This is a genomic window from Sorangium sp. So ce836 (assembly GCF_028553905.1).
GTDB classification, from domain to species: Bacteria; Myxococcota_A; Polyangia; order Polyangiales; family Polyangiaceae; genus Sorangium; species Sorangium cellulosum_D.
In genome coordinates this window covers 11,725,218-11,838,768 of record NZ_CP102233.1, presented here as the reverse complement: position 1 = coordinate 11,838,768, position 113,551 = coordinate 11,725,218, and the positions used below count along the sequence as shown (strand labels likewise).

Below are 113,551 nucleotides of genomic sequence, written 5' to 3'. Positions count from 1 at the left end.
GATGCAGGAGCACGCGTGCACCATCGCGGGCGCGCGGCACGCGATGGAGGAGCCGTTCTTCGTGCTCGCCACCGAGAACCCGATCGAGATGGAGGGGACGTACCCGCTGCCGGAGGCGCAGCTCGATCGGTTCCTGCTCAAGGTGCTCGTGCCGAGCCCGACGGAGGACGAGCTGACCGAGATCCTCGCCCGGACCACGGGCCACGACCGCGGCCCGCCGCCGCGGGTGCTCACCCGCGACGACGTGCTCTCGCTGCGCTCGCTCTGCCGCGACGTCGCGGTCGCCGAGCCCGTGATGCGGTACGCCTCGCGGCTGACGCGGGCGAGCGATCCGGCCGCCGAGGGGGCGCCCGAGATCGTGCGGAGGGCGCTCCGGTTCGGCGCCGGCGTGCGCGGCGCGCAGTCGCTCGTGCTGGCCGCGAAGGCGGTGGCGCTGCTCCAGGGCAGGGCGCACGTCGCCTTCGCCGACGTGCAGCGGGTCGCGAAGCCGGTGCTCCGCCACCGCATGATCCGGTCCTTCGAGGGCGAGGCGGAGGGGATCACGACGGATCAGGTGATCGCCGCGCTCCTCGCCGCGGTCGAGCCGCGGCCCGAGCCCGTGGCCCAGGCGATCCGGCGATGAGGCGCGGCGACGAGGCGCGGGAGCCGGCGCTCCGGATCGCGACGCCGAGGGGCGCGAAGGGCGCGGCCGGCGCGGCGTGGCTCGCGGCGCTCCTCGCCGCGGGGCCTGCGTCCGGGCAGGCGCCGCCCGCGTTGGCCTCGCCGGAGCTCGTCGTGGACGCGGCGCCGGTGTTCGGGACGAGCGGCGCGATCCCCTGGGGGTGGAACCAGGTCATCGTCCGCATCCAGAACCGCGGCGGCAAGGCGGCGCGGGGCGCGGTCGAGGTCGAGTCGAAGCGCTACTCCGAGCAGCGCGTCTTCGTCGCGTCGGCGCCGTACACCGTCGGGGCGGGCGAGTCGGTCAACGTGCGCGTGCCCGTGCAGGTGGCGCCCTTCGGCGACGTGCAGGTGCGCGCGCTCGACGAGGGCGGCGCGACGGTGTCCTCGCACGCGCTCTCGTCGACCTCGCAGCGCGCGGTGGTGCTCTTCGACGTCAGCGAGACGTCGCTCCTCCGCGCGGGCCTGCACGAGGCGCCGGTCGCGCCGCTGTACACGCCGACCGGCCGCGGGCCCGGGTCGTCGCCGGCCGCGGTCCTGTGGGTCGGGCAGCCGCGCTACGACGGCGCGACGGGCGATCCGCTGCTGCCCGATCGGGCGGCCCTGTACAGCGCGGCGGACGCGGTGCTGATGCGCGGCGACACGCTCTCGATGTTGAACGGCGCCGAGCTCGACGCGCTCGCCGGCTACGTGCTCTCCGGCGGCACGCTGGCGCTGTCGATCGGGCGCCCCGAGGCGCTGCGGCACCCGACGCTCGCGGCGCTCGTGGGCGGCGAGGTCTCGAGGGCGGGCGTCGCGCCGCCCACCCTCGAGGAGATCGTGCCGCCCGGCGCGCCCAGCGGCTTCGGCAAGCAGGGCAACGTGCTCCTGCCCGCGCCGAGCGCGAGCCCCGAGGTGGCCGAGGCGCTCGCCGGCTGGTCGGGCGGGAACCTGCGGGCGAGCCCGTATGGCAGCTCGGCGTTCTACGGCCTCGGCGAGGTGCACCTGCTCGCGTTCGACCCGACGCAGAGGCCCGCGGCCGGCGACCCGTGGGTGAAGATCCGGATGGCCGATCTCGCGCGCCGCGCCCACGACCGCCGCTCCACGGTCGCGTTCCGCCCGGGCGAGGAGGCGATGGGCCTCGAGCTGGATCCGGTGCGGCGCGAGCTCGATCCGAACGAGAGCGCGCGCTGGGCGATCGGGGTCTCGGCGCTGTTGCTCTGCATCTACGCGGTGCTCGCCGGCCCGATCAACTTCTCGCGCGCCGCGCGGCAGGGGCGGCCGCTCCGCGCGCTCCGTCACCTGCCCGTGTACGCGGCGGTGACGTTCGCGGCGATCGTCGGCGTCGGCGTGCTCGCGAAGGGCGTGCGCGGCAGGGCGCGGCACCTCACGCTGATCGAGGCCGGCGCCGGCATGGCGAAGGGGGCGGTGCGCCGGTTCCGCGGCTTCTTCGTCGCCAGCGCGGAGGAGCTCACCGTCCGCACGACCGACGCGAGCAGCGTCATCAGCACGGCGGTGCTCGCCGAGCTCTCGGAGCGGCGCGACCGGCTCCTCGTCGATCGCGACGGGGCCCGGCTGACGAAGGTCGCCGCGCTCCCGTGGCAGACGGTGGTCGTGCGCGAGGACGGCGTCGCGCCGCTCGGGGACGGCATCGCGATCGTCGCCGAGCCGAGCGGCGACGTGGTCGTGAGCAACCGGAGCGGCCGCGATCTCCGGGGCGGCGTCCTGTGGCTGCCGGAGGGCGCGGCCCGCTACTTCGCCCGCGTCCGGGACGGGGAGAAGGTCTCGTCGCGCGCGGGGGTCGATCTCGCGGCGCGGGCCGAGGCGCAGGGCTGGCTCTCGCACGTGGGCTTCGGCCGGCGGGTCGGCGGCATCGACATCCACGACCTCGGCGGGAGCCTGCTGGTCCCCCTGCTCGAGCCCGACGCGCCGGGGCTCGGCGCCGCGTGGCTCGCGATCGAGGAGGCGGCCGGCGACGCGGTCGACTGGTTCCCGGCGGGCGTGCCCGTCCTGCTCGGGCAGCTCGACGGCGGCGAGGGGCGCGCGGTCGACTCCGGGCTGCGGATCGAGAGCGACCGCGTGCTCGTGCGGATCGTCGGCTACGGAGGTCGGCCGTGAGCGCCGTGTCCGGCGGCGGCCCGCCCCCCGCGGCGCGGATCGAGCGGCCTGCGCCGACGATCCGCGTCCGCCACCTCTCGCACCGCTTCGGCGCGCTCGACGTGCTCCGGGACGTCACCTTCGACGTCGGGCCCGGCGAGATCTTCGGCTTCATCGGTCCGAACGGCGCGGGCAAGACGACGACGATCCGGGTCATGGCGACCTTGCTCGAGCCGATGGCGGGGCGGGTCGAGATCGACGGGGTCGACGTCACGATCGACCCGGCGGCGGTCCGCCGCAGCATCGGCTACATGCCGGATCACGCGGGCGTCTACGACCGGATCACGGTGCGCGAGTACCTCGAGTTCTTCGCGGACGCGTTCCGCGTGCCGTCGCTCGACGTGGTCGACGCGGTCCTGGAGCTGACCGACCTCGGCAAGATCCAGGACCGGATCGTGGCCACGATGTCGAAGGGCATGAAGCAGCGCCTCCAGCTCGGGAGGATCCTGCTGCACGATCCCAAGGTCCTCATCCTGGACGAGCCGGCGAGCGATCTCGATCCGCGCGCGCGCATCGAGATCCGCGACCTCTTGCTCGAGCTCCGCAGCCTGGGGAAGACGATCTTCCTCTCCTCGCACATCCTCACGGAGCTCTCCGACGTGTGCACGTCGATCGGCATCCTCGAGAAGGGCCGTCTCGTCGTCGCCGGGCCGATCGGCGAGATCGCGGCGCGGCTCGAGGCGCTGCGCGCCGCGCAGGCCCACGGGCACGCGCCGCCGCGCCACGCCGCCGCGCCGGGCGCGTACCCGGCCGAGGCGGGCCACGCGGCCGCGCACGGGCCCGGGGCGCCCGGGGATCCGGCCGTCGTCGGTCCTCAGCAGGCTGAAGGTGCGTACGGCCCGCACCCGCCCCACGCTGCGGGGCCGGGGCAGCCGGCGGCCTACCCGGGGCTGTCGCCGCTCTCCCGGCGCAAGGTCAAGGTGCGGGTCCTCGGAGATCCCGAGGCCGCGGCCTACCTGCTCCGGGGCGGCCCCGGGATCGCCGACATCGAGATCGTCGCGGGCGCCGTGCACGTCGGCTACGTGGGCAACGACGTGAAGATCGCCGAGATCGTGCAGCACCTCGTGCGGAGCGGGATCGGCGTGATCGGGGTCGAGCCGGAGCGCAACGAGCTCGAGCGGATCTTCCTCGAGGTCACGCAAGGAGAGGTGCAGTGAGCGCGCAGACTGGCTCATCGCCGCCCGCCGGCCCGGCGTCGCAGCGGCTCGTCGATCGGGCGCGCCACCGCGTGGCCCGCCTCCTCGGCGAGCCGAACCCGATCTGGATCCGCGAGCTCAAGCAGGCCGCGCGGCTCGCCCGCACGCCGATCATCCTCCTCGTGCTCGCCGTGCTGATGACGCTGCTCGTGGCGTCGATCGGCGGCATGGTGTCGAGGGACATCGCGCCCGCGAAGGCGGGCGTGATCCTGTTCCAGGTCTTCTTCTCGCTCGCGTACTTCGTGGTGGCGCTGGTCGGGCCGGCGGTCGCCGCGAACAGCATCGCGTCGGAGCGCGAGGGCCGCACCTGGGAGGCGGTGCTCCTGACGGGCATCCCGCCCGGCGAGATCGCGCGCGGCAAGTTCCTCGCCGCCTACACGGCGATCTCGATGTACGTGGCCATGCTCGCGCCGGTCGGGGCGCTGCCGTTCCTGTTCGGCGGGATCACCGCGATGGAGGTGGTGATCGCCTTCCTGTTCCTCTTCCTGATCGCGCTGCTCAGCGTCGCCTTCGGCCTCGCGATCAGCTCGAAGATGGCGAGCCTCCGCACGGCGATCCTCGTCACGCTGCTGCTCGCGTTCCCCCTGTCGATCTGCCTGTTCATGGCGGGGGGCACGGGGCTCTCGTACGCGGCCCACCTCGCCTGGCCGGAGGTGCCCGAGGGCCCGCCCATCTGGCTCCCGGTCGCCTACCAGCGCGTCCCGCTCGGCGTCGATTACGCGCTCTTCCTGGTCCTCCTGCCGATCGCGGCGGTCGTCGTCCCCGCGTGGTTCCTCTACCAGGTGACCGTCGCGAACCTCACGAGCGAGAGCGACGATCGCTCCTCCGGCCTGAAGACGTGGTTCGCGGTCTGCACGCCGGTGGTCGCCGCCGCCGCGGTGGTGCCGGCGTTCTCGGTGGACCCGCCCGAGCGCCTGGCCGCGATCCTCGCGGGCCTGTGCGCGACGCTCTCGTACCTGACCTTCTGCGTGTTCCTCTTCGCCGGCGATCCGGTCGGCCCGTCGCGCCGCGTCGAGGTGCACTGGGCCAGGAGCCGCGCCGGCCGGCTGCGTCGCTTCTTCGGCCCCGGCGTGGCCCGCGCGGCGTACCTCCTGCTCGCGGCCGGCGTCCCCGCCGTCGTCGCGCTCTGGGCCGCCGGCCACCAGCTGCTCCTCGACGCGTCCGTCGGCACGCCGGAGAGCCAGACGCGGCAGCTCCAGTACTTCGCCGTCTACGCGCTCGCCTTCTATGTGTTCCTGGTCGGGCTCGGCGCCTTTCTCCGCGCGCGGATCGCCGCGCCGATGGTGGCGCGGGTGCTGCTGCTGACGCTCCTCTTCTCGATCGCGGTCGGCCCGTGGATCGTCGCCGCCATCGCCGGCCTCGTCACGGAGTTCAGCACCAGCGAGAGCGCCCTCCTCGTCGCGGCCCCCTCGCCGTTCTACGCCTTCGTGATGCTCTCCAAGGCCGCGCAGGGCGATCCGGGGCCCGTCGTGGTCGCCGGGCACGCGGCCGCCGCCGCCTGGGTCGCCGTGGGGCTCGGCCTGCTCGCCGCTGCGCGCGCGCGCTGCGCCGCCCTCATCGCGCAGCGGGACGCGGCGCTCGCCGTGACGGACGCGCTCCTCGCCCAGGAAGACGAGGCCGCGCGCGCGGCCGAGCAGGCGGCTCCGGCGCAGGCCGCCGCGCCGGAGCGCGCCGAGCCAGGAGGGAGCGCCGCGGGCACCCTCGCATGAGCGCATCGCCCGCGGGCGCGCTGAAATCGCACGTGCGCGCGTTGTCGTGTGGAAATTTGGATCGTCTCGCGGGAATGCTTCATGATGCGCCTGCGCGCGGATCTGTCGAAATCTTGAGCGCTCCGGGACGGCGTGTGAAAAGGGCGTGCGCGCTCGAGGTCCGGGAGCGAGAGGGGATCTCGATCCTCGCGTCGCGTGGCGACGGCGGTGCGACCTCGACCCGCGGGGGATGGCCTTGCCTTCGCACGACGACTGCCGGTGCTCGGCGTCCGAGCTGAGCGATACGCTGTTGTACGGAACGCCGTACCGGCCGGTGCGTCGGCTCGGGCGAGGCGGGATGGGGGAGGTGATCGAGGCCGCGCACGTGGGCCTCGACAAGCCCGTGGTGGTGAAGCTCCTGCACCGCGATTTGAACCGCGAGCCGCGGCTCGTGGAGCGGATGCGCGTCGAGGCGCAGTCGCTGGCGCGGCTCGCCCATCCCAACCTGGTGATGGTCACCGATTTCGGGCGGACGGCCGAGGGGCGGACGTTCCTCGTGATGGAGCGGCTCTACGGCCGGACGATGCGCGAGGAACTCGCGGCGCGGGGCGCGCTGCCGCCGCTGGAGGCGGTCGACCTGGTGACGCAGACGCTGGCCGGCCTCGCCGCGGCGCACGGCGCGGGCATCGTCCACCGCGACGTGAAGCTCGAGAACCTGTTCGTGTGCGACGCGGACGTGCAGGGGCGTCGCGTGGTGAAGGTGCTGGATTTCGGCATCGCCAAGGTGGTCGCTCCGCGGGGCGACGGCCGCGCGCCGGCGCCGTCGCTCTACCAGACGGAGGAGGGGGTGCTCGTCGGCACGCCGCGCTATCTCTCGCCCGAGCAGGCGTGCGGGCTCGCCGTCGACGCCCGCACCGACGTGTATGCGGCCGGCGTGGTGCTCTACACGCTGCTCGCCGGCCGCGGCCCGTTCGAGCACGTGAGGCGCGTCCCCGATCTCGTGCGCGCCCACGCCAGCGAGGTGCCCGCGCCGCCGTCCTGCCACGCGCCGCGGCCGGTGCCGCCGGAGCTCGACCGCGCCGTCATGAGGGCGCTCGAGAAGCGCCCGGAGCTGCGCTTCCCGGATGCCGCGGCGTTCGCGGACGAGCTGTCGCGCATCGCCGCGGCGCTCTCGGGGGGAGGGGCGGGGCCGGCGCCGGCCTCGCCGACGGGGGCGTGCTGGGAGAGCACGGCGCCGCTGACGGTGCCGCCGGTCCGCGCGCTGGTCGCACCGACGTTGAGCGCGACGGTGGAGGCGTTCGGCCTCACGGCGCCCGGCGGGGCGGCGCAGCCTGCCTCGGGACGTGCGCTGCCGCGCGGTCCGGAGGCGCGGAGGGGCGGGGCGAGGCGCGCGCGACGGCGCCCGGCGCGCGCGGAGTCCAGCGTGGCGGCCATGGTGATGCTGGTGGTGAGCGTGGTGCTGTTCGGCTTCGCCGTGGCGCTGCTGGTGAGCGTCGTGGGCTGACGGGCGGCCGCGACGCCATCGCCGCGGTCGCGAGGATCCTCACCCGGGGCGACGAAACCGGTACCATGCGGGGGTGGGATGGATGGGCAGCGCTGGCGCCGGCGGGAGGCTCAACCTGGGTGGGGTCAGCCTGGGTCGGGGGCAGCTCAACCTGGGTCGGGGGCAGCTCAACCTGGGTCGGGGGCAGCTCAACCTGGGTCGGGGGCAGCTCAACCTGGGTCGGGGGCAGCTCAACCTGGGTCGGGGGCAGCTCAACCTGGGTCGGGGGCAGCTCAACCTGGGTCGGGGGCAGCTCAACCTGGGTCGGGGCAGCTCAACCTGGGTCGGGGCAGCTCAACCTGGGTCGGGAGCCGCTCAGCTCAACCCGGGTGGGGTGCCAGGTGCAGGGTGGATGCAATAAATCGAGGCTGCGGCATCACAACAGACACGACAGCGTAGCCATGGACGTCTCCCTCAAATTCCAGGAAGGCAGCAGAAGGATGGCCAGCGTCAACTTCGCGCTCGGTCGGCCCGCAGGGCCGCGCCTCGCCCGAGGCCATGTTCCGGGGCATCGATGCGCGCGGCCATCGAGCGCCTCCGTCACGCCCGCGACGGCAGCGGCTTCCGATCCAGGTGCATCCCTGGACGCCGTCGTTGTATCGCTGCGGAGGGGTCGTGATGCTTGGGCGCGTGGTGGCGACGGCTGGGTGGGGTATCTTCGGGGCTATGCCGTGGCCCTGCCCCCGAGCGAGCTCCGAGGTGTCGCGCACCGGCCAGCGCACGTTCGACGCTGGCCCGCGGCGCACCCGCGCTGGCCGGAGCGCTGCCGCGGCGCCCGCCGCACCGTCGGCAGAGCAGCGGTCGAGGCCGCTCGCCTCGGGAGCACGCCCATGACAACGCGGAGCCTTGGACCGGGTGCTCGATGCGCTGCTGCCCACGCGGGGCAGCAGCGCGCCTTACGCACGTGGCGAGAGGGGCAGGCATGACCAACAGGAACGCGAACAAGAGCTCGCCAGGGCAGCCGGCGGGGCAAGGCGCTGCGGGCGACGCCGCGCCGCAGCCGCAGCCGCAGCAGCCGCCGCGCGGGTACGAGGCGCCGAGCTTCGCACCGCAGGAGCACCCTTCGCTGGCGCAGCAGCGGGCGCTTTCCCAGGATCCGCGCCGCAGGCCCGACGAGGCCGCGCCCGCCGCCGCGCCGCCTGCCGAGCGAATGATGCAGTGGGGCGAGCCCAGGCCGCGGCGCCGGCAGGATCGCGAGGCGGGGCCCAGCGACAAGCAGGTGTACGTTCCCCCGGTCACCCTGCCCCCGAACCGGGAGCACCAGGCGATGGACCTGCAGAAAATCCAGGTCGCGCCGTCGCTGCTGAAGGGCGTCGACGAACGGAACCGCCCGACGATGCGCCGGATCCCCGTGCACGGCATGCCGGGCCCTCCGCAGGCGATCCCCGAGGGGCCAGGCAGCGCGCGCACCGGCGTGCGCACGGCCCGCGTCGGCGTGGGCAGCGGCGTCTGGCCGCCGCCCGAAGAGCCGACCCGCAAGCAGCGGCTGGCTCCTGCGCCCGCTCCCCAGCCCGCCGCCGCCGCTCCTCGAGCGGGCCTGCCCCAGGACGCCGCGCGCCCCGACGCCGCCGTGGCCGCCGCTGCCTCCGCCGCAGCGCTCGCGGCGCGCCGCCGCGTGGCCCCGCTGGGCCTGTTCGCGCTGCTCGTGTTTCTGGGCAGCGCGACCGTCGCGGGCTTCTGGGTGCTGTGGCGCGCCGCCAACCCTCCGGCCACTCCAGACGCCCCGGTCACCGCCGACGGCCGCGCCCCGGCCCCCGAGCCCGGCCCCGCGGCGCCCACGCCGAGCGCGATGCCCGAGCCGGCGCCGACGCCGCCTCCGGTGGCGACCGGTGAGCCGCCGCCTCCCGTGCCGGAGCCGGCCCCTGCCGCATCGGACGCGCCGCCGACGTCGCCTGCGGCGGAGCCGAGCGCGCCGTCCGCGCCTTCCGGAGCGGTGGCCGCCCGCCCGTCCACGCCGCGCCCTGCGGCGCAGGCGAAGCGTCCGCCCAGGCCTGCCGTGCCGGAAGATGTCTACGAATCGTCGTCCGTGAGCCCTCCGCTCCCCCCACCGCTGCCGTCCGTGACCTCTGCGTTGCCCACGACGCCCCCGGGGACGACCGCGCCCCCGCGCCCCTTCCCCTGAGGCGTCGTCCTCTCCGGAGTGCAATCCCCCGGCAGTCACCATGCGAAAGCCATTCTTGAAATACGCGCCTCTGTTCCTCCTGTGCTCCATGGTCGTCCTGGCGCCGGGCGTCGCGACCGCGACCGGCAAAGCTCGGCTCGTGCCCACCTCTCCGACCGACGCGCCGGCTGCGACGTCGAGCGCGGGCGAGCGCGCCGCGCAGCTCTACCGGGAGGGGAACAGGTTCTATGACGAGGCGCGGTTCGTCGAGGCCGAGGCGCGCTATCAGGCGGCGTGGGACCTCCAGCAGAGCTTCGACGTCGCCGGCAATCTCGGGAACGTCGAGCTGGAGGTGAACCAGCACCGCGAGGCGGCCGAGCACCTCCTGTACGCGCTCAACACGTTTCCTCTCGGCGAGAAGGAAGAGAAGAAGCGCTTTTTGGAGCAGCGGCTCGCCGAGGCCAAGGCGCACGTCGGCACGCTCCGCATCCGCGTGAACGTCGACGATGCCGAGGTGCTCATCGACGGCAAGCTCATCGGACATTCGCCCCTCGAGGCCCAGGTGTTCGTCGATCCCGGCAAGCGCACCATCGAGGCGCGCCGCTCCGGCGCCCGGACGTCGACCTCGCTGCTCGTGGCCAGGGGCTCGGACCAGAGCATCGCCTTGAGCCTCGACGCCGGCTCGAACCTCCCGCTGGTGGTCGCGGGCGGAGCGGTCGGGCTGCTCGGGGTCGCTTCGGGCGTGACCTTCGCGATCCTCTCCACCGCGAAGGGCAAGTCCGCCGCGGCGGAGCCGTCCCCGAGCCAGCGGCGCAGCGACCTGCGCGACAGCCAGACCACGCTCGCCAACATCTCCCTCTGGAGCTTCATCGGCGGCGGCGCGGTGCTCGCCGGGACCGCCGTGTACGCGCTCAGCACGTCGAGCCGCACGCTGCCGGCCCCGCGGACCGGGCTCACCCGCATCCACGCCGTGCCCCTCGTGACCGCCGACGCGAAGGGCTTGCTGGTCGGCGCGAGCTTCTGAGCCCACCGCCACCCACGCCCGGGCTCACCGGGGTTGGAAGTAGCGCCCGACCTGCTCGCGGTACTCTTCCGGGACGTCGCTGCGCTCGACGCCGCCGATCTCCTGGGGGCCCACGACGCCGAGCGCGCCCTCGCCTTGCACGTTGGCGGTGTCTCCGGCGCGCCCTGCGGTCCGGCCGATCACGATCCCTGGCATCGGCCTGCCCGGATTCATCCGCGCGTCGGCGCGTGAGCGCAGCTCGCCCCCCGCGATCGCGCCGGTCTGCCCCTCGTGGCTGCCCGGCCCGCCTCCCTGCGAGCGGCCTGGCTGCCCGGGCCCTCGCCCTTGCTCGCCTGCGCCGCCCGCTTGCGAGCCCTGGCCGCGCTCTCCGCCGCCGGGACCCGCGTTGCCCGACCCACCGGCGATCGGCGCCGGAACCGGCGTCCCCCCGAGCTGCCCCTCGGCCTCGGCCGCCCCGCGCTGCGCGTCGTCGAGCGCGCGCTGGCGCTCCGATTCCTCGCTGCTCGGGCCTCCCTCCTGGGCCATCCGGCGCAGCTGCTCCTCGAGCTGCCGCTGGCCCTCGGGCGTCGCCAGCTGCCGCGCGAGCTCGCGCAGCTGCTCCTCCGACGCGGCCTCCCCGGGCGCGCCCTCGGGCGACCGCGCCACCTGCCGCTTGAGGCGCTCGGCGAGCTGCCGGCGCTCCTCGGGGCTCAGCTTCTCGAGCGCTTTCTCGAGGCTGTCGGCGAGCCGCCGCGCGTCCTTGCCGCTCCCGGTCCGACCGAGCTCGCCGAGCGCCTCGCGCCCCTCGTCGCCGAGCGCCTCGCCGAGCGCCTCCGCGAGCTCCCTCAGCTTGTCGGCCTCCTGGCCGCGCCGATCCAGGAGCTCGCGCTGCTCCTCGAGCGCCCTCGCCACGCCGGGGGCGCCGGCCCGCTTCGCGGCCTCGGCGGCCTCCTCGAGCGCCTTTCTGGCCCGCTCTCGATCGGTCTTCTCGACCCGGTTCGCGAGCCGCTCCATCTCCTCGTCGAACGCCACGAGATCGCGATCGCCGAGCGCCTTCGCCGCCCGCTTCAGCTGCGGGTCCTCCCCGAGCTTGCCGAGCGCCGACTCCATCCCGTGGCGCTGCTCGCCCTCGCCGAGCGACAGCCGCTCGGCCGTGATCGCGTCGCGGAGCCTGCCGAGGTCGGCCTGCGCTTCGCGGCGCTCGACGCCGCTCCTCAACTTTTCGCGGAGCCGCTTCGCGTCGTCCGCGAGCCGCTTCAATCGATCGCGCTGCGCGGCGTCCCGAGCGTCGACCTCCGCCAGCTGGATCACCCGTTCCAGTCCGGCGAGCTCGGCCAAGCGCACCTGCTCGGCCCCGGGCGGGGGCGCCGCGCTGGCGGGGGCAGGCGGCAGCGGAAGCCAGCTGAGATAGCCGATGACCGCCGCCGCGAGGGGCGCTCCGGCGTGCCAGGGGCGCCACAGCGGCGCGCGGACCTCCTGGGCGGTCGCCCGGTCGAGGGCCGCCGCGGCGTGCGAGAACACCACGTCGCGGGCCAGAGGCGCGCCGTCGCCCGCGCGCTCGGCCGCCGCGAGCTCCACGGCCGTGGAGACCGACTCGGACGCGCCGAGCTTGCCGTCGAGGAACAGCGCGACGTCCGGATCCGACCACCGCCGCCGCCGCGCCGCCGCCGCGCCGGCCGCCGCGCCGAGCAGGCCGCCGCCCGCCATCCAGGGGCGCAGCGCGCCGTGCCGCGCTTGCCAGGCGGCCGCTGCGCCCGCCGCGCCGAGCATCAGCCCCGCGGCGGCCCCAGTGAGGATCAGCTCCAGCGCGAGCCGCCGCCGGACGCGGCGAGACCAGCGAGCGAACGCGGCGCTGAACCGTCGCCGGGGGGACGCATCCACCATGGTTCGATGTTTACCCGTGGGCAGACGCGCGGGCCAGCGCTGCCTCGGGCGCACCGAACGCCGCGGCGCGCCCGCCGTGCCCCGCCGCGAGCGCCTCGCGCGCCCTCCGCGACGATCCGCGAGCGGTCGCCCGGCGCCGCAGGGGGCGCTCTCCTCAGAGCGCACCGCGGGCGCGCCCGCTCACGGGACGAAGCACCATTTCAAGTGGAATGACGCGCGCTCGAGGCGCGCCTGGGTACCGTCCTGGGCACCGTCGAACAGGCGCAAATCGCACCCGGCGAAAGCGAACGTGCATTCATGCGATCCCTGCTGTGACGTCCTGAGCGTGGCCGGACACGCGCCGTCAAAAAGCTCATCGTCGACGTACATTCGCATGTTCACGACAGCGGCGTCGCCGTCCTGGCGCTCGCTCCCGAGCAGATGGAGATCGAGGTAGTAGAAGCCCTTCCTGCCCTTCGAGCGATCCACCAGCTCCAGATTGGTCTCGCCATTGACGATGGAGCAGTCAACGTCCCAGCTGTCATCGAATCTGGGGACAGGCAGCTTGCCGTCATCGCCCGTGTCGAGCACCAGCTCCTCCCCGTTCAGGTTCATGATCGCCTTGCCGTACGCTTCAGGAATTTCCGGGCTAGCAGAGCACCCGAACGGCGCGAGCGACAGCACGAGGCCTTGGGCGAGGAGGGATCGGTGCATGGGAGCTCTCCAGCGGCACGGAGGGCGAGAGTATCGCACGAGTTCGACAGCCATGGACGCGCGCAGTGTGGTCGATCCATGCGCCGTGGCGGATGTCAACCGGAAACGGAGGGCTCCGCGAGACGACCTTGTTGGGCCTGATCCACGCTGCGTGAGGGCCGGGGGCCCGACCCACGCTGTCCAAGGCTCGAGCCAGCGGGGCCGGCAGCGGCAGGCGGAAGGACCGCCATTGCGGGTTCGATTGCGTGCGATAAGGCGACGAGAATATGTCAATCGTCTGCGCCTGCGCGCATGATCTCGCGCCTGGACCTCCGCCTCATTGCCGCGCCTCGGTCGGCCGGGCGTTCAGGCCTTCAGCACGACCTTCACGCAGCCGTCTTTCTTCCCATTGAAGAGATCGTATCCACGCGCGGCCTCGGCGAGCGGAAGTCGGTGCGTGATGACGTCGTCCGCGCGCAGCTTGCCCTCCCTGATCCACCCGAGGAGCTTGTCCACGTGCTTGTGGACCGGAGCCTGGCCGAAGCGCACGGTCACCCCTTTGTCGAAGAGCTGCCCGAGCGGGAAGTTGTCGTACGGCATGCCATACACGCCGACCACGCTGACGACCCCGCCCCGGCGGACCGCGCTCACCGCCAGCTTGAAGGCGACGAACGAGCCGATCTGCCCGTGAACCATGTTGGAGATCTTCTCGAGCGGCGTCCGGTGCGCCTCCATGCCGACGGCGTCGATGCAGACGTCGGCGCCGCGGCCGCCGGTCGCCGCTCGGATGAACTCCAGCGCGACCCCCGAATCCACGTTGACCGTCTCGGCCGAGGCGATCTCGCGCGCCTTTTCCAGCCTGTACTCCTCCCGGTCGACCCCGATCACGCGCGCGGCGCCGCGGAGCCAGGCGCACTTCATGGCCATGATGCCCACCGGCCCGCAGCCGATGACCGCCACCGTCTCCCCGCCCTGCATCCCGGCCCAGTCGACGGCGGTGTAGCCGGTCGGGAGGATGTCCGTCAGAAACAACACCTGCTCGTCCGCCAGGTCGTCATCGACCTTGCGCGGCCCCACGTCGGCGAACGGCACGCGGACCCTCTCGGCCTGCCCGCCTGCATATCCACCATACAGGTCGGTGTACCCGAAGAGCCCGCCCCCCTTCGAGCTGATGACGTTCCCCTCGGGCCCGTAATGCCCCGGGTTCGAGCGCTCGCAGTGCCCAGGCAGGTCCCTCTCGCAGAAGAAGCAGCTCCCGCAGGCGATGGCGAAGGGCACGAGCACGCGATCGCCCGGGCGGAGCCTCTTCACCTCGCTCCCCACCTCTTCGACGATCCCCATGAATTCGTGCCCGAGGACGAGCGGCTTCGCCTGCGGGATCAGCCCATTGAAGATATGCAGATCCGAGCCGCAGATGGCCGTGCTCGTCACCCGCACGATCGCGTCGGTCGCCCGCAACAGGACCGGCGCGTCGACGGTGTCCACGCTGACATGCTTTGGGCTGTGAAACACAAGAGCCTTCATTCGCCCTCCTCGCCTTCGTGCCGTGGGACCGGGGCGAAATATCTGCAACCTGTATGCCCCTCTGCCGCGTCCGGCGACGCGCGCGCCGAGGGTGCGCCGGCAGCAGGGCGTCAAAGCGCACAGCCGGGACGAACGAAGGCCAGTATACGGGCGGGCTCTGCGCTGGCGTGGCGCTGAACCCCCGGAGGGCGTGGCGCGGAACCCCCGGAGACGGAGCGGGCGCGGCGCCGCGCTGCCCCGCGGATGCCGCGGCGGCGCGGCGTGGCAGGCAGGCGCGCTCAGGGGAACAGCGGCGTGCAGAGCGGATAGAACGCCGAGAAGTCAGGCCGCTGCAGAAACACCGTGACGACCTCGTCGTAACGGGTCTTCATGGACTTGCCCCCGGGGGTGCTCGTCGCGGCCTCGCAGCCCTCGTAGCCCTCGAGGGAGGCGTTCTTGCACACGCTGTCCTTCGCGTCCGCCAGGTCGCGGCACGGGCCCAGGAACTTGAGGCTGCAGTCGTCCTTCGACGCGCACGTCCGCTCCGGCGCGAAGTTGGTCTCGTGGCCTGCGCACGAGAGCTGGAGCAAGGCGCCGCCGCAAGCGTACATCCGCGAGCCGATGTCGCCGAGCTCGTCGCGCTTGCCGAGCGGCTGGAACACGTTGCCGAAGAAGGAGATCTCCTCCTGCTGATAGTCCCGCCGCTCCGCGCTGTCCGTGGCCAGCGCCGGGTTGCGGCCGCGCAGCGAGATCGCGACCTCGACGCCGTACCCGTTCACGTGCGCGAGCAGGCACGCCGTGATCCAGCGCTGGGACTTCTCGGGGAGCGGGGCGCGCAGCCAGTCGGGCGCGAGGCCGATCCGCCCCTCGAACTTGTACGTCGTCCCGTCCGCCTCGCCCGCGAGCGACTTCCCCGCGGGGAGCGCGCAGGCGATGGTGTAGCGGAGGAGCTCACGGCCGTCCGCGTCGCGCAGCAAGTCCGTGGTGGCCAGCGTGCGGCCGTCCGCCGTGAGGCGGCTCATCGAGAGGCTGTTCATCGAGAGGCGGTTCATCGAGAGGCGATTCATCGACAGCCGGTTCGTCGATACCACCTCTTCTTCCGACGTCCCCACCGCCTCCTCGGAGCCCGGATCGGCGCTCGTGACACAGCCGAACAACGCAAGGCATGGAATCGCGACGACCGTCCGTAGCGCGGTAAGTCTCATGGGGTGCCTCTCTTTTCGAGTGCGGTGGGGTTTGCTGAAATCGCTGCAATCGTCGGGCCATGCCTGACCGCTCCCGCCCGCATCGCCCCGACGTGGAACGCCGCACGGTCGAGCTCCGCATCGCCCGGTCGACGTCCGCAGTAGCCCCTACATCGTCGTCATGCCCGCTACTGAGGCGAAATGCACCAGCCCGAGGGCCCGTCGCCCCCGCGCCCCTCGCATTGCGCGCTTTCAGCCCGGATTCTCGCCCCCGGACGCGCGCCCGAAACGCCGGCGCCGCGACACCCTCTCGCCACGCTGAGGCGATTTGCATCGGGGTTCGGCGCTCACCCGGGCGCAGCTTTCGTCACTCCCCGCGCGCGAGCGCGCCGGGGGGCGCATCGCCCTCGGACGGCTCGGCAGGCGCGGGCAGCAGCGCCGCCACCGCCTCGAAGCGGGGCTGCCACATGCGGCAGCCGGCGAGCACGGGCCGCGCGCGCTCGAGCGCCGCCTCCGCCTCGCGGTGACGCGCGGCGGAGGCGGCCACGCGCGCGCGGAAATAGAGCACCTCGAGCAGCTCCTCCACCGGCAGGGTGCGCTCCGCGAAATCGGTGAGCGCCTCCCAGCTGTCCCCCGGCTCCTCCGCGCCCGCGGGGAGCTCGAGCCCCTCGGCCGCGAGCACCAGCTTCAGCGTCCGGAACAGCGCGAACAGCGCCGGCGCCGAGGCGTCGGGGCTGCACCGCTCGGCGACCCACGCGACGAGCCGCGCCGCCTCCACGAAATCGCCGCGCGCCGCCTGGATGCGGGCTATGAGCAGCGCGTCGTCCGGGGCGTCGCGCTCGCCGAAGCGCTCGTCGAGCACGCGCGAGCGGCGCGCCAGCGCGAGCGCCTCGTCCTCGCGCCCGCACCAGTGCAAGAGCTCGGCGAGGTTGTGCGTCGCGACGTGCTCGGGCCCGGGGTTGCCGATCTCGCGCGCGAGCTCGACCGCGCGGCTCAGATCCTGGAGCCCGCGCTCGGGCGCGCTCAGCGCGGCCCACAGGTAGGCGCGGTTGGCGTACGCCGAGCAGAGGTGCAGCTGATCCTTCCGCTCCTTGGAGAGCGCGATCACCTCGCAGAAGCGCGCCTCCGCGTCGGCGAGCCGGCCCGCGATCACGAGCGCCATCGACAGGAGCAGCAGCGAGATGACCCGCGTCTCCTGGTCGCCCTCGGCCGCGGCCCCGGCCGACGCGCGGCCGAGGAGCTCGATCGCCTCCGCCACCCGCTGCTGCCGCCAGCACGAGCGGCCGAGCGCCATCCGCAGGCGGTTGTCGAGCCGAACGTCCCCGAGGCGCTCGACGATCGCGCGCGCCTCGGACGCGCGCCGCGCCGACGCCGCGTAGTCGGTCGCGTGATCCAGCGCCGTCGCCTCCTCGAGCAGGAGCTCCGCGGTGAGCCGGTCGTCGCCGAGCCCCCGCGCGAGCTCGCGCGCGAGCGCGAGATCCGCGAGCGCCTCGGGGATCCGGTGCAGGCAGTACCGCGCCTTGCCGCGGCCGGCGAGCGCGCGCGCGCGCCCCCGCGCGTCGTCCTCGGGGAGGAGCGCGAGCGCGGCCGTGTAGCGCTGGTCGGCCTCGACGTCGCCGTGGGTCGCCGCCGCCCGGTCGCCGAGCGCGAGGTGGGCCGACGCCGCCGTCGCGCGCTCGCCGCACGCGGCCGCGTGCCGCGAGAGGTGCCCGAGCCCCCGCAGGTCCGGGGCGCGGGGGTCCACGCGCGCCCGCCAGAACGCGAACGCGTGCGCGTGGATCGTCTGGCGCTGGAGCGGCGCGAGCGCGTCGTAGACCGCGTCGCGGAACGTCGCGCTCTCGAACGCGTAGATCCCCCGCTCGCCGCGCGCGAGCAGCCCCAGCGCGGCGAGCGCGCCCAGGCCGACCCCGGCGTCCATCGGCGTGCTCGCCCCGCCCGCCTGCTCGATCGCGTCCTGGATCGCCTCGACCTCCTCCCGGGTGAAGTCGGGCCCGAGCGCGGAGCAGAGCCGCACGCAGGCCGCGAGCTCGGGCGAGAGCGCGTCGAGCCGGCGCGCGGCCAGCCACTGCCACACGGGCAGCGGCGGGAGCTGATCGAGCGCGGCGGTCGCCACGTAGAAGGCCCCGGTCGGGCGCCGCTGGACCGCGCCGGTGCGCTTCAGCGCCCGGACGAGCTCGGTCAGGGTGGACGGGTTGTACCCGGACCAGCTCGCGAGCTGCCGGAGCGCGGCCTCGGGCGGGTACTCCGCGGGCAGGAGGAGCTCGGCCGCGAGCCGCATCGCGTCCTGCTCCGAGAGCCGCCCGAGCGCCGCGCGATCGTGCCGCTCGGCGCGCGCGCCCCAGCTCCGCCGCATGTCCTCGAACCTCGGGTGCGCCGCGACGAGCACCCAGAGCGGGCAGCCCGGCGCGTCGAGCGTCGCGAGCTCGAGCGCGTCGAGCGCCGCGTCGTCGGCCCAGTGCGCGTCGTCGAGCAGGACCGCGACCGGCGCCTCGCGCACGCGGCGGCGGAGCCCCTCGGCGATCGCGCGCATCGTGCTCTGCCGCAGCGACCACGGCGACGCGTCGGCGGCGTCCGGCGGCGCCCACCCGAGCGCCGCGGCCACCGCCGTCCACGCCTCCTCGGCGAGCGCCTCGCCGAGCCGCTCCGCGCAGCGCGCCCGCACCTCCTCGGGCGGAGCGGCGGCGTCCACGTCGAGCACGCGGGCGAGGAGCTGGCCGGACACGCGCTCGCCCGCGAGCGGCTGGGCCGCGCGCAGGGCGATGAGCTGCGCCCCCTCCTGCATGCGCCGGACGAGCGCGGCCGCCTCGTCGAGCAGGCGCGATTTGCCGAGGCCGCCCTCGCCGATGAGGGTGAACAGGCCCGGGCACCCGCCGGACAGGCTCGCCTCCATGCTCACCGCGAGCGCGCCGACGATGTCGTCGCGGCCGACGAGCGGCGCGGCGCTCGCGGAGCCCGGCGGGGGGTGCGAGCGCTGGGCGAGCCGGTAGAACGCCGCGGAGGGCGCGGGCGAGAGCGCGGCGTCGCGCGAGACGCCGCGGAGCTCGCCCTCCGGCAGGGCGCGCACGAGGTCCGCGGTGAGCACGACGCCGCTCCAGTCGCCCCGCGGCATCCAGGCGTCGGGCTGCTCGACCGGCGCGCCGTAGACCGCGGGCGGCCCCTGCTCCTTGCGGCGCACGATCAGCCCGGCGATGTGCGCGGCCGCGCGCCCGGCGCGCCGCTCCTCGACCTCGCGGGCGACCGCGATCGCGGCGCTCACCGGATCGTCGGCGTCGAGGCCCGAGAACACGCACACGAGCCGGCCCCCGCGCTGCCTCGCCACGAACCCCTTGCGCGCCGCGACGGCGCTCATCACGAAGGCGGCCGCGCCCCTGGCCTCGACCACGAGCACGACCGCGGGCTGGCGGCCCTCGGTGAGCAGCGCGCCGCGCGCGGGCTGCGCGTTCGGCGCGGGCTGCGCGCCGCCCGGGCACGCCTGCTCGAGCGCGCGCCGCAGCGCGGCGACGTCGGGCGGGCGGCGCTCGGGCTCCTTCGCGAGGCAGGCGAGGACGAGCCGCTCCAGCGCGTCGGGCACGGCCGCGAACTCGTGGGGGCGGTGCGGGCGGAGCGCGAGGTGCCCGTGCTCGATCTCGCCCCGATCGCCGGTGAACGGCGTCCGCAGCGTCAGGAGCTCGTAGAGGATCACGCCGAACGCGTAGATGTCCGTGCGCTCGTCCTGGATCGGGTCGCCGCGGATCTGCTCCGGGGCCATGTACTCCGGGGTGCCGATGACCGTGCCGCGGGGCGTGAGGCCCTCGTCCTCCGGCGCGCGCGCGTGCTTCGTCAGGCCGAAATCGAGGAGCGCGAGGCGCTGCCCCCCCTCGGCCAGGAGCAGGTTCTCCGGCTTCAGATCGCGGTGGATCACGCCCTTCGCGTGCGCCGCCGCGAGCGACTCGAGGATGGCCGCGCCGAGCGCCACGACGGATTCGGCGCCCGGCGGGCCCTCGAGCTCGGCGAGCACGTCGGCGAGCGTCCTGCCGCGGATGAGCTCCATCGCGATGAACGGCCGCCCGTCGCGCAGCGCGCCGTGCGCGACCACCCGGGGCACGTGCGGCGGGCCCACCTGCTCGAGCGCCTCCGCGTCGCGGCGGAATCGCTCCACCATCATCGGGCTCGCCCACCGCCCGACCTTGAGCGCGACGGGCTCGCCGCCCTCGTCCCGCGCCGCCTCCCACACCGTGGCGAAGCCGCCCGCGCCGATGCGCCCGAGCGGCGTCACCCCCGGCAGCGATGGGGCGGGCTCCTGCGCCGCGTCGAGGGGGCCGCCCGGCGGCGGGAGCCAGGCGTCGCGCGGGCAGGGCTTCGTGCCGGAAATGCGGCGATGGCAGACCTGACAGCGCGGCAAGCTGCCTCCTTGGGCAAGAGCTTAGCCGGTTCGACGGCCCGGACGAAGGCATCGTCCGCACTGGCCATCTCAATGGAACGGGGTGTGCTTCTTCCGCGAGGGTGTGGCAAGAGACCGTTCGCTCGGTGGACCCGACCCAGGACGAAGCGGCGCAGAGGGCCGTGTCGGATGGGCGGGACGCGCTCGACACGGCGTGCGGCGGCGGCGCGGGTGAGGCGGTTTTGTGCATGGACACTTGCGCAGCGCCCGCGTCGTCGGGTCGCCCGCAGACGCTCCCCGCGGGCAGCCGGGTGGGCGACTACCTCGTCGAGCAGAGCATCGCTCACGGCAGCTTCGGCGTCGTCTACCGCGCCGTGCACGCGGAGAGCGGCGCGCGCGCGGCGGTCAAGGTGCTCCACCCGGAGCTCGTGTTCACCCGAGAGGCGGTCGTGCGGTTCGAGCGCGAGATCCAGGCGATCCGGCGGATCGACCATCCCAACGTCATACGCATCCTCGATTGCGGCGAGATCCCCGGGGGACGGCCGTTCTTCGCGATGGAGCTCCTCCGCGGGGTCGATCTCCAGTCGTACATCATCTCGCGCGGCAGGCTCTCGCCGGAGGAGGCGCTCGACATCCTGGAGCCGGTCTGCGAGGCGCTGTCGGCGGTCCACAGGAGCGCGATCGTGCACCGGGATCTCAAGGCCTCGAACGTGTTCATCGCCGACGAGGGCGGCCCTGCGCGCGTGATCCTCCTCGACTTCGGCGTCGCCAAGGTCCTCGACGACGCGGGGCCGGGCATCACGGCGCCGACGCACCTGCTCGGCACGCCGGCGTGCATGGCGCCCGAGCAGATCCGGGGGCAGGCGGCGGACCCGAGGACGGACGTCTACGCCCTCGGCGCGCTCGCCTATTACATGCTGACAGGCAAGCTCCCGTTCCTCGACTCGATGCTCGCGACGCTCCTGCACATGCACCTCTGGGTGCTCCCGCCGAGCCCGAGCCGCGAGGCGCCCGTGAGCCCCGAGCTCGACGGCGTGGTGCTCCGCGCGATGGCCAAGGACCCCGCCGCGCGGCACCAGACGGCGGCGGAGTTCATCGAGGAGCTCCGCGCGGCCGTGGCCGCGGCGCGCAAGAGCGTCGCGCCGCTGCCGGGGAGCTCGGAGGAGCGAAGGGTGGGCGCGATCCACGTCGAGGTGCGCGCGGCGTGCGGCGCCGCGGACGAGCCCGACGACGCGCTGCTCGCCGACATGGATGCGGTGCTGCCGCGCGCGTCGCGCTTCCTCGCGGCGCGGGGCTTCGGCGCGGCGATGGAGACGGGCAATACGCTGCTGTTCTTCAAGGAGCTCGCCGCCCCGGCGCCGTCGGACCGGGCGTCGCGGCGGGAGATCGTCGAGGCCGCGCTGCTGCTCGAGCGCGAGCTCTCCGAGCGCGGGGGGCGCGACGCGCGGGTGCACGTGAACCTCTGCCTGCACGCGGGTCGGGCGCTGATGCGCGCGTCGGAGGTCGTCGGCGGAGAGGTCATGGATGTCGAGGCGTGGGCGCCGGAGGCCGAGCTGCCCGGCGTGCTCGCGACGGCGGAGATGCTCGACGGCCTCGATGTCGACGCCGAGCCGCTCGAGCGCGCGCCGGAGCTCCTGCGGGTTGCGCGCCTCTCGGCGGCGCCGCGGTCGCGCTAGCTCCGCCCACCGGAGCTCCTGGCGCGGCGTCGGGCGGCGCGGCGGCGGCCCTCTCGGCGCGGGAGGCGCGGGAGGCGAGAGCGCGCCGCTATTGCGGCACGGGGAGCGCGGCGCTCAGTCCGTGAGCCTCCCGATCACGATATCGCGCATCTGCTTCGAGTAGTACGTCGAGCCAGCTTGCGGGCTCCAGGTGTATCCCACGATCGCGCCGGTGCTGTTGCTCGCATAGAGGCGCATGTCGCCCCGCCCGACGCCGGGGTGCCAGGAGCCGTCCGACTGGCGCCGGGTGTCCGTCATCCCGTGGCCCGTGGTGCTCGCGTCGAGGACGGTGAGCTCGTACTGGGTCGTGCCGGCGAGGATCGGATAGGTGGCCGAGCGCGGCACCGCGGCGCCCGCCGCGAGGGCGACGTGCCCGGAGGCCGTGGTCCCCGGCGGATACTCGATCGCGATGATGTCGCCCGCCTGGATTTGGTCCACCGTCAGGATCTCGTCGAAGCCGTCCCCCGCGACGATCCTGTCGTGATAGAGGACGGCGTTGGGGCTCGTGCTGCCGAACCACGCGGAGATGTCGTAGGTCGACAGGCCATAGGCCCGCTTGAGGACGTGGGTGACGAACGAGGCGCACAGGCTGCGGCTCCGGTACTCGGTCGCCCCCTCGACGCCGGCCCAGTGAACGTAGCTCGTGCCGCTGCCGTATTCGTTGTTCTCCGGGGCGATGTGCGCCACGAGGGTGTCGGCCCAGTAGAAATGGCTGGGCGCCTCGATCGACTGGCCCGCTGCCGGGAGCGGCGCGAGCAGGCTCAATCCCGCCAGGGCGACGGCTGGAAGCGCGCGAACGACGGATCGTGAGCTCATGCACTTCATTGCACTCATGGTTTCCTCCCGTGTGGAATCGATGGTTCCGCGTGGGGTGATCTCACCCGGTGCCGGCGGCTCGGCGAGCGTCGCGGCGGAGCTCCGGCAAAGCGAAGTGGGGTACGAAGCTACCCAACATACGCCGGTCGCTCGGCCGCCACAATCGCCGTCTCAGCAGTCGCAGCCGTCGCAGTAACGCCCACGCGCGGCGCTCGGCTCCGCGCGACTCGACGCATCGCTCGTCCACGCGCCACTCGCCACGCGCTACTCGCTACATAGGGTTCCATTCGAACAGCGTTCCCTCCATTTCCACAGCGCGCCTTCTCCGGACGACATCCGTGCACGTCTTCATAGGGCCGCGCGGCGGCGCCCACCGCGGGCGCGCGGAGCGGCGCTGATGCGGTGATCGCGGCCGGCGGCCCTCGTCGAGCACCTCTTTCACGAGGGCAGGGGGGACGGCCGCGCGCGTCGGGGCGCGCCGGCGGGTCGCCGGGGCGCGCCGGCCGGCCCGCCGGCGGGGCCGCCGGCGCCTATTTCCGCCGTTTTGTTGACAGATCCGCGCAGTTCGATTGGATGGCCGCGTGCCCCCCGTGAAGCGCGCATCGACCGACCTCCACCCCGTCCTGACGCTCGGCGACTCGCTGGAGCACTATGCCTCCTGGCCGAGGCCCACCGTGATCGTCTCCGACGGCGCGTATGGCGTCTCCGGCTTTCCCGGCGACCCCCCGACGCACGAGGGGCTCGCCGCGTGGTACGCGCCCCACGTCGCCGTCTGGTCGGAGCGCGCCTTGCCGTCGGCCACCCTGTGGTTCTGGGGGACCGAGGTCGGCTGGGCGACCGTGCACCCGCTGCTCGATCAGCACGGCTGGGAGTACCGGAGCTGCCATGTGTGGGACAAGGGGATCGCCCACATCGCCGGCAACGCGAACACCCGGACGCTGCGCAAGTTCCCGGTCGTGAGCGAGGTGTGCGTGCAGTACGTGCGCAAGGTCCTGCTGGAGAGCGGCGGCGCGCGGCTGCCCCTCAAGGCCTGGCTGCGGCACGAATGGGAGCGCTCGGGCCTCCCGCTGCGCCAGACGAACGAGGCGTGCGGCGTGAAGAACGCCGCCACGAGGAAGTATTTCACCCGCTGCCATCGCTGGTATTACCCCCCCGCCTCGGCGTTCGAGCGGATCGTCGCGTTCGCGAACGCGCACGGCCGCCCCGAGGGGCGGCCCTACTTCTCGGTCGACGGCAAGCGGTCGCTGACGGGCCATGAATGGTCGAGCCTGCGCGCCAAGTTCCATTGCGACGTCGGGGTGACCAACGTCTGGCACGAGCCCGCGGTCCGCGGCGCCGAGCGCTTCAAGGAGGAGACTCGCTCCGTCCACGGCAACCAGAAGCCCCTCAAGCTGCTCGATCGCATCATCCGGGCGTCGTCCGATCCGGGCGATGTCGTCTGGGAGCCGTTCGGCGGGCTCTGCTCGGTCGCGGTGGCGGCGTTCGCTGCGGGGCGGCGCTGCTACAGCGCCGAGATCGCGCCCGCGTACCACGCCGTCGCCTCGAGCCGCCTCGCGAAGTGCATGCCGCAGCCGCGCGTCGAGATCTCGGCGGCGTGACGGCCGGTGTCGGCCCCGCTCGCCCGCGTGGTACCCTGCTCCGCCATGGCGACGCCGAAGATCGTGACGGTGGGAGGAGGAACGGGCCATTACACGCTCCTCACGGGCCTGCGCGACCTGAGCGCCCGCATCACCGCGATCGTGACCATGATGGACTCGGGCGGGAGCTCCGGCAGGCTCCGGGACGAGTACGGCCTCCTGCCCCCGGGCGACTTCACGCGTTGCCTCGTCGCCCTGTCCGAGCACCCGGAGGCGCTGAAGGAGCTGCTCAGCCACCGCTTCCGCTCGGGGAGCCTCGGCGGGCACACCCTGCGCAACCTGATATTCACCGCGGTGCAGGAGATCACCGGCGCGCTCCCCCTCACGGTCGAGCGCCTGCACGAGATCTTCTCCGTCAAGAACCGCGTCCTCCCCGTCACGATGGACCATGTCGATCTCGTGATGTGCCTCGAGAACGACCGGACCATCCGCGGGGAGGCGTCGATTGACAACCTCTCCGACATGCTCGATGCGCCGGTGCTCTCGGTCTATCTGGACCCGGAGGCCCAGGCCTATCCAGCCGCGCTCGAGGCGATCGCGGACGCGGATCTCATCATCCTCGGGCCGGGCGATCTCTACACGAGCCTCGTGCCGAACCTCCTCGTCAAGGGGGTGCGCGAGGCGATCGCGGCGAGCCGCGCCCGTGCGCTGTTCGTGTGCAACCTCATGACAAAGCCCAACGAGACGCCCGGCTACACGGTCGAGGACTTCGTGGGGACCATCGCGATGTACCTCGGCGAAGCCCGGCTCGACGCGGTGCTGTTCAACGACGTGTGGCCCTCGGCCAGCCTGCCGGAGTACGCCTCCGCCGGCTCCGAGCCGGTCGTGACCTCGCCGGACCGGCGGCTCGCCTCCGACCTCCTCGTCCCCGCCGATCTGCTGTTCGGCGGCAAGCTGATCCGCCACGACCCGCACAAGCTCTCGTCCGCGATCGTGTCGCTCGCCAAAGAGCGCGCGTGGTGGTGAGCTCCGAGGGCGCGCGGCCCGTCAAGCCGCCTTCGGCGCGTCGTACAGGTAGAAGGGCGTGTTGACGATCACGATGCCCTTCCCGCCGCGGAAGAGCAGGAGCCATTTGAGGATCGAGGCGGTGTGGTTGTGGAGCAGGTAATGGTACCAGTGTGACTCGACCACCTCGGGCACGACGACCGCCACCTGCCGGTCCGGGTGGGCGTGCGCGACGGTGGTGACGAAGCGGAGCAGCGGCCTGAAGAGCCGCCGGTAACGGGACCGGACCACCACCAGCCGCGGCGCCGCGATCCCCTTCGCCCGCGCGGGCTCCTCCACGAGCTCGCGCCACTCGCCGCTGAGGTCCTCGACGCGCGGGTCGTCGAGGATCACCTGGAGCGCGTAGACCTCGGGCGAGAGCTGGAGCGCGAAGCGGAGCCCGTTCTGCGCCACGAGGTCCCATCGCCGGATCGGCACCACCACGATGGGCGGGGGCGGCGGGGTGAGGTCGAGCGGCTGGTGGCCGCGGACCGCCTCGTCGAGCTGCTCGTAATGCGCCCGCACGCTGCGGAAGATGAGATAGGCCGCGATCACGAGCAGGGTAGAGATCCACGCCCCCTCGGAGAACTTGGAGGCGATGATGACGACGAGCGTCGCGGCCGTGGCCGTGGCGCCGATGGCGTTGATGGCGAGGTGGAGCCGGAAATGCTTGCCGCGGACCCTGTTCCAGTGCGCGACCATCCCCGCCTGCGACATCGTGAAGGCGAGGAAGGCGCCCACCGCGAAGAGCGGGATGAGGGCGTCGGTGATCCCGTGAAAGGCGACGAGCAGGATCGCCGAGAGCCCTGCGAGGACGCCGATGCCGTAGGAGAAGGCGAGGCGCCTGCCGCGGTGGATGAACGGCTCTGGCAGGAAGCGATCGATCCCGAGGAGCTGGCAGAGGCGCGGGAAGTCGGCGAAGCTCGTGTTCGCGGAGAGCAGGAGCACCGCCACGACCGCGGTCAGGGTCGCGTAGTAGAACGGGCCGCGCCCCACGACGGCGGCCACGACCTGCGAGAGGATGCTCTGATACCCGCTCTTGCCGGGCTCGGTCGCGGTGATGCCGTAGGCCTGCGTGAGGATCGCGACCCCGGCGAGCAGGATGCCGAGCGAGGCCACGATGTACGAGAGCGTCCGGCGCGCCTGAAGGCTGCTCGGCTTGCGGAAGGCGGGGACGCCGTTGCTCACCGCCTCCACGCCGGTCATCGCGGTGCACCCGCTGGCAAAGGCGTGGCAGAGCAGCGCGAGGCTCGCGGTGCCGAGCGTGGCCGGGTGCGAGGGCGGGGCGACCACGGGCGCCGGGTGCCCGCCCTGGAGGAGCGTCTTCCCGACGCCGATCGCGATCACCGCGAAGAGGCAGCCGAGGAACGCGTACGTCGGCGCCATGAACACGAGGCCCGCGGTGCGGAGCCCGCGCAGGTTGGCCGCGGTGAGCAGGACGAGGACGCCGAGGCAGAGGCCCAGCGTGTGGGGCAGCAGCGATGGCACCGCGGAGACGAGCGCGCCGACCCCCGCGGAGACGGCGACCGCGACGTTGAGCACGTAGTCGAGGAGCAGCGCCGCCGCGGCGACGAGGCCTGCAGAGATGCCGAGGTTCTCCTTCGCGACGATGTACGAGCCGCCGCCGCTCGGGTAGGCGACGATCGTCTGGCGGTACGAGAAGTAGACGACCGAGAGCAGCGCGATGATCAGGGCGCTGAGCGGCACGATGTGGCGAAGGCCGAGCGTGCCGAGGGGCAGGAGCACGGTGAGCGCGGCCTCGGGCCCGTACGACGCAGACGCGAGGGCGTCGAGCCCGAGGACCGGGATCCCGGAGAGCGGGCCTATCTGTTCCTTCTCCTCCTCATCCGAAGCCAGCCGCCGGCCGAACAGGAGCGTCGTGAGGGACATGCGCGTGAGGGCCGAGCAAACGATATGCCCGGGAGAGCTCCCTCGCGCGCGCGTCGCCGGGCGCGGCGTGCACACGCTGATCGCCGCGCGCTCCGCGGTATTTTCAGCGAAGTAAGCGCAATGCTGGTCGAGCACGCGCGCTGCTCCATGCGAGCGGCCGGCAGCGACCGAATCGATGCCGGACTGACCGCTGCTCGCGGCGCCTCGCTCGCGGCCCGATCGAGCACAGGCGCAGGCGATCGCGTTCGAGTCGACGACGCGCGCGACTACGCTCTCGGCGTCGTGCGGAACGCTCCACGCGAGCAGGAGACGACCCCGCGATCGTGCCGCGCCGCGGACGCCCTCGGTGCTCTCGCCGTCGCCTTCGCCGTCGGGTCGCCTGGTGCCGGCCGGCCGGCAACGTCATCGACCGCGCAACCTCGTTGACGGTGTGGCAATGTGATATAAATCACTAACTCCGAGGTGCTTTTCTGAACCGCCGAGCGCTCGTCGGGGCCTTCGCCCACATCGCCCTCGCGCTCGGAACCGCCGCCGGGCTCCGTCCGCGTCCCGGTGTCCTCGTCGGAGCGCCGCGGGCGCGTGAGCCCTTGAGGCGAGATCATTTGCCACGCCCGGCCAAGTTGCCTCATCGTCGTCGAGCGCCCGCGCACGCGATCGCCCTTGCTGCTGGCGCAGGCAGCGCGACGCGGCGTCGCTGCGCCGCCCGTTGCGCGATTCTCCAGACTGGTATGTGCTTCGCATAGAGCCGGGAGCTATCGCCATCTCAGAGGCTGATCATTCAGGACGAGGTAGAGCGCTATGAGCACCATCGGTAACGACCAGTACACTTCGGCCGGGTACAAGAACGGGATCTACGAGGGCGGCTCGCAGGAGGCCGGCTCGCAGGAGTCGAGCTCGCAGCAGGCGCAGGGCGGCGACGGCGGGATGAGCCTCGACATGCTGCTCAAGTTCGCCAAGGACGTGCAGGGCAAGGTCAAGGACGTCCCCTACATCGTCCCGATCGCGATCGGCGGAGCGGCGTTCGCGATCGGCGTGCTCGCGAGCTCGAAGATCCTGCGCCAGCTCACCCTCCTCGCCGGCGGCTACGTGGTCAAGTACGCGATCCAGAACGCCCCGAAGGATCAGATCATCGACTTCGCGAAGAAGGTCGTGTCCGACTCGTTCCGGGCCTCGTCGAGGGCCTGATCCAGCGACCCACGGCGGTGTAGCAGGGTCGCTTGCCCGGAGCGCGCAGCTCCCGGTGACAGCAGCCTGAACCGGCCCTGACCCAGCCTCCGCCGCGCCGACGGCGCACGCGCTCCCGTCTCCTCCCACGAAGCGATGGGGGCGCGCGCGCCGCCCGCGCACGGGTCGGGAGGACGCCATGCATCTCTACGAGAGCTTCGAGGTCCGCTGGTTTCTGCCCGCCGACGACGCCCGGGTGCAGCGGCTCACGTCGTGGTTTTCTGGCGCGTCGTCCCCCGAGCCGCCGCGGACCGACCGCTACCTCCGCGTCCAGCGCGCCGATCTCGGGATCAAGATGCGCGGCGGGGCGGCGAGCCTGGAGACGAAGTTCCGGCGCTGCGCCTTCGGCCCCATCCACTTCTCGCCCACGATCCTGGGCGAGCTGGAGCGGTGGACCAAGCTGTCTCACCGGTCGCGGGACGCCGATGACGGGGGGCGCGGGTGGACGACGCTCAGGAAAGAGCGCCGGGTGCGGGTGTTCGGGCTGGCGAGCGGCCGCGTCGCCGAGGCGACGGGCGGGAGGATCCCCGGCGCCGGCTGTGCGGTGGAGCTGACCCGCGTCGACCTCGTGGACGGCGAGGGCGACGCCGCGCCGGCGGCGTGGACGCTGGGGCTCGAGGCGTTCGGCCCGGAGGAGACCCTCCTCGAGGCGCTCTACGGCGTGGGCCGGGCGGTGTTCGCGGAGCAGCCCGACCTCACGCTGGCGGCCGCGGACTCGAAGGGATATCCGGCGTGGCTCGCCGAGAGGTCGGCGGAGCGGTGAGGAGGTGCGCGGCCGACGCGGCGCTCGCGTCGAGCCGCCGGGCCGCCGCGCCCGCGAACCATGAGGCCGCGCCGCAGGCGGCCATGACGGCCGCCATGGGCCGCATGGTGCCGTCGTTCAGGAGACCGACCAGCGACGAGGCGCAGGCCGCGATCGCGAACTGAACCGAGCCGAGCGCCGCGGAGGCGAGCCCCGCGCGCGCGGCTTGCCCGTCCATCGCCAGCGCCGTCGCGTTGGCGTTGATGAAGCCGAGGCTCGCCACGAACGCGAAGATCGAGCCGACCACGGCGGTGAGCTCGCCCCCGCGGCTGACCGCGACCGCGAGGAGGACCACGCCGATCGCCGTGGTCGCGGCCGTCGCCCGCGCAAGCAGCGAGGCGGGCGACCTCCGCGCGAGCAGCCGATGGTTCAGCTGGGAGGCGGCGATGAGGCCGAACGCGTTGGCGCCGAAGATCCAGCCGTAGTGCTGGGGTGAGACGTGAAACAGCTCGATGAGCACGAACGGCGAGCCCGAGATGTACGCGAACATGCCGGCCTGGCCGAAGGCGCCCGTCAACGTGTACGCGACGAAGGCGTGATCCCGCCCGAGGGCGCGCAGGTGCGCGCCGATCGCGCGGAGGTCGAGCCGCTCGGCCCGCGAGGCCGCCGTCTCGGGCAGCGCGGCGGCCATGAGCGCGAGGCAGCCGAGGCCGAGCGCCGCGAGCAGCGCGAAGATGGCGCGCCAGCCGGCGACGAGGAGCATCCAGCCGCCGAGGGTCGGCGCGAGGATGGGAGCGGCGCCCATGACGAGCATGAGCAGCGAGAGCAGCCGCGCGGCGGCGGCCCCGCCGTAGAGATCGCGGACCACGGCCCGCGTCACGACCTGCCCCGCAGCGCCGCCCGTGGCCTGGAGGAAGCGGAGCGCGATGAGCGACTGCACGTTCGGCGCGAGCGCGCACCCGAGCGACGCGAGCACGTAGAGCGCGAGGCCGACGTAGAGGGGGCGCTTGCGGCCGAACCGATCGGTCAGCGGCCCGTAGGCGAGCTGCCCCAGCCCGAGCCCCGCGAAGTACGCGGCGAGCGTGAGCTGCACCGCGGAGGCGGTGGTGCCGAGCTCGCGCTGCAGCGTCGGCAGGCTCGGCAGGTACATGTCGATGGAGAGCGGGCCCAGCGCCATGAGCGCGCCGAGGATGAGGGCGAGGAAACCGGGGCTCCTTCGCGGGATGGGCGAGCTCGGCATCGTTGGCGGACGAGCTATGTAGGACACGCGGCGTCCCTCGGCCAGGGACGCTCCGCGGCCGGCCTGGCGCGCGCGCGGCGAGCGCGCTAGTCGGTCCCCGTGCGCACGCGGATCGAGCACCTCATCGAGGGCGGCTGGTTCGCCCTCCTCGATCCGTGGCTGCCGCGCGCCGAGGCGGACGCGCTCTTCGAGGCGCTGCGGGCCGGCGTCGCGTGGCGGCAGGACAAGATCAAGCTCTTCGGCGGCGAGTTCCTCCAGCCGCGGCTGTCGGCGTGGTACGGCGACCCGGGCGCGATCTACACCTACTCGGGGCTGACGCTCTCGCCCGAGCCGTGGTCGCCGCCGCTCGCCGAGCTCAAGGCGCGCGTGGAGTCGGCGTGCGCCGAGCTCCCCGTGGCCGAGCCGCCGCGCGCGTCGCGCCCGGCGTTCAACAGCGTCCTCGTGAACTACTACCGCAGCGGCGACGACTCCATGGGCTTCCACGCCGACGCGGAGAAGGAGCTCGGGCAAAATCCGCTGATCGCCTCCGTGTCGCTCGGCGCGCCGCGCCGCTTCGTCATCAAGCCCGCCCGGAAATGGAAGGACGCTCCCGCGATCGAGCTGGAGCTCGGCGGGGGGAGCCTCCTGGTGATGGGCGGGACCACCCAGCACCACCACCGCCACGGCGTGCCCAAGCAGCGCGGCGCGGGGCCGCGCATCAACCTGACCTTCCGGCGCATCCTCGGGCAGGGGCAGCGCGCCGGGGCGGGGGCGTAGCGCGGCAGCGCGCCGCCCTCGCGAGGGCGCGCCGCGAGGCCGGGCGTGCTCCTGGCGCCGCGCCCCGTCAGGCGAGGTCGCCGCCGCCGAGGAGCAGCGCGGCGAGCTCCCCGGCCCGCTCCGGCGTCGCCGCGTCCTGGGCAGCGACCGTAATCGCGCGGATCTCCTCGGTTTTCCATCCGCCGTGGCCGCGCTCGGGCCCCGGGCTGGGCGCGGCGATCCGGACGCGCAGGAGCTCTCCGGACGCCACGACGGCGAGCTCCACGCCCCCGCCGCCCGGCCCGCCCTCGTCGCGGGAGACGGGCACCACGACGGCGCCGCGCGCCTCGAGCGCCCGCGCGAGCCGCGCGCCCGGCGCCTCGGCCGGGCCGAGCGGCGGCGACCCGCCGAGCGGGGCGAGCGCCGTGGCGAGCTCCACGGAAGCGACCGCCTCGGCCGCGCGCGCGCCGGCGCTGCGCACGGCGCGCTGCAGCCGCTCCGCGCGCTCGCCGTCGCGATCGAGCGCGGCGCGATCCGCCGGGTCGAGCCGCACCACGCAGCGGACCAGCGCGACCCCGCCGCCGCTCGGGACCTGCGCCGTCTCGAGCCGCGCGCGGCGGAGCATCGCCGCGCCGCGCGCGTCGCCCGAGGCCTCGAGCAGCGCCGCCGCCCCGCCGAGGACCGCGTCGGGGGGCGGCCGCTCCGTCGCGGCGGGGAGCGCGGCCTCCCGGTAGACCTGGTTCCAGCCGCGCCCGACGCCGGGCAGGCGCAGGACCAGCGTCAGATCGGCGAGCTCCGTCTCCGGGGTGCGCACCGCGCTCGCGAACGCGTCCTTCGCCGCCGCGAGGCGGGCCCCGTCCGCCGTGAGCGCCGCGAACGCGGGCGCGTCGACGGCGAGCGAGAGGCGCAGCGCGCTCACCTCGCGCGAGCCCATCGTCCACCGCTGGGGCGGCCCGGCGAGCGCGAGCTCGGCGCCCGCGACGAGGGCCGACACGCCGCGCTCGCCGCGCGCCTCGAGCAGCGCCAGGACCGCGGCCTTCAGCGCGGTCAGCGCCGGGATCACGCCCCGCCCATGCGCCCGCGCCGCGCCGTCCGCTGCTCCTCGAGCGCGGCGTCCGCCTCGAGGGCCGCCTCGGCCTCGCGCTGCGCCTCGGCGTCGACCGGGTGCTGCCCCTCCCGGACCCGCACCGGCTGCGCCTCGGTCACGGCCGCCTCCGCCATGGCCGCGGCCGTGTGCCGCACGTCGTCGTACGGCTTCGCCAGGTCGAAGATCACCTTGGTGTTGCCCTGGCTCAGGTTCGCCAGCGCCTCGAAGCGCCGGAGCTCCATCGCCCCGGGCGAGCGCGCGAGGATGCTCGCCGCCTCGGCGAAGTTCTTCGCGCTCTCCACGTCGGCCTCGCTCTTGATGATCACGTACCGCCGATCGCGCTCGGCGATGGCCCCCTTCGCGAGCACCTCCTGCATCTGCGGCGGCAGCGCGATGTCCTGGAGGCCGATCATCTCCACGTGCAGCCCCCACGCCTCCGCGACCGCCTCGACCTGCGCGCGCACCTTGGCGGCGACCTCCTCGCGGTGGGCGAGCAGCTCGTCGAGCCGCGTCTCGCCCACCACGTCGCGCAGCACGACCTTGGCGCGGTCCTTCATCGCCGTCTCGTAGTTCTCGACGGCCAGCGTGGCCTTCTCCGGATCGACGACGCGGTAGTAGACGACCGCATCGACCATCGTGGTCACGTTGTCGCGGGTGATCACCATCTGCCGGAGGAGATCGCGGTTCTTCATCCGCATGTCGATGCGCCGGAGCTCCTGGAGCCCCGGCAGGTACATCGTGATGCCCGGGGACACGCGGCCCGTCAGCTTGCCGAGCGTGAAGCGCAGCGCCGCTTCCCACTGGTTGATCTGCCGCAGCCCCGAGGCGAGGTAGGCGACCGTGAACGTCGCGAGCAAGGTGAGGATCAGGGACATGGCCCGTCGACTCTAGCAGAGCGCTCCGCGGCGGCGGCGCGCGCCGGACGCGGGGGACGCCCGCGGTCGCGCCGGGCGGCTTCGCCCTGGTGCCGCTGCGCGGGCGGTGTACCCTCGCTCCCGCGATGAGCACCGAGCAGAGCCAGGCGTTGCGCGACGGGCGCTACGTGGTCACGCGCGCCCTGGGCGAAGGGGCTCAGGGGCACACGCTCGAGGCCGTCGACAAGCGGCTCGGCAAGCTCGTCGCGATCAAGCGGTTCCAGATCCGCGGCGCCTCGAGCTGGAAGGGCGTGGAGCTCGCCGAGCGCGAGGCGCGTGTGCTCGCCTCGCTCTCGCACCCGAGCCTGCCCGCCTACCTCGATCATTTCGAGGAGGACGGAGCGCTCTACCTCGTGATGGAGAAGATCGACGGGGAGAGCCTCGGCGCGATGCGCGGCCGCCGCGCGGTGCTCGGGCGGGACGAGATCGTCCGGTTTTTACGGGACGCCTCGGGCGTGCTCGATTACCTCCACGGCCGCGCGCCGCCGGTCATCCACCGCGACATCAAGCCGAACAACGTGATCCGCAGGCCCGACGGCTCCTTCGCGATCGTCGATTTCGGCGCGGTCCGCGATCGCCTGCGCCCCGAGGGCGGGAGCACCGTGGTCGGCACCTTCGGGTACATGGCGCCGGAGCAGTTCCAGGGCCGCGCGCTGCCCGCGTCGGACGTCTACGCCGTCGGCGCGACCGCGCTCTGCCTGCTCACCGGCGAGGAGCCGGAGAACCTGCCGCACCGGGGGCTCGCGATCGACGTGGCCGCGGCCCTCGGCGGCCGCGCGGACCCGGGCCTCGTCCGGGCCCTCTCCGCGATGCTGGAGCCCGATCCGGAGCGCCGCGCCGCGCGCATCGCGCCGCTGCTCGCGGGGCTCGACGCGGGCGGCGGCCCCTCGGAGCGGCCGCGCGCCGGGCGCCCCTCGGAGCGCGACGCGCGCAAGGCGTACCGCGACGCGCGCAAGGCGGAGCGCGACGCGCGCAAGGCGTACCGCGACGCGCGCAAGGCGGAGCGGCGCGCCCGCAAGGAGGATCGGCGCGGGCGCGGGCACGACGAGGCAGCGGCGCCGTGGCGCGGCCTCGACGGCCTGCCGCTGGCGGGCGCGCTGTTCGGCCTCACGGTCGCGCGCATCGCGGTCGGCCTCGCGCTCGGGGTGGTCGTGCCGACGGTGCTGACGCTGCTGTCGCTGGTGTTCGGCCGGGTGCTGCGCGAGCAGGCGGCGCCGAGCGTGCGCCGGGCCGGCCGCGTCGCCGAGCTCGCGCTGCGCCGCGCCACCCGCGCGGTCCGCGGGCGCCCCCCGCCGGAGGGCGCCGCCCAGCGCGATCAGGGCGCGGCGGCGCGCGTGCGCTTCGAGGACCAGGAGGCCCCCGGGCGCTCGCGCATCCACGACGCCGACGCCGACGAGGCGCTGGACGAGGAGCTCGACGATCCGGTGGCCGACGGGCGGACCCGGTCGGCCGCCGCGTCGAGGCCGCCGAGGACGGGCGGCGCTTGACGGCGGGTCGCGCGCGCTCCTGCGGGCGCGGGGGTCAGAGGCGCCCGCGCGCGGCGTCGAGCTTCAGGCGGAAGACCTCGACGATCGCCTCGGCGAAGATCCTCCGGCTCATCTTCGAGTGGCCGGCGCGGCGGTCGACGAACACGATCGGCACCTCGACGACGCGGAGCCCTTTGCGGAGCGCCCGGTAGGTCGTCTCGATCTGGAAGGCGTAGCCGTTCGAGCGCACGCTGCCGAGATCGAGCGCGAGGAGCGCGCGCCGCGTGAACGCCTTGTAGCCGGTCGTCATGTCGCGGACCCCGACGCCCAGGATGGTGCGCGCGTAGAGCGAGCCGCCCTTCGAGAGCACGTGCCGCCCGAGGCCCCAGCCCTCGACGCCGCCCCCCGGCATGTTGCGCGAGCCGAGGACCACGTCCGCGCCCCCGGCGATCGCGTCGAGGAAGGCGGGCAGGTGGCCCGGGTCGTGCGAGAGGTCCGCGTCCATCTCGAACGCGACGTCGTAGCCGCCGTCGAGCGCGCGCTGGAACCCCTCCAGGTAGGCGGTGCCGAGCCCGAGCTTGGCCGGTCGGTGGAGCACGCGGACGCGCTCGTCGCGCGCGGCGAGCGCGTCGCCGAGGGCGCCCGTCCCGTCCGGCGACGCGTCGTCGACGACGAGCACGTGGGCGTCCGGGACCGCCGCGAGGACGGAGCTCACGAACTCGGCGAGGTTGTCTCGCTCGTTGTACGTCGGCGTGATGACGAGGATTCGGGGGGCCATCCTGGCTCGGCGCTGCGCGAGCGGGCGCTCGTGCGGCGAATCGTGCGGTAATCATGCGGCAGTCGCGCGGCAGTCGCGCGGCGAACCGTGCGCCACGCGCGCCGCGTTCGCGGGCGTCCGCCCGCGCTCAGGCCTCCGGTTCGTCGGCCGGCACCGGCACCGGCGCGATCGAGAGCACCGCCGGCGCATAGACCGCGACCGTGGTCGCCTCGTCGGGCGCGCGCGCCTGGCCGTCCGCGAGGCGGTGGAGGATGTACGGCCGCGCCAGCTGCTGATGCTTCGCGGGGAAATGCGCGCCGAGCAGGTAGCCGTAGAGGCGCTTCAGATCGTCGAGGCCGCGCGGCGTGGTCGCGGCGAGGTGCATGCCGCCGTCGATGCGCAGGACCGTCACGTCGCCCTCCCGCCTGGCCGCGCCTCGGATCGGGAGCACGGCCTCGTAGCCCCACCGCGCTGGCGGATCGTTCTCGGGATCGCCTCTCAGGCCGAACAGCGGATCCTCGGCGATCGTGAGCTTCTGCCGCGCGGCCACCGCGGTCAGCCGCGCGAAGGCGGCGCGGAGCGCGGGGAGCGTGAGGGCGCGCTCGAGCGGCACGACGAGCGCCCTGGCCGTCTGGCGCCACGTCTCCTCGACGTCGTAGGCGCCGGTCGTCGCCGCGGCCGCCGCGGCCGTCGCGGCCGTCGCGGGAGCGCCGCGGCCTCGCGGGCGGCCGAGGTGCTTCGGGGGGGGCTCGTCCGACGACATCCGGGTCGGTCGATCTACCAAAACGGCGGCGCAAGCGGAAGGTTTCGCCGGGCGCGCGCCCGGCGCCGTGCCGGTTGGCGGTTGCCGGAGACGTGCGCGCCAGTTACTTTCCTTGCCCGACAGGGCGTCCGCTCTGCATCGGGCCGACCGGCTGGAGCAGCCTCGGTCAACTCGTGGGGTCGCACCCTCGGCACAGGGGGCGGCCCGGAACCTGAACAGCGCGGCACCGACGGAGACAAACATGGCGAGCCAGAACGTCCACACCCTCACCGACCAGAATTTCGAGGCCGAGGTACTGAAATCCCCCGTCCCCGTTCTCGTGGATTTCACGGCCACCTGGTGCGGGCCCTGCAAGGCGCTCGCCCCGATCGTCGACAAGATCGCGGACGAGCTCCAGGGCAAGGTGAAGGTCGCCAAGCTCGACATCGACGGCGCTCCGGAGACCACCCGCAAGTACGGGGTGCGGAGCGTTCCGACGGTGATGGTGTTCCAGGGCGGCGAGAAGAAGGGGCAGCAGGTCGGCCTCACGACCCGCGAGAAGCTGATCCAGCTCCTCGGCGTCTGAGCCGGGCGCTCCCCGCCTGGAGGCCTGCGCGACGAAGCCCCGCCAGCGCGCCGACCGAAGCGCCGACCGAAGCGCCGACCGAGCGCCTCGCCCACCCGACGAAGCGCCGCCCCACCGAAGCGCCGACCGAACGCCCCGCCCGATCGCACGCCTCGTCCGACCAACCGGCCGCGGCGCGCCCGCGCCGCGGCGAGAGGCCGCTTCATCGCCCGCGCCGCGCGCGCTGAGGCTTTGCTTGACCGTCGCGCGCGAGGTGACTACGTATCGCGCCGGCCACTTTCCCAGGAGTTCGTGATGGCGACGAAGATCGCAATTAACGGTTTTGGGCGCATCGGACGCTGCATTGTCCGCGCGCTCTACGAGCGCGGCGTGAAGGATATCGAGCTGGTCGCCATCAACGACCTGACGGATCCGAAGACCCTCGCCCACCTCTTCCAGTACGACTCGATCCACCGCGAGTTCAAGGCGGCGAAGGTCGGCGCCGGCGACAAGCACATCAGCATCGGCGACCAGAAGATCGAGGTCCTCGCGCTGAAGGACCCGGCCGAGCTGCCGTGGAAGAGCCTCGGCGTCGACATCGTCCTCGAGTGCACGGGCCTCTTCACGGACAAGGCGAAGGCCGCCGGCCACCTGAACGCCGGCGCCAAGCGCGTGATCATCAGCGCGCCGGCCAAGGGCCACGACCTCACGGTCGTCATGGGCGTGAACGACGAGCTCTACGACGCGCAGAAGCACACGGTCATCTCGTGCGGCTCCTGCACGACGAACTGCCTCGCCCCCATCGCCAAGGTGATGCTCGACAACTTCGGCATCGTCCGCGGCCTGATGACGACGGTGCACTCGTACACGAACGACCAGCACCTGCTCGACATCCCGCACCGGAAGGGCGACCTGCGCCGCGCGCGCGCCGCCGCGGTCAACATGATCCCCTCGAGCACCGGCGCCGCGAAGGCGCTGTCCGAGGTCATCCCGTCGCTCAAGGGCAAGTTCGACGGGCTCGCGATCCGCGTCCCCACGGTCGACGTCTCGCTCGTGGACCTCACCCTCGAGACCGAGAAGCCGATCACGAAGGACAGCATCAACGCCGCGATGAAGCAGGCCGCCGAGCAGGGTCCGATGAAGGACATCCTCGACTACACCGACCGGGAGCTCGTCTCGGGCGACTTCATCGGCTCGCCGGCCTCCAGCACGTTCGACGCCACCATGACGTCGGTCCTCGGCGACCGCTTCGCGAAGATCTTCTCGTGGTACGACAACGAGTGGGGCTTCTCGAACCGCATGATCGACCTCGCGCGGCTCGTGGCGAAGAAGGGCGTGTAGCGCCGTGAAGCTCACCGGAATCCGCTCTGTCGAGGACCTCGCCGCGGCCGGCGACGCTGGCGGCCTCAGCGGCAAGCGCGTCTTCATCCGCGTCGACTTCAACGTCCCGCTCGACAAGAAGACGGGCAAGATCACGGACGACTCGCGCATCCGCGAGGCGATCCCGACGATCAAGCTCGTCATGGAGGCGGGCGCGAAGGTGATCCTCGCGTCGCACCTCGGCCGCCCGAAGCCGGGCAAGACCGAGGGGCTCTCCCTGGAGCCGTGCGGTGGGCGGCTCAGTGAGCTCACCGGCTACGAGGTCCACCTGCCCGACGACTGCGTCGGCGACTCGCCCAAGAAGGTCATCTACGACCTGCGCGCGGGCCAGATCTGTCTCCTGGAGAACCTCCGCTTCCACGAGGAGGAGGAGAAGGACGACGAGGGCTTCGCGCGCCAGCTCGCCGAGCTCTGCGACGTCTACGTCGACGACGCCTTCGGCGCCGTGCACCGCGCTCACGCGTCGGTGCACGCGCTGCCGCGCCTCGTGCGCGAGCGCGCCGCCGGCCTGCTCCTCCTCAAGGAGCTCAAGGCGCTCACCCGGCTCACCGATCGCCCGGAGAAGCCGTACGTCGCCGTCCTCGGCGGCGCCAAGGTCTCCGACAAGATCGACGTCGTCGAGGCGCTCCTCAACGTGGTCGACACCCTGTGCATCGGCGGCGCGATGGCGAACACCTTCCTCGCCGCGCAGGGCAAGAACGTGCAGAAGAGCCGGATCGAGGAGGACAAGCTCCCGCTCGCGCGCACGATCATGAGCAAGGCGCGCGATCGGGGCATCCAGCTCCTGCTCCCGGTCGACGCCGTGGTCGCCTCGGGCATCGACGCGACGCAGGGCGAGGCCGCGTCGGTCGACGCGATCCCCGAGGGCACGATGGCGGTCGACATCGGCCCCCGCTCGGTCGAGCTGTTCGGCAAGGCGATCGAGAAGGCGAAGACGGTGTTCTGGAACGGCCCGATGGGCCTCTTCGAGACGCCCGCCTTCTCCAGGGGCACGTTCGACGTCGCGCGCATCATGAGCGGCGCGTCCGGCTTCACGGTGGTCGGCGGCGGCGACAGCGCGGCGGCGGTCAAGCAGGCCGGCGAGCAGATCGCCAAGGGCTTCGATCACATCTCGACCGGCGGCGGCGCTTCGCTCGAGCTCATCGAGGGCAAGCGGCTGCCGGGCGTCGAGGCGCTCCGGTCGGCCGAGGTGAGCGAGTGAAGCCCGTGAACGACGGGGGCGCGCCCGAAGCCACGGGCGCCGCCCCGCGGGCGGGCTCGCGTCGTCCGCTCATCGCCGGCAACTGGAAGATGAACGCCGGCGGGCAGGACGCCTGCCCGCTGGCGGCGGCCGTCGCCAAGGCGACCCGCGAGCTCAATCGGGCCGAGGTGGTGGTCGCGCCGCCGTTCACCGCGATCGCCGCCGTGGCGCACGAGCTCGCGGAGGCGAAGAGCGAGGTCGGCATCGCCGCGCAGAACATGAGCGCCGAGGTCTCCGGGGCGTTCACCGGCGAGATCTCCTCGGGCATGCTCAAGGACGCAGGGGCGACCTGGGTCATCCTCGGCCACAGCGAGCGGCGGCAGCTGTTCGCCGAGACCGACGAGTCGGTGGCCCGGAAGGTCGCCTCGGCGATCGCGGCCGAGCTGCGCCCCATCGTCTGCGTCGGCGAGACGCTCGAGGAGCGCGAGGCGGGCGACACGCTCGCCGTGGTCGAGCGCCAGGTCCGCGCCTTCCTCGACGAGCTCGCCAAGCAGCCCGGCTTCGGCGTCATCGCCTACGAGCCGGTCTGGGCGATCGGGACGGGCAAGGTCGCGCGCGCCGAGGACGCCCAGGAGGTGCACGCGTTCATCCGCGGCCTGCTCGCGAAGGCCTCGGAGGACCTCGCCGGCGTCACGCGCATCCTCTACGGCGGCAGCGTCAAGGCCGACAACGCCGAGGGGCTGCTCGCCCAGGACGACATCGACGGCGCCCTGGTCGGCGGGGCCTCGCTCGACGCCGCCGGCTTCGCCAAGATCGTCGACGCCGCGCACCGACTGGCGGAGCGCGCCGAACAGGGGTAGATCGGCGGGCCGCCCCCGCCTCACCGCGGGGGCGCCGGCCTGCCCTCTCGCACCCCTCTCGTACGTTTGCCCCCTGGGCCCGTCGCGCAGGCCAGAACGACCCAGCAGAAAGACGCCGATGCTTCACACGTTCCTCAACATCGTGCACGTGTTCGTCTGTCTGTTCCTGATCCTCGTCGTGCTCCTCCAGCAGGGTCGCGGGGGCGGGATGGGCTCGGCTATGGGCGGCGCGACGGTCCAGGTGTTCGGCGGCCGCGGCGCGGGCAACTTCATGACCCGCCTCACGGCCATCTGCGCCGCCGTCTTCATGACGACGAGCGTGGCGCTCGCCTATCTCTCGTCGGCGGGCGACCGCGAGCTGCGCGAGTTCGAGCGATCCCAGGAGAAGTAGGCTCGCGTGCTGCGGCCCGCTCCCGCGTCGGGGAGGGAGGCGGGCAGGGCGCTCGACGCGGGGTCGATCGCGGGTGGGGCCGTGGCCTCCGCCGTCCCTCTCGCGCGCGACCTTGCCCTCGTCGCCCTCGCCAAGGCTGCAGTCTCCGCGCTGGTCCTCGCGCTCGGCTTCCGGGCGGTCAGCGACGACGACTTCGCGCGCGTGGTCCTCGCCCAGGCGTGGGCCCACGCGCCCCGGCTCGACCCGACCGGGACGAGCTGGCTTCCCGTCCCCTTCTGGCTCAACGGCGCGCTCTTCCGCGTCTTCGCGCCGACCCTCGAGGTCGCCCGCGCCGTCGCGTTCGCGCTCGGCGTCGCGTCGGCCGCGCTCATCTACATCTCCGCCCGCTGGATCACGGGCGACCGCCGCGCCGCGCTCGCCGGCACGCTGCTCGCCGGCGCCTTTCCGTGGAGCGCCTGCCTCGGCGTGGCGACGGTCCCCGAGCTGCCGACCGCGGCGCTCACGCTGTTCGCGGTGGCGTCGCTCGTCACGCCGCCGGCCGGGCCTGCGCCCCCTGCCGGCCGCGCCCTGCTCGGCGCGCTCGCGCTCGCGCTGGCGACGCTCTCCCGGTACGAGCCCTGGCCCGTCGCCGCCGTCTTCGCGGCGATGGCGCTCCTCTCGGCCGCCCGCCTCGGCCAGGGCCGCGCCGCGCAGGCGACGCTTGCGCTCGCGGCGCTCGCGGCGCTCGCCGGGCCCGCCGCGTGGATCGCCTGGAACCGCGTCGCCCACGGGGAGGCGCTGCACTTCCTCGCCCGCGTCGCCTCGTACCGCAGCGCGCTCGGCCCCGGCAGCGACGGCACCCTGCTGCGGCTCTTCGCGTATCCCGCCGCGATGGTCCGCGAGGAGCCCGAGCTCTTCCTGAGCCTCATCGCCCTCGCCCTCGTCGCCTGGCGCGCCCGCCGCGGCGCCGCGCCGGGGGCCGCCCGCCCGTTCCCGCCGCTCCTCCGCGCCGCCCGTCCATACGCGCTCCCCGGCGCGGTCGCCGCCTTTCAGATCGGGGCGCTCTCGCTCGCGCTCGTGCGCGACGGCGCGCCCACGCATCACCCCGAGCGCGCCGCCCTCCTCGCCTTGCTCCTGCTCGCGCTCGCCGTCGGCGATCTCCTGGCGCGCGCCTTCCGCGGCGCCTCGTCCGGGGCGCGGCGGGCGCTCGGCGGCGCGCTCCTGGCCGTGCTCTGCGTCGGCCTCTTCTTCCGCCCCCACCTGCGCCGCGAGCATTTCAACCCGCGGGCCGACGAGGTCGCCATCGGCCGCGCCGCCGCGGAGCTCACGCCTCCCTCGGCGCCCCTCCTGATCGAGGTCGTCGACTATGGCCACCTCGCGACGCTCGCCGCCCTGGGCCGCCCGTGGGGCGCGCACCCGGATCGCTCGATCGATCCCCGCGATCCTCCGGTCCGCTCGAGCTTCGACGACCCCGCGTCGCTCGCGCGCCGCGCCGCCGGGCTGGGCGCCGTCTACCTCATCGGGCGCGTCCGGCCGCCCGTGCTCGACGTCGCCGGCCCGCCGCTCGCGACGCGCGGCGCCTTCGGGCTCTGGGCGGTACCCTCGGCGGCCGGCGCGCCGGAGGACCGCGCCCGGCGCCCCGCGCCTCCCGCCGACCCGGCGCCGGAGGCGGCGCCGTGAGCCAGCCCGCGACGCCGTTCTTCGCGCACGCGTCGGCGTGCATCGACGAGCCGTGCGACATCGGCGAGGGCACGCGGATATGGCACTTCTGCCACGTCTCCGCGGGCGCGCGCATCGGCCGCGACTGCGTCCTCGGGCAGAACGTCTTCGTCGCGGGCACCGCCGTCATCGGCGATGGCGTCCGGATCCAGAACAACGTGTCTGTCTATGATGGCACCCTGGTCGAGGACGACGTGTTCCTCGGCCCCTCCGCCGTCCTCACCAACGTCGTCAACCCGCGCGCGCAGATCGACCGCCGCGCCTTCCTCGACAGGACGCGCATTCGCCGCGGCGCCACCGTGGGCGCGAACGCCACCATCGTCTGCGGCGTCACGATCGGGCGCCACGCGTTCATCGGCGCCGGCGCCGTGGTCACCCGCGACGTCCCCGACTACGCGCTCGTCACCGGCGTGCCGGCCCGGCGCACCGGCTGGATGAGCCGCCACGGTCACAAGCTCGTCGCCTCGCGCGACGGCCTGATGCGCTGCCCCGAGAGCGGCTACCGTTATGAGCGCCGCGGCGAGATCGTCCGTTGCCTCGACCTCGACGAGGACGCGCCGCTGCCGGCGCCCCGCGCCGCGGCCGCGCGCCATTACCGCGATCTCCCCCCGGCGGAGGACGTCGAGGGATGACGCCGCCGGTCCCCTTCTTCGATCGCGCCCGCGGCGATCTCGCCATGCAGGACGAGCTCACCGCCGTGTTCCAGTCGGTGGTCCAGGGCGGCCGCTACATCCTCGGTCCGGAGGTCGAGGCCTTCGAGTCGGAGTGCGCCGCGTACCTCGGCGTCCGGCACGCGATCGGCGTCTCGTCCGGCACCGACGCGCTGCTCGCCGCGCTGATGGCGCTCGGCGTCGGCGCGGGCGACGAGGTGGTGTGCCCCGCGTACACCTTCTTCGCGACCGCGGGCGCCGTCCATCGCACCGGCGCGCGGCCGGTCTTCGCGGACGTGCTCCCCGGCTCCTTCAACCTGGATCCCGCCGCCCTGGCGCGCGCCGTGACCGCGCGCACCCGGGCGGTCGTCGCCGTCCACCTCTTCGGCGCCTGCGCGCCCATGGACGAGCTCCTCGCCGTCGCGCGGGGCGTGCCGGTCCTCGAGGACGCGGCCCAGGCGTTCGGCGCCGAGCGCGCGGGCCGCCGCGCGGGCGCGCTCGGGCTCCTCGGGTGCTTCTCGTTCTTCCCGACCAAGAACCTCGGCGGCTTCGGCGACGGCGGGCTCGTGACCACCGACGACGGCGACCTCGCCGAGCGCGTCCGCGCGCTGCGGGCGCAGGGCGCTCGCGAGAAGCACCGCCACACGGTGGTCGGCGGCAACTTCCGGCTCGACGCGCTCCAGGCGGCGCTCCTCCGGCGCAAGCTGTCGCGGCTCGGCGCGCTCCTCGAGCGGCGGCGCGGCCACGCCGCGCAGTACGCGTCGCTCCTCGGCGGCGCGGGCCTGCCGATCTCGCTGCCGGACGCCGGCGCCGCCGGGCACACGTTCAACCAGTACGTGATTCGCCTGCACGACGCGTCCCTGCGCGACCGCTTGCGGAGCTTCCTCGCCGCGCGGGGCATCGGCACCGAGATCTACTATCCGGCGCCGCTTCACCTTCAGCCCTGCTTCGCGCCGCTCGGCCCGCCCGCCGGCGCCCTCCCGGTCGCCGAGTCCGCGGCGCGCGAGACGCTCGCGCTCCCCATCTTCCCCGAGCTCACGGGGGAAGAGGTCGCCCGCGTGGCGGCCGCGATCCGCGCGTTCTTCGGCTGACGGTCGGCCCTCCCGCGCGCGAGCAGGAGCGCGCGGGACATCTCGAGCGAGCGCCGGACGGCGAGCTCCGGCGGCCGCGGCGTACAATCGGCGCGTGGAGACGAGGATCCGTGAGCTCGGTTCATCCATCGACCCGAGCGAGGCCGCGCACGCGCTGAGGCTCCTGGTCGCGATCGCGGATCTGCGCTCGTTCTCCGCGGCGGCGGAGCGGCTGGGGCTCACGCCGTCGGCCGTAAGCAAGGCCGTCTCCCGCGCGGAGGCGCGGCTCGGTGTGCGGCTCGTGCAGCGCACGACGCGCCGGGTCTCGCTCACCGACCTCGGCGAGGCGTACGTCGCGCGCGGCCGGCAGCTCCTCGCCGACGTCGAGTCGCTCGAGCGCGACATCGCCGCGCGCGACCAGGCGGTGCGCGGTCCGCTGCGCGTCGCGGCGCCGGCGGTCTACGGGGCGTGCCGCGTCGCCCCGATCTGCGCGCGCTTCCAGGCCGAGCACCCGGGCGTGACCGTCGATCTCCGCTGCGGCGACCGGCTCGCCGACCTGGTCGAGGAGCGGATCGACGTCGCGGTCCGCATGGTCACCGCCCCGCCCGCCGAGCTCGTCGCGCGCCCGCTCGAGGACGACCGGCGCGGCCTCTACGCGAGCCCGGGCTACCTCCGCCGGCGCCGCGCCCCGCGCGACGCGGCCGAGCTCGGCGCGCACGCCGGGCTCCGCTACGGCCCGGGCGGCGCGTCGCACGTCGTCTTTCGCCTCGTCGAGCCCGGCGGCGCCGAGGCCCCGGTGCGGGTGCCCGCGGCCTTCTCGAGCGACAGCGTCCTCGCGGTGCTCGAGGCGACGCGCGCCGGCCTCGGCCTGGCCGAGCTCCCCGCGTACCTCGTCGCGGACGACGTCGCCGCCGGCCGCCTGCGCGAGGTGCTCGCCGGGTGGCTGCCGGTGCGCCGCCGGGTCGTCGCGGTGTACCTCCCGTCGCGCTTTCTGCCCGCGCGCGTCCGCGCGTTCGTCGACCACCTCGCCGGCGCCCTGCGCGCGCCGGACCGACCGCGGCGCTGACGGCGGCGAAGCATCGTCGGGTCCGGAAGCCCCTTAGGGCGGATCTACCGCGGCGCCGGGCCGCGCGACCCTGCCTGTGCTAGACGTGCGCGCCATGAGCGTCGAGGTCGGCATCGTCGGACTGCCCAACGTGGGCAAGAGCACCCTGTTCAACGCCCTGACGGCCGCGAAGGCCGAGGCGCAGAACTACCCGTTCTGCACGATCGAGCCCAACGTCGGCGCCGTCCCTGTCCCTGACGATCGGCTCGCGACGCTCGCGAAGTACATCAAGAGCGAGAAGATCGTCCCCGCCATGGTGCGGGTGGTCGACATCGCCGGGCTCGTGCGCGGCGCGAGCACGGGCGAGGGGCTCGGGAACAAATTCCTGAGCCATATCCGCGAAGTAGACGCGATTCTCCACGTGGTCCGCTGCTTCACGGTCGCCGACGTCGTGCACGTCGACGGCGGCGTCGATCCGATCCGCGACATCGACACGATCGAGACGGAGCTCATGCTGGCCGACCTCGGCTCGCTCGAGGGGATGCTGGAGCGCACGAAGAAGCAGGCGAAGGGCGACAAGGAGCTCCTGCCGAAGATCGCCCTCATGGAGCGGTGTCTCGAGGCGCTTCAGGCGGGCAAGCCGGTCCGCGGCCTCTCCTTCGACGACGAGCAGCGGAAGGTCGTGAAGACGTTCGGGCTGATCACCTCGAAGAAGGTCCTTTACGTGGCGAACGTCGACGAGTCCGACGTCTCCGGCACGGGCCCGCTCGCGGCGAAGGTGCGCGAGCGCGCCGCCTCCGAGGGCAGCGGCGTCGTGCCGGTGTGCAGCAAGCTCGAGGCCGAGCTGAACGAGCTCGCGCCCGAGGAGCGCGCGGAGATGCTCGAGAGCCTGGGCATGAAGGAGCCGGCGCTCGCGACGCTCGCCCGCGAGGCCTACCGGCTCCTCGGCCTCCAGAGCTACTACACGGCCGGTCCCAAGGAGATCCGCGCCTGGACGATCCCGGTCGGGTGCACGGCGCCGCAGGCCGCGGGGGTCATCCACACCGATTTCGAGAAGGGCTTCATCCGGGCGGAGGTCTACAGCGTGGACGACCTCGTCGAGCACCGGACCGAGGCCGCCATCCGCAGCGCCGGCAAGCTGCGTGTGGAGGGCAAGACGTACGTCTTCCAGGACGGCGACGTCGCGCACTTTCTCTTCAACGTCTGACCTGTCCGTTTCTCGAGCGCGCCCGCTCGCCGCCGCCGGTCCTCCCGAGCGCGCGCTGCGCCCCTGGCTGGCGCAGCGCCCCTGCTGTGCGCGTGCCCCTGCTTCGCGGGCGGCGCGGCATCGCCGTTGCTCCTCGGCCCTGTGCGCGGGCGCGGTGTGCCGGCCGCGATCGCCGGCGTTCCGGCCGCGACCGCCGGCGTTCCGGCCGGCCTTGCGCCTCGTGAACGGAGGCAGGGCGGTGCCCAGAGCGAGCGGCGGCGCGTGGTCTGTGCTGGTTCTCCTCACCTCGCCGGCGGGCGCCGCGGCGGGCTGCGTCGCTGCCGCGGCCGACGTCCCGCCCGAGGAAGCGGGCGCTCCGGACCCGGGCGGCGACGCGTCGCTGGCGCCTCCTCCGCCCGCGCCGTGCGCGCTGCCGCACGGGTTTTCGGCGGGCGCGCCGCCCCGCTTCCCCGCGACGCCCGCGCCGCCCCTCGGCCATAGGCCCGCGGCGGCTCCCGGCGACGACGCCTTCGGTCGCTTCGTACGGTCCACCGTCGCGTTCTGCGGTCCCGATGAGCGGCCGTACTTCCTCCGCTACCGCTTCTACCTCACCGGCCCGCTCTCGGGACGCTGGCGGCGCCCGCCTCTCGCCCAGCCGCTCTGATCCGAGCGCGCCGCGCCGCCGCGCCCCGCGGCCGGCGCTCTCGCCGCGCGCCGCCTCCACGGCGGCAGCGCGGCGTCCGGTTTTTTGACCCCCCGGATCCGCTCGGCTACCTCCTCCGCCTTCACGGGACGAAAGGACGATCATTTGGGCGCACTCAAAGGATCCATCTCATTCTCGAAGTTCTATGTCCGCGGCGACCTCCCCGAGGGGTTCCGCGACAAGTTCGTCGAGCGAATCCGGCTCCGCGCGTTCCGGCCGCTGACGGTCGACGAGGACGCGGAGCAGCGCGCCGGGTGGTGCTCCATCGAGAACCCGCTCGATTGCGAGCTCGATCACGGCAAGATCTTCTTCAACTCGTACCTCAACCTCGGCCTCAGGACCGATCGCTGGCAGGTGCCCGCGGCGCTCTTCAAGGCGCACTTCGCCGAGGCCGAGCGGGAGCACCTCGCCAAGCGCGGCCGCGAGAAGCTCGGACGGCGCGAGAAGGAGGAGCTCCGGGCGGTCGTGTCGAGGAAGCTCCGCGCGCAGCTCATGCCGGTGATGAAGGTGGTCGACCTCTCCTGGAACCTGGAGGCCGGCGTCGTGCGGTTCTGGAACCAGTCGCCGCGCGCGCACGAGGGGCTCGCGGAGCTCTTCGAGGACACCTTCGAGCTCGATCTCGTGCCCGAGAGCCCCTACACGGCCGCCCGCGAGCTCGGCCTGACGACCGAGCAGCTGGCCGCCTTCGAGGTGCTCAAGCCCACCGTCTTCCACGCCGAATCGACCCTTGGAGGTGCCCTGTGAGCCTCGCCGAGCTGATCGAGCAGCGCCGGTTCGTCGGCCGCGAATTCCTTGTCTGGCTCTGGTTCGAGAGCGAGCTCTTCGAGGGCCGCTTCTCCCTCGACGCCCTCGGCGTCTGCGAGCTCTGGCTCGAGGGGCAGATCACGCTCGTCCAGGAGAAGGAGCAGAGCCGGCTCAAGGGCGCGGCGCCGAGCAGCGCCCCCGAGGCCCACGAGGCGCTGCGCCAGGGCAAGCTCCCGTCGCAGGCGCGCGTCCGCGTCACCCGCGGAGAGCTCGAGTACGCGTTCCTCTTCAACGCCGACGCGTTCGCGCTCGCGGGCGTCAAGATCCCGAGCGTCGTCAAGGACGCCGTGGACGAGCAGTTCTACGAGCGCATGTACCTCATCGAGGAGCTCGAGACGCTCTTCACCGCGCTCTACGGCGAGTTCCTCGCGCTGCGCCTGAGCGCCGCGTGGGAGACCGGCGTTTTGCCGTTCCTCCGCGCCTGGGTGCGGGGCGAGCCGATCGACGCGGCCGCGTACCAGAAGCTCCGGGGCAAGCTCGCGCCGGTCCGCGGCGCGGCGAGGTCGAGGACGACCCCGCCGCCCGCTGCGGCGCCCGAGCGCGCGGCGCGCGTGGTCGCCTGAGCCGGCCCTCGGCCGAGCGCTGGCCGCGCGGTGCGCGGCCGGCGCGCCCGCGCCGCTACTTCCCCTTCACCTTGCCGTGGATCTGCTTCGCCATCGCGAGGTGCTCGCGGAGCTGCGGGAGCGTCGCGGCGGCGAAGCCCTTCACATCGGCGTCCTTCGCATCCTTCGAGGCCTTCTCGAACTCCGCGACGTCGTGCTCGTGGTCGTCGACCATCGCGCTCATGTAGGCCCGGTCGAACTCGGTCCCTGTCTTCTGCGACAGCTTGTCGACCTTCTCGCGGTGGTCCTTGTCGAGCTCCTGCGGCACGAGCACGCCCTTCTGCTGCGCGACCTGCGCGAGCCGCTTGTTCGCCGCGGAGTGGTCGTCGATCATCCGCTGCGCGAAGCGCTTCACCTCCGGGCTCGCGGCGCGCTGCTGCGCGGCCTGCCCGAGCCGCACCTCGAGGAGCCCTCCCTGGCCAGCCTTCTCGACGAACTCCCGGTCAGACTTGCTGAGCTTGACCTCGCCGGCCTGGCCCTGATGCCCTGTCGAGCCCTGCCCCTGCGCAGCCACCGAGGCCGGCAGGATCGCTGTCCCGATCATGATGGTAAATAGAACAGGCTTGAGCATTGCAATCCCCTCCTTGTCCCGGCCCCGCCGGGCGGCCGCGTCGAGCGCCGCATGGACCCGGCGCGGCCGGGCTCCACGGCTCGGGCACCCCGGTCGAGCCACCCGTGATCTGTCGTGAGATCCCGGCGCTCTGGCAAGGGGCAGCGGACACGGGGCGGCCCGCCGCGGCCGCACGGCGGCGCGCGCGCTCGGCGTCGGCGCGGCCTTGGGCGCCTCGTCGAAGGGCAAACGACCCCCAAGAACTGGGCCCAGGCTGCTCGCTCATCTACCCTCGGCGCCTGTGGTCGGCGATTTCTTCAAGCGCCTCACGAACGGCATCGTCTTCCTCCTCGCCGCCCTGACCTTCTTCCTCGTCCCCATCGGCAGGAAGACGGCCGCGCAGCACCTCGTCGCCATCGTCTCGACGCCGCCCGCCAGGGAGGCCGCCTCGGCCTTCGCCCACATCGCTCGCCGCATCACCGCCGAGGCGCGCTCCGAGCTGGACAAGCTCCGCAACCCGCCGCCCGCGCCACGCGAGCCGAAGCCGCCGGCGAAGGCGAGGCCGCCGTCGTGACCCCGGCCCTGGCCGGCCCGCGCTGGGCGGGCGTGCGGAGGGCTCAGCCCTTGCGCGGATCCTTCACGTTCGGGTGCTCGTTGTAGAACGCGTCGAGGCTCTCCCGGGAGATCTCCGCCTCGATATCGCCGTTCCTCAGGATCTTCGCCTGACAGCCGAGGCGGCTGCTCGACCGCACGTCGAACGCCTTGTCGAGGATGTCCTCCTCGTCCTCCTCGGCCTCGCTGAGGAGCTCGCGCCCCTTCGTGACGTACACGTGGCAGGTGGAGCACGCGCAGACGCCGCCGCACGCGTCTCCCTCGGGGGCGCCCACGGACTTCGACGCCTGAAGGACGGTCGATCCCACCGGGACCTCGACCTCCCACGCGCGACCGTGCGCCAGAAAGCGGACCTTCGCCATCAGCTCCTCCTCGCTTCGACGGCGGCCTGCGCCGCGCTCGCGCCGCCCGCGTCGTCCCCGCGGTGCTCGGCCAGGTGCGCGTCCACGCCCTTCGCCGCGGCGACCTTCGCCTCGACGTCCTCGACCTGCTTGCCCGCGATCGCCCTGGCGACGGCGCGGTCCATCCGCCGCCCCGCCCACGCGCGCGTCGCGTCGTCGAGCGCCTCGGTGCGCGCCTGGATCAGCCCCGGCTTCTCCCCGCGGATCGCCGCGTCGAGGGCGCGCAGCGCGCCCTCGATCGCCTCGCGCTCGCCTGGCGCGAGCAGGTCGGCGTCCGCGGAGAGCGCCTTGCGCGTCGCCATCGCCACGCGCTCGCCCTCGACCCGCGCCTCGACCAGCCGCCGCTTGAGCAGGTCCTCCTCGCCGTGGTCCAGCGCCGCGAGGAGCATGTTCTCCACCTCCTCGTCGGTGAGCCCGTAGCTCGGCTTCACCTCGACCTTCTGCTCGACCCCGGTCGTCAGCTCGCGCGCGGTCACGCCGAGCAGCCCGTCGGCGTCCACGCGGAACGTCACCTCGAGCCGCGCCATGCCCGCGGGCATCGGCGGGATCCCCTTCAGCACGAAGCGCGCGAGCGACCTGCAGTCGGCGGCGAGCTCCCGCTCGCCCTGCACGATGTGCAGGTCGAACCCGGTCTGGTTGTCCGCGTAGGTCGTGAAGACCTGCCGCGCCCCGGCCGGGATCGTCGTGTTCCTCGGCAGGATCTTCTCGGCCACGCCGCCCATCGTCTCGATGCCGAGCGACAGCGGCAGCACGTCGAGCAGGAGCACCTCGTCCGCGCGCTCCATCGAGCCGGCCAGGATGTCGGCCTGGATGGCCGCGCCGAGCGCGACGACCTCCTCCGGATCGATGTCCTTGAGCGGCTCCCTGCCGAAGAGCTTCGCCACGTACTCGCGCACGTACGGCACGCGGGTCGCGCCGCCCACGAGGATCACGCCGTCGACGTCCGAGGCCTGGACGCCCGCGTCGCGGAGCGCGCGGCGGCAGGCCGCGCCCGTGCGCTCCACGATCGGCGCGATGAGCGCGTTCAGCTCGTCGCGGGTCACGGTCACGAGCTTCGACGCCGGCTGGCCGTCGCCCGCCTCGCCCGCCTGCACGGGCAGCTCGACCTCGACCCGCTCCGCGTCGGTCAGCGCGTGCTTGATGCTGCGGGCGGTGTCGAGCGCGAGCCGCACCACCTCGGGCGTGCGCCGCGCCGCGCCCATCTCCTGGAGCAGCCGCTCGGCGAGCGCCCGGTCCATATCGTCGCCGCCGAGCGCGCTGTCGCCGCCGGTCGACTTCACCTGGAAGACCCCGTCGTCGAGCAGGAGGACGGTGATGTCGAACGTCCCGCCGCCGAGGTCGTAGACGGCGAACAGGCCGTTTTGCTGCTTGTCGAGCCCGTACGCGAGCGCCGCGGCCGTCGGCTCGTTGAGCAGGCGCAGCACCTCCAGCCCGGCCAGCCGGCCGGCGTCCTTGGTCGCCTGCCGCTGGGCGTCGTCGAAGTAGGCCGGCACCGTGATCACCGCGCCGCCCACGGACCGCAGCTCGCGCTCGGCCGAGGTGCGGAGCTCCCTCAGGATCTCCGCCGACACCTCGACGGGCGTCACGACCCGGTCGCGCACCTTGAAGCGCACGCTCTTCGCGTCCTCGGGGCCCTTCGGCTCCACGAACTCGTACGGCCCGAGCCGCCGCGTCTCCGGGTCGTTCGCGCCGCGGCCCATGAAGCGCTTCACGCTGACGATCGTCTCGCGCGGGTGGCTCTGCGCCACCCGCCGCGCGCTGTAGCCCACGATCGCGTTACCGCGCTCGTCGTAGTGCACCACCGACGGCACGAGCCGCTCGCCGTTGCAGTCGTCGATGACCACGGGCCGGCCGTCGCGCACGCGGGCGACGAGCGAGTTGGTCGTCCCGAGATCGATGCCGATCGGGCTGGGCCTTGCCTTGGGGTCGAAAATTTCGAGGAGGGTCATGTCTGATCCGCGAGTTCTTCTTCGATTGCGCTCACTTCGTCGAGGAAGCGCCGGATGTAGCGGAGCTCGCTCAGCATGGCGAGCACGCCCTTCATCCGTTCCGGGTCGTCCCCTGCGGCGGCGAAGGCCGCCTGGATGGCGGCGAGGGTCGCCTGCTCGCGCGCCCGCATCTCGTCGCCGAGGCGCGCGATCCGCGCGCGATCGCGCCGCTTCGACGCTTCGGAGAGCTCCTCGCGCGACTCCATCATCTCCATCAGCAGGGCGGGGGAGGCCTTCTGCTCGCCCTCCTCGCCCCGCGCGATCCCGGCGCGCTGGAGCAGCGCCTCGGCCCGGCGGATCGGATCCCTGAGGACGCGCAGGGCGTCGTTCGCCTCGATCGCGCGCCCCAGCGCGAGCCTCCGCTCGGCCGCGGGGGCGCCCGCGTAGCGATCGGGGTGGAGCGCGCGCGAGAGATCGCGGTGGCGCTGCTCGAGCGCGCGCAGGTCGAGGTCGAACCGAGGCTCGACGCCCAGGATATCGAAGGGATCGGTCATCACGTGCTCTGGGGAGGAGCGCCTCGGCGGCGAGGGCGGGCGCTCCCTGCGGCGGCTCAGGCCACCGTGAACGAGTGCCCGCAGCCGCAGCGCGTCGCCTCGTGCGGGTTCTTGAACTTGAAGCCCTGGTACATGAGCGTCTTCTCCCAGTCGAGCACCGAGCCGCCCAGGTAGAGGATGCTCTTCTTGTCGCAGAGGACGCGCACCGTGGCCTTGCCCGGCTCCGCGAACTCCAGGACGAGATCGCCGGATCGCGGCGGTTTGTCCTCGAACTCGATGACGTAGGAGAACCCGGAGCAGCCGCCGCCGCGGATCCCGACCCGGATGGCGCCCTCGGGCGTGCCGCGCTTGGCGAGCTGGGCGCGGATGGCCTGGACCGCCGCGTCGCTCACCGAGAGTGTCCGCTTCGGCTTGGCCTCGGCCTCTCCCGCGGCCCCGCTGCTCTGCGCGGGCGCGGCGTCCGCCGCGGCGGGCGCGGGGTGGGCCCCGCTGTCCGCGGCTCTGGTCGTGGTCGTCTCCTCGCTGCTCTGCATGGCGCTGCTCCCTCTCCGGTGCTCCGGGCCGCCCCGGAAGCCGGTGTGTTACTCCGCGCTCGCCGTCGCGGTGCCCTCGGCGGCGCCCGCGGGCGCGGCGCCGCCGAGCTCCTTCTTCGCCTTCTGCTTGGCCCGGAAGTCGGCGATCGCGCTCTTGATCGCGTCCTCGGCGAGGACCGAGCAGTGGATCTTCACCGGCGGCAGGTGGAGCTCCTCGGCGATCATGCTGTTCTTGATCGTCTCCGCCTCGTCGATCGTCTTGCCCTTCAGCCACTCGGTGGCGAGGGACGACGACGCGATGGCGGACCCGCAGCCGAACGTCTTGAACTTCGCGTCCTCGATGACGCCGCCCTCGCCGACCTTGATCTGCAAGCGCATGACGTCACCGCAGGCCGGAGCGCCGACGAGCCCGGTGCCGACGCGCTCGTCATTCTTGTCGAGCGTGCCGACGTTCTGGGGGTTCTCGTAGTGCTCGATGACCTTATTGCTGTATGCCATGGCTCTCTCCTCGACCGTTTCCTTTCGTCTCGAAACCTTGCCTTGACGGGCCGGCGCTCTCCGCGCCGACGCTCATCCGACGCTCAGTGGGCCGCCCACTGCACGGAGTTGAGGTCGATCCCCTCTTTGTGCATCTCGTAGAGCGGCGACATGTCGCGCAGCTTGTTCACCTTGCGGATCACGAGGTCGGCGACGTGATCGACCTCTTCCTCGGTGGTGAAGCGCCCGAGGCCGAAGCGGATGGACGAGTGGGCCAGGTCGTCGCCGATGCCCATGGCGTGCAGGACGTAGGAGGGCTCGAGGCTGGCGCTCGTGCACGCCGAGCCGCTGGAGACGGCCACGTCCTTGATCGCCATCATCATGGCCTCGCCCTCGACGAAGCTGAACGAAACGTTGAGGTTGCCCGGCAGCCGCCGATCGGGCGAACCGTTCAGCTGGATGGCGTCGAGCTCCTTCCAGAGCCGGGTCCGGAGCCGCTCGCGCAGCGACAGGATGCGCGCCGACTCCGCCTCGCCCTCCTCCATGAGGATCTCGGCGGCCTTGGCGAACCCGACGATGCCGGGCACGTTGAGCGTGCCGGATCGCATGCCGAACTCGTGGCCGCCGCCGTCCATCTGCGCGGTGATCCGGACGCGCGGCTTCGACCTTCGCACGTAGAGGCAGCCGATGCCCTTCGGCCCGTAGATCTTGTGGGCCGTCACCGACGCGAGGTCGACCCCCATCTGCTCGACGTTGAAGGGGATTTTCCCGACGCCCTGCACCGCGTCGCTGTGGAGGAGGATGCCCTTCGACTTCGTGATCTTGCCGATCTCGGCGATGGGCTGGATCGTGCCGACCTCGTTGTTGGCGAGCATGATCGAGACGAGGATCGTCTTGTCGGTGATCGCCTTGGCGACGTCGTCCGGGTCGACCATCCCGTACTTGTCGACCTTGAGGTAGGTGACCTCGTAGCCCTGCTTCTCGAGCCGCTTGCAGGTGTCGAGCACCGCCTTGTGCTCGATGACGCTCGTGATGATGTGGTTGCCTTTGTCCTTGTAGAACTCGGCGACCCCCTTGATGGCGATGTTGTCGCTCTCGGTCGCGCCGGAGGTGAAGACGATCTCCTTCGGGTTCGACGCGCCGATGAACTTGGCGAGCGTCTCGCGAGCGTGGCTGACGGCCTCCTCGGCGGTCCAGCCGAAGACGTGGCTCCGGCTCGCGGCGTTGCCGAACTTGCTGTTGAAGTACGGCAGCATGGCGTCGAGGACACGCGGATCGACCGGCGTCGTCGCGTGGTAGTCCATGTAGATCGGAAGTTGGATGGCCATGGTGTTCTCGCTCAGCGGTGATTCGAGCCCTGGCGGCACTGCCCATTGCCGCCGCGGATCCCGGCGACGAGCTCGGGCTCAGCCTTGCTCTTGTCGTGAAGATTACAGTTCGTGCAGGCGGCGACGAGCTCTGCCGGGTCGCACGTCTCGCAGGTGTCGAGGTAGGCGAGGCTCGCGACGAGCTCGTGTTCGAGGTTCTCGAGGTGCGCGATCTGCTCCCGCACCTCTTCGAGTTTTTGCTGGTAGACGTCCCGGATGCGCGACATGGCGCCGGGGGCCGACGAGGACGACTCCCAGGTCGAGACGATCTGCTGGATCTGGCTCAGCGACAGGCCGAGGTCGTGGAGCTTGCCGATCCACCGGACCCGGGTGAGGGCGGCGTGGTCGTAGAGCCGGTAGCGCCCCTTGGAGCGGGCGTGCGGCCTGAGCAGCCCGACCTCCTCGTAGTGGTGGATGGCCCGCACCGTCTTCCCGGTCGCCTTGGCGATGTCGCCCACCTGCAGGAGGCGCTCGTCTTCCTCAGCCTCGGCGCAGCCCCCGGTCCGGGAGCCGTCCGTTCTGGACGGGCTGGACAGGATGGGCCCGTCGATGCTGTGCTCGTGCGCGACAGGGAGGTGGTGCCGGGTCGTCATGAGTGCGCCAGGTTGAAACCATGACCCTTACGTATGCGTGAGGGTTGCGGACCTTCTAGGGCGCAGGACGGAGGCTGTCAACCGGCTTGTACTGCTACCGACTACCGACACGGGGCGGCGCCCAGGTTGCCGGCCTGGCGTCCCAGGTTGAGGCGCCCGCGGCAGCGTCCCAGGTTGAGGCCGCCGGCGTCCCGGGTTGAGGCGTCCCGGGTTGAGGCGGCCGCGGCAGCGTCCCAGGTTGAGGCCGCCGGCGTCCCGGGTTGAGGTCGCCCGCGTCCCAGGTTGAGGTCGCCACCCGCCACCCGCGCGTCCCGGGTTGAGGTCGCCCAGGTTGAGGTCGCCGGCGTCCCAGGTTGAGGTCGCAAGGTCGCCCGCGCGGCGTCACGAGGCCCTGCACGTCGAGCAACTCGGCCTCGATCGCGCCCAGCGCCGGATCACGGCGAAGCCGCTGGCGCTGCGCGCGCCGGAGCGGCGGGCGGAACTCTCCGTTGCAGGCGGAGCCAGGATGTCACGCTGTGACAGGATCTCCGCAACCGAAGAGACATCCCTGGAAGATACATTCCTGGGGTGATGCAAGGATGCCTATGCCGGCCGGCGTGGCTGAGCTCGGCAATCCCATCCTCGATCCAACGCCGCCGTGTTTAGGGAGCGCCCGAGCACCGACGTCGCCGGCAGCTCGTTCCCGATCATCGCACCTGGACGAACGGTGAGGTGCATTGTGCTCGCCGCACAGACCGTCGGAATCGAACGATCAGCAAATGGGACTTGCCTATTGGCTGCCGACGAGCCGCGCGACAACAAGGGAATCGACGGACGCCGAGGTTGTATTTTTCCGCTCAGCGGCCGCCGCGAAATGCCTCATAATGCAACTGTTACAGTGTGAGTGTAAAATGTGTGATCTCTCACCGCGACGGAAGGTTGGCTTACTAGGGCTTTTTCTTACCTGCAGCACACACTTGTGTCCGTAACCTGCTCGACGGGTTGTCTCGGGCGCATGATTGAGGTAGTAGGGGCACATCGACCAAGGCTTTTCTGGCGTTTTATGATGACGAGCTATGAATATCGCGCTCCGCGCTGCACCAAAGGGGGGGCGGACTCCCAAAGGGAAGGAGAGCGATGGTAAGTACGCTCACTGCGGTCATCCTTGCGCTGGTGCTCTCCTGGGCGGCGACGCCGCTCGCGCGCAGGTTTGCGTTCGCTGTGGGGGCGGTCGATGAGCCGACCGCGCGCCGCGTGCACACCCGCCGTATCCCGCGCCTTGGCGGGCTCGCCATCGTTGCAGGCTTTTTGCTGCCGCTTTTCATCCTCGTAGCGCTGCAGACAGACATCGCGCTTCAGTGCTTCTCGCAGCACTCGCTCGTCGTGGGCCTGCTGGCGGGCGGGCTGACGATCGCGGCGGCAGGCGCCTGGGACGACACCAAGGGGATGCGCGCGCGGCACAAGCTGCTCGCGCAGATCCTCGCGGCGTCGATCGCGTGGATCTTCGGGCTCCGCCTCGAGTGTGTGACGCTGCCGTACTTCGGCCACGTCTCCTTCTGGCCGCTGTCCTTTCTCGTGACGATCCCGTGGTTCGTCGCGATCATCAATGCGGTCAACCTGATCGACGGGCTCGACGGGCTCGCCGCGGGCGTGGGCTTCTTCGCGTGCGTCGCCAACTTCATCACCGCATACCTGGGCGGCTACCCGGGCAACCTGGTGATTTGCCTGCTGGCGGCGACGCTGGCGGGCGCGATCGTCGGCTTCCTGTTCCACAACTTCCACCCCGCGACGATCTTCATGGGCGACACCGGGAGCATGTTTCTCGGGTTCATGCTCGCGGCGATCCCGCTCTTCGGCGTGGGCACGCACAAGGGTGGCACCGCGCTCGCGGTCCTCGTGCCGCTGCTCGCGCTGGGCCTGCCGATCTTCGACATGATCTCGGCGATGGTGCGGCGCTTCATCGCTCGCAGGCCGATCTTCTCGGCAGATCGGTCGCACATCCACCACAAGCTCCTCGATAAAGGCCACTCGCACCGCGGCGCGGTGCTGATCCTCTACGGGCTGAGCCTGCTCTTCACCGTGATGGCGCTCGTGGCGTACGTCGGCCGCTCGCACGAGATCGGCTTCGCGCTGGTGGCCTGCAGCGCGGTGCTCTTCATCGTGGTGCGCGCGGCGGGCTCGTTCGCGCTCTTCGGAGCGCGCCCCGCCGCCGCCAAGCGCTCGCGGGAGGCGGTCGTCGAGGCGCTGCGCCGCGCCGTGCCGCGGGCGCTGATCGAGATCGAGACGGCGAGCGGGCCCGAGCGGCTGCGCGTGGTGCTCGAGCGCTTCGCGGCCGAGGCGCGGCTCCTGGCCATGGAGGTGAGCTCCAAGGGCGCGAACGGCAGCGCGCGCGTGAAGCCCTGGACCTGGACGCGGGACATTGCGACGCCGCTGCAGCTGCGCGAGGCGGTCGCCGCGGTGTTCACCTTCGAGCTCGCGGGCGAGACCGTCGAGCTGCGGTTCCGCTGGGACAGCGAGGAGAGCGCGGTGAATCCGCAGGCGGACATGTTGCTGCAGCTCGTGGCGGACTCGGCGGAGCGGCTGCTGTTGCGCCGGCCGTCGTCGCGTACGCTGGAGCCGCTTCCCCAGGGGCGCCTGTCGGTGGTTTGAGCCCTTCGTCCAGCGGCTTTCGGAGCTCGTATGCCCGCGCCCGTAGGACGACCCAGGAGATACAGTGGAGCTCATTCGTAAAGTCGTCGACTTCAACACAAAGGCGAACGCGCTTTATTACCGGTTCACGGATCGCCCGCACTACTGGAAGGTTTACCAGGGGTTCGTGGACGAGGCGGTCCTCCCAGCGAAGGACGTGATCCACCTCGGCTGCGGGCCGCTGTGGTTCGGCAAGGTGGCGACGGTGCCGCTCGACGGAAAGACCATCTACGCCGTCGATCCGGACGAGGAGGCGCTCGCGAGGAACCCGGCGCCACAGCACATCTGCGCGTTCGGCGAGTCGGTCCCGCTGCCGGACGGTTGCGCCGACGTGATCGCCGCGGACCACCTGCTCGAGCACCTCCAGAACCCTGAGGCGGTGCTGCGCGAGGCGCATCGCCTCTTGCGTCCGGGCGGGCGCTTCGTGTTCACAGCGCCCAACCTCCTCTCGTACTCGGGGCTGGCGACGCACCTGACGCCGCAGTGGTTCCACGATTTCTATGTGGGCCGGCTGCGCAGGTGGAGCGGCAGCAAGAACGCCAAGCCGTACCAGACCTACTTCCGCATGAACACCCTGTGGGCCGTACGCCGCATCGCGAAGCAGGCGGGCTTCCGCGTGGACAAGCTCTATACGGGGGTCGATCACCCGGCCTATACGGTGTTCTTCCCCGGCATCCACCAGGCAGCGGTGGCGCTGCACGTGCTGATGGCGAGGGTCGAGGCGCTCGCGCCGTTCCGCATCACGCTCACGGGGAGCCTCGTCCGGGAGTAGGGCGCGCCTTCGCGCTCGGCCGCGAGCTCGTCGTCGCGGCCGGGCGCTCTCGGGCGGGGCGCGTCACCACCGGACGCGAAACCCGCCGCGAAAGCCGCCCCGGACCTGGAAGCTCGCCGAGAAGACCGCCGCCGCCCGCGGCTGCCGGAAGCAGGGGAACCACACGCCCGAGCTCCGGTCCGGCGTGAGCGCTCTGCCCTCGATCGCGATCGATCGAGCCCGCAAAGCGGCATCATCGAGCCTGAGCCGGGAGCACCCGCTCGTCTGGCCGCCGAGGATCTCGTCGTGGATCGCGAGCTCCCGCTCGGAGAGCTCGAGCGCCCGTCGATGCACGGGGGCTCCGGGGAGGAACCGGTATCCGTTGTGCTCTGCCTCCACGGCGACATGCGCGCGGGCCTGCTCGATCCGGCGCACCTCGGCGTCGGCTCGGCGGCCGACGCGGAAAGCGCTCCACACCTCGCTCGAGTCGGCGTCACCGAGCTCGATGGTGTTGTGCGCCCGCGTGGCCCGGGTCTCCTCCCGATCGCGATCCGCCTTGTAGCTGGAGACGCCATAATCGACGACGGCGCGCTCGCCCCCGATCCACAGCTCGAACGTGAGCGCGTCGGCGTGCACGTGTCCGGGCTGATAAGACGCCCCGTCCGCCCCGGCGTCGAACGCGAGCCAGGCCCGATCGCCATATCGCAGGATCACCCAGCCGGTCGCGGCGAGACGATGGAGCGAGGGCGCGTCGTCCGGCGCTGCGCCGGGCGCTCGGGCCGGCTCGAAGAGGCCGAGCTCCGCGCCGAGGCCGAGGACGCGATCGAGCTCGGGCGCGGCGTCGAGCGCGGCGTCGTTGAACAGAGGATAGGTGCCGTCCGGAGCGCGGACCGCCGCGGCCCACGAGAGCGCCCTCGCCGCCGTCGTCCGCCAGAGCTCGGGCACCTCGCGCCCGGACGCTTGCGCGAGCTCGATCGTTTCGAGCAACGCGGCCGTCAGCGCGAGGTGGTACGAGGCGGAGAGCTCGAAATGCCCGCCGTCCTCCAGGAACTGCTCCGGCAGCTGCCAGGCGAGGAGCGCCGAGCCGAGCTTCCACCACGCCTCGGCCTCGATCCCCTGGGTCACCGCGCCGCCGCACACGAGCCCGATGGCGTTCTCCACCAGATGATTGCCGAGCAGGTGCAGCTCGAGGCCGAGCGCGATGGCCCGACAAGCGCGCCCGAGCTCGGCCGAGAGCCCAGGACGCCCGAGGCGCGCGGCGACCGCGAGCCGACGGGCGCGCACCGAGGCGGGGAACGGGTGCGACGCGATGGGGTCGTCCCACGCGCTCGGGGCCTCGAGCGTCGGATCGGCGCCGAGCTCGTAGCCATAGGCGCGCTCGTACGCATGCAGCAGCGATCCCTCGGGGATCGCGGCCAGGCGCGCGCCGCCGCGCGCTCGTTCGGCGTCCGCGAGGGCCGCGAAGCGCGCGCGCGGCGGGGCGAAGCCGGGGCGGACGCGCGGAGATCGCGCCGACGTGGGGACCTTGCTGAGCGCGCGCTGACCGAGCGCGAGCGGGCGGGCGAGCACTTGAATCGGGTGGAGCTGCGCCACGGTACGGGCGATCCGCGGGAGGTTCATGCCCTGTTTCTCCCTTGTTCCCCTCGAGATCCCGAACGAAGGAGCACGCGCTCCAGCACCTCGATGTATTCGCGCGCGAGCGCGTCGCGATCGAACGAACGGATGACGTAGGACCGCCCCGCTTCCCCCATGCGGCGCCGCCTGTCGGCGTCGGACGCGAGCTCGACGATGGCCCGCGTCATCGCCGGCACGTCCTCGGGCGGAGCAAAGATGCCGGCGCGCGCCTCCTCGACGATCTCCCGTGCCTCGCCGTCGACCGAGATCACGACCGGGCGCGCCATGGCGAGGATCTCGAAGATCTTCGAGGGGATCACGGTCTCGAACAGCTCGGTCTTGCGCAGGGGAACGAGGCAGATGTCGGCGGTGGCGTACACCTCGGTGATCGCGTCGCGCGGGAGCGCGCCGAGGAACGTCACGTTGGTGAGCCCGAGCTCGCGCGCGCGCGCCTCCAGGCTCGCCCGCTCCGCCCCTTCTCCGACGAAGAGGAAGCGGATGTCGTCGCGCGCGAGCAGGCCTTGGGCCACGTCGAGCACCGCGGAGAGGCCGTGCGCCATCCCGTGCGTGCCGACGTACGCCACCACGAGCCGGTCCCCGAGGTCGAGCTTCGCCCGGAGCGGCGTGTCGCGCGGCGACGGCGTGAACCGGCCGAGATCGACGCCGTTGCGGATGACCTCGATCTTGTCGGCGGGCACGCCCCGGGCGACGAGGCGCTCGCGGAAGCTCTGCGTGACGACGACGATCTCGTCGGCCGCCCGGTAGAGCTGCTCCTCGACGACGGTGAGCCCACGCACGACCGGATGCCCTGCCGGGAGCGCGCCCACGGCCACGATGGACTCGGGCCAGAGGTCGCGCACCTCGAAGACGAACGGCAGCCGGCGGAGCGCGGCGAGCCCGTAGCCGGCGACGGCCGTCAAGAAGTGGGGGCTCGTCGCGATGAGCACGTCGCTCGGAGGCAACGCGAGCTGCGCGAGCGTCAGCGCGGAGGCGGCGAACGACCCGTACGCCAGCGAGCGCCGCACCGTGCCCCGGTTCGGGGCGGCGTAGATCCACGTGCGGAGGACCCGCACTCCATGGAAGTCCTCTTCGATGCGGACCCGACCTCGGTACTCGGGCGGGACGACCCCGGTCGGGTGATTCGGAAGGCCCGTGAGGACGATGACCTCGTGTCCGTCGCGACGCCAGGCTCGGGCGAGCTCCGAGACGCGCGCCGCGGGGGCGCCCGGCTCGGGTGGGAAGTAAGGGGAGACGTAAAGGATGCGCATGATCTGCGTGGCGCTTCAGGCCAGGTCCTCGTTGGGGGTTGGTTCGGCCGTTCTCCTGGCGGAGCCGCTCGTGCCCGCGGCCGCCGCAGCCTCGGACCGAGGCGAAGCAGGCCGCCGGCATCCGGACGGCGACGCGGGGGCCCTACTGGCCCGACGATGACGGCTGGCCGAGGCGTCTGTGGCGCAGGGGCCGCTCATATCCATGGCGCACTTTAGCCATGGCAGCGAGCTTGCGCCGCACGAGCTTGGCGAACGACGCCGTCACGAGCGCCACGAGGACGCCGATCCCCAGCGTGAGCGTGATTTTGAGCAGGGCGGTGAGCTCGCCCCGGAACTGATTGTACGCGAAGGACGCGAGGCACGCGCCGGTTGCGCGGCCAAGGAGCGACGTCTCGCGCGCGGCTGCCACGACGAGCGGCAGCATGAAGAAGACGCCGCACATCACCGAGATCTGGATGAACGTACCGACGAGGCCGAAGTTCACGTACCCCTCGGCGGCGGCGCTCATCGCGTAGCCGCCGCCGCTGCGCGCAAAGTCCGGATCCTTCCACATCACGTAGCGCTGCGACAGGGCGAGCGGCCGGTCCTGCCAGAGCGGGCTGGGAACAAGGATGAGCACGGCGTTGACCCAGCTCTCGCCCGGGTAGTTCACGAGGGGAGGCTCCTCGTTCACGATGCTGGCGAGGTTGTCGTAGACGCGCTGGAGCTCGACAATATCCAGCACGTTCTCGGTCTGCTCGAGGCGCGCGGCCGCCGACTCGAGCTGCGCGTCGAGCCCGCTGCCCTGCTTGAAGCGGAAGCCGTCGATCGCAATGCCGTAGAAGATGGCGCACACCACGCCGATGGCCAGCCACAGGCGCCGGATCTGGACACCGAAGGCATGCAGCCCGAGCCCGACGGAGGCGACGGCAAAGATGAGAGCGCCTCGTCGCCCCGTCGCCGTATAGATCAGGAAGCTCAGGAGGAACGACGCCCCGGCGACGGACACCAGCGTCGGGACCCGTAGGCGGGCCTTGCGGAGCGACGCGAATCGGAGAAAGAAGTAGACGGCCGCGAGCTGGATCAGGTACCAGCCCGAGATCAGGATGCCCTTGCCGAACCCTTCGAGGTAGGTGTCCGCGTAGCTCAACGTGAAGAACCTCCTCACGCCGATCGAGGCGATCCACGCGAACACGAGCCCGAGCCCGAGCACTCCGACCACCATGTTCCCCCAGTCGTGGTCCAGGATTGCCTTCGGCTTCTGCATCGGCACCAGGCGCTCCAGGTTCGGCGCTTCGGGGGGCCGGCTCAGGGCGGTGCACACGAGCGCGCATCCGGCTGCGCCGGCGTAGGCCACCTCCATGGCCGCCTCGTCGCGGCTCGACAGATGGAGTGTGCTGGACATCAGCAGGCGCAGGACGGGCGTGTAAGCGACGCTGAGGAAGTACGTGACCGGCACGTACGTCTCCGGATCGAGCGGATGGAAGCGGGGACCGCCGGCGCGCGCGAGCGACGGGACGAGCATCAGGATCACGAGGCCGATCGTCCACCCGAGCCCGTCGCCGAGCGACCCCTCAAGGACGGGGCCAAGCGCCGCGAGGGCGGCGACGAGGATCGCCACCCAGAGCCGGACGCGGCGCGCCCTCGCCCGGTCGGGGGCTGCCTTGACGGCGCGACGAGCGCCGCGGGTGCGGGGGAGCCCCCGACCGCCGGGGAGCCTCAAGGACAGCAAGGGCCGGCGCTCCTCAATTCGGCAGGGGCGGCGGAGGCGGCTCCGCGGGGCCTCCGGGCGCCGGTTCGGCAGGCGTCTGGTAGTAACCGTCGCTCTTGTAGCCGTAGTAGTGATAGACGCCGTACTCTTTCCGGTTCAGGTCGACGGCGTTCAGCACGACCCCCACGGTCTTGCCCCCGACGTCGTAGAGCGCCCGGATGCCGTGGCGCGCGAAGTCGCGCGTCGTGATGGCCGCTCGCACGACGAGCACGGTGCCGTCGACCAGCGTGGACAGCACGGTGCCGTCGGTCACCGCGACCAGGGGAGGGCTGTCGATGAGCACGCGGTCGAAGCGGCCCTGGAGCTTGCGGAGCAGCGCCTTGAAGCGATCGCTGTGCAGGAGCTCCGCGGGGTTCGGCGGGATGGGGCCCGCGGGGATGACATAGAGGTTCTCCACCTCCGTCCTGAGCGCGCTCTCGTCGTCGATGACCGAGTCGTCGAGCAACGCGCTCGTGACGCCGATCTCCATGCCTTTCCCGAAGATCTGGTGGAGGCGCGGTTTGCGGAGGTCGCAATCGATGAGGACGACCTTCTGCCCCGCCTGCGCCATGGCGACGGCGATGCAGCAGCACGCCGTCGTCTTGCCCTCCGCGGGCCCGGCGCTCGCGACGAGCAGCGTCTTGTAGGGGCGGTCGGGCGCCATGAAGAGCAGGTTGGTCCGGATCGCGCGGGCCGCCTCGGCGATCCCGCTCTTCGGTTGATCGTGGACGACGAGCTCGCGACGGCCCGGCTGGCCAGCGCGCCTGCCGCGGCGGTTCGTCCTGCGGAGCTCGGCCTCCCGCTTGTTCCCTCTGTCGAACGCCGGCAAAAGGCCCAGGAGGGGCAGCCCGAGCTCCCGCTCCACCTCATCCGGCGTCTTCAGGGTGCGATCGAGCAACGCCCGCCCGAGCGCCGCCCCGATCCCGAGGAGCAGCCCGGCGAAGATGCCGACCGCGATGTTGGTCGCGACGCGGGGGCGCAGCGGGTCGATCGGGCGGCTCGGCCGGTCGAGGACGCGGATGTTGTTCACCCGCATCATCCGCTGCAGGTCGCTCTCCTTCGTGCGCTCGAGCACGAGCTGATAGAGCTTCTCCGTGTTGTCCTTCGTCCTGCGGAGGCGGTCGTACTCGATCTTCAGCGAGTTCAGCTCGAAGGCCTGCTTCCTCGCGTTCTCGAGCAGCGCCGCGAGGCCCCCCTCCTGGCGCTTCACGATGGCGAGATCGCGGCTCACCGCTCCCTGAACGTTCTTGACCTCGGCGATGAGCGCGCTCCTGTTGGCGGCGATCCGCTCGTTGGCCGCGCGGACGTCCGGGTGATTCTCGCCCTTGCCGGAGCCGATGAGCGCGTCGCGCTCGCGGACGCACTCCTCTTGCCGCGCCCGCAGCATCTGGAGGACCGGGCTCTGGATGAGCTCGGAGGCGGGGAGGTCGGTCGGGCTGTTCGGGTCGACCTTCGACAGCTCGAGGCTCCGCGCGGAGAACTCCTCCCGTCGCGTGCGCACGGACGTGAGGGCGTCGTTGATCTGCTTCATCTCCTCGCGAAGCAGGTTGGTCTGATCCTCGAAGTCCACGTCGAGGATGTTGTTGCTGAGCTTGTACTCGTGGAGCGAGGTCTCGCTCGCCTCCAGGTCGTTCTTCAGCTTGTCGAGCTGCGTCCTCAGCCAGTCGACGGCCGAGTTCGTCGAGGCGACCGCTTCATCGAGGTTCTGCTCGATGTACACATCCATCAGGGTGGCGAGCACGCGCTGCGCGCGCTCGCGATCCGCATCGTTGTAACGCACGATCGCGAGGCGGCTGTCCTTCACCGGCTCGACCAAGAGCCGCTCGAGCAGCAGGTCCGCGGCCTCCTCCGGGGTCACGGACTTGGGCGCGGGGGCCGCCGCCTCCTTCGGGAGGTTCTCCAGGAAGTAAGTGTCGTTCTGCAGGCTTAGCTGGGCGACGACCGCGAGCGCCACCCGCGTCGAACGGATGATCTTGTACTGGGTCTCGTAATAGTCGCGGTTGTTCCAGTACGACCCAGCGCCCATGTCGACCACCGCGTCGACCCCGCGGCCGAGCGGCCGCGGAGGATTCGGATCGAACAGCACTGTCGCCGTCGACTGATAAATCTTCTTCTGTCCGAGCGTGTAGAAGGTGACGCTGAGGGCGACGAAAATCATCGTCGCGAGCGCGGTGGCCCAGTGCTTGCTGACGATGCGCCAGGCGGCGACGAGATCGAACGAGCGCTCGGCCGAAGCGTCGTTCGGGGACAGGGAAGGCGAGGGGGCTCTGAATTCGTCAGCCATAAGTCGTACGCTCTAGGCGCGTTTCCCAGGGTAGGGGTCCGCGCGGAGGGCTAAGGTGCTCCCCAAGTCCCCAAAATTCAAGCCGGCGTTCCGAATTGGGCGGGAATGTAGTATAACATGCGCACCTCGGGCTGTCCACGGCCCGAGCGCCCGGGCGGCGGCGCGGAGAAGTGCGCGCTGGGAGGACTTTTGCTCGCTGCTGCCGCTCCTCCGGGATGGATTACACTTCGGCCGCGTGCGCAGCGCTACGCTCGCTCGCTGAGGACAAGCAGAATGACACGGTCATCGATGGTCACGCGTGCAGGCGCGATGGCGGCGTGCTCCGCGCTCCTCTTCGCCGGCAGCGACGCGTTTGCAGACTGGCCTTCTGCCCGTCACGACCCGCAGCGCACGGGCGCCACGTCGTCCACGAGCAATATCGCCAAGCCGGCTCCCTACTGGCGATCGTACCTGGGCGGTACGCTCACGTCGAGGAGCATGTTCGCGGGCGACGTGAACCAGGATGGCGAGATCGACCTGCTCTTCGCTTCCGGAGGGCGCGTGACGCTCTCCGATCCGCAGGGCTTCACCCGCTGGAGGACCCCTTCGATGGACTTCCGGGGGCTGCAGGCCGTCGAGGATCTCGACGGGGACGGGCTGCTCGAGGTGGTCGCCGTGACCGGCGCCGGGGCGGCCGTGCTCGATGGAGCGAGCGGGGTCATCCTCTGGATGGAGCACGCCACGGAGCTCGGCGTGCTCGGCGCAGCGCGCCTCGCGGACTTCAACGATGACGGCCACCTCGATCTGTTCCTCGACGAGTGCGGCTGCTGCGCGGTGAAGACCGACAGCCCGGGCGTCATCTACAGCTTCGCGCGGGGGTTCAGCGCCGTGGAGACGCTGCCCCCGCCGCCGCGACGCGTGCACTGCAACGCCGCCATCGATACGGTCGGCGACTGGGACGGGAACGGAACAGCCGATCTCCTCGTGTCCTCTCACGACCGGCTGTTCTTCGTCTCCGGGTCTGGGGACGTCTTCGCGGAGTCCGGGCTCGTCGGAATGCACCTCGGGGGCGCGATGTGCGAGGCCGTGACCCTGGGCGACCCCCCGGGCCGCCAGCAAGCGCTCTGCTTTCAGAATCGGGTGTTCGGCGCGCAGGGGGCGCGCGAGGTCTCCCTGCTCGCGTACAGACCGGGCGAGAGCCCGTCGCTGGCCGTCGCGTGGCGAAAGACGCTCAGCCCCAACGACGGCGGCGACGCCCGGGCGCCGACGCGCCTCGCCTGGGATCTCGACGGCGACGGCGCGCTCGAGGTGCTGGCGAGCGGCAAGACGGGCGAGACGTGGACGTCCTTCGTGCTCGACGCGGCCACCGGCGCCGAGCTCGCCGTCATCCCCGACGAGATCGTGCAGGGAGCGGTCCCGGGAGAGGCCGGCGCCGAGCAGTGGATCCTCACCTCGCGCGACGAGCGCGTGTCGGCGTTCCGGTTCAGCCGCGCGGCAGGGCAGCGGGTCGAGCGGCTCTGGTCGCTCGAGGGGGAGCTGGTCCGCACGCGGTACGACTGGGGGCGAGCGCAGCACACAGGGCTCAGCCAGTCGCTGATCATGCCGGATCTCGACGGCGACGGGCGCGGCGAGCTCGTGCTCGAGTCGACCTCGGCGCCGGTGGCGGTCACCGCGTACGCGACGCGCGCAGGCGGGGCCTCGCCGGCCGCGGCCTACCGGGTCGACCTCGGCGTCGGCGTCGCGGCGCTCGACGCGCCGGCGGCGATGTCTCCGGCGTCGCCGCGGCTCATGGTCTCCCGCGAGGACGGCTTCCTCACGCTGCTCGACGCCTCGCTCGCGCCGACGAACCTCCTTCACGAGGGGCGCGAGGTCGTGCCGGGGCTGCGCGTCGGCGGCTACCTCGCCGGCCCCGGCGCGTACGTGAACTTCGGCCGCGCGCCGATCGCGGCGAAGCTGTCGCCGGGGGACACGGCCGACAGCGTGGTCGTCGTCGACAGCCGGGGCGATCTCCTCCGGATCGCGTCCGAGGACGCGAGCAACGTCGCGCCGGCCAAGCCGGCCTGGCGCGTCGTCGACGCGTTCGGCGCCTCGATCTGGCCCGCCGATGACAGCTCGCCGGCCACCCTCGCGTGCTTCCGGCGGCGCCACCCGCTCGTCGATCCGCCGAGGTACGCCGTCGTGGCGCTCGACGCGAACGGCAGGCAGACGAGCGAGACCGCGGTGCAGAAGCCGCCCGCGTGGGACGTGCTGCACGGAGACCTCGACGGCGACGGGGCGCCCGAGCTCGTGGCGCTCACGGTCGACGCCGCCTACCGCACCGAGATCCTCGCGCTCGATCGGAGCGGCGGGGTGCGTTGGAAGGATGACTTCAGCGCCTCGGCCGGGACGCAGGCCGTCGCGATCGCCGACTGGAACGGAGACGGGGGGGAGGACGTGGTCGTGGCGATCAACTCCGCCCGGGTGCTGTCGGGCCGGGACGGCCGCGCCCTCCGCGAGAGCACGGAGCGGTTTCCCTACTTCATGCCGATCCTCGCCGACGTATCGGGAGACGAGCAGCTCGAGATGACGCTGCAAGGAGGATATAACCCCGAGCGAACGCTGCCGCACGATCTGAGCTCCGCGCTCTGGAAGGGGCCCGCGAACAGCCGGCCGTACCCGCACGGCGCGATCGCGAGGTGCGGGGGGAGGTCGCTCCTCGTCGAGGGCTCGTACTTGCACCCGGCGCGCCTCACGTTCACCAAGCTCGACGGCCCCGGCGCTGGCCAGTCGAGCTCCGTCGTGCTCGCCGGCGATACCCTGTTCCCCGACGAGCAGGCCGCGGAGCAGGCGGGCGCGGTCATGGGCCAGCTCAGCGACGCCGCGATCTCGCAGAACCTCACCGGGCTCCCGTCCGCAGGTCCCGCCGTCGTGATCGGCTCCACGAACGGCTTCCTCTACGCGGTCGACGCGTGCTCGGAGCGCCTCCTGTGGTCGTACGCCTTCGGCGAGCCGGTCGGCTCGCCGATCCTCGCGGACACCGACGGTGACGGCCACGACGACATCGTCGTGAGCGTCGCGGACGGCTACCTCTACAACCTGCGGCACGAGATCCTGCCCGCGCCCGAGTTCGTTTGGGAGATCGACCCGATCGCGAGCCCCAGCGAGGACGTCGACGAGATCGAGACTCGAGACACCCTCCACGTGAAGTGGTCGAAGGTCCCGGCGGCCACGTCGTATCAGGTGGCGATCGTGGGCGGCCAGGGGAACTATGTGAGCTCGCCGCCGTGGCGGGACGTCGGCGACGTCTCCGAGGCGTCCATCGACCGATTGCCGCTCCTCGACGGGGCGAAGTACTACGTCGGCGTCCGCGCGGTCTCCGCCGCCGGGCTCTCCCCGGATCGCGGGTCGGACGGGGTGATCGTGCGCATGCCGCAGGGCGAAGGGGGCGCCGGTGGGGGCGGCGCCGGTGGGGCGGGGGCCGGCGGGGCCGGCGCCGGTGGGGCCGGGGCCGGCGGGGCCGGCGGTGGCGGCGCCGGTGGGGCTGGCGGCGCGGGCGCAGGCGGAGCCGGCGGGGCGGGGGCCGGTGGGGCCAGCGCGGGCGGCGCCGACGGCGCGCTGCCGGTGGACACGCTCCTCTATGGCCGGGGCTGCGCCTGCTCCGATGCGCCCGGGCAGCCCGGCGCCTCGTGGACGGCCGGCCTCGGCGGCGTCGCGCTCGCGCTCCTCGCCCTCGCCAGGGCCCGCGCCACGGCGGCCGTTCCGGCGCGCCGCTGCGCTGCGCGCCGCGGAAGCGCCGCGCGGCGTTAGCGGCGACGTGGGTGCAGCTGGCCCGTACCGGCAGCCGTACCCACGTCGAGGCTAGAAGCTCACGCCCTGACCGAGCGCCAGCGCGGCGGCGAACGCGGCGATGAGCAGGAACATCGCTCCGAGCGTGTAGCGTCGCACCGGCGCGTCGAGCACGAAGGCGAGGCGCGCCACGCCGACCAGCACCGACGGGCCGAACACGCCGAAATGGCGGACCAGGGGCGCCGGCGCCAGAAGAAGGCATCCGGCCATACAGGCGCTGCTCAGCACGCTGCCGATGGGGAGCGCGCGGCGCGAGCGCGGGCCGGAGAAGTAGACGCACAAGGTGTCGGTGACGAGCGGGCCCGCCACGGAGACCAGCATCGTCGCCGTCATGGCGTCTCGCGCAGCCCCCGTATGGGGGATCCCGGGAATCGGGATCGCAAAGAGCGCGTAGATGAGCGCGCCGGCGGCCCAGAGCGCGACCCCCGACGGCAGCCAGGCGCGCAGGGCGCGCGCTTGCCAGGTCGCCTCGTCTCCCGAGCTGCTCGCGCCCGAGACGGCACGCGCGGCGAACGCCTGGGAGGCGTTCGAGAGGGCCAGGGCGAACGACCAGTAGAGCACCTGCTGCCCGACGCGATGCTCGCCGATGTGCTCCTGGTTCACGCTGAGCGAGATGGGATAGACGACCACCGTCGCGAAGGTCGCGATCGAGTACGGGATCGACCGCCGGATGATGCTCATCGCGTAACGGGCCGCGCGCCGGAGCCGGGTCGGGCGCAGCAGGAGCAGCGCGGGCGAGGCGCCGGCGAGCCCGATGGCCGTGGCGACGGCGCCAGGGAGGCCGGCCAGCGCGCCCAGCATCGACGCGCCAGGCGAGAAGACGAGGAGCACCGCGAGCGACCGAAGGTACCGGCCCTCGCGCTGAAAGAGCGGCCAGAGGCTGGGCGAGGCCGCGGCGAGCAGCGAGCACGCGCTGAAGAAGGCGGTGACGAGCCCCGCCGTGCCGCCCAGCCCGAGGGCGAGCTCGTGGGCGAGCGTGATGCTGAAGGCGAGCGCGGCGATCATCGCGAGCGCGCCGCCGGCGAGCGCGCGGCCCGCCCTCGTCGCGAGCGCGCGCGTCCGGCGCGCCAGGATGGGGGAGAGGCCGGCGTGGACCAGCGAGACGACGACCATCCCGCGCGACATGTAGTTGGCGAGCGCGGCGAGGGCCGCAGGCTGGCTCGAGAGCGCGAGCACCCATTGCGCAGCGAGCGAGAGGGCCCGCGGCAGGAGGACGGCGAACGCGACCCCCGTGCCCCCGTGCATCAGGGCGCGCAGCAACGACGACAGCTTCACGAGGCGCTTCGCTGGAGGCGGACAGAGTCGCGCATGACCACAGGGGGCGCGCAGTCTACCTACGGCGCGAGCGTAGGCGCCAGGGCCTTGCCCCGCTCGTCGAGGATCCTCCGGCGCAGCTCGGCGTCGTTGCCGCCGCGGCGCTGCAGCAGGCGCTCCAGCGCGCTCGCGGCCTCCACGTGCGCGCCGGCCGCGCTCGCGGCGTCGGCGAGCTTGCGGAGGCGCTCCTCCGTCGGCTCGTCCTGCGCCGCCCGCGCGTAGTAGGTCACGGCGGACGAGTAGTCCTTGCGCGCGGCGAGCAGGTCGCCGACCCAGGTCGCCGCCGACGCGCACTCCGCGTGGGAGCTGCACGCCGCCGGCATCAGGTCACGGAGCGCCGGGAGGAGCCGCTCGGACGAGCCCAGCTGCGACGCCGCGACGACCCGCAGGCGGAGGCAGCCGAGCCGGTTGTCGAGCCGCTCGCAGCTCTCCGCGAGCAGCTGCTCCGCCTCCGCGCTCTTCTTGCGCGCGAGGAGGAGCCGCGCCCGCAGCTGGACCGCGAGGTACGAGTCGCTCTTCGTCCCCTGGATCGCCGCCGCGTGCGCCTCGACCTGCCGCTCGCAGGCCTGCGCCTCGTCGCCGCCGCAGCGGGCGGAGGTCGGATCCTCGAGCATCGCGAGCAGCGCCGTGCCCGCGGCCCAGCGCGCGCCGATGCGCGCCGGGTCGCGCGCGACCGCCTCCTCCGCGCAGCGCAGGCGCACGTCGAGCGCCTCCCGGCGGTCCCCCACGATCGCCATGCGCTCGAGCATCTCGACCCCGGCCTTGCCCTCCGGCACCGCCCGCAGCAGCTCCTCCCAGCGCTCGGTCCATTGCCGGGCGAGGACCGCGGCCGTGCCGGTGACGTTGGCGTCGTCCTCCACCGCGAGGCGGAGGCTCAGGAGCGCCTGCTCCTTGGCGCCGCGCGACGCGAGCACCTCCGCGAGCAGGAGGTGGGCGCGGCCGTGGCGGCGCGAGCGCTCGAGCGTGCGCTGGAGCCACGGGATCGGGCTCTCGATCCGGCCCTGCAGCACGGTCACCGCGCCGAGCAGCGGGAAGTAGGGCTCCGCGGGGTGGCGGAGCATCGCCGCGCGGAGCTCCTCGCGGAAGCGCGGCCAGCCGGCGCCGCTCGCCGCCCCGGCGTCGCTCACGGCGCGGAGCTCCCGGCGGTCGTGGTCGACGTCGCGCCAGCCGAAGCGCAGCATCAGCGCGACGAGCGCGAGCCCGGCGGCGGCGGCGCACGCCGCCTCCTGCCACGGTCGCCACCCCCCGGGGGCGGCCTCGTCCGCCGGAGCGCCGCGCCGCGGGCGCTCGTGGTGGGCCTCGCCCCAGAGCGAGCCCAGGGTCGCCGCCAGCGCGATGGTGACGCCTGGGACCTCGAGCCCGAGATCCAGCAGGTTCTGGAGGAGGAGCACCACGCAGCCGACCCACGCGCCCAGCGCCGCCGTGCTCCCGCGGAGCGCGATCTTGCTCGGGCGAAACGCGACGCCGAGCGCGACGAGCGCGGCGGCCGCCGCCGGGACGCCCCACTCGGCCGCCCACTGGAGCGCGAAGTTCTCCGCGTGCGTGAACACGATGTTCCCCGGCTCCTGCCGGTAAGCGGGGAACACCGTCTCGAAGGCGCCGCGCCCGATGCCGAAGAGCCAGTGGTCCGCGAGCAGCGGGAGCGTCGCGTAGAACAGCGACAGCTTGTTGAGGTTGTCGTCCGCGATCTCCGAGAACGTGCGGTTCGTGGTGGCGAGCGCGGCCAAGAGCGCGCCGCCGGCGATGGCGAAGCCCAGCAGCCAGGCCGCCGGGCGCTGGATGCGGGCGCCCGAGCGCCGCCTGCCGCGCCGCCGCCGCGAGAGCAGCGCGAAGAGGGCGAGGCCGAGCGGCAGCACGAGCAGCCCTCCGCGCGAGGACGCGATGATGCCGACCCCGACGATCGTGGTGATCCCGACCCCGGCAGCCCAGGCCGGCAGGAGCGGCCGGCTCGTGAGCAGCAGCCCGACCCCGGAGAGGATTCCGAGGTTCAGGTACCCGGCGAGGTTGTTCGGGTTGAGCAGCGGACCGATGTGCCACGCCGCGACCGAGAACCGCGGTTGATACAGGCCAAAGACCTTCGTCGCGCCGAGCAGCCCGTGGGCGATCGTCGTGAGCGCGGCGAGGAACGCGCTGCCGAAGACGAAGGTGATTCCAAGCCTCGCGCCGCGCCGCCCGCCGACGAACGTCGCGGCGATGAAAATGCCGGAATACGTGAGCCATTTCACGGCCTCGACCAGCGTCGCCCCCGGATCGAGCGAGATGCTGGCGTACCGCGGCGCCGCCTCGCCGAGCGGCATCAGGGCGCGCGACCAGATGTCGGCGCTCGCGGGCGAGAGGCGCTCGAGCCACGCGAGCGGCAGGGGCACGGCCTGCAGCAGCGTATAAGCGGTCAAGCCGAGCAGCGTGAGGACGGGCAGCGTCCTCACCAACGATCGTCCCTCGGTGAGCGCGCCGGCGCGGAGCGAGAGCGCGGCGGCGATCGTCGTGATCGAAGACACCAATGCCAGCGTGGGCGTATGGACCGCGCCGATGGCGAGCACGGATCCGGCGATGGCGGCCGCGAGGAACCACGGGATCACCCGCTCGGCGAGCGGCGGCGCGGCGCCTCCTGGTCGGCTCCACGCCGCGGCGCCCATCGAGCGCCGGCGTTCCATGGGCGACCTCGGCTTCGAGCGGGGGTAGTCCGGATCCACAGCCCGCCAGGGTAGTCGATCTCGGTCGCGAAGGGACGAGATCGATCACGGCATGACAGGCTCGATGGGCGCGGCGCCAGGATTGACAGCGAGAGAGTGGGAGGACAATCATCCCGCCATGAGAGCCGCCGCGCTCCGCCGCGCATCAACGGTCCTTCCGTTCGCGGTCCTCGTCGCGAGCGCGGGGGCCGCGTGCACGCTCGACGTGCAGGGCACGGGAGGGAGCGGGGCGGGCGGCGCCCCCGCCTCGCCGGGCGATGACGGGGGCGGCGGCGAGGGGAGCGTGGACGGCCTGCCGAACGGGATGCTCTACGGGTGGTCCGCGAGCGCCCCGGCGCAGCCGGGGATCTACGAGCTTCCAGGGTGGCTGACGCTGGAGAGCCCCACTCCGGACAAGACCGTGCAGATCGGCGAGGGCGCCCTCGTGAGCGGAATCGCCGCGCACGCGGCCCGCGCCCGCCGGATCCGGGACGACGGCCCCTATGGGCTCAGCCTCGAGAGCGCGCGCGAGAACCGGATTCCGCTCTCGACTCCGTTGCAGCGCCCATGGCGCACGTTCCACGAGGCCAGCCTCGCGGAGGCGCGCGGGCCGGACGGCGAGGTGTCCGCCGGGCGCGTCTCCGATGAAGACACCGCGCAGGCCGCTGCAGCCTATGTGCCGGTCGACCGCAGCGACGGGTCGACCTCGACCGTCTCGGGCTGGGTGGGCGACGTGGAAGGAGAGGAGGGCGACTTCGCGTGGATACGGGCCTTCGCGTTCGACGAGGCCGCCCAGAACGATGAGCGCGCGAGGGTGCCCGCGCCGGCGCGCGCGTGGCGCCGCGTCGACCTCACCGGCGTCGAGACCGCCCGCGCCGGGCAGATCTGGGTCTATCCCGCCGCGGGCGACGACGCCCGGCAGAGCGCGGCGAGCTTCGCGTTCTTGAGCCTCGAGTCGGCCCGATACCCCTCGTCGGCCATCCCCACCTCGGGCAGCGCGCGGCGGCGCGAGGCCGACGTGCTGTATGCGAACAACGCCGAATGGTTGATCTGGAAGGGGTGGTTCAAGGCGATTCTCGAGTTCGCGCCCAACTACGCCTCTGGCGAGCAGCTCGCCGATCACGACCTCCTCTACATCGACTCTGGAACCCGGGTGTTCCTCCGCGCCTCGGACGGCGCCGTCGTGATGACCGTGACGGGCGCCGACGGCTCCGCGAGCCTGGCGACGGAGAGCCTCTCCTGGGAGCGCGAGCAGGCCTTCCAGGTCGAGGTCTCGAGCTCGCCGTCCGGGCTGTCGCTGCGCGTCGCGCTCGACGAGGGGGACGGGGGGAAGGACGTCTCGGTCGACGAGCCGGCGGCCGCCGTCGCGATCGCCGTCCCCGAGTCGGGCCGCATCCACATCCTGGGAGACCCGGACGGCAGCCAGGAATGCGCGGATCTACGCCGCGTCGAGTTCTACGAGGTCCACTGAGCGCGGCTGGTGTAGATTGCGCCGCGTGCTCACGATCTCGGCACATCCGCTGCTCGAAGCCGCTGCCTTCGTCACGACCTTCCCCGCGCCGCTCGGCGAGCTGCCGGCGAGCGACGCGCTCCGCGCCCTCCTGTCCGACAAGGCCTCGGCCCCGTTCCGCTCGGACGACGCCGTGCGGTCGGCGGTCCGCGACCTGCTCCGGCACGGCGGCTACAAGCCGACCGGCCGGGGCAAGCCGGCCTCCGAGTACCTCATCCGCGCCGCGGAGGGCGGCTCGCTCGCGACCATCAACGCGGCCGTGGACGCGTGCAACGCCGTGTCGCTGCACACCGGGCTGCCCATCAGCGTGATCGATCTCGACCGCGCGAGACCGCCGCTCCGCATCGACGTCGCGCCCGCCGGCGCCCGCTACGTGTTCAACGCGTCGGGGCAGGAGATCGACCTCGAGGGGCTCCTCTGCGTCTTCGACGCGGAAGGCCCGTGCGCGAACGCCGTGAAGGACTCGCAGCGGACCAAGACGCACGCGGGGACGACGCGCACGCTCTCGGTCCTCTGGGGCAGCCGCGCGCTGCCGGGCCGCGCGGCGGAGGCGGCCGCCTGGTACAAGGCGCTGCTCGCCGGCGTCGGCGCGGCGACCTCGGACGCGCCGATCGCGGCCTGAACCGCCGGCTCAGCCGCCGCCGGCGCGGGGCGCCCTCGTCACTAGGGCGGCGGCCGGTCGACGGGCACCGTGCTCACGGTCTCGTCCTTCTCGGCGAGCCACACCCAGTTGTCGACGAGCCCGGTCGAGTCGAGCTGGTGATCGCCGGCGTCGTACGCTCCCCACCGGATCTTGATCACCTCGCCCGGCGTCACGGGCGCGGAGGTGACGAGCCAGCCCGTCCCCGCGCGGCCCTCGAACCCCGTCCCGAGCAGCTCGCTGGTCCCGCTCGCGCACGCGTACACCCTGCCGTCGAGGTTGCAGGGCGGGCCGCCCTCGCAGGTGCAGACGTCGATGAAGGCGTTGTTGATGCTCATCGCGTTCCTCTTGTTGTCGAAGAGGATGTGGCCGTCGATGAGGTTGGCCGGCCGCGGCGAGAGGAGCGCGACGAAGTAATCGTTGAACTCGGTGCAGACGAGCGGCCAATCGTAGGTGACGTAATTGATGTTGAACGAGAAGCCGCGGACGTTCGTCGGGACCCGGATCGCGATCTCGACGGCGGTCGGGTCGGACGGCTTCAAGGGCACGAAATCGCCGCAGTCGCGCGGGTCCTTCGGGAAGCCCTCGGGAAACTCGCCGTCGTACTTCTTGTTGAACCCCATCGGGCTCTCGAACCCCTCGTCGCTCGCTTGCCGCGCCGTGCCGCTGGAGAGCGCGAGCAGCCGCGAGCCTGCCTTCGGCCGGATGTTGGCCCCGAACTTGGGCAGGATGCCGTGCCCGAGGTGAAAGTTCGCGTTCTGTTCCGCCCCTGCCGGGGGCGGCGAGCCGTCGACCATGACCCAGGCCGCGGAGACCACCCCCCAGTCGCCGGGCCCGGACGACATCTTGCACAGCTCGACCGCCCTCGCGGCGCTGAGCGGATCCGCGTCGTCGATCGGGATGTCGTCGTCGCAGGGCTTCGGCAGGTTGTCGACGGATTCGTCGCAGTCGTCGTCGACCGCCTCCGGCGCGGCGCCGCCCTCGCCGCCGACCGTCGCGAGCTCCACCACTCCCGGGTTGACGAGCGGGTTGCAGTCGTCGCAGTCGCCGAGCAGCTCCGTGTAGCCGTCGCCGTCCGCGTCGTCGTCCAGCGAGCCGCCGCAGTCCGCGCCCCCCGCGCCCCCCACGCTCCCCGCGCCGCCGCCGCCGCCCGACGCCGTGGTGATGGTCGTCGCGTCGGTCGTCGCTGTGGGCGCGTTGCCGCCAGGGCCGGCGGCGCTCTCGGCGGCGCCCGCCCCGCCAGCGGCGATGCCGCCCACCGGTCCGATGTTCCCGGTGCAGGCCGCGCTCAGGCACCCCGCCGCGGTCATGAGGCTCAAGAAATCCAACCAACGCGTCATCGGTGCTCCTCGAGGGCGCATGGAGCCAAGGAGGTTCAGGTCGATCCGGCGATACGGGAGTCTGCGATGATTTTATCAGCAGAAGCCGCAGCAACAGTCAGCCCATCCCGGCGAAGCGCGGTGCTTTTTTGTGAGTCGGACGCCCACATCGTGGCACCGGCTCCCGGCCAGGCGCGGGTGTCCGGCGCGCTTCCGAAGAGGGGCGACCGCATCGACGGAGCCTCGACAAAGCAGAGAGCGCCGGCGCTTCCACCGCGCCGGCGCTCTCGGGCCCCTCGAGGGGGCGTGGGCCGCCGGATCTGCCCCGCTCGACCGGTGCCGGGCGGGATGTTCCGGACGCTCAGGCCTGGGCGCCCACTTCCTTCTTGCCCTTGCGCTTCGGCTCCTTCTTGCCGGAGCCGTTCACGGCCGCGGGCACCGCGGAGAGCGTCGGGCGCAGCAGATCCTCGGCCATCTTGGCCGCGCGGTTCGTCTTCTCCCAGCTGAACTCGTCGCGCCCGAAGTGGCCGTACGCCGCCGTCTTGCGGTAGATGGGCTTCAGCAGGTCGAGCTGCTCGATGATCGCCTTCGGCCGCATGTCGAAGTTCTGCATGATGTACTTCTCGAGCACCTCGTCACCTACGCGGCCGGTGCCGAAGGTGTTGACGTGCACGCCGACCGGCTGCGCGACGCCGATGGCGTAGGCGATCTGCACCTCGCAGCGCGCGGCGAGCTTCGACGCGACGACGTTCTTCGCGACGTAGCGCGCGTAGTAGCAGGCGGAGCGATCGACCTTCGTCGGGTCCTTGCCGCTGAAGGCGCCGCCGCCGTGCCGGCCCATGCCGCCGTAGGTGTCGACGATGATCTTGCGGCCGGTGAGGCCGGCGTCGCCGAAGGGGCCGCCGACCACGAAGCGGCCGGTCGGGTTCACGTACACCTTCGTGTTCCGATCCATCAGCTTCGCCGGGATGCTCTTCTCGATGATCAGGCTCCGCACGGCGTCGACGATCGTCTTGTGCTTGACCTCGGGGCTGTGCTGCGTCGACACGACGACGGCGCTCACGCGGACGGGCGTGTACTCCTCGTACTCGATCGTGACCTGGGTCTTGCCGTCGGGGCGCAGCCAATCGAGCTTCTTCGACTTGCGGAGATCAGCGAGCTTGCGGGCGAGGCGGTGGGCATAGCTGATCGGCGACGGCATCAGCTCCGACGTCTCGTCCGTCGCGAAGCCGAACATGAGCCCCTGATCGCCGGCGCCCTGCTCCTTGAAGAGGCCCTCGCCCTCGGTCACGCCGCGGGAGATGTCGGGCGATTGCTTCTCGATGGCCGTGAGCACCGCGCATGTCTCGTAGTCGAAGCCCATCGAGGCGTCGGTGTAGCCGATGTCCTTGATCGTGTTGCGCACGACCACCGGCATGTCGACCCACGCCGAGGTCGTGATCTCGCCGGCAACGACGGCCATGCCCGTCTTCACCAGGGTCTCGCAGGCGACGCGGGCCGTCGGATCCTTCTCGATGATGCCATCGAGAATCGCGTCGGAGATCTGGTCGCACACCTTGTCGGGATGTCCTTCGGTGACGGACTCGGAAGTGAACTGGTAACGGCGCATGAATCGCTCCTTCGGCGGGCTCGAAAAACGGGCCTCTACGCATAGTTCGAGCGCGGGGCACCGTCAACGCGGGCTGCGGCCGGCCGCCGACAAAAGCGCCGGCCGGACGAGCTGCCGGATGGGCCGGCTCGCGCGGCCCGAACGCGAATGGGCCGGCTCCCGCGGCCCGCGCGCGAGGTGGGCGCGCGCTGCTGCCTGGGCAACACTTCGCTTCGCTCCCCGGCGCGGAGCCGTCGGGCACGCGTCGGGCGCGCCGGCGCCAGGCGAAGGAGCTGCGCCGCGCTCGGGATCGCGCCGAGCGGCCCGCGAGCGCGGGCGATCGCGGGGCGCCGCCCGCCTCGGGTCCAGCGCACTCCCGGTGGCGCGCCGTGAACGGCTATGATGCCGCGCATGACGTTCGACGAGATCAGGGCCTGCCTCGAGCGTGAAGGCTGGGCCGTGGAGGTCGTGTCCAGCGACACGATGCGCAGCGACTTCCAGGGGGCCGAGCGGCTCTTCCCCCTGTTCGTGCGGCTCTCGCCCCCCTTCGTCGTCTTCGCGGTGATCCCGTTCGTGCGGCTCCCGATGGAGCCCGAGGAGGGCGACGCGATCGTGCGGCGCCTCCTCCAGCTGAACCGCGAGATCAACATGGCCAAGCTCTCGGCCGACGAGGAGGGCGACGTGATCCTGAGTGTCGAGTACCGCCTCCAGGACCTCGATCCGAGCGAGGTGCGCGACGCCGTCGACGTGCTCTCGTTCTATGCGAACAAGCACTATGCCGAGCTGGTGGAGCTCGCCACGCCGTGAGGAGCCCCCCGGCGGCTCACGGCACGATCGGCTCCTCTCGCGGCTTGATCCCCTCGTGCGCCCTGAGCTCGCTGCGCACGACGCGGACGCGCCGCACGTCGCCCCCGCGGACGACCGTGAGCTCGACGGCGCTCCCGACGGCGCCGCGGAGCCGCTCGCGCACCTCGGCCGAGGAGAGATCCCGGACGTAGACGCCATCGATCATGAGGATCTCGTCGCCGGGGATCAGCCCGGCCCGCTCGGCGGCGAGCCCGCGCGGTACGTCGCGCACGTAGAGCGCCTGCGACTCGTTGTCTCTCCCCAGGACGGCCCCGATGGACCCCACGCTCGCCGCGCAGCCGGCCGCCATGAGCAGGAGCGCCGCGCCGAAGGACCTGCTTGCCACGGGGACACCATAGCGCCCGACGGGCGTCCCGTGCTCCTCATCGTCGGACGACGTCCGCGGAGCGCTCAATCCAGTTGGTCTTCGGGGGGGAGCTGCCCTAGAGTCCGGGCCGGAGTCGCCGATGCCCGAACCGTGCGCTGCCCCCGAGAGCTCCACGCCTGCCGCTGCGTCCGGCGGTGTGCCCGGCGGCTGGAAGATGCGCATGGAGGACCCGTTCAATCGCTACTACCGGTACCCGATCGCGCGCAGGATCGTGCGAGCGCTGATGAGGACGCCCGTCACCCCGAACCAGGTGACGCTGGTCCAGCCGCTCTTCGCGGCGCTCGCCGGGTACCTGGTGACGTTCGATGATCCGCGGCACCTCGCCGCCGGCGCGCTCGTGTTCGAGCTCCGCTCCATCCTGGATTGCGTGGACGGCGCGCTGGCGCGGGCCAAGCGGATGGCGAGCCCCGCCGGGCACGCCATTGACGCCCTGGCGGACTGGCTCGGTGTGACCTTCCTCTATGCGGGCATCTTCTGGCACTTCCACCTTTACCCGCCGCCGGAGGGCCCGTGGAGCGCCGTCCTGTCCACGAACGGCATCCTGCTGCTCGCGCTGCTCCAGGGGGCGCTGCGCTCCTTTTCCTCGGACTACTTCAAGCTCAAGTACTGCTCGATCTTCGAGCGTGGCACCGATGAGACGGTGGACGTGCTGCGCCGCAAGATCCAGGCGCTCGGCCCGTCGTCCTCGTTCTTTGCCCACGCCGAGGTCTTCATCGGGCGGATGGGGCACCTCGCGTTCGAACACGAGTGGTTCGACCCGGAGCGGAGCCGATCCTCCACCGGCGCGGATCAGGTAAAACAGCTGATCCGGGAGGAGACATCGCCGCTCACGCGCCTCATCGGCGCGCTCTGGGCGATATCGAACGGGGACGCGTTCCTGTCGCTGGTGGTGCTGACGCTCCTCGCGGACCAGCTCTGGCTGGGTCAGGTCTTCTTCGCGACAGGCGGGGTCGTCTGGATCGTCGCGGTCATCTTGCTGAACGGCTGGTTCCTCCGCGGCGCGTCCCGGCGCGGGAAGCTCGCCGTGGCCTGAGCTCGGCCGCCGCGGCGCCGCCGAGCTCGGGCCCGCGTGCGTTCTGCGCCTTGAGAGCGCGCGTCAGAGGGCGCTCGCCAGCCGGCGGGCCTTCTCCACGTCTTCCTCGAAGTCGATCTCGGTCCAGGGCAGGTCGTCGACGCGCTCGATGCCGAACGGCACCTCCTGGAAGGCGCGGTCCATCGCGGCCTCGTACTCCTGATCGAGGCGGCCGGCGGAGACCTCCTCCTCGAGGAGGCGCTGCATCACGCGGCCGCCCTGCGGGCCGACCTTGGCGAAGCCGACCGTCTCGCCCGCCACGTCCCAGCCCTTGCCGACGCGGCGCGCGATCTTGAGGACGCGGCCGGCGCGGACGCCGACCATCATCTCCTCGCCGCTCTCCTCCGAGCCCGCGTCGACGAGCAGGCAGTTCTCGTGAGGCGAGGACACGAGGCGCCGCAGCAGCGCGGCGGGGTACAGCACGTCCGCGTCCATCCACAGCCCGCCGCCCGACAGCCGATCGGCCGCGACGTGGAGCGAGACGATGCTCCCGTGGACGAACCGCGGGTTCTCGACGAGCTCGATCTTCAGCGGGGCGCGGAGCGACGCGAGGGCCTCCTCGATCATCTCGCGCCGGAAGCCGACGACGATCGTCAGCTCGGTGACGCCGCTCTCGGCGAGGTTCACGAGGTGGCGCTCGAGCAGCGTCTTGCCCTCGATCGAGATGAGGCACTTGGGCGCGTCCCGGCCGATGCGCCGGCCGCGCCCCGCGGCGAGCAGGATGGCCCTCATCGGCGCGCCTCGGCCGCGAAGCGGGCGGCGAGCTCCGGCGGGGTCTCGGCGACGCGGCCGATGCCCTTCACGGTGCCGCCCTCGACGAGGGCGAGGACCATGACCGGGCCCGGCTGCACGAGCGCGGCGCGCAGCGACGCGTCGAACGACTCGACCGAGTCGGCGCGGTGCGTGGCGCGGTAGCCGACGGCGCTGGCGACCGACTCGAGCTTCACGTCGCCCGAGATCGTCCGCTGCCCGCCCGTCGAGGCGTGCGAGCGGTTGTCGAGGACGACGTGCACGAGGTTCGCGGGCCGCTCGCTCCCGACGCTGGCGAGGGCGCTCATGCCCATGAGGACATTGCCGTCGCCGTCGAGCACGAAGATCCGCTTGCGCGGCTGCGCGAGCGCGAGGCCGAGGCCGATCGACAGGCCGAGCCCCATCGAGCCGATCATGTAGAAATTCGAGGGCCGGTCCTGCGTCGTGTAGAGCTCGCGGCCGATCATGCCGTTGCAGCAGACCACGAGGTCGTCCTTGCCGACCGCCGCCGTGAACACCTTGAGCGCTTCGAGCTTGTTCATTCGAGCACCCCCGCCGGGACGATGAGCGCCGCCGGCTGCCTCGTGGAGAGCATGACGTCCTTCGCCCACCCGACCTGCGGGCCCATCGGCTCGCCGCCGCGGAGGACGCGGTGCTGGATCTTCATCAGATCGAGGAGGGGGAGCATGATCTCGCCCATCATGATGTGCTCCGGGGCGTCGTTGCCGCCCTCGCCGCGCCAGGAGATGACGAGCAGCGTGGGCACCTCGTACATCGTGCTGAGCGAGGCCAGCGCGTTGACGGAGACGCCGAGCCCGGAGTTCTGCATCAGGACGATCGGCAGCCGGCCGCCGAGCCAGGCGCCGACCGCCATCCCGATCGCGCTGTCCTCGCGGGTCGCCGAGATGTAGCGGGCGTCCCTGTCGGCCTCGAGCCGCGAGACCAGGCCCTTCAAGAGCGAGCAGGGCACGCCCGCGAAGAAGTCGAACCCCGCCTCCTTGAGCGCGGCGACGAACTCGGGCGCGTACGATTTTCCTGAACCGTGGGACATCGGCTCACTCCTTGATGAGCGCCCAGGCGCGGCGGTAGTCCTCGAACGTGTCGATCTCGAGCCACCCCTTGTAGACGTCGATCGCCTGCACGTCCGCGCCGCGGTCGATGAGCTCCTGGAGCAGGTCGGTGAAGGTCGCGCTGCGGAGCGACTCGGCCTCGTGGAAGCTGCCCTTCGCGCGGGTCTCCTGCAGCTGGTGGTAGCAGTCCGTCAGCAGGCGCGCGCCCTTCGCGGTGAACATGGCCATGCCGACGAACTCGCCGTGCGCCTCGCTCGCCGGGATCGCGCGGCCGACGCGGGCCACCCGGTGCGGCGCGTCGGCGCCCACGAAGCGGTAGCCGGCCTCCTGCGCGTCCTTCAGGACCACGAGATCCGGCACGCCGCGGGCGTCCTTGGGCCGCTGGCCCTCGGCGTAGGCGCGGTCGACGACGATCGAGATGTCGGCCGGGCTCTTGAGGAGCTTCTCGAGGTGGCCGCGCTCGAACACGATGTCGCCGTAGAGGAAGACGAACGGCCCGTTCAGCTCCTTGGAGGCGCGGAAGAGCGAGGCGACCTCGTTCGTCGTCGCGTACTCGTCGTTGTCGTAATAGCGGGCGTTCGGGAGCTTGATCGCCTCCTTCTTGTACCCGCGCACGACGGCGACATCCTTCACGCCGCACGCGTTGAGCACGTCGATCTGCCGCTCAAGGATGCTCTTGCCCTTCAGGTCGAGCATCGGCTTCGGCAGCTCCTCCGTGAGGGGCAGGAGGCCCTGGCTCTGGCCGGCGGCGAGGATGACCGCGGTGACGCCCGGGCTGCCGGAGGGCAGGAAGCTCGACTCCTCCTGCTTCATCTTGTCGACGCCCACGAGCTGATAGACGCGCTCGAGCGGCACCACCCTGTCGTCGACGCTGCCGGTGTACATCTCGCGCTTCAGCGTCTGGAGCGTCTCCGTCATCGCCTTGATGGAGGAGCGGATCGCGTGGTTCGCGAAGATGATCAGCTTGAAGCCGGCCTTGTGCAGGGTGTCGACGGTGGTCGTGCGGTAGATCGTCGGCACGCAGACGAGCGGCGTGCCCGGGCGATCCCACGCGCGGGCGAAGGAGAGCACCTCGTCCGGGTCCTTGCTCTTCGAGTGGATGAGGACCATGTCGGCGCCAGCGTCCGCGTAGGCGCGGCCGCGGCGGAGCGCCTCATCCATCCCCCAGCCGGCGATGAGCGCCTCGGTCCGCGCGATGACCACGAAGTCGCGGTCCTTCTGCGCCGATTTCGCCGCGCGGACCTTGAGCGCGTGCTCCTCGACCTCGGCGAGCTCGCGCTTCACGCCCGCGTAGAAGCTGCAGCGCTTCGGGAAGATGTTGTCTTCCATGCAGATGGCCGCGACGCCGGCGGCCTCGTACTCCTCGACGCAGCGGATGACGTTGACGGCGTTGCCGTAGCCGTTGTCGCAGTCCGCGATGACGGGGAGCGAGGTGTTGTTCATCATCTTGGCGGCGTGGAGGTTCTCCGCCATCGTGAGGATGTTCGCGTCCGGCACCGCGTAGCTCGCGGAGATCTCGAAGCCGGAGGCCCAGAGCCCGTCGAACCCAGCCTCTTCGCCGATCTTCGCGGAGAGCCCGTTGTGCGCGCCGATGATGACGATCGGGCCCGGGCGGGCCATGAGCTCGCGCAGCTTCCTGGCTTTGGTCACGTCTGCTCCACTCCTCTCCTCCGCGCGGCCTCGTCGCTGTCCGCCCGGCGAGCGACCGCGCCCGCTGCGCAGCGGAGCGCGGCCCGAGCGAGCGGCCCCCCGCCGTCGCCGCGCGCGGGCGGCGCCGTGGAGCGCCGGGTCTCGCCCCCCTTCGGAGCCGGGCCTCAGAACGGGGGCTGACTTAACACCGTTCGCCGGTCCCGCCAATGCCGCGCAGGACGCGGAGCCGGACCAGCCCAGGGCCGGCGCGGAGCACCGCCTGGCAGGCGAGGCGGAGGCGCGGCGGAGCGCCGAGGCGCTCGAGCAGCTCGAGCTCGTCGCGCGCCGGCGGCTCGAGGTGTTGCTCCCCCTCGACGACCTCGACGCGGCAGGTGGCGCAGCGCGCGTCGCGGCACGAGAACACGACCGGCGCGCGCGCGTCGTCGCAGACGTCGATGAGCCTGCCGGCCCCGGCCTCGGCGGAGACGGAAGGGCCGAGCTCGCTGGCCTCGAACACGACCGTGGGCATCGCCGCTACCTCCTGCGCCCTGGCTGGGGCCCCGCTCCGATGGCGCGGGCGCGTCGGCTCCGCGCTGGCGCCGCGACCGCATTTTCGCGGGCGTCTCCACGCATTATACGACGGAGGCATGACCGATCGCTGGGACGCAATCATCCTCGGCGGCGGGCCGGGTGGGTCGACGCTCGCCGCGTCGCTGGCCAAGCTCGGCCGCCGTTCCCTCGTGCTCGAGCGGGAGACGTTCCCTCGCTTTCACATCGGCGAGTCGCTGCTGCCTCGCTCCCGGGAGGTCTTCGAGCGGCTCGGGCTGGACGAGCAGCTCGACGCGCGCTTCCTCCGCAAATACGGCGCCCGCTTCCTGTGCTCGTCGACGGGGCGGACGCGGACGTACAGCTTCGCCGACGCGTTCGATCCGAAGTTCGAGTTCGCCTACCAGGTGGAGCGCGACGTGTTCGACCAGCTGCTGCTGCGGCACGCGGCGGAGCTCGGCGCGGAGGTGCGCGAGTCGTGGGAGGCCGTCGAGGTGCTGTTCGACGGGTCGCGCGCGGTCGGGGTGCGCGCGCGGCCGCGCGCGAGGTCCGAGGGCGCCGGCGCGAGCGACGTCGTGGAGCTCCGGGCGCCGGTCATCGTGGACGCGACGGGGCGGGACACGCTGCTCGCCTCGAGGCAGCGGCGCAAGGCGCAGCTGGCGGAGCTCGACAAGACCGCGCTCTTCGCCCACTACGAGGGCGTGGTCCGCGAGGACGGGATCCACCAGGGCAACATCCAGCTGGTCATCTTCGACCACGGGTGGTTCTGGTTCATCCCGTTCCGCGGCGAGGTGACGAGCGTCGGCGCGGTCGTGTCGTCGAGCTGGATCCGGAGCCGGAGGAGAGGGGAGAGCCTCGACGATCTCTTCGATCGCACCGTCGCCGAGAGCAGCTGGGCGCGGGAGTTCCTCGCGGGCGCGCGGCGCGTGAGGCCGGTGGGGGCGCTCGCCGACTTCTCGTACCGGATCGACCAGCTCGCCGGCGACGGCTGGCTCTTCGTGGGCGACGCCGGCGGGTTCCTCGACCCGCTCTTCTCGACGGGCGCGCACCTCGCCATCAAGGGCGCCGAGCTGGCGGCCACGGCGATCCACCGCGCGCTCGAGGCCGGGGACACCTCGCGCGCCGCGTTCGCGGGCTACGAGGCGGAGGTCCGCTACGCCGTCGATCTGTTCCTCGGCGTCGTGCAGGGCTTCTACAAGGGCCACTTCCGGGAGACGCTGTTCGAGCCGAACCAGCGGCCCACGATGCGCAAGCTCATCACCAGCATGCTCGCGGGCGACGTGTTCCACGCCGAGAAGCGCCCGCAGTGGGCGTCGTTCCTCCGGCAGCACTATCCGGCGGAGGTGCCCACCTTCACGTGACGCGCGGCGCGCGGCCGCGCGCGCGAGCCGGCCGCTGCGCGCGCGATCACCCGCCGCAGGGGGTGCGCTCGACGACCGCCTCGCTCATCTGCTGGCAGGCCGCCGCGAGCGCGCTGCGCGCCTCGTCCCTCGCGCCGCCCTCGAGCGCCTCGTCGTCGGCCTCCGCCTTCGCCTCGAGCGCGTCGCGCGCGATCCGGATCGCGGCCTCGTGGCCCTTCCTCGTCTCCGCGGGCAGCTTGCCGGCGCAGGCGAGCATCGCGGCCAGGTAGCCGTCGCACGCGTCGACCCCGGTGCTCTCGAGCTCGGCGCTCCCCGGATCGCCGCCGGCCTTGCCGCAGCCGAGGACGCAGGTGCCACACAGGAGGAGGAGTCCGAGGAGTGCTCTCGCCATCGTCGCGCGCCCGGGGGCGCCGCCGGCGTCCGGTGCCGGCCGCGTCACGCCCCGCTCGATCGCGGAGCACCCTGCCACGGGCGCGCGCCGCGGGGCAATTTTCGGCCGGTCAGGCGCGGATCAGCAGGATGGCGTGCTCGTGGCGCGGGCGGCGCTGGAAGGCGCGCGCCGTGGGGCGGTGGAAGTGGGGGCGCGGCTGCGACGCGACCGCGCGGACCGCGAAGCGCGCGCCGGAGGCCGCGGCCTTCACCACGTCGATCGCGTAGACCGGCGCGCCGGCCACGACGCTGTCGGCGATCAGCAGCACGAGCGGCGCCCCGCGCCGCAGCACGCGCGCCAGCGCGACGAGCACGCCGCCGAGCTCCTCGCGCCAGCGCGCGCGGCCGGCCTCGGGGCCGAGCGGGTCGAGGTGCCGGCGGGCGCCGATCTCGTCCTGCTCGAAGCTCGCGCTCCGGAGCCGGAGCCAGCGCAGCCTGGCCTCGTGGTGGGCGAGGTAGTCGTAGACGCCCGGGTACGGCGGCGACGTGACCGCGAGGTGGACCGAGTCGGGCGCGACGCCGCGCAGCACGCGCGCGTCGCCCTCCTCGACGAGCGCGGGCGGGCTCGCGGACAGCGGCGCGGCGACGTCGGCGAGGCGGCGGGCCAGCTCCTCCGCCTTGCGCACGAACAGCCGCGCCGGATAGCCGGCGGCGATCCGCCGCGGCAGCTCGTGCTCCGACGTGTCGGACGTGCGGCGGCTGAGCTTCGTGAGGATGGCCGAGAGCACGAGCTCCAGATCCGCGCGCAGCGCGTCGGCGCCGTGGCCCGCGAGGCGGTCGAGGCCGACGCGCAGCCCGTCGAGCTCGAGCAGCACGTGCGGCTCGAAGAGGGCGACGTCCTCGGGGCCGTACCGGCGGCTCGGGCCGGCGCGCGCCTTGCGGCGCTCGTCGGCGGCGGCCGCGACCTCGCGCGCGGCCGCGACGAGGCGCTCGCGCTCGCCCGGGGTGCTGCCCTGCACCTTCAGGCGGGCGAGGCGCACGGCGAGGGGGTTCGCGTCGACGCCGATCGCCGCGCGGCCCGCGAGCCGGGCCTCGACGAGGACGGTGCCGCTGCCGCAGAACGGGTCGAGCACCCGATCGCCCCGCCTCGAGAGCGCCTCGACGAGCCGGCGGGCCGTGTCCGGGTGCATCCGGGCCGGGTAGCTGTGGAACCCGTGCACGTGGGCGCGGGCCGCCTCCTCCGCGTCGCTCGCGCTGGCCACGTCGAGCGCGTGGGCGAGCATCGCCGCGTCGGCCGGATCGCCCTCGAGCCGCGTCTCGCCGCCCACGTTGGTCAGCGCGCGGCGCGCCTGCGGCGCGGGCCGGGGCGCGCGGGCCTCCTGGGGCGCGCGGGATTCCTGGGGCGCGCGGGGCTTTTGCCGCGGGGCGCCCGGCTTCGGCTTGGGATCAGCGCTTCGTGGGCTCGACATGGGCGGTCCGTTGCGTGAGGGGCACGTCGGCGAGCGCTTCCTCCTCGGCGGCGAGGGCGCGCGCCGCGCGCTCGGCCTCGGGCTCGCCCCCGGGCGCCGCGCCGACGCGCAGCCTCGGCGCGTAGCCGAACTCGCCCGCGGGGCTCACCGCGCCGCGCACGACGTCGTTCACCTCGAGCAGCGCGAGCAGCTCCTCGGCCTGGGCCTCGCCGATGCGGAGGGTCGAGGCGAGCGCGCCGGCGGTAAGCGGGCGCTCGGCCTGCCGGGCGACGTCGGACGCGACGGAGACCCAGGCGGCGTCGAGCGCGGGCGCGATGTCCCGGCCCCGCGCCTTGGCCCGCCGGAACGCCCACAGGGCGAAGGCGGCGACGGGCGCCATCGTCAGGAGGCCCGCGGCGAAGAGCCCGACGCTCGCGCCGAGGACGAGCAGCATCACGGCGAACAGGAGCACCTCGAAGCCGAAGAGCGCGCTCGCCGCGATGCCCGCCGCGCGCCAGACCGAGCGCGCCGAGGCCGCGGCGCGCGCCTTCTGGAGCGGCGGCACCTCGCGGCCGGATCGCTTCACGCCGTCGCCGTCGACCGGGACGCGCGGGCCGCCGCAGGCGTCGCACCGGAAGCGCAGCTCGGGGTGCGCGGAGACGCCGGCCACCCCGCGGCAGTGCGGGCACGCCTCGGCACGCCGGTCCGCGCCGCACTGTGGGCAGCGCGCGCTCCCCGGCGCGAGCACCGCGGCGCACACGCGGCAGCGGGCGTCGCCGGACGGCGTCTGGCTCACGGCGCGCTCGCGGCGGACGCGGCGCGTGCGCCGTTCACGCTGCGAAGCACGGCGTCGAACAGGGCGCGCCCGTCCGCGCAGCCTTGCCCTTGGAAGGGCTGGCTCATCCGCTCGGGGTGGGGCATCAGCCCGAGCACATTGCGCCGGGGGCCGCCGTAGATGCCGGCGATGTCCATGGCGGATCCGTTGGGGTTCGCGTCCCCTCCGACCAGCCCCTCCCGGTCGCAGTACTGGAGGGCGATGGCGCGATCCTCGACGAGCTTGCGGAGCGTCTCCGGATCCGCCTGGTACCGCCCCTCGGCGTGGGCGATCGGCAGGCGGAGCACCCGAGGCAGGCCGCTCGTGAACGGCCCCTCGGCGCGCGGCGTCACGAAGACGTCGCGGCACTCGAAGCGGAGGTGCGCGTTGCGGGTGAGGGCCCCCGGGAGCAGCCCCGCCTCGGTGAGGATCTGGAACCCGTTGCAGACGCCGAGCACCAGGCCGCCGCGCTCCGCGTGCCGGCGGATGGCGGGGACGATCTGGCTCGTGCGTGCGATGGCGCCGCAGCGCAGGTAGTCCCCGTAGGAGAACCCGCCGGGGATCGCGACGAGGTCGGTGCCAGCGGGGAGCTCGGCGTCGCGGTGCCAGGCGGTCGACGTGCGGACCTGGAGCACGTCGCGGAGCGTATGGATCATTTCGGCATCGGCGTTGGAGCCCGGGAAGATGACCACGGTCGCGTGCATGGCCGTCCACGTAGTCCGGTTGCCGGCGCTCGGCCAGGGGTCGTGAAGGTGCGCGCCGCTTCACCGGCTTCCGGCGGCGTGCCATGATGGGGTATGGCTTCGCGATGGGCGCGGACCGGCCGGACCGACGCGACGCTGCGGGCGGCCTCCGGCTACCTCGTCCTCGCGGCGCTGGCGATCTCGCTGACCCTGGTGGCGCGGGATGGATGGCCGTGGATCCACCCGAGCCCCTGGCTCTCGCTGCCCCCGCTGGCCGCGTTGCTGACGAGCGCCGCGCTCGGCCTCACGCTCGCGGCCGGGGTCGTCGTGATGACCCGCGTCGCCGTGGCCCGGTTCGGCTGGGCGCGGCGCCTGCATAGCGAGCTCCGCCCGGTCGCGCTGGACCTCTCGCTCGGCCAGGTCCTGCTCCTCGCGGGCCTCTCGAGCCTCGGGGAGGAACTGCTCTTCCGCGGGCTCCTGACGCCGCTGCTCGGCGTGGCGCTGAGCGCGCTCCTCTTCGGTCTGATGCACCAGATGCGGGGCCCGAGCCGCTGGGTGTGGGTCGGCTGGGCCGTGGGCGTCGGCGCGGGGCTCGGCGCCATCTTCGCCGCGACCGGCTCGCTCGTCGGGCCGTTCGTGGCGCACGCCGTCGTGAACGCGGTCAACCTCAGCTACCTGCGGGACCACGATCCCGGCGAGGCGGAGCAGCAGGCGACGCTCTGACGGGCACGTCCGGCCGGCCGGACGAAGGCCTTCCGTGAGAACCCCCGCCTGAGGTGGCCGAAGGGAGCGAGCGGAGCGGACCTCAGCGCTTCTTTGCGTCGGGGCGGGGAGGCCGGGCGGGCGCTGGTCGCTGGGGGACCGGGCTCATGCGCGACGAACCTTCTTCATGGCTCGCCGGCTGGGTCGTCGGGGGAGCGACGCTCCCGCGGGAGAGCTCGCCCGGCTCGCCCGAGCGGCCCGGCGAGGACGGCGGCGCGGTCGGCCGGCGGGACGGCGGCTTCGACGGGGAGAGCCGGCCCTGGCCGCGCGGGACCGTGGGCGGATCGTTCTCGTCCGCGCCGCGCCGGCTCGACGGCGGCTTCGCCGTCATGCGGGCGAGCGAGCGCAGCGTCGGCGGCGCGGCCTCGAGCTCGAAGCTCAGCTCGAGCGACGGCGGCGCATCGGAGATCGTCAGGGCGCCGTCGGCCGCCCTCCGCGGCGCGACGCCGGGCTGGCGGCGCAGGAGCTCCTCGAGCGGCGCGCGCGACGACGGCGGCGCGACGTCGTCCGGGATGGACGACGGCCCGCCGAGCGCCGTCGTCGCGATCCGGGGCTCCGGACGGCGCCGCGACGGCGGCATCGGCAGCTCGACGCGGGCGCTCTCGTCCTCGAGCCGGGTCGCCTCGAGCAGGTAGGCGGCGATCGATTTTCGCTCCGACGGCACCGGGCGGCTGCCGGGAACGAACGCGAACCGCCCGACCTTCCAGGCCAGCATGGTGCGGAGCGCGGCGAGCGCCGAGACGCGCGTGCCGCCCACGGTCCCCTGGACGATGCACCCCTCGGCGATGTCGAGCTGCGCGCGCCGCTTCTTGCTGATCACCTCGAACACGCCCGAGCGCCGCTCCATCTCGAGGACCGTGAGGACGGTCGCGATCGACATCTGGCTGAGGTCGCCCTCGATGGCGGTCTGGTCGACGGAGGCCGGGATGGACATGAGGCTGTCCCGCCGCTGCCGCAGGCGGGACGCCATCTGCACGAGGGCCCCGATCTGCGCGACGACCTCGGTGACCCGGAAGGGCTTGGTCATGTAGACGTCGGCGCCGACGTGGAACCCCTCGAGGCGGGATTGCTGGTCATCGAGGGCGGAGAGGAACAGGAAGGGGGTGACGGACACCCGCGAAGGTTGGGTGCGGACGTTGCGTGCGACCCAGTAGCCGTCGTGGTCGGGCAGGCCGACGTCGCAGACGATGCACTCGGGCTCCAGGGTGCAGGCGGTCGAGAGCCCGGCCTCCGCGGTGGCGCAGTAGATGACCTCGTAACCCGCCTCGCGGATCGCGGTGGCGAGCAGGTCCGCGACATACTCCTCGTCCTCGACCACGAGCACGACCCCGCTCGGCATCTGGCAGACGGTACACGCGCGCCGCGGGGGTGGCCAAGGGTGAATGGCGGCGAGCCGGTCCGAACCTCGGGCCGCGCGCCGCCGCCGGCGCGTGTTGGCGCGTGTGTGCCCGCGGCGTCCGACCGCGGCGCGGGATTCACGCTATAAGAACGGAAATGGCAACTCCTGTCCGAGAGGCCGGCGGCGCGGCGCGGCCCGGCGAGCGGCCCTCCCCGGGGGCGCGCGTCTTCATCGCGATGAGCGGCGGAGTCGACTCCTCGGTCGCCGCGGCGCGCCTCTGCGACGCTGGTTACGAGGTCGTCGGCGTGACGCTGCACCTCTGGGACTACCCCGACGACGGCAGCGTCAAGAGCCGCTGCTGCGCGCCCGAGGATCAGCACGACGCCCGCCGGGTCGCCGACCACCTCGGCATCCCGCACTACACCTTCGATCGCCGCGCCCTGTTCCGCGAGCACGTCGTCGATCCGTTCGTCGACGCCTACCTCGCGGGCGAGACGCCGAGCCCGTGCGTGGCCTGCAACCGCTCGGTCAAGCTCCGGGAGCTGTTCCCGCTGGCCGAGCGGCTGGGCGTCTCGTGGGTGGCGACGGGCCACTACGCGCGGGTCGTCGTGGAGGAGGGCGGCGCCCGCCTCTACCGCGGCCGCGATCGGCACAAGGATCAGAGCTATTTCCTCCACATGCTCCGGTCGGACGAGCTGTCGCGGCTCCTCTTCCCGCTCGGCGACTCGACCAAGGAGGAGGTGCGCGCCGAGGCGATCGCCCGCGGGCTGCCGGGGGCCGACAAGGGGGAGAGCCAGGAGCTCTGTTTCATCCCCTCGGGCCGCTACGCGCCCTTCGTGGCCGAGCGCGCGGCGGACAGGCTCCGGCCCGGGCCGATCGTCGATCGGGACGGGCGCGTGGTCGGGTCGCACGGCGGGGTGCACGGCTTCACCGTGGGCCAGCGCAAGGGCATCGGCGTCTCGCTCGGCCGCCCGGCGTTCGTCGTGGGCCTCGACGCGGCGACGGGCGCGGTGCGCCTCGGCGACGAGGCCGACCTCTACGCGGCGGGCGCCGAGATCACCGAGGCCGTGTGGTCCGACGACGCGGTCTTCCCCCTGGAGGCCGAGGTGCGGGTGCGCGCGCGGCACGAGGCGGCGCCCGGCGTCATCGAGCGACGGCGCGACCCTGCGACGGGCGCCGAGAGCTTCGTGGCGCGGTTCGAGAGCCCGGTGCGGGCCGTCTCCCCCGGTCAGATGGCCGTGGTGTACCGGGGCGACCGCGTCCTCGGCGGCGGCCGCATCCGGGCCGCCCTTCGCGCGGGGGCGGCGTCGTGACGGCGCGCCTGCTCGTGCCCCTGGCGTGCTCCCTCTCGCTCGGGTGCTCGCTCGGGCAGGGGGAGGGCGAGGTCTACAGCTCGAGGCTGCTCGCGGCGGACTGCTGGGAGGGCGCCTACGACATGCGCCCCGACTTCTTCGCCGCGGTCCCGTACCGCTCCACGCTTCAGATCCGGGTGCAGCGGGGCAGCGACCTCCAGGAGGTCTCGGACGGCCTCGCGGTCATCATCGACGACGTCGGCCTCATCCGCGGGGACGGGCAGGTGAACAAGCTCGACGTCGACCTGAGCGTCGGGCTCCCGCCCGGCGTCGAGCTGCCGGGCTCGCCCCCGCCGACGCCGAAGCCGGAGGGGCTCGCCCCGCTCGTGCACATGGCGCTCTACCTCCAGCGGTCGTGCCACAACCAGAACATCGTGCTCTACGCCGTGGATGGGACCATCAAGTTCCAGGCGCTGTTCAGCGGCGATCCCAACGAGACCGACGCGGTCGACAAGTTCACGGACGCGACGTTCGACATCTGGGTCGGTGATCCGCGCGACGCCGGGATCGGTCATCCAGCGGACGCCATCCCCCGCGAGCTCCTCTCGAGGGTCACGGGGAGCTTCCGTTTCTATTTCGAGCGAGGCCAACCTGGGCAACCGTTCCCCTGAGCTCGCCGCGACTCCGTCCTGGGTCTCTGGTGGTGTCCTACCTGTCAGGACACAGGCCTTCAGCGACCTAGTGGATTGAAGCTGACCATCTGCCCGGTCGCTCGGCCGAGACGACATGGCAAAGCGCCGCGAACTCGCGGTAAAGTAGTGACCGCTCATGCCCCAACCCCCGCCTCGACCCGCATCGCGAATGGGCGGACCTCCAAGCCCCGGGTCGACCAATTCATCGCCTGACGCGCGCGCGAAGGAGTCCGAGAAGCAGCAGGGGACCTACTTCCTGGGCCGTTACCGCGTGGTCGACGAGATCGGGGTGGGCGGAATGGCGAGCGTCCACCTGGCGCGCATGGATGGGCCGGGCGGCTTCCAAAAGTGGGTCGCCATCAAGCGGATCCACCCGCATCTGGTCGAGGACGATCAGTTCGTCGACATGTTCCTGGACGAGGCGCGCATCGCGGCTGGCATCAACCACGCCAATGTCGCGCAGGTGTTCGATCTCGGGAAGGACGACAACACCTACTGGATCGCCATGGAGTATCTCCACGGCGAGCCGCTCCGGGAGGTGATGCGGCGCGCTGAGGAGCGCCGGCTGCGCATCTCGCCCGAGCTCGCTGCGCGCATCTGCTCCGATGCGGCAGAGGGGCTCCACGCCGCCCACGAGCTGCGCGGAAAGAACGGCCAGCTGCTCGGCCTGGTGCACCGCGACGTGACGCCGCACAACCTGTTCCTCACGTACGACGGCTACACCAAGGTGGTGGATTTCGGGATCGCCAAGGTGGCCGATCGGCTGTCGTCCACCCGCGCGGGAACGCTGAAAGGCAAGTTGGCCTACATGTCTCCCGAGCAGGTGCGCGGCAATGAGGTCGATCGCACGACCGACGTGTTCGCGCTCGGGGTCGTCCTCTGGGAGCTCACGACGAACCAGCGACTCTTCCGGATGGATACGGATCTCGACACCCTCGAGAAGGTGCAGGCCTGCGTGGTCCCGCCGCCGTCCACGATCGTGCCCGACTATCCGATCGAGCTGGAGAGCGTCGTCATGAAGGCGCTCGCCAAGCACAAGCAGGACCGCTTCCAGACGGCGCGCGAATTTTCGCGAGCGCTGCAAAACTTCCTGATGCGGAGCGGGATCTTCGTCGGCTCCGAGGAGGTCGCGCAGTTCGTGCAGCAGGTGTTCGCCGACCGCATCCAGAAGCGCGAGGCGCACCTCGCGTGGGCGGCGGAGGTGACGTCCACGATCAACGTCGAGCAGGTGCGCGCGCGGAGCTCGACCACGGCCACCGACAGCGTCGGGCTCCGCAGCCGCGGCCGGGAGCCCGATCCGTACCAGCGGCTCACGCCGCCGCAGGTCTTGCGGCACAACGCCGCGCCGGCGAGCGGGATCGCACCGGTCGGACGCACGCCGTCGAGGGACGCGGCCGACAAGCAGATGGTGGCCTCGTCGCTGATGGACGACGACGAGGATGTCCCGACGACGGTCGCGACGCGCGAGCACGCCGAGCCGGTGCGGCCGCTCCCGCACGGCGAGCGCGCGATGCCGCGCCCGGCGGCCGGCATGGCGCCGGAGCTCGCGCTGGCGCCTCCGCCTCAGCCCGGTGCCCCGTCCGCCCTTCCCACGGTGCGGCCCGGTGCCCCGCCCGCGCACGCGGGCTTGCCGCGCGCGCCGGGCGGCCAGAACCTCGCTGCGCCGGTGATCCCGGCGAACCCGTATCCGCCGCTCGATCTCGGCTCGGCCGATCGGGCGCCGTTCCCCAGGGGGGGCCTCCTGGACAGCGATCTGGGCAACCCGCTCGCGTCCACGCTCGCGCTCCCGCAGCAGGCTCCGCCCCAGCCGCCCGCGCCGGTCCCGCAGGGCCCGAGCGACGCCGCGCGCCGCGGGCACGCGAGCAGGGCCGCTGCGGTCGGCGCATCGCCGCAGGTGCCCTCGTACGCGCTGCCGTTCAACGGCCAGGGCTACGCTCCTTCGCCTCCTGCCGGCTCGCCCGTGCCGGCGTTCCCGCCGCCGCCGTCGACGATCGCGGGCCAGGGCCAGCCGTTCGCGCCCGCCGCGCCGGCGCAGCCTCCCCAGTCGCAGATCGAGACCGCGCTCTCGCTGCCGCGCCCCGATCCAGCGGCCATCTGGGCGGCCACGCAGGACGCGGTGTCCAAGGGGAACGGCAGGAACACGCTCGTGCTCGTCGCGGTCATCGCCCTCACCGCGCTGTGCGTCATCGGCATCGGCGCGCTGATCTACATGAAGACGATGACCGTGCAGCCCTCGACCCCGAAGGGGGTCGACGCTGCGCCGCCCACCTCGACCGGCGCGGCCACCACGCGCCGGCCGCGCCTCGGCGCGAACGTGGAGCCCGCGGGGGACGAGCGCGCGCGCTCGCTCGCCCTCGCCGGCGGAGCATCTCTCGTCCACCCCGGCCCGGCGAGCCTGCGGCGCGTTACGATGAAGGGATGAAGGCTGTTCACCGCCGCTCGAGCGGTGCCAGGGCGCGCGCCGGCGAGCGAGCGCAGCTGCGCATCGACGCGCTGGCCGCCGGCGGCGCAGGGATCGGTCGGCTCGCGGGCGAGGTCGTCTTCGTCCCCGCGACGGCGCCGGGCGACCTCGTCGAGGTCGAGCTCGATCGGAGCGCGCGCCCGGCGCGGGGCAGGCTGCTCCGCGTGGTCGAGCCGAGCGCCGACCGCATCGCCCCGCCCTGCCGCTTCGCGGAGACCTGCGGCGGCTGCGACTGGATGCACGTCCGCGTCGAGGCGCAGCAGGCCGCGCACGCGCAGATCGTCCGGCAGGCGATCGCGCGCGCGGCCTCGCTCGCCGAGGCCGATCTGCCGCCGCTCCGCCTGCACCCCGCGCCCCAGCCGCTCGGCTACCGCTCGCGCGCGCGGCTGTTCGCGCGCGCGGAGCGCGGCGAGGTGCGCGTGGGCTACCGCGCGCCGAGGACGCACGCCGTCGCGGCGGTCGATCGCTGCCTGGTGCTGGCCGACCCGATCGCGCCGCTCGCCGGCGAGCTGCCCGGCGTCCTGCGCGGGGCCGCGGGGGAGGGCGACATCCTCGTCTCGCTGGGCGCCTCGAGCCGCCCGGTGGTCGAGATCCTCTGGCGCGGCCAGCTCCCGCCGGCCGTGTGGCAGCTGCTCGACGAGCGCACGGCCCGCGGCGCGTGGGCCGGCGCCCGCGTCACGCTGGACGGGGCGCGCGAGGCCGCGTCGTTCGGCGATCCGCGGCCGGCGGTCGTGGGCGCCGACGGCTTGCCGCTGGTCCTCGCGCCGGGTGGCTTCGGGCAGCCGTCCGAGGAGGGCGCCGCCGTGCTCGCCGGCCGCGCCGCCGAGCTCGCTCACCTCGACTCCTCCCGGCCGCCGCACGTGCTGGAGCTGTTCGCGGGGAGCGGGACGCTCTCCGTGCTCCTCGCGCGCGGCGCGCCGCGACCCGCGCAGTCCGCCGAGGTCGCCTCGCCGGCCGCCCCGGGGCTCGCGTCGTTCACGGCGGTGGAGCGCGCGCCCGAGGCGGTCGCGTGCCTGCGGCAGAACCTCGCCGCGCGCGGCCTCGCCGGCAAGGCGATCGAGGCGGACGCCGACCAGGTCCCGATCCCGGCGCGCACCGACGTCGTGGTGCTGGATCCTCCGCGCGGCGGGGCGCCCGGCGCGGCGCGCGCGATCGCGGCCTCGGGCGCGCGCGTGGTCGTCTACGTCTCGTGCGACCCGGCCACCCTCGGGCGCGATCTCGGCGGCATTCTCCGCGGCGGCTTCGAGATCACGGACATCGAGGCGGTCGAGCTCTTCCCGCAGACGAGCCACATCGAGTCGATCGTCCGCCTCACCCGCGCCCGCCGGCCGGCTCGCTGAGCGGCGCGGCGCGGCGCGCGGCGAGGCGGCGCGGCGAGGAGGCGCGGCGCGTCGCCCTGCGCGCACCCCGGCGAGCTCGGGCCGAGATCGCGCGCGGCGCGCGAGGTCGCAGCGCGCCTCCGCCCAGCGGCTTGCGCTACGCTGGCCGGGATGATTCACCCGCTCGACGAGCAGCTCCGCGAGGAAGCGCGGCGCTACCGCCTCGTGTTCGCCTGCCCCGACTGCGCGTCGTTCGATCCGGCGGAGGCCGAGCGCGACGAGGCCGGCGCCGCGCCCCCTGGCCGCGTGCCGCGCTGCTCGCTCGGCTATCCGGTCGCGCCGCACCTGAGCCCGTCGCTCGACGATCGCGACGAGATCATCTTCTGCAAGGCGTTCGAGCTCCGATGAGCTCGTCCCCCGGGCCTCCCCCGCCGCCCAGGCGGGGCCGGTCGCACCCCCCGTCGCTGATCCGCCTGGCCGAGCGGCTGATCCGGGACGAGCGGTTGCTCGCGCGCGGCGACGTGGTCCTCTGCGCCTGCTCTGGAGGCCCCGACTCGACGGCGCTGCTGCACGTCCTCGCCATGCTCCGGCGGCGGATCGGCCACGAGGTCGTCGCGCACGGCGTCGACCACGGCCTGCGGCCGGCGGCCGCGGCCGAGCTCGCGATCGCGCGCGACCTGGCCGAGCGGCTCGGCGTCCCCTACTCCAGCACCCGTGTGGACGTGGCGCCCGGCGCGAACCTCCAGGCCAGGGCGCGCGCCGCCCGGTTCGCCGCGCTCGCGGCGGCCTCTGCGGCCCGCGGCGCCCGCGCGATCGCGACCGGCCACACCGCGGACGACCGGGCCGAGACGGTGCTGCTGCGCCTGCTGCGGGGCGCTGGGCCGCGAGGGCTGGCCGTGCTGCCGCCGCGCGCGCTGCTGTGGACCGACGCCGCCGGCGCGGCGCCGGGCGCCGGGGAGTCGGGCTCTGCGGCTGCCGGGGTCGAGCTCATCCGCCCGTTGCTCCTGGCCCGCCGCGCCGACGTGCTGGCCCACCTCAGCCGACATCGGCTGGCTTTCGCGGAGGATCCCAGCAACGGGGACCCCCGCTTCACCCGCGTTCGCGTCCGCCGCGAGCTCCTCCCGCTGCTCCAGGACCTGTCGCCGGCGATCGTCGAGCACCTCTGCGCGCTCTCGGACATGCTCGCCGCCGGCCGAGATCGGCGCGCGGGCGGCGATCCGGCCGTCCTCGACGGCGGCGAGCCGCTCTCGATGCCGCTCGGTCGGGCGCAGCGCCTCGCGATCGAGCGGGCTCGCAAGCTCGGGCGGCCGCTGCGCGTCCTGGTCCGCGGCGGCGGAGAGATCGCCCTGGGCTTTCCAGAGGAGTCCAGCGTGCTTATCGAGGACAGGTCCGAGCGTCGCGGGGCCTGACCGCATGCACCCCACCCGCGACCCCTGTCGAGTCCCCTGTTTCGCCGTGCCGCCGCGGGGAAAACCCGCGGTCGACGACCGAGCCGACGGGTGGCATGCTGACTGGAACACGCGTACAATTTCGGTACACGCCGGCTCGCCGCGCGAGCTTAGAGGGTCCTCGTGAAGCAATCGCACAAGACGCTGCTGCTCTGGGTTCTGCTGATCATGATGTTCTTGGCGATCTGGCAGTTCTTGAGCCCGGATTCCCGGCCCGCCACGCAAGTCGCGTTCAGCGAGTTCATGGCCCAGGTCCAGGTCGAGGCCAAGGACAAGGATCCGCACGTCGAGTCGGTCACGATCAAGGACCGCGAGTACACCTTCTGGGTCAAGGACCCCAAGACCGGGGCGAAGACGAAGAAGGTCACGATCGGGCCTGACAACGCCGACGAGATCACGAAGACGATCGTCGACAACAAGGTCGCCGTCTACTTCGAGAAGGAGGACGCGTCGCCGTTCTGGCCGGGGGCGATCATGTACCTCCTGCCGACGGTCTTCCTGCTCGTGATGTTCTACCTGTTCATGCGCCAGCTCCAGGCCGGCGGGGGCAAGGCGATGAGCTTCGGCAAGTCGCGCGCCCGGCTGCTCAGCGAGGCGCAGAACAAGGTGACGTTCGCCGACGTCGCGGGCATCGACGAGGCGAAGGACGAGCTCGAGGAGATCATCGCGTTCCTCAAGGACCCGAAGAAGTTCCAGAAGCTCGGCGGCCGGATCCCGAAGGGCGTGCTCATGATGGGCCCCCCCGGGACGGGCAAGACGCTCCTCGCGCGCGCGATCGCCGGCGAGGCCGGGGTGCCGTTCTTCTCGATCTCCGGCTCGGATTTCGTCGAGATGTTCGTCGGCGTCGGCGCGAGCCGGGTGCGCGACCTGTTCGAGCAGGGCAAGAAGCACGCGCCGTGCATCATCTTCATCGACGAGATCGACGCGGTCGGCCGCCACCGCGGCGCGGGCCTCGGCGGCGGGCACGACGAGCGCGAGCAGACGCTGAACCAGCTCCTCGTCGAGATGGACGGCTTCGAGTCGAACGAGGGCGTGATCATCGTCGCGGCGACGAACCGCCCCGACGTCCTCGACCCCGCGATCCTGCGGCCTGGCCGCTTCGATCGGCGCATCGTGGTGAACCGCCCCGACGTGCGCGGCCGCGAGGGCATCCTCCGGGTCCACACGAAGAAGGTCCCGCTCGGGCCGGACGTCGACATGGAGATCCTGGCGCGCGGCACGCCCGGCTTCGTCGGCGCCGACATCGAGAACCTGGTCAACGAGGCGGCACTCCTCGCGGCGCGTCAGGACAAGGACGTCGTCACGATGATCGACTTCGAGATGGCCAAGGACAAGGTGCTGATGGGCGCCGAGCGCCGCAGCATGGTCATCAGCGACGAGGAGAAGCGGACCACGGCCTACCACGAGGCCGGGCACGCGCTGGTCGCGAAGCTCCTGGAGAAGTTCTCGGATCCGGTCCACAAGGTGACGATCATCCCGCGCGGCCCGGCGCTCGGCCTCACGCAGCAGCTGCCGAAGGAGGACCGGCTCAGCATGTCGCGCGAGTTCGCCAAGGCGCGGCTCTCGGTGCTGATGGGCGGCCGCGTCGCGGAGGAGATCATGTTCGGCCAGTTCACGACCGGCGCGGGCAACGACATCAAGCAGGCGTCGAACCTCGCGCGGCGGATGGTGACCGAGTTCGGTATGAGCGACGTCATCGGGCCGATCTCGTACGGCGCGGACGAGGAGAGCGTGTTCCTCGGGCGCGACTTCACCAGCCGGCGCCGCGACTACTCGGAGACGATCGCCAACCAGATCGACGACGAGGTGCGGCGGTTCATCCTCGACGCCCACGCCGAGGCGCGGAGGCTCCTCACCGAGAACCGCGAGATCCTCGAGCGGCTCGCCAACGCGCTCCTCGAGCGCGAGACGCTGGACGCGGAGGAGGTCGACGCCATCGTCGCGGGCCGCGAGCTGCCGCAGCGCCAGCGCGTCGTGATCCCGAGCTACAGCGATCGCGATCGCGCCGCGAAGGAGAAGCGCCGCGCGGCCAGCATCTTCGGCACCCCGAAGCCCGCCCCGAGCACCTGATCGCGAAGCGCGGGGGCCGCGCCCGGTGAGCCCGGGCGAGCCCCCCGCGCCGCCGCGCGCCGCACGGCACGGCGCGGCCCCCGAGACGCCTCACTCCTCCCCTCAGGACAGCGAAGCACGCGGCGCGCGACGCGCCGGCGTCGCGCGTCCCCGGCCCGCCTCAGGGGGCGCTCAGGGTCGTCTGCAAGAACGCCCACTGCTGCAGATCTGCCGGGCGGCCGTCGTCGTGCGCGCGGTTCGCCTTGCGGAAGATCGCCTGGGCACCGTCGCCGAAGATGAACAGGCCGTAGCCGAGCGCGAAGCGAAGCGGCTCCCACGGCTGGAAGGCGAGCGAGACGTCGATCTCGTGGCCGAGCGCCCGGCTCTCGTTGTCGCTGGCGGCGCCCACGGGAAGGAGCCGCGCGGTCACCCACCTGCCCCCGGGCGAGGCGAGGCCGACGAACGTGTACCCGGCGGCGACGGTCATCGCGTCGAGGGGGGAGGCGCGGACGCCTCCGCCCGCCTCGATCACGTTGGACCACGCGTAGAGCCCCATCGGGCCGTGGTTGTCCTGCGCGTCGGGCAGGATCGGATCGAAGCGGCGCTGCGTCTCGCCCTCTTCGAGCGCGCCGTCGTCGCCCGTCGCGTAAGCGCCGCGGGCGCTGAAGGTGAGGCGGGCGGGGAGGGACGTCTCGAGCGCCGCCCGCGCGGCGGCCGCGAACGCGCCGAGCGGGCGATCGGCCGTGAAGGTGGCGACCCGACCGAGCTCGTAGGCCCCCTCGATCGCGTAGCGGAAACCGCGGCGGTCGCCGGAGATGCGCGCGTCGAGGACCACGGTGTCTCCGGGCGTGAGCCAGGTCGGCCGCGGCTCGCGGGCGATGCGCGCGAGCGCCGTGGCCTCGAGGTGGAGCAGGGGAGCGACGCGCCAGAGCGCGTTCAGGCCGTAGAGCTGCGTCCCCGTGCCGGCGGAGATGGGCTTGCGCGTCCCCGCCACCTCGGGCGGCGCGCCGCCCGGCGCGGCGAGGAGCACGGCCATCGCCTCGAGGTCGACGTTGCCGAGCTGCACCCCCGCGCGCACCCCGTCGAGCGAGCGCGCGGTGAGCGTCTCGTCGTCCGCCCCGATCAGGCGGCCGTCCCCCCACTCGATCCGCTGCCGGCCCAGCCGGACGAAGGCGCGGCGCCCCGAGCGCGTGTGCACGTCGACGTAGGCCTCGTAGGGCGCCGTCTCCGGGAGGGACGGCTCGCCCGCTCCGACGAAGATCGCGTCGTCGCTCCCCCAGAGCCGCGCGTCCTGCAGCGTGAGGACGCCCGTGACGGGCCCGCGATCGACGGCCAGGCCGAGGCGCGCGCGCTGGGCGAAGAACCACTGGGTCTTGACGACGTTGCCCGTGTCGAGGAGCGGCGGCAGCGCGCCCCCGAAGCCCTCGGCGAGCACCGCGTTCGAGCTGTAGACGTCGCCGCCCGTGTCCACGGGGTACCGGCGAAACTCGCCCCGGATCCGGAGCTCCGCCGACGGGCGGAAGACGAACCCGCCGAGGTGCACGCCCTCCGACTGCGGCAGCGCCTGGGCCGCCGCGGTCCGGGGCGCGAGCGCAAGCGCGAGGAGCGCCGATCCCAGAGCGATGGAGGCGAACGGCAGGGATCGGATCATCAGCGAGGAGGGCCGGAGCGCGGGGTCGTCGAACGGCGGATGCGCGGCCTGGCGCGCGGCGTTCTCGCGGGCCGCGCTCCTGGATCGCTCGCGGAGGATAGGCGTCCCGGCGCTCGTCGGACAAGTGGGGAAGCTGCCGAATGGGGCGCAGTGCCGCCCTTGTCAGGCGGCGCTGCCGCCGGACAAGGCGAGCCGCCGCGCCGGCGGCGTCAGGGATCGAAATCGTCCTCGCCGCGCGGAGGCGGCGGCGGTTTCGGCGGCCTCGGCGCGGCTCCTGCGCCGCTCCCGCGCCGCGGCGGCGCCTTGGCGCTTCCGGCAGGCTGCCTCGGCGTGGGGCGCCTCGCCGCGCCTCGCCCCGCCGGCGCGACGCCCGCGTCGACGGCGAGCACCAGATCGAGCGCGAGCTTCGATGCCCTGCCGGCGTGCCGCTCGGCGGCCGCCCCCGCCTCGGCGAGCACGCGCTCGGCCGCCTCGAGCTCGCGCTTCGCCTCGCGGCGCTGCGGGTCGCCCGCCATGGTCTCGGCCCACACGGCCGCCAGCGACGCCCGCTGCTTCTCGAGCTCCGCCGCGCGCTTCGACAGCTCGCCGAGCTGCTTCGCCGCCGCGAGGGAGCTCTTCAAGGACGCCTCGAGCGCCTCGACGGCGTCCCTGTCGTCGGCGTCGAGCGAGCGCCCGCCTCGGGCGCTGACGAGCCGCGCTTCCGGCACGAGCTCGACGTGGAGCGAGGCGCCCGACGCGCGGAGCTCCGCCGCGCGCGCGCGCGCCGCGTCGAGCGCCGCGTCGGCGGCCGACCTCGGATCGAGCCCGGCCGCGCGCGCGAGCTCGGCCCGCGCCGCGTCCGCGAGCGCCTCGGCCTTCAGCGACTCCTCGCGGAGCGCCCGCGCGGCCTCGAAGAACTCGTCGTAGGGCTGCTTGCCCGTGCGCAGGGCCCGGCCCTGCTCGAGCTGCGATGCCTGCGCGGCGCACGCGGCGAGCAGCGGCGCGTGCGCCGCGGCGAGCAGCAGCGCGAGCGCCGCCGCCCGGAGGCGGCGCGCGCCGTCCGGGGCCCTCGTCATCCACATTGGAGGATGACCCCCCAGAGCTCGTAGCTCGCGGCGGGCTTCGAGAGGAACACGACGCCCACGTAGCCCGATCGCGGCGCCACGCCGAGCACGCCCTGCCCGAAGTTCCCGGCCGGGGGCGAGAGCGCGATCGGATCGCCGATCGGGGAGAAATCGGGGGCCAGGGTCTGCGCGCGCATGGCGCGGCTCCCCGGAGGGCCTTCGGTCCACACGAGGAGCCAGCGTCCGTCGCCGAGCCCCGCGATGTCCGGCGCGAACGCGTCGCCGCCGGGGCCGCCGGAGGGGAGCGGGATCACCTGGGTCGACCCGGGGATGTCGCCCGGCGCGGCTTGCCCGGCGCGGATCTCCCATCGCCCGTCCGCGGGCCGGTCGGCGAAGACGACGGCGAGGGCGCGCTCGTTCCAGCCGAGCGAAGGCTTGCCGAGCGCGCCCCCGGAGCCGTTCACGCGGGTGAGCTCGCCGGAGGGCCTGCGCTCGGCGTCGAGCCAGCCGGCCCACACGGCCTTCTCGCGGCGGAACGCGACGGCGTACCCGCGGGACCCGGCCGCGAGGGCGCGCGGCGACTCGAGCGGCTCGTCGCCTTGCACCGGCCAGAGCCGCGCGGGCGCGGCGCCGGGGTCGTCGGCGGCGACCACGGCGCCGTCCGCCAGGCCGACGACGAACGGCCGGGGCCCCGGGACGCTGACCGGGGAGCGGATGGCGTGCTGCGCCGACGTGAGGACGGTGAAGGTGTCCTCGACCGGCGAGATGCTCACGATGTCGGCGGCCTCTCGGTTCGAGAACCTCTCGCTCCGCTCGCCGGTCGCGGGATCGATCTCGAGGCCGACGGCCTCCATGGCGCTCTTGGCGTAGCCCACCAGGAGCTTGCCGCCCTTCGTCGCCGTGACCTCGAAGGGGATGCTCTTCGCGACGAGCGGCGCCCATGGCTGCGGCTGGCGCGCCACCCAGCAGGGCTTCAGCGGCGCGGGGATCGCGGAGCGAGCGACGCCCTGCGCGGCGCCGAGCGCGGGGCGCGCCGTCGCGACCAGCGGCTGCCGCGTGGCTGCGACGGAGTGGCGGCCCGCGAAGAAGGCGGCGACGCTCATGAGCACGGCGGCCCCGCAGATGCCGATGAGCGACGAGATCGGCACGGGCACCGCCGTGGAGAGCGGATGGCCGTCGCCCCGCGCCGGCGCGCCCGCGAGGGGCGGTTGAGCGCGCCGCGCCGCGAGCGCGCGCGGATCGAGCGCGGGCGGGCCGTTGCTCGATCCCGGGGCGGAGCCGCGATCGGAGCGCGGGCCCGGCGCCGACGGAGCCTCGGCGGACGTCGGGCGCAGCCCGGGCAGCAAGCCTGGCCACGAGCGCATGGCCGGGCGCCCCTGCGACGCGCCTGCGCCGACGCCGGCCGAAGGGATCGTCGCGTACTCGCGGCGCCCCATCGTCGCGTCGCCGGCCAGGGGGGAGCGCTTCGTCTCGCCGGGCGTGGGCGCAGCGGAGTGCTCCTTGGCCTCGCGGTGCGGCGCCGTCGTGGTGGAGGGCTCGGGAGCCTCGCTGACGGCGCTGAGCTCCGATGGAACCCGGCCATCGCCGGCCGGCGTGCTCTCGGCGCCGCGGAGCGGGGGACCGTCGCCGGACGGCGCGGGGCTGGCGAGGCGAGGTCCGATGGATGCGATCGCCGCCGCGGCGGCGGCGCTCGAGACGGGCGTCGCTTCGGCCGAGGGGATCGGGGCAGCCGGGGGCGAAGGGAGCGCTGCGGCCGGCTGCGAGGGCGACGGCGGCGCCGCCACCGGTGTCGCGCGGGGAGCCTCCGCGGGCGGGCGCGGCGGCGGCGCGGGGAGCGCTCCGAGGCGGACGAGGGCCTTCGCGCCTGCCGCGGTGTGATCCGGTGCATCGAGCGCCCGCGCGCCCGCAGGCCGCTTCGCAGCGAGCGCGGGGAACCGGACCGGCACCGGCGGCGGCGGCACGGAGCGTCCCTTGGTCGGCCGCTTCGTGCCGCGGCTGGGGCTCGCCTGCACCGGCGGCGTTGCCGGGAGGGGCTTGCCGGCGCCCTGATCCGGATCGGCGGCTGTGCCGCTGCGCCCGTCGTCCTGCGGCGCAGCGCCGGCCGGCGCCCCGTCGCGGCCTGAAGGGAGGGGCGGAGGCCGGGGCGGCCTCGCCGCGCGCGCGGTCGGGCCGCCCGCGGCCTTCGGCGTTGCGCCCGGCCTGCTGGGCGCGGCCGAGCCCGCCGCGCGCCTCGGCGCTGCGGGCTCGCCGCCTTCGGTCATCCCGCCGGCGCCGCCTGCGTCGCCGGCCGGACGCTGACCGGCCGACGTGTCCTCGGGTTCCTCGGACGCCGAGGGGAGCCTCGGCGCGCGCGGGATTGCGGGCGCTCCCTCGTCGCCTGCCGAGGAACCGTCGTAGCGGGGCAGCTGCGTGATCGCGCGGGCGACGCCGGCGTCGAACGCTCCGCCCGCCGAAGGCACGACGATCGGCGCGCTCTGTCCGCTGGCCGGCGCGCTCGCCGGGGCCTCGACCCCCGAGAGCGTCGCCATGGGCTCGCGCTTCCGGGGCGGCGGGGGTGGCGGCTGCGGTCGCGCGGTGCCCCGGCCCGGGGACGCCGTGGGTCGCCGCTCGTTCGCGGACCTGTCCGGGGGCGCTGGGCGCTGACCCGGGCGGGCGGGCGCCGGGCCCAGCTCCTCGACCAGCTCGAGCTCCAGCGTCGCGCCGCTGTCGCGCGCCGACGCCCGGGCATCGGCGGCGGGCTTGTCGGGCGGAGCGGCGCCCGCCTCCGGCTTGCGCCGGAGCTGCGCGGCGTCGGCGAGCTCCGGCTGTTTGGAAGCCGGGGCCCACGCTTCCATGCCCTGACGCCACACGAGCGTGGAGCCCGGGATGACCCCGGCAGCCAGCGCGCTGCGCAGCTCGGCGGTGCTCACGAGCCGCTGGACGCCGCGCTCATCCGTCCATCGCCACGCGCTCAACGGCGGGCCCTCCTCCCCGTGCGAGAGCGCCGGAATTTCAGGACGCGATCCACGACGCGGGGATCGTACCGCGCGTCGTTTGCAAAGAGATCCTCTTTCGTCCGATCGCGCAACCGCGCGCCCGCTCCTGACGATGAACGCGCTGGCAGCCCATGAGCCCTTCCCGCGCCCTCGTCGCCGCAATCCGCTTCCTGGCCGCCGTCGCTGCGCGTGCGCTCAGCCCACCGGCCTGCGCCGCCTGTGACGCCGCCATCGCAGCTGGCGCGGTATTTTGCTCCGACTGCGCGCGGACCACCGTGCCGTACGCGGAGCGCCCGCCGCGGAGGGCGGTGGGGGCCAGCGCGGCGGGCGTCGATCTCGTCGCGTTCGCGGCGTTCGGCGGGGCGGTCGCGGAGGGGATCCGGCGCTTCAAGTACGGGGATCGGCCGGACCTCGCGCGCCCGCTAGGCGGGTTGCTGCTCGGCGCGGCGCGCGACGCCGAGGTGAGCGCCGACCTCGTGGTCCCGGTGCCGCTGCATCCGCGCCGTCTCGCCGAGCGGGGGTACAACCAGGCGGCCTTGCTGGCCGCGCACGTCGCCGACGGACTTCCGGCGTCGATGGCCCCGCGGGCGCTTTGCCGCGTCCGTCCCACGGCGCAGCAGGCGCAGCTCCCGCGGGATCTCCGCCTGCAGAACGTGGTGGGGGCGTTCCGGGTCCGCGCTCCGGAGCGCGTGCACGGCCGGCGGGTCGCGCTGGTCGATGACGTGGCCACGACCGGCGCCACGCTCGCGGCGTGCCGGGACGCGCTCCTCGGCGCGGGGGCTGCTTCGGTCACCTATCTCGTTCTCGCGACGACCGAGAGCGGCGGGGACGAGCTCAGAAGGCCGCCTCTGTCAGCGCACCGCACTTGATGCGGACCGTCCTGCCCTCGGCGAGCCATCGCGTACCGTTGCGCGTCGGCTCGCCGAGCCGCACGAAAAAGCGCCCGCAGCGCACCTCGATGGGCTGATTGCTGGGACCCACCGCCACGCCCGTGACGTACACGGTCGCGTTCTGGGAGGAGTTGAGCTTGAGGAAGCCGTAGCCACGGCGCGGGCTCCGCGGAGCGCTCGCTTCGGCCTGGGAGGCCGGCGGGGGTGGAGGCGCGGGAGGCGGCGGGGGTGGAGGCGCGGGCGCTGCCTCGGGGCTGGGCTGGGGTGGAGGCGCGGGGGGCGCGGCGGGAGGCGGCGGGGGTGCGGCCTGCGCAGCGGCGTCGGTCGCGCTCGTCGGGGACTGGGCGGTCAGCTGCACGGGGGCGGCTGCTTGTTTTGAGGCTGCGGTGTTCGAGGCTGCGGTGACGACGCTGGCGGGATCGCTGGCCGCCATGTTCGCCGGGAGAGCCTCCCGGCTGCGCTCTGCGAGCCAGGGCAGGCTCGTCTCGACGGCGTAGACGCCCAGCGCAAACACGATCGCTGCCGTCGTGAGGGCAACGCCGATGGTGCCGAGGGGCGAGAGCGGCTTCGACGGATGGCCGTCAGCCGACCCAGGTTGGGGCCCGTCCCCAGCCGACCCAGGTTGGGGCCCGTCCCCAGCCGACCCAGGTTGGGGCGAGAGCGGCTTCGACGGATGGCCGTCAGCCGACCCAGGTTGGGGCGAGAGCGGCTTCGACGGATGGCCGTCAGCCGACCCAGGTTGGGGCCCGTCCCCAGCCGACCCAGGTTGGGGCGCCCCCTCGGTCGACCCAGGTTGGGGCCCGTCCCCAGCCGACCCAGGTTGATGCGCCCTCTCGCCAGCCGACCCAGGTTGGGGCGCATTCTCGGCCGACCGAGGTTGAGGCGCGTCCGTCGAGAACATCGCCGCCAGTCTAGCGGGATCGTCCGCCGCCGAACCGGACTCTCCCGCTCGGCGGCCCACCGTCCGGCGCGCAGGTGCGCTCCCTCGGAACAGCTCCGGAGAGCAAGCACGGACGCTGTTTGTGTGCTGGAATACATTCGTGTACGTCGTCGCACATCCACTGACGTGGGTTCGCAGGGGGATGCCACACGGCCGTCGCGCGCTGGCCGCCGGCGCGCTCGACACCCTCGGGCTCCTGGATCGCTTCCTGTGGCTGCGCGCGAAGCTCCGGCTGCCCGTGCTCTCCGTGTTCACCTACCACCGCATCGCCGAGCTCTCCGACGTCGACGAGCTCGATCCCGGCGTCGCCGAGGTGAGCGCGCGCGAGTTCGAGGAGCAGCTCGCGGTCATCAAGGCGCACTGCACGGTGGTGTCGCTCCGGGACGTGCGGCGCTTCGCCAAGGGCCGGAAGCTCCCGCCGAACCCCGTCATGGTCGCGTTCGACGACGGCTACCGCGACAACCACGACGTCGCCTTGCCCCTCCTCCAGCGCGCCGGCGTCACGGCCACGTTCTTCGTCGCCACCGAGTATCCCGGCAAGGGGCGCCTCTTCTGGTGGGACCGCGTCGCGCTCCTCATGCACCGGTGCCGGCGAGCGCGCGTCGAGCTCGCCTACCCAGCGACGCTCGTGCTCGAGCCGCAGCGCGATCCGGTCGCCGCGGCGACGCTCGTCTGCCAGACCATCAAGCGCACGTCCGGCGTCGACATCGGCCGCCTCTGGGACGAGGTCGAGCGCGCCACGGGCGTATCGATCGACCTCTGCGAGGAGCGCGCGATCGCGGCCAGGACGATCATGGACTGGCACCAGATCGCGGCGCTGCGGCGGGCGGGCATGGACGTGCAGTCGCACTCGCACAGCCACCGGGTCCTCCAGACGCTGTCGCCCGAGGAGGCCACGCGCGATCTCGCGCGCTCCCGCCGCGTCCTCTCCGACGCCTTGAACGAGGCCGTGCACGCGGTCGCGTACCCCGTCGGCTACAGCCTGTGCGGCGCGTTCCATCGCGCCGTGAGGGAGGCCGGGTTCGAGATCGGCTTCACCAACAACTCCGGCCTTTGCACGCTCTCGTCCTTCGATCCCCTGAACTTCCCGCGCATCGCCATGGACCGCGGGCAGATCGGCGCCCTCTTCAAGCTCAAGCTGCTCATCGGCCAGCGGCCCGGCCGCTGATCGGGCAAAGCCCCTGCGCCGCTCCGCCGCCGCGCTCTCCGGTCCGCCGCGCTCGCCCCCCCGAGCGCCCCGGCTCGCTCGCGGCCGCCTCCGCCGGCGCGGCCGTGGCCTGCGCTGTGCACGTGCACCGTCGCTGGGCCGGTTCTGCACGCGCATGGCCTCGATGGCCAGGAAAGCTGCTTCGCAGCCTGTCCGACGAAGGGAGGCTCTCGTGAAACGCACAATCCGTGGTCGCAGCTCCCGCGCCGTCTTGTCCATGCTCGGCGCGGCCTCGCTGATCTCTGCAGCCCTGGCCTCGGGATGCGGCGGCTCACCGCCGCAGGCGGCTCCCGCCAAGTCGCCAGCGCGGCCCGCGCCCGAGGCGCGCGACGGGCGGGGGGAGCAGCGGAGGGGGACCGTCGAGCAACGCGCGCAAGGCGAGCAGCGCGAGCAGCGCGAGGCGCAGCGCGCGTGGTGCGTGTACCTCGAGGAGCTCTACGAGCGGGCCACCGAGCAATCGAAGGGCTGGCCCAAGTTCGAGCAATGCACCCGGATGACCACGATGGCCTCGCCGAGGATGCTCCGCGCCACCTCGGAGTGCTCGCTGGCAGCGCTGAGGCGGTTCGAGGGCGATCCCTTCACCGCCGCCTACGCGGAGGAGGTGAGCCGCTGCGGCTCCGAGGCGATGACGGCCACCACGCTTCCGCGGTCGGATCTCGCGCCGTTCATGGCCGTCCTCTGCGGTCGAATCGCCGGGTGCGGAGACCTCGACTACGACACCTGCCGGCAGAGCCTCGAGGAGGGGCTCGGCCCGCAGCTCGAGCGGGCGATCGGCGCGATGAACAGCCGCGGCCGGCAGGAGGTCCGCGCCTGCTTCGGCAAGCTCGCGTGCGGCGGCGATCTCGGCCCGCAGATCTCCGCGTGCCTCGAGCCCATCATGGACGACCTGCTCTGGCTGCCGGGGTGAGCGCCCGGACGCGCCACGGCGGCAGCGCTGCGCGGCGCGGCGGTCAGCCGGAGGTGCCCGGCAGGCGGCAGCGCGCGATCAGCGGTACGTGATCGGAGAGGCCGGCGAAGGCGCCCTTGTGCCCGAACGGGTGCGTGCCCGCGAAGTCGAGCCACTCGAGGCGCTCGGACGAGTACACGTGATCGAGGTGCATGCGCAGGTTCATGAAGCCGGCCGTCGGGAAGGCGCGCGCCTCGGTCTCGGAGAGGCAGCGGACCTTGGCGAACGCGTCCACGAAGCCGATCTCCTCGCGCAGGAAGCGATCGACCGACGAGCCCGGCAGCGAGTTGAAGTCGCCGACGACGACGAAGTTGTCGCTCCGCCGCTCGCGGCGGACGAAGTCGGCGAGCACGCGCGCCTCCTCGAGCTGGTTCGGCCCGAACCCCATCCGCGCCTCGCCGGTCCAGAACTCCCTCGAGAACACGCTCGGCAGGCTGAGGTGGGTGTTGAACACATCGAACGTCTGGCCGCTCTCGTGCTCGAACGACACATGCGCGCAGATGCGCGTCTGCTTCAGGCGCTTGACCCTCCGCCGGTGGGTGATGTCGTGCGGGCGCTCTGCGTTGTGGTGTCCGATGCGGAACGTGTCGCGCGCGATCACCGCGAGCCCGGTCGTGTAGATGTTCGTCCGCGAGGTGAGCCTGTAGGCGTGCGCGGGGAAGTAGTAGGCGACGTAGCGCTCGGGCCGCTCTGCGTGCACCAGCGCCGCGTGCAGCTCGGTCATCAGGCGATCGAGCTGCGTCTCCTCCGGGTGCCAGCGCGGGTTCATCGTCGAGGAGCGCAGCGACTGCGTCTCCACTTCCTGGAGGCACACGAGATCGGGCAGCGGGGAGAGCCGCGCCAGCGTCGTCGCGATCCGCGTGATCGCGGCGCTGGTCGAGGCGATGCCCCGCGTGCCGTGCCCGAAGTAGCGGACGTTATACGTGATGATCCTGAGCGGCGTGGCGCCGTCGGCCGCCGCCGCGACGCCGCGGCGCGCGCCGCGCGCCTCGCCCGCGGAGCGGCCGTCAGGCGCCGAGTCCTCGGGGATTGTGCCGTTCGAACCAGGTGGGAGGCGCCGCTCGGTCATGTATCCTCTCGCCCATGGGCAAGAACATCATCGTTTCCGAGGATACCATTCGTGACCTGCTGGAAGCGCATGCCTCCCTCTCCGCCTGGTACTATGAGCTCTGGTCGGCGCTGCGGGTCGCGAAAGCGTCTGCGAGCGCCCCCGATGATGCGGCCCGTGCGGCGTTTGTCGAGCGGATGGCCACGAGCTTCCCGGAGGTCGCGTCGATCGCCCGTTCCATCCGGGTGCCGAGGATGTTCGTCCCACCTCCGCCCGCCGTGAGCATACCCCCGGTTGCGACCGCGGAGGGCGAGGCCGCGGAGGAGGCCCCGACAGCGGTCGAGCCCGCTCCCGCCCGGCTCCGCGAGCTCCACGGCCAACCACCCAAGAGCCAGCCGGGCTCTGGATCCGCCGATGAGCACGCTCGGGCGCCGTCGCAGCCCGCGATCGCTCCTCCACCGCTGGTGATCCCATCGACGGTGAAATACGACACCTGAGGTCGCTGGCGGCGAGATCGGACTCGGCCTGATGCGCGCCCAGCGCGCCGTCTGGCGCGCGCTGGGCGCGCCGTCAGCGGGCTCGGCCGCCGCGGAAAGTCCGCCGCGCAAGGAGCTGCTCGGCCTCCGCGGCTCCCGTCAAATCGAACCTCGGGTTCAGATCGAGCGCAGCGCGCACGAGCCGCTCGCCGTGCTCCAGGTCTCCCAGCGCGATCCGGATCGCCCCCGCATGATAGAGCAGGCGCGCGTCCCTGGTGCCGAGGGCCAGCGCCCTGTCGCTCGCGGCGCGCGCTTCGGACAGCCTGCCGGCGCGGTACAGCGCCCAGGCGAGGGTGTCCTCGGTGTAGATGTCTCCGCGGGCGGCGCGCTCCGCGGCGGCGAGCCGCACGGCCTCGTCGCGCTCCAGGCCCTTGGTCGCGTAGTACAGCGCGAGCGTCCGGCGATCGGAGAGGCGCCCGGCGGCGACCGCGCTGTCGTAGGCCCGCGCCGCGCCGGCGCGGTCGCCGGCGGCCGCCCTCGCGTCGCCGAGCAGCCACGCGATCTCCGCCTCCGGGCTCTGCCGGTGGGCCCGCTCGAGCAGCTCGACGGCGCGGCCCCACGCGCCGCGGGCCAGCGCGACGCGCGCTCTGCCGGCGAGCGCCGGCGGATACTCGCCCTGCGCGGCCAGCGCCCGCTCGAAGCCCCGGTCCGCGGCCTCGTGGTCGCCCTCGTGCCAGAACATCGCGGCCGCCTGCGTCAGCGCCCACGCGAGCGCCTCGGGCTCGCGCGGATCGCCCGCGTCGATCGCGAGGCGCATGATCCGCTTCGCGGTCGCCGCGTCGCCCTGGAGCCAGCGGAGGTGCGCGGCCCGCGCGTAGGACGGCAGGCCCGGCCGCAGATCGACCATCCGCTGCGCCGCCGCGACCGCCGCCTCGAAGCGACCGAGCCCGAGCTCCGCGTCGCTGAGCGTCCCGAGCGCGAGCGTATCGCCCCCGTCCCGCGAGAGGACCCGCTCGGCGGCGTCGCGCGCCTCGACGAACCTGCGGTCGTGGAGCAGCGCGAGGCCGAGCAGGTCGAGCGACGCGCGATCGCCCTCCGCCTGCGCGATCGCGATCTCCGCGCACGCGTGAGCGCGGCGGTAGAGCGACGGATCGCCCGAGGCGCGCGCCTTCTCGATCCACGCGAAGCCGAGCGCGCTCCAGAGATCCGCGCCGCCCGGCGCCTTCGCGAGCCGCCGCGACAGCGCCTCGATCTCGCGATCCGCGGCGCTCGCGCCCGCCGGCGCCGCGAGCGCGAGCCTGCGCGCCGCGTCGAGGCTCGAGGGCGCCGGCGCCTCGTCAGGGCGCGCGATCAACTCTGGCGCGGCCGGCAACGCTGGCGCTGCCGACGACGCCGGCGCGGCCGGGACGGCGTCGGCGCGCGAGCGCCCGGAGCAGCCGAGGCTCCCGCTCAGGACAACGCAGGCGAAGAGGCGAGCCGTTCGTCTCAGCATCGGAGCGCCGACCTCCTTTCGCGCAGGAGCTCCGCCCGGGGCGAGCCGCGCTTCTCACCGAGGCGTCGCGACCTCGATCCGATCGCGAAAGAGCTTGCCTCGCCGATCGGCGCCGGCAAGCTCGCCGCTCCAGCGCATCGCTCGATCGGCCAGCAGCGCGCAGCGCGGAGGAGATCGCATTGCCTGTCTCGACGGATCGCGACCGCCTGCGGCGGCTCTGCGCCGCGGCGCTGATCCTGCAACTCGGCGCCGCCTGCGCGCGCGCGCAGCGCAGCTCGCCGGACGCGGACGCGGGCGCGGCGTCCCCGCCGGACACAGGCGAGACCCGGGCGCCCCCGCCGGACGCGGGCGCGACCGCAG

At 73.2% G+C, this 113,551-nt stretch carries 94 protein-coding genes (2 of these 94 only partly in view); 49 read left to right on the top strand and 45 right to left on the bottom strand.

The features are described 5' to 3' along the window. From NQZ70_RS43205 to NQZ70_RS43175, 7 genes are all read left to right on the top strand, one after another. A protein-coding gene (locus tag NQZ70_RS43205) for a MoxR family ATPase (protein ID WP_129579426.1) crosses the window boundary here: on the top strand, positions 1-622 show its 3' portion. 443 nt of this gene lie to the left of the window's left edge; only the last 622 of its 1,065 coding nucleotides appear in the window; its start codon lies beyond the left edge, outside the window; it ends in the stop codon at positions 620-622. Next, positions 619-2,754 carry a hypothetical protein gene (locus NQZ70_RS43200; RefSeq protein ID WP_129579425.1) on the top strand — a complete coding sequence of 712 codons (2,136 nt, stop codon included), beginning with the start codon at positions 619-621 and terminating at the stop codon, positions 2,752-2,754. Before NQZ70_RS43205 ends, NQZ70_RS43200 begins: the two co-directional genes overlap by 4 nt. After that, entirely contained in the window at positions 2,751-3,950 is a 1,200-nt protein-coding gene (locus NQZ70_RS43195) for an ABC transporter ATP-binding protein (protein WP_129579424.1), read from the top strand. Before NQZ70_RS43200 ends, NQZ70_RS43195 begins: the two co-directional genes overlap by 4 nt. Continuing rightward, on the top strand, positions 3,947-5,698 hold the full coding sequence (locus tag NQZ70_RS43190; RefSeq protein WP_129579423.1) for an ABC transporter permease: 1,752 nt from the start codon (positions 3,947-3,949) through the stop codon (positions 5,696-5,698). The genes NQZ70_RS43195 and NQZ70_RS43190 overlap by 4 nt, the downstream gene beginning before the upstream one ends. Before the next feature lie 229 nt (positions 5,699-5,927). Then, on the top strand, positions 5,928-7,181 hold the full coding sequence (locus NQZ70_RS43185; RefSeq protein ID WP_129579422.1) for a serine/threonine-protein kinase: 1,254 nt from the start codon (positions 5,928-5,930) through the stop codon (positions 7,179-7,181). Positions 7,182-8,142: 961 nt separating this feature from the next. Beyond that, positions 8,143-9,342 (top strand): hypothetical protein, encoded by a 1,200-nt coding sequence (locus NQZ70_RS43180; RefSeq protein ID WP_129579421.1) that lies wholly within the window; start codon positions 8,143-8,145, stop codon positions 9,340-9,342. Between the two features lie 55 nt (positions 9,343-9,397). Continuing rightward, a complete protein-coding gene (locus NQZ70_RS43175; RefSeq protein WP_237244582.1) occupies positions 9,398-10,345 on the top strand; it encodes a hypothetical protein in 948 nt (315 codons plus the stop codon). Positions 10,346-10,369: 24 nt separating this feature from the next. Here NQZ70_RS43175 and NQZ70_RS43170 read toward each other — a convergent pair whose 3' ends face one another. The 5 genes from NQZ70_RS43170 to NQZ70_RS43150 form a co-directional block, all read right to left on the bottom strand. Continuing rightward, positions 10,370-12,208: a hypothetical protein gene (locus NQZ70_RS43170; protein ID WP_129579420.1), complete on the bottom strand. Its 1,839-nt coding sequence runs from the start codon at positions 12,206-12,208 to the stop codon at positions 10,370-10,372. 180 nt (positions 12,209-12,388) lie between these two features. Next, on the bottom strand, positions 12,389-12,901 hold the full coding sequence (locus NQZ70_RS43165; RefSeq protein WP_129579419.1) for a hypothetical protein: 513 nt from the start codon (positions 12,899-12,901) through the stop codon (positions 12,389-12,391). A gap of 345 nt (positions 12,902-13,246) precedes the next feature. Beyond that, positions 13,247-14,404: an alcohol dehydrogenase catalytic domain-containing protein gene (locus NQZ70_RS43160; RefSeq protein WP_129579418.1), complete on the bottom strand. Its 1,158-nt coding sequence runs from the start codon at positions 14,402-14,404 to the stop codon at positions 13,247-13,249. 278 nt (positions 14,405-14,682) lie between these two features. Then, positions 14,683-15,588, bottom strand: a complete 906-nt coding sequence (locus NQZ70_RS43155; RefSeq protein ID WP_129579417.1) for a hypothetical protein — start codon at positions 15,586-15,588, stop codon at positions 14,683-14,685. 346 nt (positions 15,589-15,934) lie between these two features. Then, entirely contained in the window at positions 15,935-19,948 is a 4,014-nt protein-coding gene (locus NQZ70_RS43150; RefSeq protein WP_129579416.1) for a serine/threonine-protein kinase, read from the bottom strand. Between the two features lie 227 nt (positions 19,949-20,175). Between NQZ70_RS43150 and NQZ70_RS43145 the strand changes: the two genes are divergently transcribed. Then, on the top strand, positions 20,176-21,603 hold the full coding sequence (locus NQZ70_RS43145) for a serine/threonine-protein kinase (protein WP_165374454.1): 1,428 nt from the start codon (positions 20,176-20,178) through the stop codon (positions 21,601-21,603). A gap of 114 nt (positions 21,604-21,717) precedes the next feature. Here NQZ70_RS43145 and NQZ70_RS43140 read toward each other — a convergent pair whose 3' ends face one another. Continuing rightward, positions 21,718-22,458, bottom strand: a complete 741-nt coding sequence (locus NQZ70_RS43140) for a hypothetical protein (RefSeq protein WP_237244581.1) — start codon at positions 22,456-22,458, stop codon at positions 21,718-21,720. Between the two features lie 839 nt (positions 22,459-23,297). Between NQZ70_RS43140 and NQZ70_RS43135 the strand changes: the two genes are divergently transcribed. Both NQZ70_RS43135 and yvcK read left to right on the top strand, forming a co-directional pair. Beyond that, a complete protein-coding gene (locus NQZ70_RS43135; protein WP_408022450.1) occupies positions 23,298-24,056 on the top strand; it encodes a DNA methyltransferase in 759 nt (252 codons plus the stop codon). Positions 24,057-24,101: 45 nt separating this feature from the next. Next, positions 24,102-25,061: a gluconeogenesis factor YvcK family protein gene (gene yvcK, locus NQZ70_RS43130; RefSeq protein WP_129579412.1), complete on the top strand. Its 960-nt coding sequence runs from the start codon at positions 24,102-24,104 to the stop codon at positions 25,059-25,061. A 21-nt stretch (positions 25,062-25,082) separates the two neighbouring features. On the opposite strand, the gene NQZ70_RS43125 is transcribed toward yvcK, so the two are convergent. Further along, positions 25,083-26,969: an APC family permease gene (locus tag NQZ70_RS43125; RefSeq protein WP_129579411.1), complete on the bottom strand. Its 1,887-nt coding sequence runs from the start codon at positions 26,967-26,969 to the stop codon at positions 25,083-25,085. 798 nt (positions 26,970-27,767) lie between these two features. On the opposite strand from NQZ70_RS43125, the gene NQZ70_RS43120 reads away from it, so the two are divergent. Beyond that, positions 27,768-28,154: a hypothetical protein gene (locus tag NQZ70_RS43120; RefSeq protein WP_129579410.1), complete on the top strand. Its 387-nt coding sequence runs from the start codon at positions 27,768-27,770 to the stop codon at positions 28,152-28,154. A gap of 178 nt (positions 28,155-28,332) precedes the next feature. Continuing rightward, complete coding sequence (locus tag NQZ70_RS43115; RefSeq protein ID WP_129579409.1) at positions 28,333-28,956, top strand: hypothetical protein; 624 nt, start codon at positions 28,333-28,335, stop codon at positions 28,954-28,956. Here NQZ70_RS43115 and NQZ70_RS43110 read toward each other — a convergent pair. Next, positions 28,889-30,175 (bottom strand): multidrug effflux MFS transporter, encoded by a 1,287-nt coding sequence (locus NQZ70_RS43110; RefSeq protein ID WP_129579408.1) that lies wholly within the window; start codon positions 30,173-30,175, stop codon positions 28,889-28,891. The genes NQZ70_RS43115 and NQZ70_RS43110 overlap by 68 nt on opposite strands. 99 nt (positions 30,176-30,274) lie before the next feature. Here NQZ70_RS43110 and NQZ70_RS43105 point away from each other — a divergent pair, with 99 nt between their 5' ends. Then, the gene (locus tag NQZ70_RS43105; protein WP_207217622.1) at positions 30,275-30,931 is read left to right on the top strand and encodes an alpha-ketoglutarate-dependent dioxygenase AlkB; all 657 of its coding nucleotides are present in this window, start codon (positions 30,275-30,277) and stop codon (positions 30,929-30,931) included. 67 nt (positions 30,932-30,998) lie between these two features. Here the strand turns inward: NQZ70_RS43105 and NQZ70_RS43100 are convergent, their stop codons facing one another. Then, the gene (locus tag NQZ70_RS43100) at positions 30,999-31,973 is read right to left on the bottom strand and encodes a hypothetical protein (RefSeq protein WP_129579407.1); all 975 of its coding nucleotides are present in this window, start codon (positions 31,971-31,973) and stop codon (positions 30,999-31,001) included. Next, positions 31,970-32,872, bottom strand: coding sequence for an SPFH domain-containing protein (locus tag NQZ70_RS43095; protein WP_129579406.1), 903 nt, complete (start codon positions 32,870-32,872; stop codon positions 31,970-31,972). Before NQZ70_RS43095 ends, NQZ70_RS43100 begins: the two co-directional genes overlap by 4 nt. Positions 32,873-32,997: 125 nt before the next feature. Here NQZ70_RS43095 and NQZ70_RS43090 point away from each other — a divergent pair, with 125 nt between their 5' ends. Then, positions 32,998-34,398, top strand: coding sequence for a serine/threonine-protein kinase (locus NQZ70_RS43090; RefSeq protein ID WP_129579405.1), 1,401 nt, complete (start codon positions 32,998-33,000; stop codon positions 34,396-34,398). 34 nt (positions 34,399-34,432) lie between these two features. On the opposite strand, the gene NQZ70_RS43085 is transcribed toward NQZ70_RS43090, so the two are convergent. Both NQZ70_RS43085 and NQZ70_RS43080 read right to left on the bottom strand, forming a co-directional pair. Then, positions 34,433-35,155, bottom strand: coding sequence for a polyprenol monophosphomannose synthase (locus NQZ70_RS43085; RefSeq protein WP_129579404.1), 723 nt, complete (start codon positions 35,153-35,155; stop codon positions 34,433-34,435). Between the two features lie 127 nt (positions 35,156-35,282). After that, positions 35,283-35,897, bottom strand: coding sequence for a hypothetical protein (locus NQZ70_RS43080; RefSeq protein ID WP_129579403.1), 615 nt, complete (start codon positions 35,895-35,897; stop codon positions 35,283-35,285). Positions 35,898-36,138: 241 nt separating this feature from the next. On the opposite strand from NQZ70_RS43080, the gene trxA reads away from it, so the two are divergent. The 13 genes from trxA (at position 36,139) to NQZ70_RS43015 (ending at position 47,971) form a co-directional block, all read left to right on the top strand. Next, positions 36,139-36,462 (top strand): thioredoxin, encoded by a 324-nt coding sequence (trxA, locus tag NQZ70_RS43075; RefSeq protein ID WP_129579402.1) that lies wholly within the window; start codon positions 36,139-36,141, stop codon positions 36,460-36,462. Between the two features lie 294 nt (positions 36,463-36,756). After that, positions 36,757-37,782: a type I glyceraldehyde-3-phosphate dehydrogenase gene (gene gap, locus NQZ70_RS43070; RefSeq protein WP_129579401.1), complete on the top strand. Its 1,026-nt coding sequence runs from the start codon at positions 36,757-36,759 to the stop codon at positions 37,780-37,782. A 4-nt stretch (positions 37,783-37,786) separates the two neighbouring features. Continuing rightward, on the top strand, positions 37,787-39,022 hold the full coding sequence (locus NQZ70_RS43065) for a phosphoglycerate kinase (RefSeq protein ID WP_129579400.1): 1,236 nt from the start codon (positions 37,787-37,789) through the stop codon (positions 39,020-39,022). Then, positions 39,019-39,861 (top strand): triose-phosphate isomerase, encoded by an 843-nt coding sequence (gene tpiA, locus NQZ70_RS43060; protein WP_129579399.1) that lies wholly within the window; start codon positions 39,019-39,021, stop codon positions 39,859-39,861. Before NQZ70_RS43065 ends, tpiA begins: the two co-directional genes overlap by 4 nt. A gap of 118 nt (positions 39,862-39,979) precedes the next feature. Continuing rightward, a complete protein-coding gene (gene secG / locus NQZ70_RS43055; protein WP_129579398.1) occupies positions 39,980-40,252 on the top strand; it encodes a preprotein translocase subunit SecG in 273 nt (90 codons plus the stop codon). Positions 40,253-40,258: 6 nt separating this feature from the next. Beyond that, on the top strand, positions 40,259-41,911 hold the full coding sequence (locus NQZ70_RS43050; RefSeq protein WP_129579397.1) for a glycosyltransferase family 39 protein: 1,653 nt from the start codon (positions 40,259-40,261) through the stop codon (positions 41,909-41,911). After that, a complete protein-coding gene (locus tag NQZ70_RS43045) occupies positions 41,908-42,582 on the top strand; it encodes an acyltransferase (RefSeq protein WP_129579396.1) in 675 nt (224 codons plus the stop codon). Before NQZ70_RS43050 ends, NQZ70_RS43045 begins: the two co-directional genes overlap by 4 nt. After that, on the top strand, positions 42,579-43,691 hold the full coding sequence (locus tag NQZ70_RS43040) for a DegT/DnrJ/EryC1/StrS aminotransferase family protein (protein ID WP_129579395.1): 1,113 nt from the start codon (positions 42,579-42,581) through the stop codon (positions 43,689-43,691). Before NQZ70_RS43045 ends, NQZ70_RS43040 begins: the two co-directional genes overlap by 4 nt. Positions 43,692-43,785: 94 nt before the next feature. Then, positions 43,786-44,736, top strand: a complete 951-nt coding sequence (locus tag NQZ70_RS43035) for a LysR family transcriptional regulator (RefSeq protein ID WP_129579394.1) — start codon at positions 43,786-43,788, stop codon at positions 44,734-44,736. Positions 44,737-44,830: 94 nt separating this feature from the next. Next, complete coding sequence (gene ychF, locus NQZ70_RS43030) at positions 44,831-45,922, top strand: redox-regulated ATPase YchF (RefSeq protein WP_129579393.1); 1,092 nt, start codon at positions 44,831-44,833, stop codon at positions 45,920-45,922. A 238-nt stretch (positions 45,923-46,160) separates the two neighbouring features. After that, positions 46,161-46,565: a hypothetical protein gene (locus NQZ70_RS43025; RefSeq protein ID WP_129579392.1), complete on the top strand. Its 405-nt coding sequence runs from the start codon at positions 46,161-46,163 to the stop codon at positions 46,563-46,565. A gap of 144 nt (positions 46,566-46,709) precedes the next feature. Beyond that, positions 46,710-47,348: a hypothetical protein gene (locus tag NQZ70_RS43020; protein ID WP_129579391.1), complete on the top strand. Its 639-nt coding sequence runs from the start codon at positions 46,710-46,712 to the stop codon at positions 47,346-47,348. Next, positions 47,345-47,971 carry a hypothetical protein gene (locus NQZ70_RS43015; RefSeq protein ID WP_061623024.1) on the top strand — a complete coding sequence of 209 codons (627 nt, stop codon included), beginning with the start codon at positions 47,345-47,347 and terminating at the stop codon, positions 47,969-47,971. The genes NQZ70_RS43020 and NQZ70_RS43015 overlap by 4 nt, the downstream gene beginning before the upstream one ends. Positions 47,972-48,026: 55 nt before the next feature. Here NQZ70_RS43015 and NQZ70_RS43010 read toward each other — a convergent pair whose 3' ends face one another. Beyond that, positions 48,027-48,581, bottom strand: coding sequence for a DUF4142 domain-containing protein (locus tag NQZ70_RS43010; protein WP_272826794.1), 555 nt, complete (start codon positions 48,579-48,581; stop codon positions 48,027-48,029). A 280-nt stretch (positions 48,582-48,861) separates the two neighbouring features. Here NQZ70_RS43010 and NQZ70_RS43005 point away from each other — a divergent pair, with 280 nt between their 5' ends. Then, entirely contained in the window at positions 48,862-49,134 is a 273-nt protein-coding gene (locus NQZ70_RS43005; RefSeq protein ID WP_129579389.1) for a hypothetical protein, read from the top strand. Positions 49,135-49,177: 43 nt separating this feature from the next. Here the strand turns inward: NQZ70_RS43005 and NQZ70_RS43000 are convergent, their stop codons facing one another. The 7 genes from NQZ70_RS43000 to NQZ70_RS42970 all read right to left on the bottom strand — a co-directional run bounded on the left by NQZ70_RS43000 (position 49,178) and on the right by NQZ70_RS42970 (position 55,025). Then, positions 49,178-49,534, bottom strand: a complete 357-nt coding sequence (locus NQZ70_RS43000; protein ID WP_129579388.1) for a 2Fe-2S iron-sulfur cluster-binding protein — start codon at positions 49,532-49,534, stop codon at positions 49,178-49,180. Then, positions 49,534-51,522: a Fe-S protein assembly chaperone HscA gene (gene hscA, locus NQZ70_RS42995; protein WP_129579387.1), complete on the bottom strand. Its 1,989-nt coding sequence runs from the start codon at positions 51,520-51,522 to the stop codon at positions 49,534-49,536. The genes NQZ70_RS43000 and hscA overlap by 1 nt, the downstream gene beginning before the upstream one ends. Beyond that, complete coding sequence (hscB, locus tag NQZ70_RS42990; RefSeq protein ID WP_129579386.1) at positions 51,519-52,055, bottom strand: Fe-S protein assembly co-chaperone HscB; 537 nt, start codon at positions 52,053-52,055, stop codon at positions 51,519-51,521. The genes hscA and hscB overlap by 4 nt, the downstream gene beginning before the upstream one ends. 56 nt (positions 52,056-52,111) lie before the next feature. Continuing rightward, a complete protein-coding gene (locus tag NQZ70_RS42985) occupies positions 52,112-52,588 on the bottom strand; it encodes an iron-sulfur cluster assembly accessory protein (protein ID WP_129579385.1) in 477 nt (158 codons plus the stop codon). Between the two features lie 48 nt (positions 52,589-52,636). Then, positions 52,637-53,086, bottom strand: coding sequence for a Fe-S cluster assembly scaffold IscU (gene iscU, locus NQZ70_RS42980; RefSeq protein WP_129579384.1), 450 nt, complete (start codon positions 53,084-53,086; stop codon positions 52,637-52,639). An 83-nt stretch (positions 53,087-53,169) separates the two neighbouring features. Continuing rightward, positions 53,170-54,387, bottom strand: a complete 1,218-nt coding sequence (locus tag NQZ70_RS42975) for an IscS subfamily cysteine desulfurase (protein WP_207218035.1) — start codon at positions 54,385-54,387, stop codon at positions 53,170-53,172. 17 nt (positions 54,388-54,404) lie between these two features. Beyond that, positions 54,405-55,025 (bottom strand): MerR family transcriptional regulator, encoded by a 621-nt coding sequence (locus NQZ70_RS42970; protein WP_237244580.1) that lies wholly within the window; start codon positions 55,023-55,025, stop codon positions 54,405-54,407. A gap of 1,116 nt (positions 55,026-56,141) precedes the next feature. On the opposite strand from NQZ70_RS42970, the gene NQZ70_RS42965 reads away from it, so the two are divergent. Further along, the gene (locus NQZ70_RS42965; protein ID WP_129579382.1) at positions 56,142-57,653 is read left to right on the top strand and encodes a glycosyltransferase family 4 protein; all 1,512 of its coding nucleotides are present in this window, start codon (positions 56,142-56,144) and stop codon (positions 57,651-57,653) included. Positions 57,654-57,717: 64 nt separating this feature from the next. After that, positions 57,718-58,464: a class I SAM-dependent methyltransferase gene (locus NQZ70_RS42960; protein ID WP_129579381.1), complete on the top strand. Its 747-nt coding sequence runs from the start codon at positions 57,718-57,720 to the stop codon at positions 58,462-58,464. Between the two features lie 63 nt (positions 58,465-58,527). Here the strand turns inward: NQZ70_RS42960 and NQZ70_RS42955 are convergent, their stop codons facing one another. From NQZ70_RS42955 to NQZ70_RS42940, 4 genes are all read right to left on the bottom strand, one after another. Further along, on the bottom strand, positions 58,528-60,063 hold the full coding sequence (locus tag NQZ70_RS42955; protein ID WP_129579380.1) for an alginate lyase family protein: 1,536 nt from the start codon (positions 60,061-60,063) through the stop codon (positions 58,528-58,530). After that, a complete protein-coding gene (locus NQZ70_RS42950) occupies positions 60,060-61,325 on the bottom strand; it encodes a glycosyltransferase family 4 protein (RefSeq protein ID WP_129579379.1) in 1,266 nt (421 codons plus the stop codon). Before NQZ70_RS42950 ends, NQZ70_RS42955 begins: the two co-directional genes overlap by 4 nt. Before the next feature lie 142 nt (positions 61,326-61,467). Continuing rightward, positions 61,468-63,036, bottom strand: coding sequence for an O-antigen polymerase (locus tag NQZ70_RS42945; RefSeq protein WP_237244579.1), 1,569 nt, complete (start codon positions 63,034-63,036; stop codon positions 61,468-61,470). Between the two features lie 13 nt (positions 63,037-63,049). Then, positions 63,050-65,338, bottom strand: coding sequence for a polysaccharide biosynthesis tyrosine autokinase (locus NQZ70_RS42940; protein ID WP_129579378.1), 2,289 nt, complete (start codon positions 65,336-65,338; stop codon positions 63,050-63,052). Between the two features lie 288 nt (positions 65,339-65,626). Between NQZ70_RS42940 and NQZ70_RS42935 the strand changes: the two genes are divergently transcribed. Further along, positions 65,627-69,103 carry a VCBS repeat-containing protein gene (locus tag NQZ70_RS42935; protein ID WP_129579377.1) on the top strand — a complete coding sequence of 1,159 codons (3,477 nt, stop codon included), beginning with the start codon at positions 65,627-65,629 and terminating at the stop codon, positions 69,101-69,103. A 51-nt stretch (positions 69,104-69,154) separates the two neighbouring features. Here NQZ70_RS42935 and NQZ70_RS42930 read toward each other — a convergent pair whose 3' ends face one another. After that, positions 69,155-70,417 (bottom strand): hypothetical protein, encoded by a 1,263-nt coding sequence (locus NQZ70_RS42930; protein WP_129579376.1) that lies wholly within the window; start codon positions 70,415-70,417, stop codon positions 69,155-69,157. 59 nt (positions 70,418-70,476) lie between these two features. Beyond that, positions 70,477-73,110: an O-antigen ligase family protein gene (locus NQZ70_RS42925; RefSeq protein ID WP_129579375.1), complete on the bottom strand. Its 2,634-nt coding sequence runs from the start codon at positions 73,108-73,110 to the stop codon at positions 70,477-70,479. A gap of 157 nt (positions 73,111-73,267) precedes the next feature. Between NQZ70_RS42925 and NQZ70_RS42920 the strand changes: the two genes are divergently transcribed. Both NQZ70_RS42920 and NQZ70_RS42915 read left to right on the top strand, forming a co-directional pair. Then, positions 73,268-74,599 (top strand): hypothetical protein, encoded by a 1,332-nt coding sequence (locus tag NQZ70_RS42920; RefSeq protein WP_129579374.1) that lies wholly within the window; start codon positions 73,268-73,270, stop codon positions 74,597-74,599. A 25-nt stretch (positions 74,600-74,624) separates the two neighbouring features. After that, a complete protein-coding gene (locus NQZ70_RS42915) occupies positions 74,625-75,260 on the top strand; it encodes a phenylalanine--tRNA ligase beta subunit-related protein (RefSeq protein ID WP_129579373.1) in 636 nt (211 codons plus the stop codon). Between the two features lie 41 nt (positions 75,261-75,301). Here NQZ70_RS42915 and NQZ70_RS42910 read toward each other — a convergent pair whose 3' ends face one another. Both NQZ70_RS42910 and metK read right to left on the bottom strand, forming a co-directional pair. Further along, positions 75,302-76,618, bottom strand: coding sequence for a hypothetical protein (locus NQZ70_RS42910; RefSeq protein WP_165374453.1), 1,317 nt, complete (start codon positions 76,616-76,618; stop codon positions 75,302-75,304). Between the two features lie 340 nt (positions 76,619-76,958). Further along, complete coding sequence (metK, locus tag NQZ70_RS42905) at positions 76,959-78,206, bottom strand: methionine adenosyltransferase (RefSeq protein ID WP_129579372.1); 1,248 nt, start codon at positions 78,204-78,206, stop codon at positions 76,959-76,961. 390 nt (positions 78,207-78,596) lie between these two features. Between metK and NQZ70_RS42900 the strand changes: the two genes are divergently transcribed. Then, complete coding sequence (locus NQZ70_RS42900) at positions 78,597-78,992, top strand: YbjN domain-containing protein (protein ID WP_237244578.1); 396 nt, start codon at positions 78,597-78,599, stop codon at positions 78,990-78,992. Between the two features lie 16 nt (positions 78,993-79,008). On the opposite strand, the gene NQZ70_RS42895 is transcribed toward NQZ70_RS42900, so the two are convergent. Continuing rightward, positions 79,009-79,377 (bottom strand): PDZ domain-containing protein, encoded by a 369-nt coding sequence (locus tag NQZ70_RS42895; RefSeq protein WP_237244577.1) that lies wholly within the window; start codon positions 79,375-79,377, stop codon positions 79,009-79,011. Positions 79,378-79,498: 121 nt separating this feature from the next. Between NQZ70_RS42895 and NQZ70_RS42890 the strand changes: the two genes are divergently transcribed. Next, positions 79,499-80,452: a CDP-alcohol phosphatidyltransferase family protein gene (locus NQZ70_RS42890; RefSeq protein ID WP_272826786.1), complete on the top strand. Its 954-nt coding sequence runs from the start codon at positions 79,499-79,501 to the stop codon at positions 80,450-80,452. 63 nt (positions 80,453-80,515) lie between these two features. On the opposite strand, the gene NQZ70_RS42885 is transcribed toward NQZ70_RS42890, so the two are convergent. The 5 genes from NQZ70_RS42885 to NQZ70_RS42865 all read right to left on the bottom strand — a co-directional run bounded on the left by NQZ70_RS42885 (position 80,516) and on the right by NQZ70_RS42865 (position 84,469). Beyond that, positions 80,516-81,223: an NTP transferase domain-containing protein gene (locus NQZ70_RS42885; protein WP_129579369.1), complete on the bottom strand. Its 708-nt coding sequence runs from the start codon at positions 81,221-81,223 to the stop codon at positions 80,516-80,518. Next, the gene (locus NQZ70_RS42880; protein WP_129579368.1) at positions 81,220-81,783 is read right to left on the bottom strand and encodes a thiamine pyrophosphate-dependent enzyme; all 564 of its coding nucleotides are present in this window, start codon (positions 81,781-81,783) and stop codon (positions 81,220-81,222) included. Before NQZ70_RS42880 ends, NQZ70_RS42885 begins: the two co-directional genes overlap by 4 nt. Beyond that, complete coding sequence (locus NQZ70_RS42875; protein ID WP_129579367.1) at positions 81,780-82,292, bottom strand: thiamine pyrophosphate-binding protein; 513 nt, start codon at positions 82,290-82,292, stop codon at positions 81,780-81,782. Before NQZ70_RS42875 ends, NQZ70_RS42880 begins: the two co-directional genes overlap by 4 nt. Before the next feature lie 4 nt (positions 82,293-82,296). After that, positions 82,297-83,961 carry an isocitrate lyase/phosphoenolpyruvate mutase family protein gene (locus NQZ70_RS42870; protein ID WP_129579366.1) on the bottom strand — a complete coding sequence of 555 codons (1,665 nt, stop codon included), beginning with the start codon at positions 83,959-83,961 and terminating at the stop codon, positions 82,297-82,299. Between the two features lie 181 nt (positions 83,962-84,142). Continuing rightward, complete coding sequence (locus tag NQZ70_RS42865) at positions 84,143-84,469, bottom strand: 2Fe-2S iron-sulfur cluster-binding protein (protein WP_129579365.1); 327 nt, start codon at positions 84,467-84,469, stop codon at positions 84,143-84,145. Between the two features lie 118 nt (positions 84,470-84,587). Here NQZ70_RS42865 and NQZ70_RS42860 point away from each other — a divergent pair, with 118 nt between their 5' ends. Then, positions 84,588-85,847, top strand: coding sequence for an NAD(P)/FAD-dependent oxidoreductase (locus tag NQZ70_RS42860; protein WP_129579364.1), 1,260 nt, complete (start codon positions 84,588-84,590; stop codon positions 85,845-85,847). 46 nt (positions 85,848-85,893) lie between these two features. Here NQZ70_RS42860 and NQZ70_RS42855 read toward each other — a convergent pair whose 3' ends face one another. The 4 genes from NQZ70_RS42855 to purQ all read right to left on the bottom strand — a co-directional run bounded on the left by NQZ70_RS42855 (position 85,894) and on the right by purQ (position 89,182). Further along, positions 85,894-86,286, bottom strand: a complete 393-nt coding sequence (locus tag NQZ70_RS42855; RefSeq protein ID WP_272826779.1) for a hypothetical protein — start codon at positions 86,284-86,286, stop codon at positions 85,894-85,896. Positions 86,287-86,347: 61 nt separating this feature from the next. Further along, positions 86,348-87,685: a DNA methyltransferase gene (locus NQZ70_RS42850; RefSeq protein WP_129579362.1), complete on the bottom strand. Its 1,338-nt coding sequence runs from the start codon at positions 87,683-87,685 to the stop codon at positions 86,348-86,350. Next, entirely contained in the window at positions 87,663-88,460 is a 798-nt protein-coding gene (locus tag NQZ70_RS42845) for a zinc ribbon domain-containing protein (protein WP_129581917.1), read from the bottom strand. The genes NQZ70_RS42850 and NQZ70_RS42845 overlap by 23 nt, the downstream gene beginning before the upstream one ends. Beyond that, positions 88,457-89,182 (bottom strand): phosphoribosylformylglycinamidine synthase subunit PurQ, encoded by a 726-nt coding sequence (gene purQ, locus NQZ70_RS42840; protein ID WP_061625438.1) that lies wholly within the window; start codon positions 89,180-89,182, stop codon positions 88,457-88,459. The genes NQZ70_RS42845 and purQ overlap by 4 nt, the downstream gene beginning before the upstream one ends. Before the next feature lie 93 nt (positions 89,183-89,275). On the opposite strand from purQ, the gene NQZ70_RS42835 reads away from it, so the two are divergent. After that, positions 89,276-89,884 carry a CPBP family intramembrane glutamic endopeptidase gene (locus NQZ70_RS42835; protein WP_129579361.1) on the top strand — a complete coding sequence of 203 codons (609 nt, stop codon included), beginning with the start codon at positions 89,276-89,278 and terminating at the stop codon, positions 89,882-89,884. 82 nt (positions 89,885-89,966) lie between these two features. Here the strand turns inward: NQZ70_RS42835 and NQZ70_RS42830 are convergent, their stop codons facing one another. After that, complete coding sequence (locus tag NQZ70_RS42830) at positions 89,967-91,262, bottom strand: response regulator (protein ID WP_129579360.1); 1,296 nt, start codon at positions 91,260-91,262, stop codon at positions 89,967-89,969. A 155-nt stretch (positions 91,263-91,417) separates the two neighbouring features. Here NQZ70_RS42830 and mnmA point away from each other — a divergent pair, with 155 nt between their 5' ends. The 7 genes from mnmA to ftsH all read left to right on the top strand — a co-directional run bounded on the left by mnmA (position 91,418) and on the right by ftsH (position 100,544). Continuing rightward, positions 91,418-92,575, top strand: a complete 1,158-nt coding sequence (mnmA, locus tag NQZ70_RS42825) for a tRNA 2-thiouridine(34) synthase MnmA (protein WP_129579359.1) — start codon at positions 91,418-91,420, stop codon at positions 92,573-92,575. Further along, on the top strand, positions 92,572-93,225 hold the full coding sequence (locus NQZ70_RS42820) for a hypothetical protein (RefSeq protein WP_129579358.1): 654 nt from the start codon (positions 92,572-92,574) through the stop codon (positions 93,223-93,225). The genes mnmA and NQZ70_RS42820 overlap by 4 nt, the downstream gene beginning before the upstream one ends. A gap of 190 nt (positions 93,226-93,415) precedes the next feature. After that, the gene (locus NQZ70_RS42815) at positions 93,416-95,668 is read left to right on the top strand and encodes a serine/threonine-protein kinase (protein ID WP_165374452.1); all 2,253 of its coding nucleotides are present in this window, start codon (positions 93,416-93,418) and stop codon (positions 95,666-95,668) included. After that, on the top strand, positions 95,665-97,047 hold the full coding sequence (locus NQZ70_RS42810) for a class I SAM-dependent RNA methyltransferase (protein ID WP_129579356.1): 1,383 nt from the start codon (positions 95,665-95,667) through the stop codon (positions 97,045-97,047). The genes NQZ70_RS42815 and NQZ70_RS42810 overlap by 4 nt, the downstream gene beginning before the upstream one ends. 150 nt (positions 97,048-97,197) lie before the next feature. Beyond that, a complete protein-coding gene (locus tag NQZ70_RS42805; RefSeq protein ID WP_129579355.1) occupies positions 97,198-97,434 on the top strand; it encodes a hypothetical protein in 237 nt (78 codons plus the stop codon). Continuing rightward, a complete protein-coding gene (gene tilS, locus NQZ70_RS42800; RefSeq protein WP_129579354.1) occupies positions 97,431-98,435 on the top strand; it encodes a tRNA lysidine(34) synthetase TilS in 1,005 nt (334 codons plus the stop codon). The genes NQZ70_RS42805 and tilS overlap by 4 nt, the downstream gene beginning before the upstream one ends. Positions 98,436-98,597: 162 nt before the next feature. Further along, positions 98,598-100,544 carry an ATP-dependent zinc metalloprotease FtsH gene (ftsH, locus tag NQZ70_RS42795; protein ID WP_129579353.1) on the top strand — a complete coding sequence of 649 codons (1,947 nt, stop codon included), beginning with the start codon at positions 98,598-98,600 and terminating at the stop codon, positions 100,542-100,544. Between the two features lie 160 nt (positions 100,545-100,704). On the opposite strand, the gene NQZ70_RS42790 is transcribed toward ftsH, so the two are convergent. The 3 genes from NQZ70_RS42790 to NQZ70_RS42780 form a co-directional block, all read right to left on the bottom strand. Further along, a complete protein-coding gene (locus NQZ70_RS42790; RefSeq protein WP_129579352.1) occupies positions 100,705-102,174 on the bottom strand; it encodes an alginate export family protein in 1,470 nt (489 codons plus the stop codon). Positions 102,175-102,383: 209 nt separating this feature from the next. Then, positions 102,384-103,229 (bottom strand): hypothetical protein, encoded by an 846-nt coding sequence (locus tag NQZ70_RS42785; protein ID WP_129579351.1) that lies wholly within the window; start codon positions 103,227-103,229, stop codon positions 102,384-102,386. Then, positions 103,226-106,171 carry a DUF4339 domain-containing protein gene (locus NQZ70_RS42780; protein WP_165374451.1) on the bottom strand — a complete coding sequence of 982 codons (2,946 nt, stop codon included), beginning with the start codon at positions 106,169-106,171 and terminating at the stop codon, positions 103,226-103,228. Before NQZ70_RS42780 ends, NQZ70_RS42785 begins: the two co-directional genes overlap by 4 nt. Before the next feature lie 152 nt (positions 106,172-106,323). On the opposite strand from NQZ70_RS42780, the gene NQZ70_RS42775 reads away from it, so the two are divergent. Continuing rightward, on the top strand, positions 106,324-107,061 hold the full coding sequence (locus tag NQZ70_RS42775) for a ComF family protein (RefSeq protein ID WP_237244576.1): 738 nt from the start codon (positions 106,324-106,326) through the stop codon (positions 107,059-107,061). On the opposite strand, the gene NQZ70_RS42770 is transcribed toward NQZ70_RS42775, so the two are convergent. Continuing rightward, positions 107,027-107,440, bottom strand: coding sequence for a hypothetical protein (locus tag NQZ70_RS42770; protein ID WP_272826768.1), 414 nt, complete (start codon positions 107,438-107,440; stop codon positions 107,027-107,029). The two genes, NQZ70_RS42775 and NQZ70_RS42770, sit on opposite strands and share 35 nt — an antisense overlap. Before the next feature lie 724 nt (positions 107,441-108,164). Here NQZ70_RS42770 and NQZ70_RS42765 point away from each other — a divergent pair. Both NQZ70_RS42765 and NQZ70_RS42760 read left to right on the top strand, forming a co-directional pair. Beyond that, the gene (locus NQZ70_RS42765) at positions 108,165-109,190 is read left to right on the top strand and encodes a polysaccharide deacetylase family protein (protein ID WP_129579348.1); all 1,026 of its coding nucleotides are present in this window, start codon (positions 108,165-108,167) and stop codon (positions 109,188-109,190) included. A gap of 211 nt (positions 109,191-109,401) precedes the next feature. Further along, positions 109,402-110,136 carry a hypothetical protein gene (locus tag NQZ70_RS42760; protein ID WP_237244575.1) on the top strand — a complete coding sequence of 245 codons (735 nt, stop codon included), beginning with the start codon at positions 109,402-109,404 and terminating at the stop codon, positions 110,134-110,136. 43 nt (positions 110,137-110,179) lie between these two features. Here NQZ70_RS42760 and NQZ70_RS42755 read toward each other — a convergent pair whose 3' ends face one another. Next, positions 110,180-111,244 (bottom strand): endonuclease/exonuclease/phosphatase family protein, encoded by a 1,065-nt coding sequence (locus tag NQZ70_RS42755; RefSeq protein WP_129579347.1) that lies wholly within the window; start codon positions 111,242-111,244, stop codon positions 110,180-110,182. A gap of 14 nt (positions 111,245-111,258) precedes the next feature. Here NQZ70_RS42755 and NQZ70_RS42750 point away from each other — a divergent pair, with 14 nt between their 5' ends. Then, entirely contained in the window at positions 111,259-111,720 is a 462-nt protein-coding gene (locus NQZ70_RS42750) for a hypothetical protein (protein WP_129579346.1), read from the top strand. Between the two features lie 73 nt (positions 111,721-111,793). Here NQZ70_RS42750 and NQZ70_RS42745 read toward each other — a convergent pair whose 3' ends face one another. Then, complete coding sequence (locus tag NQZ70_RS42745) at positions 111,794-113,191, bottom strand: hypothetical protein (RefSeq protein WP_237244574.1); 1,398 nt, start codon at positions 113,189-113,191, stop codon at positions 111,794-111,796. Between the two features lie 179 nt (positions 113,192-113,370). Between NQZ70_RS42745 and NQZ70_RS42740 the strand changes: the two genes are divergently transcribed. Further along, positions 113,371-113,551 carry the 5' end (the start) of a hypothetical protein gene (locus NQZ70_RS42740; protein ID WP_272826765.1) on the top strand. The gene runs 623 nt beyond the window's last position, so the window shows 181 of its 804 coding nt (coding positions 1-181); its start codon is at positions 113,371-113,373; the stop codon falls past the right edge of the window.

Excerpts from the sequence above, each read along its gene's own strand:
- NQZ70_RS42755 (WP_129579347.1), bottom strand. The coding sequence starts at position 111,244 with ATGACCGAGCGGCGCCTCCCACCTGGTTCGAACGGCACAATCCCCGAG.
- metK (WP_129579372.1), bottom strand. The coding sequence starts at position 78,206 with ATGCGCCGTTACCAGTTCACTTCCGAGTCCGTCACCGAAGGACATCCC.
- NQZ70_RS42900 (WP_237244578.1), top strand. The coding sequence starts at position 78,597 with ATGACGTTCGACGAGATCAGGGCCTGCCTCGAGCGTGAAGGCTGGGCC.
- NQZ70_RS42985 (WP_129579385.1), bottom strand. The coding sequence starts at position 52,588 with ATGCAGAGCAGCGAGGAGACGACCACGACCAGAGCCGCGGACAGCGGG.
- purQ (WP_061625438.1), bottom strand. The coding sequence starts at position 89,182 with ATGCACGCGACCGTGGTCATCTTCCCGGGCTCCAACGCCGATGCCGAA.
- NQZ70_RS42970 (WP_237244580.1), bottom strand. The coding sequence starts at position 55,025 with ATGACGACCCGGCACCACCTCCCTGTCGCGCACGAGCACAGCATCGAC.
- hscB (WP_129579386.1), bottom strand. The coding sequence starts at position 52,055 with ATGACCGATCCCTTCGATATCCTGGGCGTCGAGCCTCGGTTCGACCTC.
- NQZ70_RS43145 (WP_165374454.1), top strand. The coding sequence starts at position 20,176 with ATGGACACTTGCGCAGCGCCCGCGTCGTCGGGTCGCCCGCAGACGCTC.
- NQZ70_RS43010 (WP_272826794.1), bottom strand. The coding sequence starts at position 48,581 with ATGCTCAAGCCTGTTCTATTTACCATCATGATCGGGACAGCGATCCTG.
- NQZ70_RS42875 (WP_129579367.1), bottom strand. The coding sequence starts at position 82,292 with ATGTCCCACGGTTCAGGAAAATCGTACGCGCCCGAGTTCGTCGCCGCG.
- NQZ70_RS42860 (WP_129579364.1), top strand. The coding sequence starts at position 84,588 with ATGACCGATCGCTGGGACGCAATCATCCTCGGCGGCGGGCCGGGTGGG.
- NQZ70_RS43140 (WP_237244581.1), bottom strand. The coding sequence starts at position 22,458 with ATGAGCTCACGATCCGTCGTTCGCGCGCTTCCAGCCGTCGCCCTGGCG.
- NQZ70_RS42850 (WP_129579362.1), bottom strand. The coding sequence starts at position 87,685 with ATGTCGAGCCCACGAAGCGCTGATCCCAAGCCGAAGCCGGGCGCCCCG.
- NQZ70_RS43080 (WP_129579403.1), bottom strand. The coding sequence starts at position 35,897 with ATGTCGTCGGACGAGCCCCCCCCGAAGCACCTCGGCCGCCCGCGAGGC.
- NQZ70_RS42885 (WP_129579369.1), bottom strand. The coding sequence starts at position 81,223 with ATGAGGGCCATCCTGCTCGCCGCGGGGCGCGGCCGGCGCATCGGCCGG.
- NQZ70_RS42765 (WP_129579348.1), top strand. The coding sequence starts at position 108,165 with ATGCCACACGGCCGTCGCGCGCTGGCCGCCGGCGCGCTCGACACCCTC.
- trxA (WP_129579402.1), top strand. The coding sequence starts at position 36,139 with ATGGCGAGCCAGAACGTCCACACCCTCACCGACCAGAATTTCGAGGCC.
- tilS (WP_129579354.1), top strand. The coding sequence starts at position 97,431 with ATGAGCTCGTCCCCCGGGCCTCCCCCGCCGCCCAGGCGGGGCCGGTCG.
- NQZ70_RS43090 (WP_129579405.1), top strand. The coding sequence starts at position 32,998 with ATGAGCACCGAGCAGAGCCAGGCGTTGCGCGACGGGCGCTACGTGGTC.
- NQZ70_RS42815 (WP_165374452.1), top strand. The coding sequence starts at position 93,416 with ATGGGCGGACCTCCAAGCCCCGGGTCGACCAATTCATCGCCTGACGCG.
- NQZ70_RS43185 (WP_129579422.1), top strand. The coding sequence starts at position 5,928 with ATGGCCTTGCCTTCGCACGACGACTGCCGGTGCTCGGCGTCCGAGCTG.
- NQZ70_RS43040 (WP_129579395.1), top strand. The coding sequence starts at position 42,579 with ATGACGCCGCCGGTCCCCTTCTTCGATCGCGCCCGCGGCGATCTCGCC.
- ychF (WP_129579393.1), top strand. The coding sequence starts at position 44,831 with ATGAGCGTCGAGGTCGGCATCGTCGGACTGCCCAACGTGGGCAAGAGC.
- NQZ70_RS43115 (WP_129579409.1), top strand. The coding sequence starts at position 28,333 with ATGCATCTCTACGAGAGCTTCGAGGTCCGCTGGTTTCTGCCCGCCGAC.
- hscA (WP_129579387.1), bottom strand. The coding sequence starts at position 51,522 with ATGACCCTCCTCGAAATTTTCGACCCCAAGGCAAGGCCCAGCCCGATC.
- NQZ70_RS42835 (WP_129579361.1), top strand. The coding sequence starts at position 89,276 with ATGGCTTCGCGATGGGCGCGGACCGGCCGGACCGACGCGACGCTGCGG.
- NQZ70_RS43180 (WP_129579421.1), top strand. The coding sequence starts at position 8,143 with ATGACCAACAGGAACGCGAACAAGAGCTCGCCAGGGCAGCCGGCGGGG.
- NQZ70_RS42955 (WP_129579380.1), bottom strand. The coding sequence starts at position 60,063 with ATGAACCTCCCGCGGATCGCCCGTACCGTGGCGCAGCTCCACCCGATT.
- gap (WP_129579401.1), top strand. The coding sequence starts at position 36,757 with ATGGCGACGAAGATCGCAATTAACGGTTTTGGGCGCATCGGACGCTGC.
- NQZ70_RS43000 (WP_129579388.1), bottom strand. The coding sequence starts at position 49,534 with ATGGCGAAGGTCCGCTTTCTGGCGCACGGTCGCGCGTGGGAGGTCGAG.
- NQZ70_RS42950 (WP_129579379.1), bottom strand. The coding sequence starts at position 61,325 with ATGCGCATCCTTTACGTCTCCCCTTACTTCCCACCCGAGCCGGGCGCC.
- NQZ70_RS42940 (WP_129579378.1), bottom strand. The coding sequence starts at position 65,338 with ATGGCTGACGAATTCAGAGCCCCCTCGCCTTCCCTGTCCCCGAACGAC.
- NQZ70_RS42830 (WP_129579360.1), bottom strand. The coding sequence starts at position 91,262 with ATGCCGAGCGGGGTCGTGCTCGTGGTCGAGGACGAGGAGTATGTCGCG.
- NQZ70_RS43095 (WP_129579406.1), bottom strand. The coding sequence starts at position 32,872 with ATGTCCCTGATCCTCACCTTGCTCGCGACGTTCACGGTCGCCTACCTC.
- NQZ70_RS42920 (WP_129579374.1), top strand. The coding sequence starts at position 73,268 with ATGAGAGCCGCCGCGCTCCGCCGCGCATCAACGGTCCTTCCGTTCGCG.
- yvcK (WP_129579412.1), top strand. The coding sequence starts at position 24,102 with ATGGCGACGCCGAAGATCGTGACGGTGGGAGGAGGAACGGGCCATTAC.
- NQZ70_RS43165 (WP_129579419.1), bottom strand. The coding sequence starts at position 12,901 with ATGCACCGATCCCTCCTCGCCCAAGGCCTCGTGCTGTCGCTCGCGCCG.
- NQZ70_RS43170 (WP_129579420.1), bottom strand. The coding sequence starts at position 12,208 with ATGGTGGATGCGTCCCCCCGGCGACGGTTCAGCGCCGCGTTCGCTCGC.
- NQZ70_RS43120 (WP_129579410.1), top strand. The coding sequence starts at position 27,768 with ATGAGCACCATCGGTAACGACCAGTACACTTCGGCCGGGTACAAGAAC.
- NQZ70_RS42810 (WP_129579356.1), top strand. The coding sequence starts at position 95,665 with ATGAAGGCTGTTCACCGCCGCTCGAGCGGTGCCAGGGCGCGCGCCGGC.
- NQZ70_RS42775 (WP_237244576.1), top strand. The coding sequence starts at position 106,324 with ATGAGCCCTTCCCGCGCCCTCGTCGCCGCAATCCGCTTCCTGGCCGCC.
- mnmA (WP_129579359.1), top strand. The coding sequence starts at position 91,418 with ATGGCAACTCCTGTCCGAGAGGCCGGCGGCGCGGCGCGGCCCGGCGAG.
- NQZ70_RS43125 (WP_129579411.1), bottom strand. The coding sequence starts at position 26,969 with ATGTCCCTCACGACGCTCCTGTTCGGCCGGCGGCTGGCTTCGGATGAG.
- NQZ70_RS43160 (WP_129579418.1), bottom strand. The coding sequence starts at position 14,404 with ATGAAGGCTCTTGTGTTTCACAGCCCAAAGCATGTCAGCGTGGACACC.
- NQZ70_RS42880 (WP_129579368.1), bottom strand. The coding sequence starts at position 81,783 with ATGAACAAGCTCGAAGCGCTCAAGGTGTTCACGGCGGCGGTCGGCAAG.
- NQZ70_RS42865 (WP_129579365.1), bottom strand. The coding sequence starts at position 84,469 with ATGCCCACGGTCGTGTTCGAGGCCAGCGAGCTCGGCCCTTCCGTCTCC.
- NQZ70_RS43200 (WP_129579425.1), top strand. The coding sequence starts at position 619 with ATGAGGCGCGGCGACGAGGCGCGGGAGCCGGCGCTCCGGATCGCGACG.
- secG (WP_129579398.1), top strand. The coding sequence starts at position 39,980 with ATGCTTCACACGTTCCTCAACATCGTGCACGTGTTCGTCTGTCTGTTC.
- NQZ70_RS43110 (WP_129579408.1), bottom strand. The coding sequence starts at position 30,175 with ATGCCGAGCTCGCCCATCCCGCGAAGGAGCCCCGGTTTCCTCGCCCTC.
- NQZ70_RS42935 (WP_129579377.1), top strand. The coding sequence starts at position 65,627 with ATGGTCACGCGTGCAGGCGCGATGGCGGCGTGCTCCGCGCTCCTCTTC.
- NQZ70_RS42890 (WP_272826786.1), top strand. The coding sequence starts at position 79,499 with ATGCCCGAACCGTGCGCTGCCCCCGAGAGCTCCACGCCTGCCGCTGCG.
- NQZ70_RS42745 (WP_237244574.1), bottom strand. The coding sequence starts at position 113,191 with ATGCTGAGACGAACGGCTCGCCTCTTCGCCTGCGTTGTCCTGAGCGGG.
- NQZ70_RS42805 (WP_129579355.1), top strand. The coding sequence starts at position 97,198 with ATGATTCACCCGCTCGACGAGCAGCTCCGCGAGGAAGCGCGGCGCTAC.
- NQZ70_RS42965 (WP_129579382.1), top strand. The coding sequence starts at position 56,142 with ATGGTAAGTACGCTCACTGCGGTCATCCTTGCGCTGGTGCTCTCCTGG.
- NQZ70_RS43155 (WP_129579417.1), bottom strand. The coding sequence starts at position 15,588 with ATGAGACTTACCGCGCTACGGACGGTCGTCGCGATTCCATGCCTTGCG.
- iscU (WP_129579384.1), bottom strand. The coding sequence starts at position 53,086 with ATGGCATACAGCAATAAGGTCATCGAGCACTACGAGAACCCCCAGAAC.
- NQZ70_RS43085 (WP_129579404.1), bottom strand. The coding sequence starts at position 35,155 with ATGGCCCCCCGAATCCTCGTCATCACGCCGACGTACAACGAGCGAGAC.
- NQZ70_RS42750 (WP_129579346.1), top strand. The coding sequence starts at position 111,259 with ATGGGCAAGAACATCATCGTTTCCGAGGATACCATTCGTGACCTGCTG.
- NQZ70_RS42790 (WP_129579352.1), bottom strand. The coding sequence starts at position 102,174 with ATGATCCGATCCCTGCCGTTCGCCTCCATCGCTCTGGGATCGGCGCTC.
- NQZ70_RS42910 (WP_165374453.1), bottom strand. The coding sequence starts at position 76,618 with ATGACGCGTTGGTTGGATTTCTTGAGCCTCATGACCGCGGCGGGGTGC.
- NQZ70_RS42925 (WP_129579375.1), bottom strand. The coding sequence starts at position 73,110 with ATGGAACGCCGGCGCTCGATGGGCGCCGCGGCGTGGAGCCGACCAGGA.
- NQZ70_RS42785 (WP_129579351.1), bottom strand. The coding sequence starts at position 103,229 with ATGACGAGGGCCCCGGACGGCGCGCGCCGCCTCCGGGCGGCGGCGCTC.